Below are 114,145 nucleotides of genomic sequence, written 5' to 3'. Positions count from 1 at the left end.
ATGATAAAACTATTGCTCAAGCCAAAGAAGCTGGTGCTACAGTCTTTGTAGCAGGATCCTATGTTTTTAAGGGAGATGTCAATGAACGAGTGCAAGCCCTCCGAAAACAACTGGACTAAAGTTGCAGTTTTTGCTGGTGGAGATCGCGGGCACTATCGGACAGATTTTGACTGCTTTATCGGTGTGGATCGAGGCTCACTTTGGGTACTGGAGGAAAAACTTCCTCTTGCTCTTGCAGTTGGGGATTTTGATTCTGTGACTACAGAAGAGCGTCAGTTGATTCAAGAACGTTCGCAGTACTTTGTCCAAGCCCAGCCAGAAAAAGATGATACCGATCTGGAACTAGCACTTTTAACGATTTTTGAAAAAAATCCTCAGGCTCAGGTGACCATATTTGGTGCCCTAGGTGGTCGCATCGATCATATGTTGGCCAATGTTTTTCTACCCAGTAATCCTAAGTTAGCACCCTATATGCGCCAAATAGAGATTGAGGATGGGCAAAACTTGATTAGCTATTGCCCAGAAGGGACCAGTCAGCTAGAACCACGTTCGGACTATGATTACCTTGCATTTATGCCTGTGAGGGATAGCCAGTTGACCATTATCGGTGCCAAGTATGAACTGACAGAGGAGAATTTTTTCTTTAAGAAAGTTTACGCTTCTAACGAATATATAGATAGGGAAGTTTCGGTAACATGCCCAGATGGCTATGTGGTCGTATTGCATAGTAAGGACAGGAGATAGGATGGAGATTGTATTACTACTATTATTAATTGCTAACCTAGCCGGCCTCTTTCTCATTTGGCAGAGGCAGGAAAAGCAGGAGAAATACCTGACCAAAAGTTTAGAAGACCAGGCAGATAATCTCTCAGACCAGTTAGATTATCGATTTGAGCAGGCCAGACAAGTAAGCCAATTGGACCAAAAAAATCTAGAAGTGGCTGTTAGCGACCGTTTGCAGGAGGTGCGAATCGAATTGCACCAAGGCTTAACTCAAGTTCGGAAGGAAATGAATGAAAACCTCCTCCAAACAAGAGATAAGACAGACCAACGCCTCCAAGCCTTGCAGGAGTCAAATGAACAACGCTTAGAACAAATGCGCCAAACGGTCGAGGAAAAATTAGAAAAGACCTTGCAGACACGCTTGCAGGCTTCCTTTGAGACAGTTTCCAAGCAATTGGAATCTGTCAATCGTGGCCTTGGAGAAATGCAGACGGTTGCCCGTGATGTCGGCGCTCTTAATAAAGTCTTATCTGGTACAAAAACTCGAGGAATTCTAGGAGAATTACAACTGGGACAGATTATCGAAGATATCATGACGCCTGCTCAGTATGAACGAGAATTTGCAACTGTTGAAAATTCGAGTGAACGAGTAGAATACGCCATCAAGTTGCCTGGACAAGGCGACCAAGAATATGTATATCTGCCGATTGACTCCAAGTTTCCACTGGCGGATTATTACCGCTTAGAAGAGGCTTATGAAGCAGGTGATAAGGATGAGATTGAGCGTTGTCGTAAATCTCTCCTAGCAAGTGTTAAGCGTTTTGCTAAAGATATCAAGAGTAAGTATCTGGCGCCACCTCGAACAACCAATTTTGGTGTCTTGTTTGTTCCAACAGAAGGACTCTATTCAGAAATCGTTCGTAATCCGATTTTCTTTGATGATTTGAGACGGGAGGAGCAGATTATTGTCGCAGGTCCAAGTACCTTGTCAGCCCTCCTTAATTCACTTTCAGTTGGGTTCAAGACTCTCAATATCCAAAAGAGTGCTGACCATATTAGTAAAACTCTTGCTAGTGTTAAAACTGAGTTTGGTAAGTTCGGTGGTATTTTGGTTAAAGCGCAAAAACACCTCCAACATGCCTCTGGCAATATTGATGAATTATTAAACCGACGTACTACTGCTATCGAGCGAACGCTTCGACATATTGAATTGTCAGAAGGTGAACCTGCGCTTGATTTACTCCAGTTCCAAGAAGATGAGGAAGAATATGAAGATTAGTAACATGAAGAAAGACGAGTACTTTGAAGGTTTTTACCTGATTAAGTCAGCTGATTTAAGGCAAACTCGTGCAGGAAAAAATTATCTAGCTTTCACCTTTCAAGATGATAGCGGGGAAATCGAAGGAAAACTCTGGGATGCCCAACCTCATAACGTTGAGGCCTTTACGGCAGGGAAAGTTGTCCACATGCAGGGGCGTCGTGAAGTATACAATAACACTCCGCAAGTCAATCAAATTACACTGCGTTTGCCTCAGCCTGGAGAACCCAATGACCCAGCAGATTTTAAGGTAAAATCTCCAGTAGATGTAAAGGAAATCCGTGACTATATGGCACAGATGATTTTCAAAATCGAAAATCCCATCTGGCAACGAATCGTTCGTAGCCTTTATACCAAATACGATAAGCAGTTTTATTCTTATCCAGCTGCTAAAACCAATCATCACGCCTTTGAAACAGGACTTGCTTATCATACAGCAACCATGGTACGTTTAGCAGATGCAATAGGAGATGTTTATCCTCAACTCAATAAAAGTCTATTATATGCTGGAATCATGCTCCATGATCTAGCTAAAGTCATTGAGTTAACGGGCCCTGATCAGACAGAATATACAGTAAGAGGAAATCTTTTAGGGCATATCGCTTTGATTGACAGTGAAATTACAAAGACAGTGATGGAGTTAGGAATCGATGAAACGAAAGAAGAGGTTGTCCTCCTTCGTCATGTTATTCTTAGCCACCACGGTCTTCTTGAATATGGAAGTCCTGTTCGTCCACGTATCATGGAAGCAGAGATTATTCATATGATTGATAATCTAGATGCAAGCATGATGATGATGTCAACTGCACTAGCATTGGTTGATCAAGGAGAAATGACCAACAAGGTCTTTGCAATGGACAATCGTTCCTTCTACAAACCAAAAATAGACTAGAAACAAAAAAATGAGCTTTATTTTGACAATAAAGTTCGTTTTTTTGACTTCAGTATGTTATAATGAAAACAAGACTAAATAAAAGAACGGTGAATACGTAATGAAATTAAGAAGAAGTGACCGGATGGTTGTGATTTCCAATTATTTGATCAACAATCCTTATAAATTAACCAGCCTTAATACTTTTGCAGAAAAGTATGAATCAGCTAAATCTTCAATTTCAGAAGATATTGTCATTATTAAGCGAGCTTTTGAAGAAATTGAAATTGGTCATATCCAAACTGTGACAGGTGCAGGTGGAGGAGTTATTTTTACACCATCTATTTCTACTCAAGATTCTAAAGCAATTATTAATGAGCTTCGGGAAAAGCTTTCAGAAAGCGATCGTATCCTTCCTGGTGGTTATATCTATCTATCTGACTTGCTCAGCACACCGTCAATCTTGAAAAATATCGGTCGTATTATTGCTAAGAGCTTTATGGATCAGAAGATTGATGCCGTTATGACTGTTGCGACCAAAGGGGTTCCACTTGCAAATGCAGTGGCAAATGTTCTCAACGTACCATTTGTCATTGTCCGTCGTGACTTAAAAATTACTGAGGGTTCAACTGTTAGTGTCAACTACGTATCAGGTTCTAGTGACCGTATCGAAAAAATGTTCCTTTCAAAACGTAGCCTCAAAGCAGGAAGTCGTGTCTTGATCGTCGATGACTTCTTGAAGGGTGGAGGAACCATTAACGGGATGATTAGCCTCTTGTCTGAGTTTGATTCAGAGTTGGCTGGTGTAGCTGTCTTTGCTGATAATGCACAGGAAGACCGTGAGCAACAGTTCGACTACAAGTCACTCTTGAAGGTTACCAATATTGATGTGAAGAACCAACAAATTGCTGTTGAAGTTGGAAATATCTTCGATACAGAAAAATAAGAGATAATAAGATACTAAAAGGTTGGAACTTTTGTCCCAGCCTTTCTTTGATAATGGATATGAAGGAGTTCTATGAAAACACCATTTATTAAACGTGAAGACTTAGAAAAAATCGTTGAAGAGTTTCCAACGCCTTTCCACCTCTACGACGAAAAAGGGATTCGCGAGAAAGCACGCGCAGTTAATCAAGCTTTTTCTTGGAATAAAGGATTTAAAGAATATTTCGCAGTAAAAGCAACCCCAACTCCAGCCATCTTAAAAATTTTGAAAGAAGAAGGATGTGGAGTGGATTGCTCTAGCTATGTAGAGCTTTTGATGAGTCACAAGCTTGAGTTTACAGGCCCAGACATGATGTTCTCATCCAATAACACTCCTGATCAAGAGTACGCATATGCCCATGAATTGGGAGCTACCATTAACCTGGATGCCTTCGAAGATATTGAGCATTTAGAGCGAGCTACAGGAATTCCTGAAATTATCTCTTGCCGCTATAATCCCGGTGGAGTATTTGAACTAGGAACAGATATTATGGATAATCCTGGTGAAGCTAAGTTTGGGATGACCAAGGAGCAACTCTTTGAAGCCCTTGTTATTCTGAAAGAAAAGGGAGCAAAAACCTTTGGGATTCATTCTTTTCTTGCTTCAAATACAGTGACCCACCTCTATTATCCAGAATTGGCGCGCCAACTCTTTGAGTTAGCCGTAGAAATTAAGGATAAATTGGGTATTTCACTAGACTTTATCAATCTTTCGGGTGGTATAGGGGTCAACTATCGCCCAGACCAAGAGCCTAATGACATTGATTTAATTGGTGAGGGAGTTCGTCAGGTTTATGAAGAAGTCCTTACACCAGCAGGTCTTGGTCAAGTTAAGATTTTTACAGAACTAGGACGCTTTATGTTGGCACCTCATGGAATTCTAGTTACAAAAGTAACTCATAAAAAGAAAACCTACCGTACCTATCTAGGGGTAGATGCGTCAGCTGTCAATCTTATGAGACCAGCTATGTATGGTGCTTATCACCATATTACTAATATGATGAATCCTGACGGTAAAGCTGAAGTCGTTGATGTTGTTGGTTCACTATGTGAAAACAACGACAAGTTTGCGATTAATCGTGAAATACCTCAAACAGAAATTGGCGATCTGTTGGTTATTCATGATACAGGTGCGCATGGATTTTCTATGGGTTATCAGTACAATGCTAAACTACGCTCAGCTGAAATCCTCTACACAGAGGATGGTGGTGCACGGCTAATCCGTAGAGCAGAGCGACCTGAGGACTATTTTGCAACCTTATATGGTTTTGATTTTGACAAGAATGAATAGAGTTTTTGAAAATCGTGAAAGTTGAAAGAAAAAAATAGCTTGTTTTCTAAAAAGTAAACAAAAATTCTTGTTTTTCCTTTTAGTCGTGATATAATAAAGCTATAAAACGGTTTCAAGAAAGGGAACGATATGAGTGAAGAAACAATTGATTATGGACAAGTGACAGGGATGGTACACTCAACAGAGAGTTTTGGTTCTGTTGATGGACCGGGTATTCGTTTTATTGTGTTTCTTCAGGGCTGTCAAATGCGTTGCCAGTACTGTCATAACCCAGATACATGGGCTATGGAAACCAATAAGTCTCGTGAACGAACAGTGGATGATGTTTTAGAAGAAGCTCTTCGTTATCGGGGTTTCTGGGGCAAAAAGGGTGGTATTACAGTCAGCGGTGGAGAAGCTCTACTTCAAATTGATTTTTTGATTGCCCTCTTTACAAAGGCAAAAGAAAAAGGTATACACTGTACCCTTGATACCTGTGCTCTTCCATTCCGTAATAAACCACGGTATCTTGAAAAATTCAACAAGCTGATGGATGTGACAGATTTAGTTCTTCTTGACATCAAGGAAATCAATGAGGAGCAACATAAGATTGTAACTAGTCAGACCAATAAAAATATCTTGGCTTGTGCTCAATATCTATCAGATATTGGTAAACCTGTTTGGATTCGTCACGTACTAGTGCCTGGATTGACAGACCGTGATGAAGATTTGATTGAACTTGGTAAGTTCGTAAAAACTCTTAAAAACGTTGATAAGTTTGAAATCTTACCTTACCACACCATGGGAGAGTTCAAATGGCGTGAACTTGGGATTCCGTATTCACTTGAAGGGGTTAAACCTCCGACAGCAGAACGTGTGAAGAATGCTAAGGAATTGATGGATACAGAAAGCTATCAAGATTACATGAAACGTGTACATGGATAAAAAGAAGCCTGATGGGAACATCGGGCTTTTGTTGTATTAAAAAAGCTTAGCTAGAATGCTAAGCCTTTTATTTTTTATCTAGAATGTTGTTTTCCAGAATTGCGTTTTTTGTTTTTCTTCTTGTTAGAAGTTGTGATAGCAGTTGTTGACTCAGGAGTCACGTCCTTTCGACTAGCTGAACTAGTGCTAGCCTTAGGTGGGTTTTTAGCGTATTCTTCACGGACTTTTTTACGAAGTTTTGGACGAACAATGTAGTTGATAATGAATTGTTGAAGAATCATCATGAAACCACCGACAACCCAGTATAGAGTTACACTGGCTGGTGAGAAGATTGAGAACATGACGATCATCATCGGACTCATGTAAATCATCTTCTTGATTTGTTCTCTTTGAGTTTCGTCTTCAACCCCATGAAGAGAAAGAAGTGACTGAAGATAGTAGAGAACACCTGCGAAGGCCACTAAAATCCAACTTGGTGATCCAAGTTCAATTCCTAGGAAGTTAGCTTCAGCAACTCCTTCTGTATGTTGAGCTGCAAAGTAGATAGCTGAGAAGAACGGCATTTGAAGCAAGAGTGGGAAACATCCTACTCCGCCAAACATGCTGATACCGTGCTCTTTTTGAGCGGCGAAGAGAGCTTGTTGGGCTTCGAGTTTTTCTTCTTGTGTTTCTGCTTCCTTGAGTCGAGTTTGGTGTGGTTCAAGGACATGTTTGAGAGCGTTCATCTTTTCAGAATGAAGCGTTGCTTTCCAAGATTGATAGATACCAAGTGGTAAAATAATCAAGCGGACAATAATGGTCACAATGATGATTCCTAGACCAAAACCAAGCCCCTGGTCGTTAGCGAAGTACTTGATGGCTTCAGCCATAGGTGCTCCGATTGTATTCCAAATCAATCCTGTAGGTTGTCCTGTTGCTTTATCAACCTGTACACAACCTGTCAAGACTAATAGCATAGCCATTCCCATAGCTGAAATGGCAAAACGTTTTACTAATTTCACTATTTTCTATTCCTTATCTAAAAATTATACCTTTCTATTCTACTGTTTTTTTTGAAAATATACAATAGTTCTAGAGACCTAATTTGCGACTTTGAAATCCGAATAGGAAGGGAAATTGCTCAGTTGCACATCTAGGTATGTTACTTTTGAGAAGGGAGTTGGTCCTTTTCTGATTTCTTGGATAAATTTGGCCATAATGGCTGAAGACTCTGCTTGAGCAAGGATTTCAACAGTTCCGTCATCATTGTTCCAAACACGTCCAGTGATTCCGCCTAATTCTAAAGCAAGACTATAGACACCCCAGCGAAAACCGACTCCCTGGACTCGTCCTTGAGCAATCATTTTCACCTTTTGCATACCAAACCTCCTTGAGTGTGTTATAATATATCTATGACTATTATAACCTCTAAAGCCAATTCTGTGGTGAAAAAGGCTAAGAAATTACATCAAAAAAAATATCGAAAAAATAGTTACCTGATAGAAGGTTGGCATTTGTTTGAGGAGGCTATTCAAGCAGGTGCTACAATTGAAACAATATTTGCTTTGATTGAGCATGGTGAAAAATTAGGAACTTATCCTCAGACTGTCTTTGTGTCGGAAGAAATCTTGCTTGATTTAGCAGATTCGCAAACTCCTCAGGGCATCGTTGCCATAGTAAAAAAGGAGGAGGAACAAGTGCCGGACCTGACCTCTGGAAAATATCTTTTCTTGGAAGACGTGCAGGATCCTGGAAATGTTGGCACGATGATTCGGACGGCAGATGCAGCAGGTTTTTCTGGAGTTATCGTTTCAAGTAAGTCAGCTGATATTTATAGTTTAAAAACACTTCGTTCAATGCAAGGTAGTCATTTCCATTTGCCGATTTATCGCATGCCTGTTGAAACATTTGTTGAAGAGGCAAAAAAGACTGCCCTACCGATACTAGCAACTAGCCTATCTCAAAATTCTAAAGATTATCGTGAGCTGGTTCGGCTAGAGAATTTTGCCTTGGTTATGGGAAATGAAGGTCAAGGAATTAGTCTGTTCATGACGGAGCAAGCTGACCAACTGGTTCACATAAGCATGAAAGGGCAGGCGGAAAGTCTAAATGTCGCTATTGCGGCAGGTATACTCATGTTTTATTTGAGTTAAAATAGTTAATTTTTGTTATAATCAGTAAAAAGATTTTAAAAGGAGAAGTAATATGAATCAAACAATTATTCAAGAACATTCTGGTTTGAATCAATTCTATGCAAAAGTCTATGCTTTTGTAGGAGTTGGAATTGCCTTATCTGCTCTTGTTTCAGCCTTGATGCTAACAACCTTCCAAGATGTTTTAGTTCAGTTGATGCTGAATGCTCGAATTTGGTTAATTGTGACAGGTGTGGTGGAAGTTGCCCTTGTCATTGCAGCCAGTAATATGGCTTATAAGAATAGTCCAGCAGCTCTTCCTATTTTCCTCATTTATTCTGTAATAAATGGTTTTTCGCTTAGTTTTATTGTGTCGCTATACCTTCCTGGGACAGTATTGACGGCTTTCATTTCTAGCGCTGCCCTCTTCTTTGTCATGGCTATTATCGGAGTTGTGATTAAAAAGGACTTGAGTGGTATCGGGCGTGCTTTGATTGCAGCCTTGGTAGGTCTCATTTTAGCTATGATTGTTAATGTATTCTTAAACAGTGGTCTCTTCGACTACATTATCAGTATTGTCATGGTTCTTGTTTTTGCAGGTTTGATTGCTTGGGATAACCAAAAGATTCGCTATGTTTATGAAGAATCAAATGGTCAAGTCGCTACAGGTTGGGCAATCTCTCTAGCTCTAGCGTTATATCTTGATTTTATCAACCTCTTTCTCAGCTTCTTGCGTATCTTTGGAAGTGATGATTAATACTTTTAGAGCTCAAATGAGCTCTTTTTTCTTTTATTTTTACTGATAAAAAGGTATAATCATCTTATTATTCAAAAGGAGAGATGTATGAAGAAAAGTTTTATCCATCAGCAAGAAGAGATTTCCTTTGTAAAAAATACCTTTACCCAGTATTTAAAAGATAAATTAGAAGTAGTAGAAGTACAAGGTCCAATCTTGAGTAAGGTTGGGGACGGGATGCAGGATAATCTTTCTGGTATTGAAAATCCAGTATCCGTTAAAGTTCTACAAATTCCAAATGAAACCTATGAGGTAGTCCATTCGCTTGCTAAGTGGAAACGCCATACCTTGGCACGTTTTGGTTTTGGCGAAGGAGAAGGACTCTTCGTTCATATGAAGGCTCTTCGTCCAGACGAAGATTCACTAGATGCGACTCACTCGGTTTATGTTGACCAGTGGGACTGGGAAAAGGTCATTCCTAATGGGCATCGCAACCTAGCTTATCTTAAAGAAACAGTTGAAAAGATTTATAAGGCCATTCGTTTGACAGAACTTGCAGTCGAAGCCCGCTATGATATTGAGTCAATTCTGCCTAAACAAATTACTTTTATCCATACTGAGGAACTTGTGGAGCGTTACCCAGACTTAACACCTAAAGAACGTGAAAATGCTATTTGTAAAGAGTTTGGCGCAGTCTTCCTAATTGGTATTGGTGGAGAATTGTCTGATGGGAAACCTCATGACGGACGTGCACCTGACTATGACGATTGGACAACTGAGTCTGAAAATGGATACAAGGGTCTGAATGGAGATATCCTTGTTTGGAATGATAACCTGGGTGCGGCTTTTGAATTATCTTCAATGGGAATTCGTGTCGATGAAGATACTCTACGTCGTCAAGTAGCTATCACGGGAGATGAAGAACGCTTAAATCTTGAGTGGCATAGAGCACTTTTGAATGGTCTCTTCCCTCTGACAATCGGTGGAGGGATAGGTCAATCTCGTATGGCGATGTTCCTGCTACGTAAGAAGCATATCGGTGAAGTCCAAACTAGTGTTTGGCCTCAAGAAGTCAGAGATACTTATGAAAATATTCTCTAAGGAATCGAACTACAAGGTTCGGTTTTTTTCTTTTTTGCAAGAATTTGGTATAATATAATTTATGAAAATTGTATCAGGAATCTACGGAGGACGTCCTCTAAAGACGCTTGATGGAAAAACGACCAGACCTACTTCTGATAAGGTTAGGGGAGCAATTTTTAATATGATTGGACCCTACTTTGAAGGGGGACGTGTATTAGACCTCTATGCAGGGAGTGGCGGTTTATCTATTGAAGCAGTTTCAAGAGGCATGTCAAGTGCGGTATTAGTGGAGAAAGATCGAAGAGCTCAAAGTATTGTGACAGAAAACATCCAGATGACCAAGGAAACTTCTAAGTTTCAGTTATTGAAAATGGAAGCTGAACGGGCTTTGGAACAAGTGGAAGGTGTCTTTGATCTCATCTTTTTGGACCCTCCCTATGCAAAGGAACAGATCGTTTCCGACATTGAAAAAATGGCCGAGAGAAATCTTTTGGCAGATGATGTCATGGTGGTCTGTGAAACAGATAAATCAGTAGAGCTTCCAGAAGAAATCGCCTGTTTGGGAATCTGGAAAGAAAAAATATATGGTATTAGTAAGGTGACGGTTTATGTCAGATAAGATTGGGCTATTCACAGGTTCTTTTGATCCAATTACCAATGGACATTTGGAACTAATTGAGCGTGCTAGTAAATTGTTTGATAAATTGTATGTAGGGATTTTTTATAACCCACATAAAACAGGTTTTTTGTCGATAGAAAGTCGAAAAAAAACTGTTGAAAAAGCAGTGGCGCATCTGAATAATATTGAAGTGTTGGCATCTCATGACGAGTTGGTTGTTGATGTTGCTAGAAGACTGGGTGTCCATGTTCTTGTTCGTGGATTACGTAACGCTGGAGACTTACAGTATGAAGCAAGTTTTGACTATTACAATCATCAGTTGGCAGGAGAAATTGAGACAGTCTACCTCCACAGTCGACTAGAACACTTATATCTTAGTTCTTCAGCGGTAAGAGAATTATTAAAATTTAATCGAGATATTAGTGAGTATGTGCCAGATGCTGTCTTAGAGGAGTTAAAAAATGAAGAAAAAAACTAGATGGCCCATATACCTGATTATAGGTTTGGTAATGACCTTTCTTGCATTTACGGTGCCTCTTCCATACTACATAGAGGTTCCGGGGACATCGGAGGATATTAGACGTATCTTGCAAGTAAATGAAAAGTTAGATAGCGAACCAGGGTCCTATCAATTTGTAACAGTTGGAGTTCAAAAAGCTAGATTAGCTCATTTGATTTATGCTTGGTTGACTCCCTTCACAGATATTCATAGTGCTAAAGAGATGACAGGTGGTTCATCAGACGCAGATTTTGTCCGAATTAACCAATTTTATATGGAAACTTCTCAGAATATGGCAAAATACCAGGGACTAAAGACTGCTGGTAAAAAGATAACTCTCAATTATTTAGGTGTCTACGTTTTAACTGTAACTGATAATTCAACCTTTAAAGGGATTCTCAATATTGCAGATACAGTAACAGCTGTCAATGATAAAACTTTTGAGAGTTCCAAAGAAATGGTTGAGTATGTCAACTCTCAAAATCTAGGAGATAAGGTTAAGGTAACCTATGAGGAAGACGGACAAATCAAATCTGCAGAGGGAAAAATTATTACGTTAGAAAATGGGAAAAATGGAATCGGAATTGGATTGATTGACCGTACAGAAGTAACGAGTGATGTACCTATTCAGTTTTCAACAGCAGGAATCGGTGGACCTAGTGCAGGATTGATGTTTAGTTTATCGATTTATACACAAATTGCTGAGCCAACTCTTCGTAACGGCCGTATCGTCGCAGGTACAGGAAGTATCGACAGGGATGGAAATGTCGGTGATATTGGTGGGATTGATAAAAAGGTTGTTGCTGCTTCTAAAAAAGGGGCTACAGTATTCTTTGCTCCAAATAATCCAGTCACTGAAGAGACTAAAAAAGCTAATCCTTATGCTAAAAACAACTATGATACAGCTTTAGAAGCTGCTGAAATGATTAAGACAGATATGAAGATTGTTCCAGTAAAAACACTTCAGGATGCGATAGACTATCTGAAAAACAATCCTTAAAAAGATAGTTAGTCCATAAACTAGCATAGAGCAAAAGAAGATGGTATAATAAGCCGATGATTCAATTATTTTTTACCCTTAGTAGTCATATGTTCTTTATTTACCTCGTCTTTCAACTTTTGAAGGATTTAGTCAAATGGGATCAGATTTTGAAGGTAACAAAGGCAAATGCGGGAAAAGTTCGATTCTTAGTAGCATTGATTAGTTTAGGACTAGGCTATCTTATTAGCTCCTTTTTCCTAAGTCTATTCCAACTATGGCGAGAAGCGATTCGAACACTACTCTAAAATTGTAAGCAAAGGAAAATATTTTATGGAAAAAATTGTAGTCCAAGGTGGGGATAATCGCCTGGTAGGAAGTGTCACCATTGAGGGTGCAAAAAATGCAGTCTTACCCTTACTTGCTGCAACTGTTTTAGCAAGTGAAGGAAAAACTGTCTTAAAAAATGTCCCTATCTTATCAGATGTGTTTACCATGAATCAGGTAGTTCGTGGCCTGCATGCTCAGGTTGATTTCGATCAGGATGCTCATATTGTCGAAGTTGATGCGACAGGTGATATCACAGAAGAAGCGCCATATAAGTATGTGAGCAAGATGCGTGCCTCTATTGTAGTTTTAGGACCAATTTTAGCACGCATGGGGCATGCAAAGGTTTCTATGCCTGGTGGCTGTACGATTGGTAGTCGTCCAATCGACCTTCACCTAAAGGGACTAGAAGCAATGGGCGCTCAGATTACTCAAACTGCTGGTTATATCGAGGCTAAGGCAGAACGCTTGCAGGGGGCCCATATTTATATGGACTTTCCTAGTGTTGGGGCAACTCAAAACTTGATGATGGCGGCTACTCTTGCTAATGGTGTAACTGTCCTTGAAAATGCTGCGCGTGAGCCAGAGATTGTGGATTTGGCTGTTCTACTAAATAAAATGGGTGCGAAGGTTAAGGGTGCTGGTACAGAAACGATTACCATCACTGGTGTTGAGAAGCTACACGGTGCTATACATAATGTTGTACAGGATCGTATTGAAGCGGGAACCTTCATGGTGGCAGCTGCTATGACTGGTGGAGACGTCTTAATCCAAGATGCGATTTGGGAACATAACCGTCCCTTGATTGCTAAGTTATTGGAAATGGGTGTTGAAGTAATCGATGAAGATGAAGGGATTCGTATCCGTTCTCAACGCGAGAAACTGAAAGCAGTTCATGTTAAGACCTTGCCACATCCAGGATTTCCTACGGACATGCAGGCTCAATTTACTGCTCTTATGACGGTTGCTCAAGGAGAATCAACTATGGTTGAGACAGTCTTTGAGAATCGTTTCCAACATCTAGAGGAGATGCGTCGGATGGGCTTACACTCAGAAATTATCCGTGATACTGCTCGTATCATTGGTGGTCAACGTCTCCAAGGTGCTGAAGTTCTATCAACAGACTTACGAGCTAGTGCGGCTTTGATTTTAACTGGCCTAGTTGCTGAAGGTGAAACTGTTGTTGGTAAACTTGTCCATTTGGATAGAGGTTACTATCGTTTCCATGAAAAATTGGCTCAGCTAGGAGCTAAGATTGAACGGGTAAGTGTGGAAGCAGATGAAGATGAATAAGCAAGTCACATATGTATTACATCGCTTTTTGTTGGTGATTATAGTGCTTCTAATAGGTGTTTTAGCGCTTGGTATTGGTTTAATGATTGGCTATGGTATCTTAGGCAAAGGACAAGATCCATGGGCTATTTTGGCACCAGCAAAATGGCAAGAACTCATAACAAAATTTACAGGAAAATAGGCTGGGAGACCAGTCTTTTTCTAGGAAATTAAGGAGACACAATGGAAAAAAATACAAGACAGGCTCTAGTTGGTTTACTAATATTTCTGCTCTTGTCTGCAGGAAGTTACTACATCAAAGAGATGCAGGATTCCAATTCTGCGCCTCAAACGCAAGTAAAACAGAAGTCACAATCGTCGGATGCCCCAAGTAGGGAACTAGCGGAAAGCATTCTGACAGATTCGGTTAAGAAACAAATAAAAGGTTCAATTGAATGGAACGGAGCAGGGGCTTTTATCATCAATGGCAATAAAACGAATCTAGATGCAAAGGTCTCAAGTCAACCCTATGCTGATAACAAAACCAAGACTGTGGGTGGTGAGATAGTTCCAACAGTAGCTAATGCCCTAATGTCTAAGGCAACAAGGCAGTATAAGGACCGTGAAGAAACCGGAAATGGTTCGACATCATGGACGCCAGCAGGATGGCATCAGGTTAAAAATTTAAAAGGGAACTACAATCATGCGGTTGATAGAGGTCATTTGCTGGGCTATGCCTTAATCGGAGGTCTCGAGGGTTTTGATGCCTCTACAAGTAATCCTAAAAACATTGCTGTTCAGACAGCCTGGGCCAATCAAGCTCGTGCAGAAGATTCTACTGGTCAAAACTACTATGAGAGTTTGGTCCGTAAGGCCTTGGACCAAAATAAACGTGTTCGTTACCGTGTTACTCTTCTCTATGCGACAGATAAGGACTTGGTTCCATCAGCATCACAAATTGAAGCCAAATCTTCTGATGGAGAATTAGAGTTTAATGTAGTTGTACCAAATGTACAGACAGGTATCAAACTAGATTATCGTACAGGTGAAGTTACGGTAACAAAAGATAAATAGATAAATGCCCCTATCTTGTTAGATGGGGGCATTTATTTTTGAAATCATAAAATAATGTGTAGAAGAGGAAAAATATGGTATAATAGTGTCAATTATACTATTTAGGAGAAGGTAAAATGGAAGACCCGAGCAGTCAGGATTTGTTACTGCAATGTTTACTATTAGTCGTATTAACTCTTTTCAACGCTTTTTTCTCTGCAACAGAGATGGCTATGGTATCACTCAGTCGTTCTCGTGTTGAGCAAAAAGCAGAAGAGGGAGATAAACGCTATATCCGTTTGTTAAAAGTACTTGAAAACCCTAATCACTTTTTATCGACTATTCAAGTTGGTATCACCTTAATCACTATCTTATCTGGGGCGCAATTGGCTGATACACTTGGACAAGAGATTGCTTCATGGATTGGAAATAGTGAGACAGCGAGAGCAGTGTCTTCTTTCTTGTCGCTAGCTTTCTTGACTTATATTTCGATTGTCTTTGGGGAACTTTACCCAAAACGTATTGCTCTAAATCTGAAAGATGCTTTAGCAATTCGCTCTGTCCCAATTATTATTGGACTAGGTAAGATCGTTAGTCCCTTCGTTTGGTTATTATCTGCTTCAACTAATTTACTAAGTCGTTTGACTCCTATGAGTTTTGATGATGCAGATGAAAAGATGACTCGTGATGAAATTGAGTATATGTTAACCAATAGTGAAGAAACTTTGGATGCTGATGAAATTGAGATGTTACAAGGGATTTTCTCACTAGACGAGTTGCTGGCTCGTGAAGTGATGGTCCCTCGAACAGATGCATTTATGGTAGATATCCAAGATGACACTCAGACCATTATCGAAAGTATCTTAAAACAAAACTTTTCTCGAATTCCTGTTTATGACGGTGATAAGGACAATGTCATTGGTTTGATTCATACAAAGAGTCTCCTTAAAGAAGCCTTTGCCAGTGGGTTCGATAATATCGTCTGGAAGCGAATCTTACAAGATCCGCTCTTTGTGCCTGAAACTATCTTTATAAATGATTTGTTAAAAGAATTTCGTAATACACAAAGACAGATGGCTATTCTCCTTGATGAGTATGGTGGTATGGCTGGTTTAGTTACTCTTGAGGACTTACTTGAAGAGATTGTTGGTGAGATAGATGATGAAACTGACCGTGCTGAAGTATACGTTCATACTATCGGTGAAAATACCTATATCGTCCAAGGAACAATGAATTTGAATGACTTCAATGATTACTTTGATGTTGAACTTGAGAGTGATGATGTAGATACCATTGCGGGTTACTATTTAACTGGAGTAGGTACTATCCCAACAAGTGAAAAACTCAGCTACGAATTGGAAAGCTCAAACAAACACATCACATTGACCAATGACAAAGTAAAAAATGGTCGTGTAACCAAGGTTAAGGTTCACATTGTAGAACTCGAACCAGAAGAAGAAACTGATTAACAGAAAAGCTTTACTAGTTTTAGGCTAGTAAAGCTTTTTCCAATTTTTAAAAAGAAAAAGACTCCATTTGGAGTCTTTTTATATAAAGGCGGTAGACGGATTTGAACCGACGATCAAGCTTTTGCAGAGCCGTGCCTTACCACTTGGCTATACCGCCTTAACTTTTAATATTATACCTTGAAAACTTCCTTACGTCAATACTTTCTTTTCTGAAAAGTGATAATTCAATGTTTCAAAAAAATGCGACAAAATATTCTGAAAATTCGTTTACTTTTTTAAGAATCTGTGATATAATAATCATTATCATATAATTTTTATCAAAGGAGTTAGATAATATGAAAAAAAGTCGGATTTTTGCTCTAGCAGGCGTTGCTTTAGTTGCAGCTGGAGTTCTTGCTGCATGTGGTTCATCAAAGTCATCTAATGATGCAGAGGCTCCAAAAGCTTACGGTTATACATATACCGCTGATCCAGAAACTTTGGATTATCTTATCTCAGGTAAACAAAGTACAAAAGTGGCTACTTCAAATGGTATTGATGGCCTATTTACAAATGATAAGTATGGGAACCTTACACCAGCAGTTGCAGAAGACTGGTCTGTATCAAAAGATGGTTTAACTTATACTTACAAGATTCGTAAGGGAGTAAAATGGTTCACATCTGATGGTGAAGAGTACGCAGAAGTAACTGCTAAAGACTTCGTAAATGGTTTGAAACACGCGGCTGACAATAAATCAGCAGCGATGTACTTAGCTGAAAATTCAGTTAAAGGTCTTGCTGATTATGTAGCTGGAAACAATAAAGATTTTGCTTCAGTTGGTGTCAAAGCAGTTGATGATTACACTCTTGAATATACTTTGAACAAACCTGAGCCATACTGGAATACTAAAATGGCTTACTCAATTTTCTGGCCTTTGAACGAAGAATTTGAAAAATCAAAAGGAGCTGACTTTGGTAAAGCAACTGACCCTACTTCATTGCTTTATAATGGTCCATTCTTGCTTAGAGGTTTGACTGCTAAGTCATCTATCGAATTTGTGAAGAATGAAAACTATTGGGATAAAGATAATGTTCATTTGGATACTGTAACTCTTGCTTACTACGATGGTTCAGACCAAGAGTCACTTGAACGTAACTTTACAAGTGGAGCTTACAGCTATGCTCGTCTTTTCCCAACCAGCTCAAACTTCTCAAAAGTTGAAGAAACATACAAAGACAATATCTACTACAATCCACAAGGTCCTGGTATCGCTGGTTTGGGTGTCAATATTGACCGTCAATCATACAAATACACTTCAAAAACTACTGACGAAGAAAAAACTGCTACTAAGAAAGCCCTTCTTAACAAAGATTTCCGTCAAGCTTTGAACTTTGCATTTGACCGTACTGCATACTCTGCTCAACTTAATGGTGAAAAGGGAGCTCCTCTTGCTGTTCGTAACCTTTTTGTAAAACCAGAGTTTGTGTCTGCTAACGGTAAATCATTTGGTGATATGGTAACTGAAAAAGTTGCTACTTATGGTGATGAGTGGAAAAATGTAAACCTTGCTGATGGTCAAGATGGACTCTTCAATGCTGAAAAAGCTAAAGCTGAATTGGCTAAAGCGAAAACTGCTCTTGAAGCAGAAGGTGTGAAATTCCCTATCCATATTGACATTCCAGTAGACCAAACATCTAAAGGTTACATTGCTCGTATCCAGTCATTCAAGCAATCAGTTGAAACTACACTTGGAACTGAAAATGTAGTGATTGATATCCAACAAATCACTACAGACGAACTACACAATATCACATACTACGCAGCTAACGCAGCTGCAGAGGATTGGGACCTTTCAGGTGCAGTTGGATGGAACCCTGACTATGAAGACCCATCAACTTACCTAGATATCTTGAAAACAACTAATAGCGAAACAACTAAGTCTTATATGGGATATGACAACCCATCTAGCCCAGCAGTTGCTCAAGTTGGTTTGAAAGAATATGATAAATTAGTTGACGAAGCTGGAAATGAAACAAGCGACCTAGCAGTTCGTTATGAAAAATACGCAGCAGCTCAAGCTTGGTTGACAGATAGCTCACTCTTCCTTCCTGCAATGGCATCTTCAGGAGCAGCTCCTATTATCTCTCGTGTTGTTCCATTCTCAGCATCTTATACTCAATCTGGTGATAAAGGTTCAGATGTTTACTTCAAATATCTTAAATTGCAAGCTAACACTGTAACTGCTAAAGAGTACAAAGAAGCTCGTGAAAAATGGCTCAAAGAAAAAGCTGAATCAAACGAAAAAGCTCAAAAAGAATTAGCGAGCCACGTGAAATAAATAATGCTCATCAGAACTTTCTCTCCAAAAGGAGAAGGTTCTTTTGGGATTTTAAAGGAAATAATATGAAAAAATATGTTTTTATGCGTATCTTGCGGTCGTTAGTTTCTATCTTTTTAGTAACGACCTTGATTTACACAATCATCTATACGATGGTTCCACGGAAGTTGATCTTCAAACAAGATACTAACTACAATAAAATTGCAACAACAGCTGATAAACGTGATAACTATGAAAATACCGTTTTTGAGCGTATGGGGTATATCGAATATTACGATACGAAAGAGTTGCAGGAAAAAGCTAGTAGCATTGACCCTTCTGTAACCGTTGATGCAAACGATACAAATAAAGCTATCTACGAAAAATATATCCAACAACTTGGTAACGGTTGGACTTTGGGTGTATTCACAGAGAGCGGACAATTCTATGCTACTCGTGAAATCCCTATTTTCGAGCGTGTGTTCAAATTCTATGCAAACTTGCTTGACATTGACCATACAAACAAGATTCAAGACCCGGAAAATCCTAATTTAGAGCGTTATTTGCGATTTGAAAACGATCCGGCTATTGGATGGTCTCTAGTAGGTTCAGGGACTAAACATAAATACCTCTTGTACTTCAACAGTCAATTCCCATTTGTTCACCAAAACTTTGTCAACTTGAACTTAGGAGATTCTTACCCAACTTATGCCAATACTCCTGTTCTTCAAGTTATCACACAAGGTCAAGGACAAACCAAGACTTCAGAAGTTCAATTCCCAACAGGTAAGAAAACTTCGTCAGTCAATATCTACACAAGAACTTATAAATCACCAAGTCAGGCTGATGCACGTGAAGTAGCTAACTACGGTAAGGATGATCCATACACGGCTACTGAAAGTAACTATCAGTATCCATCAATGATTGCAAGTTCTGCGATCACAGGTTTGATTGGTCTTGCTATTTCATACGCGATTGCAATCCCACTTGGTTCTGCAATGGCTCGTTACAAGAACACATGGATCGATAGTTTCTCAACAGGAGCTTTGACCTTCTTACTTGCCCTTCCAACCATTGCCTTGGTTTATATCATTCGTTTGATTGGTTCATCTATCGGATTCCCTGATTCATTCCCAATTTTGGGTGCTGGGGACTGGCGTTCTTATGTGCTTCCTGCAGTCATTCTTGGTTTGCTTGGAGCACCTACCATGGCAATTTGGATTCGTCGTTACATGATTGACTTGCAATCTCAAGACTTTGTTCGTTTTGCCCGTGCCAAAGGTTTGTCTGAGAAAGAAATTTCTAGCAAACACATCTTTAAGAACGCGATGGTACCACTCGTTTCAGGTATCCCAGGTTCTATTATTGGTGTTATTGGTGGAGCAACTCTGACTGAAACAGTCTTTGCTTATCCAGGTATGGGTAAAATGCTGATCGACTCAGTAAAAGCATCAAATAACAACATGGTTGTTGGTCTCGTATTTATCTTCACTTGTATCTCAATCTTCTCAAACCTAGTTGGTGATATTTGGATGACGATAATTGACCCACGTATTAAATTGACAGAGAAAGGAGGCAAATAATGTCTACAATTAGTAATGATAAATTTCAATTTGTAAAACGTGATGATTATGCCTCTGAAGCAATTGATGCTCCTGCCTACTCATATTGGGGTTCTGTTTTTAGACAATTTTTTAAGAAGAAATCAACAGTGATCATGCTTGGGATTTTGATTTCCATTGTCTTAATGAGTTTCATCTATCCAATCTTTTCTGATTTTGACTTTAATGATGTAAGTAAGGTAAACGATTTTAGTGTCCGCTTCATTAAACCAAATGCTGAATATTGGTTCGGTACAGACAGTAATGGTAAATCTCTCTTTGATAGTGTCTGGTTTGGAGCTCGTAACTCAATTTTGATTTCGGTGATTGCGACCTTTGTCAACCTATTTATCGGTGTTATCATCGGTGGAATTTGGGGGATATCAAAATCTGTTGACCGTTTCATGTTGGAAGTCTACAACGTTATCAATAACATTCCATCACTCTTGATTGTTATCGTATTGACTTACTCTATCGGAGCAGGTTTCTGGAACTTGATCTTTGCCATGAGTGTAACTACTTGGATTAACGTTGCGCACTCAATTCGTATTCAAATGTTGCGTTACCGTGATTTGGAGTATAACCTTGCTTCACGTACCTTGGGGACACCTGACTACAAAATTATTATAAAAAATATCATGCCTCAATTGGTATCTGTTATCGTTACAAGTACGTCGCAAATGCTTCCAGCCTTTATCTCTTATGAAGCTTTCCTATCATTCTTCGGCCTTGGATTACCGATTACAGTTCCAAGTTTGGGTCGTTTGATTTCAGAGTATTCACAGAACGTAACAACTAATGCTTACCTTTTCTGGATTCCATTGACTACTTTGGTCTTGGTTTCCTTGTCACTTTTCGTTGTTGGGCAAAACTTAGCCGATGCTAGTGATCCACGTACACATAGATAGGAGTAGAAATGACAAATAATAAAAATGTAATTTTATCTGCTCAAGATATTGTCGTGGAATTTGACGTTCGTGACAAAGTTTTGACAGCTATCCGCGGAGTTTCTCTTGAGTTGATTGAAGGAGAAGTTCTTGCCTTAGTTGGAGAGTCAGGTTCGGGTAAATCAGTTTTGACTAAAACATTCACGGGGATGTTAGAAGAAAACGGTCGTATCGCTTTTGGTAACATTGATTACCGTGGTCAAGATCTAACAGCACTTTCTTCTCACAAGGATTGGGAACAGATTCGTGGGGCTAAGATTGCAACAATCTTTCAAGATCCTATGACTAGTTTGGACCCAATCAAAACAATCGGAAGCCAAATTACCGAGGTTATCACTAAACACCAAGGTAAAACAGCTAAAGAAGCAAAAGAATTGGCTATCGACTATATGAATAAGGTTGGTATTCCTGATGCCGAGAAGCGTTTTGAAGAGTATCCATTCCAATATTCTGGAGGAATGCGTCAACGTATCGTTATCGCTATTGCACTTGCCTGTCGTCCAGATGTTCTTATCTGTGATGAGCCAACTACGGCTCTCGATGTTACTATTCAAGCTCAGATTATTGACTTGCTTAAGTCGCTTCAAAATGAATATCACTTTACAACTATCTTTATCACACACGACCTCGGTGTTGTAGCAAGTATTGCAGATAAAGTTGCTGTTATGTATGCTGGTGAGATTGTTGAGTACGGTACTGTTGAAGAAATATTTTATGATCCTCGTCATCCCTACACTTGGAGCCTACTATCAAGTTTGCCACAGTTAGCTGATGATAAAGGAGAACTATATTCAATTCCAGGTACTCCTCCGTCACTATATACAGAATTAAAAGGTGATGCATTTGCTCTTCGTTCAGATTACGCAATGAAGATCGATTTTGAAGAAAAAGCACCCCAATTTGCTGTTTCAGATACTCATTGGGCTAAAACTTGGTTGCTTGATGAACGAGCTCCAAAAGTTGAAAAACCAGCAGTAATTTCAAATTTACATGACAAGATTCGTGAGAGAATGGGTCTTGTTCATATAGAAAACTAGGAGGAAGGAAATGTCTGAAAAATTAGTAGAAATTAAAGACGTAGAGATTTCCTTCGGTGAAGGAAGCAAAAAGTTTGTAGCCGTTAAAAATGCTAACTTCTTTATCAACAAAGGTGAAACTTTCTCTCTAGTGGGTGAGTCAGGTAGTGGTAAAACAACGATTGGTCGTGCTATTATTGGGTTGAATCATACCAGTAAAGGGGATATCCTCTTCGAAGGTAAAAAGATCAACGGTAAAAAATCACGAGCTCAAGAAGCTGAAGTAATCCGTCGTATTCAAATGATTTTCCAAGACCCTGCTGCTAGTTTGAATGAGCGTGCAACGGTTGACTATATCATTTCTGAAGGTCTTTATAATTTCCATCTATTTAAGGATGAGGAAGAAAGACAAGAAAAAGTTAAAAAGATTATTAGTGAAGTTGGACTTTTGGCTGAACATTTGACACGTTATCCTCATGAGTTTTCAGGTGGACAACGTCAACGTATTGGTATCGCTCGTGCCTTAGTTATGCAACCTGACTTTGTTATCGCAGATGAGCCGATTTCAGCCTTGGACGTTTCAGTTCGTGCCCAAGTTTTGAACTTGCTCAAGAAATTCCAAAAAGAACTAGGCTTGACTTACCTCTTTATTGCCCATGACTTGTCAGTTGTTCGTTTTATCTCTGACCGTATTGCAGTTATTTACAAAGGGGTCATTGTTGAAGTCGCGGAAACGGAAGAATTGTTTAACAATCCAATCCATCCGTATACTCAAGCTCTCTTGTCTGCAGTACCGATTCCAGACCCAATTTTGGAACGTAAAAAAGTCTTAAAAGTCTATGATCCAAGTCAACACGACTATGAGACTGATAAACCATCTATGGTTGAAATCCGACCAGGTCATTATGTTTGGGCTAACCAAGCTGAATTGGAACGCTATAAAAATGATTTGAAATAAGAAAAGGTTTTATAATTTTTGTAGATTCATTCTATGAAGATTATGAAACTTTTTTTCTTTTAGTTATAAAACTTGATTATCTTTAACAATTTGATATACTGAATACAATAAGAAGTAAGCGATTATAAGTGTGATTAACCAAGGGAGAATCAAATGGATCATCAACCAAATTTATTTACTGATCTTGCTAGAACTGTTGGAGCATGCCTTTGGGTAAAGGGGATGGAAGTTTTAACTGAAAAGAAGGAATCAGAGCCAGAAGTGTTAGAGTTGACTAGATTTATTCTAGCTTTAAAACTAAGTTCTTCCTTACCAGGGATTCTTGGGCTCCCTAGAAAGGAAGATAAGAAATGAAATTGATTTGGGATATTCTATTTTTTATCTTGATTAAACCACTCATAATTTTAATAGAAATTATTTGGTATATCATTTACTCTGTAGTATACAATTTTTTTATAGACTTAGGAGTATCAATTTTAGATTGGTTTGTAAAATTACTTTAGTAATGAAGAAATTAGATGATAAAAAAGGATGGAAAATCTTCCATCCTTTTTTAAATTTATAGCAATACTAGAGTTGAAACTGTTGATAACTTCGTAGAGTTTTTATCATATAGATGATACTTAGTTTAGTTCAGAAGATACAGGGTTAGGCAAGTGCTCAAAGGTAATTAGGTCTTCCTTTTGAGTAGCAAGCTGGATGCGATTGTCTTTGATGCGGCTTGCTTGCACTTCCTTACCGCTAACCTTGATAATGCTAGCTTCGATATTTGGATAGTCTACGACTAAATCTCCACCAACATTAGAAATGAAAGATAGTGTTTCAAGATTCTTTTCTTTCCATTTCATGCTGACTTCAAAGTTACCACGAGCTACTAGACCTGAGACTTGACCATCTTTCCATGCATCTGGAAGGGCTGGTAATGGGGCAATATAGCCGGTGTGAGACTGAAGGAGCATTTCTGCCATACCGCTGGTTGCACCAAAGTTCCCATCAATTTGAAAAGGAGCGTGCGTATCCCATAGGTTTTCTAGAGTTGAGGATTTGAGTTGTTCTGCCAACAAACGGTGGGCACGATTTCCATCTAGGAGACGGGCCCAGAGGTTGATTTTATTGGCCTTAGACCAACCCGTTCCACCATCTCCACGGTGGTTTAAGGTTGCGCGTGCGGCCTCCAGGTATTCCGGCTGATCTTTGCCAAATAAAGTACCTGGGAAGAGTCCAACTAGATGGGAAACGTGACGGTGATGGTTTTCAATTCCTTCATTAGTGAATTGAGGACTGTCTTCTTCGTACCATTCCTTGATTCGGCCGTCTTGGTTGATATGAAGTGGTTTGAGCTTGTCAAATTTAGCCTTCACTTCTGTCACCAAATCTTGGTCGACATTGAGATGATTGGCCGCTTCCATATAGTCGTGGAATAACTGCCAAACTAGAGATTGGTCAAAAGTATTCCCAATCGTGATAGTTCCATGCTCTGGTGAGTATGATGGAGAAGAAACCCAACGGTCACTAGATTTGTCGTAGTGCAAGAAGGAATTCCAGAACTTGGCTGTTTCCTTGAGCATTGGATAAATCTTTTCTTTGAGATAGGTTTCATCCTTGGTGAATTTGTAGTAGTCATAGACGTTTTGCATCACCCAAGCATTGGCAGCAGGAGACCAACCCCAATAGTAATTCCAACCTGGAGTTGTCCAGCCAAATGGTGTTGCCTGAGTATGAACCAACCAACCGTTTTCTTGGCCTTCTTTGGATTCGATACATGCATATTCTTTAGCAGCGATACGACCATAGTAGCGCATGTCATCAATATAATTGACCATTGGCTTAGCAGTTTCTGCAAGATTGTTCATGTAGGCAGGCCAATAGTTCATCTGAAGGTTGACATTGAGGTGGTAATCTGAGTTCCAAGGTGGATTGTCTACAGCATTCCAGACTCCTTGCAAGTTGGCAGGAAGGGCATCTGTCCGGTCACGAGAAGAACTGATGAGTAGATAACGTCCGTATTGGAAGAAGAGTTCTTCTAGTTGTTGCCCTTTTTCTGGGTTGTAGGTATGCAGAGCTTCTTTTGTAGTTTGGCTAGACTTGCTACCGCCAAGATTTAGTTGAACACGATTGAAGAGACTTTGATAATCCTTGATGTGGTTATTTTTTAGGGTTTCATAATCTTTTGCCTTGGCAGCTTCTACGATAGACTTGACAGTATTTTCTAGGTCAATATCCTTGCGATAGTTGGTTTTTGGATTTTGAGCAAAGTTGGTCTTGGCACTGAGTAAAAGGGAAGCATAGCTAGCTCCAGTGACAGTCAAATAGCCATCTTGGGCCGTAACCTGTCCATCTGTCTTGATTACAAGATAGGAAGCAAATTGAAGACCATTATCTTTGACACTGCCTTTGAGTAGAATACCGTTGGTATCGACATTAACACTTCCTTCTTTAAAATTTGATTCTTCCATAGAGTACTCTCCATTAGCAATCAAATCTTTTGTCAAGCTATTCCAGAGTGAAAAATCAAGGGTTTTATCCCCTTTTTTACTCAAGTGGATCACAGTAACATCGTCAGGATAGCTAGAGAAGGTTTCGCGTTTAAAGTTCGTACCGTCTTGGGTATAAGAAGTGGTCGAGATGGCCTCAGAAATATCTAAACCACGATGATAGTCGGTAACATTCTCCAAGCCTTTCTTTTGGTTGTTAAAGACCATAAAGATATCACCAAAAGATAAGTAACGACCATACTGAGCATTGTTTGGTCCGACTAGGTTGCGCTCCGCTAATTGTTTTGCTTTTTGGCGGTTTCCTTCTTCTAATGCCTTACGAATTTCTGCTAAAACCTTATAGCGGTCTTGATAGTTCCCCCCATTGTAATCGATGCTATCCGGCTGCGGTCCACCAGACCAGAGAGTTTTTTCGTTGTATTGGATTCTTTCCTCACCGATTAATCCGAAAACCTTGGCACCCATTTCTCCATTTCCGACTGGGAGGGCTTGTTTTTCCCATCCATCATAAGAAGGAACAGTTGGTTGGTCGTATATTAGTTGATAGTTATTTTTATTTTTCATAGTTTTTTTATTATTGAAGCAAATAGTATAGTGAATTCTATGCTTTTACTATAGCAGACACATTAACTTATTGCAAGGTTTTAAAGGCCTCATTTGTTTATTTTAAGGACAGTGTATATTCTAGATTTTATAATGGATAGTAAGCAAGCCTTTTTTATAGGTTAAGAGAATTAAAATGTTGCATAGTTGCTTTCTGAAAGCGCAAATCAAACTAGTCAGCAGTGGGACTTTATGGTATAATATAGTAGACTTTAAAAGAAACAGGAGAAATATTATGGATCTTATTTTAGCGATTATCTTGATTGTTTTAGCTTTTCTAGGAGGTGCTCTTGGAGGCATGTACTTGGTGCGTAAACAAATTGAAAAAGAATTTGCGGATAACCCACGTCTGAATGCAGAAGCAGTTCGTACTCTTTTGAGTGCAAATGGTCAAAAACCAAGCGAAGCTAAGGTACAACAAGTGTATCACCAAATTATTCGTCAACAAAAAGCAGCTCTTGCTAACAGCAAAAAGAAAAAATAAAAGCTTATTGTCACTATAAATAGGAAAAGTCTGGGATGAAAGTTCCAGACTTCTCACTATGTTCACATTTATTGAAGTTTGAAGCATTTTGCTTGCATTCTATTGATATTTGATTATGATTAAGAGGGAGACAGTTGGAACTTTACCAAACTGTCAGAAATTTCAGTAAGAAATGTAATGATAATGAACTATTAATCAGAAACATAAGACTAGAAAGAAGACTGTATGGATAATCGACCAATTGGTTTTTTGGATTCGGGTGTCGGAGGCTTGACTGTTGTACGTGAGCTCATGCGCCAGCTTCCTCATGAAGAAATCGTCTATATTGGAGATTCGGCACGAGCGCCTTACGGGCCTCGTCCTGCTGAGCAAATTCGTGAATATACTTGGCAGTTGGTCAACTTTCTTTTGACTAAGGATGTCAAGATGATTGTCATCGCTTGTAATACTGCAACAGCAGTTGTTTGGGAAGAAGTCAAGGCTAGGTTGGATATCCCTGTCCTCGGTGTCATTTTACCGGGTGCTTCAGCTGCTATCAAAGCAAGTCAGGGTGGGAGAATCGGTGTGATTGGAACACCAATGACAGTACAATCAGATATCTATCGTCAAAAAATTCATGACCTAGATCCAAATTTGCAAGTTGAAAGTTTGGCCTGCCCTAAGTTTGCTCCCTTGGTTGAGTCTGGGGCCCTTTCAACCAGTGTGACCAAGAAAGTAGTTTATGAAACCTTGCGTCCATTAGTGGGCAAGGTAGACAGCTTGATTTTGGGTTGTACCCACTATCCGCTACTCAGACCCATTATCCAAAATGTGATGGGACCAGAAGTGAAACTGATTGATAGTGGAGCAGAGTGTGTACGGGATATCTCTGTCTTACTCAATTATTTCGAGATTAATCGTAGCCGCGATGCAGGGCCTCTACAACACCGTTTTTATACGACTGCAAATAGCCATAGTTTTGCTCAGATTGGAGCGGAATGGCTAGAAAAAGAGATTCATGTGGAGCATGTAACATTATGACAAACAAAATTTATGAATACAAGGATGACCAGGACTGGTATGTAGGTGTCTGGGACGTCTACGGTGGAATTTATAGCCTCATAAAAGATCCTCTTGATCTCGATTTTATGGATTTGGCTCGCATTTTCCGTGATGAGGAAAATGGTTTTCCAATCACGATTACGGTAATGCGCTGGTCTTCCAACTTCCGCTTGCTATCTTTTATCGTTGAGATTTTAAATGCAGAAGCCGGTCGAAACTTGGAAGTCATTCAACGCCAAGGTGCCTTGCTCTTAGTCGAAAATGGGAAACTCTTGCATGTGGAATTACCTAAAGAAGGAGTAGATGTCGAAGCCTTCTTTGAAACTAGCAAAGTCAGAGAAACCTTGTTGATAGCGACTCGTAATGAAGGGAAGACCAAGGAATTTCGTGCTATCTTTGACAAACTTGGATATGATGTGGAGAATCTCAATGATTACCCAGATCTACCTGAAGTTGCTGAAACCGGTATGACCTTTGAAGAAAATGCTCGCCTTAAGGCTGAGACCATCTCCAAATTGACAGGCAAGATGGTTCTAGCAGATGATTCTGGTCTTAAAGTCGATGTCCTCGGTGGATTGCCAGGCGTTTGGTCAGCTCGATTTGCAGGAGTGGGAGCCACTGACCAGGAAAACAATGCTAAACTCTTGCACGAATTAGCCATGGTCTTTGAACTCAAGGACCGTTCGGCACAATTCCACACCACTTTGGTTGTGGCTAGCCCAGGTAAGGAAAGCTTGGTGGTCGAAGCTGATTGGCCAGGCTACATTAACTTTGAACCTAAGGGTGAAAATGGTTTTGGCTATGATCCTCTTTTCCTAGTAGGAGAAACAGGCAAGTCATCAGCTGAATTAACCCTTGAAGAAAAAAATAGTCAATCTCACCGTGCCTTAGCCGTTAAGAAACTTTTGGAGGTATTTCCATCATGGCAAAGCAAACCATCATTGTAATGAGCGACTCCCATGGAGATAGCTTGATTGTAGAAGAAATACGTGATCGCTATCTTGGGAAAGTTGATGCCATTTTTCACGATGGGGACTCGGAGCTTCGCCCAGATTCACCACTCTGGGAAGGGATTCAGGTAGTTAGAGGAAACATGGATTTCTATTCAGATTATCCAGAATGCTTAGTGACTCAACTGGGTCCTACCAAGATTATCCAGACTCACGGACACTTATTTGACATTAACTTCAATTTCCAAAAACTAGATTTCTGGGCTCAAGAGGAAGATGCTGATATCTGTCTCTATGGTCACTTGCATGTACCAAATGCTTGGATGGAAGGGAAGACTCTCTTTCTAAATCCTGGTTCTATCAGTCAACCACGTGGAACTATCAGAGAATGCCTCTATGCCCGTGTGGAGATTGATGACAAGAGTTTCAAAGTGGACTTTTTGACACGTGACCATGAGGTATATCCAGGCTTATCCAAGGAGTTTGCTCGATGATTGCCAAGGAATTTGAACTATTTTTACTGGAACAAGAGGAAACCTTTTTGACTCCTGCTGAAAATTTGGCTGTCTTAATCGATACCCACAATGCAGATCATGCAATCCTCTTGCTTAGTCAGATGACCTATAGTAGGGTTCCAGTAGTAACAGATAAGAGAATATTTGTCGGAACAATTGGCCTAAGAGATATTTTAGCCTACCAAATGGAGAATGACTTGAGTCAAGAGGCAATGGCAGATACAGACATTGTTCATATGACAAAGAAGGGTGTTGCAGTGGTGGCTCCAGATTATACACTGACAGATGTTTTACATAAGCTAGTGGATGAGTCTTTCCTGCCAGTCGTTGATAAGGATGGTATTTTCCAAGGGATTATCACGCGGAAGTCAATCCTCAAGGCTGTCAATGCCCTCTTGCACGATTTTAGTAAGGAATATGAGATTCGAAGCAAATGAGAGAATGGATTGTAGCGTTTTTAGATGAAAAACAAGATTTGTCCAGTAATTCCAAGCAGTCTTATAAGTATGATTTAGAGCAATTTTTAGACATGATAGGAGAACGAATTTCTGAGACAAGTTTAAAAATCTACCAAGCTCAACTATCAAATTTTAAAATCAGTGTCCAAAAGCGTAAAGTTTCTGCTTGTAATCAATTTCTCTTCTTTTTGTACCAAAAAGGAAAGATTGGCACCTTTTATCGTTTGGAATTGCCGAAACAGGCTGAGAATAAACAAGTCAAGTCAGAGCTTTTAGACTTGAGTTCTTTCTGGCAAGAAAGTATCTGTCCAGAAGGGCGTTTAATAGCCTTATTGATAGTTGAATTGGGCCTCTTGCCTAGTGAAATTTTAGCCATAAAAACAAGTGATGTGAATCTAGACTTTCAAGTATTGAGAATCAATAAAGCCTCTCAGCAAAGAGTCTTGAGTCTTCCTACAAACTTGCTAACAGAGCTAGAACCCTTGATGGGACAGACCTACCTCTTTGAAAAAACTGGTAAGCCATACTCTCGTCAATGGGCCTTTCGTCAGTTAGAAGCATTTCTAAAGGAAAAAGGTTTTGCAGATTTATCGGCTCAAGGGTTAAGGGAACAGTTTATACTGAGACAAATTGAAGAGAAGGTTGACTTGTACGAAATCGCTAAAAAGTTAGGATTAAAAACAGTCATGACCTTAGAAAAATATAGATAATGGATATTAAATTAAAAGATTTTGAAGGGCCTTTGGACTTGCTCTTACATTTGGTTTCAAAGTATCAGATGGATATCTATGATGTACCGATTACAGAAATTATCGAGCAGTATCTAGCCTACATATCAACTTTACAAGCCATGCGTTTAGAAGTGGCAGGAGAGTATATGGTGATGGCTAGCCAACTGATGCTAATCAAGAGTCGCAAGCTCTTACCAAAGGTTGCAGAAGTGACGGATTTAGAGGATGACCTTGAGCAGGACCTCCTTTCTCAGATTGAAGAATACCGCAAATTTAAACTTTTGGGAGAGCAGTTGGAAGTCAAGCACCAGGAACGAGCTCAATATTACTCAAAAGCACCGACAGAGTTAATTTACGAGGATGCAGAACTTGTGCATGATAAAACGACGATTGATCTTTTCTTAGCCTTTTCAACCTTACTGACCAAGAAAAAGGAAGAATTCTCGAAAAGTCACACAACAATCTTACGAGATGAGTATAAGATTGAGGATATGATGGTTATCGTTCGAGAAGCCTTGGTTGAAGGTCAACAATTATGCTTGCAGGATTTGTTTAAAGAAATCAAGGATTTACAAGAGGTCATTACACTCTTTTTAGCGACCTTGGAGTTGATTAAAACCCAAGAAATTCTCTTGATTCAAAAAGAGAGTTTTGGAGATATTTATCTCATGAAAAAGAATGAAGAAAATCAAGTAGAGCAGAGTCAAGCTTGATAGAGAGGAAATATGAGTACTTTAGCAAAAATAGAAGCACTCCTGTTTGTGTCGGGTGAAGATGGGATTAGGGCTCGCCAGTTAGCAGAGCTCTTATCGTTACCACCAACAGGGGTTCAGCAGAGTCTTGAAAAATTAGCCAAAAAGTATGAAAAAGATCAGGATTCTAGTCTAGACTTGATTGAGACAGGTGGTGCTTATAGATTGGTAACCAAGGCTAAATTTGCAGGTGTTTTGAAAGAATATTCTAAGGCACCAATCAACCAGAGTCTATCTCGAGCTGCGCTTGAAACCTTGTCCATCATTGCCTACAAGCAGCCTATCACACGGATAGAAATCGATGCTATCCGTGGGGTTAATTCGAGTGGAGCTTTGGCAAAGTTACAGGCCTTTGACTTGATACGAGAAGACGGGAAAAAAGAGGTGCTTGGACGCCCTAACCTCTATGTAACGACGGATTATTTTCTGGATTACATGGGTATTAACCATTTGGAAGAATTGCCTGTGATTGACGAGCTTGAAATTCAAGCACAAGAAAGCCAATTATTTGGTGAAAGGATAGAAGAAGATGAGAATCAATAAATATATTGCCCACGCAGGAGTGGCCAGTAGGAGAAAAGCAGAGGAGTTGATCAAGCAAGGCTTGGTGACTGTTAACGGTCAGGTAGTACGTGAATTAGCGACAACCATTAAGTCTGGCGATAAGGTAGAAGTTGAAGGTCAACCAATCTACAACGAAGAGAAGGTCTACTATCTGCTCAATAAACCACGTGGAGTGATTTCCAGTGTAACAGATGATAAGGGACGTAAGACGGTTGTCGACCTCTTGCCGAATGTTAAAGAGCGCATCTACCCTGTGGGACGTTTGGACTGGGATACATCTGGAGTCTTGATTTTGACCAACGATGGTGACTTTACCGATGAGATGATTCACCCACGTAATGAAATCGATAAGGTCTATGTTGCGCGTGTGAAAGGAATTGCCAACAAAGAAAACCTCCGTCCCTTGACTCGAGGTGTTGAGATTGATGGGAAGAAAACGAAGCCAGCGGTTTATGAGATTCTTAAAGTAGACCCAGCCAAAAACCGTTCTGTTGTACAGTTGACCATCCATGAAGGACGTAACCACCAGGTTAAAAAGATGTTTGAAGCTGTGGGTCTCCCAGTGGACAAGTTGTCGCGGACACGTTTTGGCCATCTAGACTTGACGGGTCTTCGTCCAGGAGAATCACGTCGTCTCAATAAAAAGGAAATTAGCCAACTACATACCATGGCTGTAACAACTAATAAATAATGAAACGAATTTTAATTGCGCCTGTACGCTTTTACCAACGCTTTATATCCCCTGCATTCCCACCTTCTTGTAGATTTGAGCCTACTTGTTCAAACTACATGATTCAGGCTATTGAAAAGCATGGATTTAAGGGGGTTCTGATGGGATTGGCACGGATATTACGATGTCATCCTTGGTCTGAAATAGGTAAGGACCCCGTACCAGATCACTTTTCTTTAAAGAGAAATTCAAAATAAAAAGAATCACGACTGTGATTCTTTTTTGGTGTAGATAGATCTATAGATTGATGATTTTCGCTACCCTTCTCCTATAAAAAGTGGTAAAATGGTTGAAAGAAAGAAGGGATAGAAATGACAACATTATTTTCTAAAATCAAAGAAGTAACAGAACTTTCTGCTATCTCAGGTCATGAAGCGCCTGTACGCTCTTATCTTCGTGAGAAAATAACTCCTCACGTGGATGAAGTAGTAACAGATGGCCTAGGTGGTATTTTTGGTATCAAACATTCAGAAGTTGCGAATGCACCTCGCGTCTTGGTAGCATCTCACATGGATGAAGTTGGTTTTATGGTGAGTGAAATCAAACCAGATGGAACCTTCCGAGTAGTTGAAATCGGTGGTTGGAACCCAATGGTTGTTAGCAGCCAACGATTTAAACTCTTTACGCGCCAAGGACGTGCAATTCCAGTCATCTCAGGTTCAGTACCTCCACATTTGACTCGTGGAACAGGTGGGCCAACCATGCCAGCTATTTCAGATATCGTCTTTGATGGTGGTTTTGCGGATAAGGCTGAGGCTGAGAGTTTTGGTATCCGTCCTGGGGACACCATCGTTCCAGATAGTAGTGCAATCCTAACAGCTAACGAAAAAAACATCATTTCAAAAGCTTGGGACAACCGCTACGGAGTTCTCATGGTTAGCGAGTTGGCAGAAAGCTTGTCAGGCCAAAAACTAGGCAATGAACTTTATCTTGGGGCTAATGTCCAAGAAGAAGTCGGACTTCGTGGTGCTCATACTTCAACAACCAAATTTGACCCAGAAGTATTTCTGGCAGTTGACTGTTCACCAGCTGGTGATGTTTATGGTGGTCAAGGTAAGATTGGTGATGGAACCTTGATTCGTTTCTACGACCCAGGTCACTTGCTTCTCCCAGGGATGAAAGACTTCCTTTTGACAACTGCTGAAGAAGCCGGAATCAAGTACCAATACTACTGTGGAAAAGGTGGAACTGACGCCGGTGCAGCTCATCTAAAAAATGGTGGTGTACCATCAACAACAATTGGTGTTTGTGCTCGTTATATCCACTCTCACCAAACACTTTATGCAATGGATGATTTCCTTGAAGCACAAGCATTCTTACAAGCCTTGGTTAAAAAATTGGATCGCTCTACTGTAGATTTGATTAAAAATTATTAAACAGAGATGATGGAGGTGATAGGTATGGGAGAACCAAACCTAGAAACCTTGATACGGGATCTTTACAATAATGCCCGTCAAAACTTGAGTGAAGATTTAGTGGCTGCGCTCCTAGAAACTGCTAAGCAATTACCAAGTACCAATGAGCGATTGCTAGCGGTGCGTCTGTCAGGTCTGGTTACTCTTGAACTACTCAAGAATCCCAAAACACCAGCACCAGAGTTAGTCAATCTGGCCCGCTTTATCAGAAGAGAAGAAGACAAGTACAGAGGAACTGCAACTTCTGCTCTAATCTGGGGTGAAATCTTTAAAATGCTTTGATTCCATTTGGAATCAAAGTTTTTTTATTAAGGAATCAAAGATAGTTTTGACTGTTAAAGAGAAGAAAAAAGCCCCCAAGAAAAAGTGGCTTTTTGTCTATTAAATTTGTTCAGCGATGACTTTTTCAGCAAGGTTCATAGCGTGGTCAGATACACGAGTGTAGTGTGAAATAATATCGATAAAGTTGACACCTGCTTGGGTAGAACATTCTCCGTTATTTAGACGTTTGATGTGAGTCTTACGAAGGACACGTTCCATGTTATTGATGGCATCATGACGTTCAATAAGAGATTCTGCTTTCTCGAGGTCGTTATTCTCTACACTTTCAAGAGCATCTTTGACGAATTCGCTAGTTTTAAGATAAATCTCTGCTAGCTCCTTTAAGGCAGCTTCAGAGAATTGAACATTCTTACGTTGTAAGTAATCATTAAGATTGATAAGAGCTTCTGCGTGATCTCCGATACGTTCTAAATCTCGTGAAGAGTCAAGGATATTTGTTAAGACTTCACTCTCTTTTTGGCTCAAGGCTTCACCAGAGAGGCTGATCAGGTAACGAGTCAATTGCTCATCAATGGTATTGATGGCTTCTTCAGTCTTATGACCTTTTTCAGCAAGTTTTTCATCAGAATTGATGATATAGTCGTATGAGAGGTCAAAGGCTTTCGCAGCATAATTACCTAAGTGTAGAAGTTCTTTTTTAGCATTTCCAAGAGCGATAGATGGAGCTTGTTTGATCAGTTGCTCATCAAGGTAAAGTGGCTCGTATTTGACAACTTCATCTTCTCCAGGGATAAGTTTGGTTACTAAGAAGGCAAGAGCTCCGATGAATGGAAACTGAATGATTGTATTGGTAATGTTGAAGGTTCCGTGGGCGAAGGCAATGGTCATTTCTGGAGCTAGATTTAAGAAGCTCTCAAACCATTGGATTAAGCCTGTAAATGGAACGAGGAAGATAATACAGATAACAGTCCCGATAACGTTAAAGGCCACATGAGCTGCTGCCACACGTTTGGCTGCAATATTAGCACTCAAGGAAGCGATAATAGCAGTGATGGTAGTTCCGATGTTATCCCCAAAGAGAACTGGTAGAGCTCCTTGAAGGTCAATCAGATTGCTAGCGTAGAGATTTTGTAGAATCCCGATGGTCGCTGAGGAGGCTTGAATCAGAAGGGTTAAACCTGTTCCGACAAGAACACCCAAGATTGGATTTTTACTAAGTTCTACCATGTAGTCTTTAAAGACTTGTAAATCCTTAAGGGGTTCCATAGCGCCACTCATAAGATTGAGGGCAAAGAAGATACCACCGACACCAAAGACAATTCGTCCGATGTTATTGATGGTTCTATTTTTTGTGAAGAAGAGACAGACTGCTCCGAGAAAAAGCATAGGTAATGCGTAGTCTCCCAATTTAAAACCAATGATAAAGGATGTGACGGTTGTTCCAATATTGGCTCCCATAACAATCCCAATAGCCTGACGTAAAGTCAATAGTCCGGCACTAACCAGACCAACTGTAATAACCGTAACACCTGAACTCGATTGAATCAGGGCAGTCATCCCAATTCCAACTAAAATTCCAAAGAAAGGATTGCTAGTATATTTGTCAATGTAAAATCGAAGACGATCTCCAGCTGCTTGTTGCAAACCGTCCCCCATGGTCTTGATACTATACAAAAATAGTCCCAGACCACCTAAAAAGTGAAAAATAATTTCCTGCCAATTAATGGACATTTCCTTTTTCCTCCGAAAAATAATCACGGAATTTCTCCCATTCTATTTTAAAGGATTAATAGCAATCTAACAAGTAGTAAATAGTAAATTTTAATAAAAATGTAATGAATCTTTTATTAAAAAGTATCATTTAGTTGGGATATTATTATTCCAACTAGTAAGCATTTAATGATTTTTTGGATGAAAATTTAAAATTAGTGAGAGTTCCGATTATCTAAGACTCACTAGTTTTATACTCTTAGTTTTAAAGTAACAGACTAACCGAGAAAGAGAAAAGTTTTAGGTTTTTCTATCTCTTTTACTGATTTTGTGATATAATTAACACATAAAAAAAATAAGGAGTCTTTTCAAATGGCAAAATTGACTGTTAAAGATGTTGAGTTGAAAGGGAAAAAAGTTCTCGTTCGTGTTGACTTCAACGTTCCTGTAAAAGATGGCGTGATTACTAACGATAACCGTATCACTGCAGCTCTTCCAACTATCAAGTATATTCTTGAACAAGGTGGACGTGCAATCCTCTTCTCTCACCTTGGACGTGTAAAAGAAGAAGCAGATAAAGAAGGTAAATCACTTGCTCCTGTAGCTGCTGACTTGGCTGCTAAGTTGGGTCAAGAAGTTGCTTTCCTTCCAGGTGTTACTCGTGGTGCTGAATTGGAAGCAGCGATTAACGCTCTTGAAGATGGACAAGTTCTCTTGGTAGAAAACACTCGTTACGAAGATGTTGATGGTAAGAAAGAATCTAAAAACGATCCTGAACTTGGTAAATACTGGGCATCACTTGGAGATGGTATCTTCGTAAACGATGCATTCGGTACAGCTCACCGTGCACACGCATCTAACGTTGGTATCTCAGCAAACGTTGAAAAAGCAGTTGCTGGATTCCTTCTTGAAAACGAAATTGCCTACATCCAAGAAGCAGTTGAAGCTCCAGAACGTCCATTCGTGGCTATCCTTGGTGGTTCAAAAGTTTCAGACAAGATCGGTGTTATCGAAAACTTGCTTGAAAAAGCTGATAAAGTTCTTATCGGTGGTGGGATGACTTATACATTCTACAAAGCACAAGGTATCGAAATTGGTAACTCACTTGTAGAAGAAGATAAATTGGATGTCGCTAAAGCTCTTCTTGAAAAAGCAAACGGCAAATTGATCTTGCCAGTTGACTCAAAAGAAGCAAACGCATTTGCTGACTACACTGAAGTCAAAGACACTGAAGGTGAAGCAGTAGATCCAGGATTCCTTGGTTTGGATATCGGTCCTAAATCTATCGCTAAATTTGACGAAGCTTTGACTGGTGCTAAAACAGTTGTATGGAACGGACCAATGGGTGTATTTGAAAACCCTGACTTCCAAGCTGGTACAATCGGTGTAATGGACGCTATCGTGAAACAACCAGGCGTTAAATCAATCATCGGTGGTGGTGACTCAGCTGCCGCAGCTATCAACCTTGGTCGTGCAGACAAGTTCTCATGGATCTCTACTGGTGGTGGAGCTTCAATGGAGCTTCTTGAAGGTAAAGTTCTTCCAGGACTTGCAGCTTTGACTGAAAAATAAGAATATAAAAAAGGAGGCTGGGACAAAAGTCCTAGCCTCTCAATTGTCTTTGGATTTTCGAGCAGGACGCAGTGGTTGAGTGGGCTCTACTACGCTGATTTCATCAGCTTTTACAACCCTACTCAACTGTGCGGAGGTGGGACGACGAAATCGAATTCTAACGAGTTACCGATTTCTGTCCCACTCTCTTTTTTGCGCTCTTTTAAAGTTTGAGAGTAGCGAGGGATAATTGGACAGAATCCAAAAAAAACAGTAAAATAGAGAAATACCAATATAAATGAAATTTGAGTAATAATCGTGGAAAAAAGAGACAATCATACAAAAACAGCTATTTGCGGTATTATCAATGTCACCCCAGATTCTTTCTCTGATGGGGGCCAATTTTTTGCTTTTGAAGAAGCCTTAAAACAAGCTCGAAAATTGATTGCTGAAGGTGCCACTATTTTAGATATCGGTGGAGAGTCTACTCGACCTCGACCTGGAAGTAGCTATGTTGAGATTGAAGAGGAAATCCAGCGTGTGGTTCCAGTCATTAAGGCTATCCGTCAAGAAAGTGATGTTCTGATTTCGGTAGACACTTGGAAAAGTCAAGTTGCAGAAGCAGCTCTAAAAGCTGGTGCCCATATAGTCAATGACATTACTGGTCTCATGGGTGATGAGAAGATGGCTGATGTGGTTGCTAAAGCTGGAGCTCAGGTAGTCATCATGTTTAATCCAGTCATGGCACGCCCTCAGCACCCTAGTTCACTTATCTTCCCTCATTTTGGCTTTGGAGAGCCTTTTACAAAGGAAGACTTAGATGAGTTTGAAAAACTACCAGTAGAAGAATTGATGACAGCTTTCTTTAACCGTGCTCTAGAAAGAGCGGAAAAAGCAGGAGTTTCGAAAGAAAACATCATGCTGGATCTAGGGATTGGCTTTGGCTTGACCAAAAAGGAAAACCTCATACTTCTACGTGACCTTGATAAATTACACGAGATGGGCTATCCTATCTTTTTAGGAGTCTCTCGCAAGCGCTTTGTCATCAATATTCTGGAAGAAAATGGTTTTGAAGTAAACCCGGAAACTGAAGAAGGCTTCCGCAATCGTGATACTGCTTCAGCTCATGTGACTAGTATCGCTGCTAGGCAGGGTGTAGAAGTGGTGCGTGTACACGATGTAGCCAGCCACAAGATGGCAGTTGAAATCGCATCAGCCATTCGTCTGGCAGATGATGCGGAAAATTTAAACCTGAAACAGTATAAATAAGATGAATAAAAACGAAACGAATCAGTGGATAGCTAACTATCGGACAGACCAACCGCATTTTGGTTTGGAGAGGATGGTGAAGCTATTAGCCTTACGTGGCAATCCCCATCTGAAACTCAAGGTTATCCATATCGGAGGAACCAATGGGAAGGGATCTACTATAGCCTTTTTGAAGAATATGTTGGGAGAGATGGGGATAAGAGTTGGAGTCTTTTGCTCGCCTTATCTCATTCATTACACGGACCAAATTAGCATCAACAGACAATCCATCCCAGAAGCAAGATTAGAGGCTTTGATGGCAGACTATCGCTCACTACTTGAAGGTGAGCAAGCTCTCGCCTTGCAAGGAACGACAGAGTTTGAGATTATCACTGCTATAGCCTATGATTATTTTGCTTCTGAGGAAGTTGATGTGGCTATTATGGAAGTAGGTATGGGTGGACTTTTGGATAGTACCAATGTTTGTCAGCCTATCTTAACAGGTATTACGACCATTGGCCTGGATCACGTAGCTATACTAGGAGATAGCTTGGAAGCTATCGCGGAGCAGAAAGCTGGAATTATCAAACAAGGAGTTCCCCTGGTAACAGGAAATATTGTCCCAGAAGCCCTAGCAGTTATCAACCAAATCGCGAAAGAGAAAGAGGCTCCTAGGCTTGTTTATGGGGAAGATTATCAAGTCAGTCATCCAGAGAGTGTGGGGACGGGAGAAGTCTTTGACTATACAAGTCAACAAAGACGAGGTCGTTTTCAAACAGGATTGCTGGGTTTGCACCAGGTAGAGAATGCTGGGATGGCTTTAACTTTGTTGGATGCCTATTGTCAGGAGACTGGTCGAGAATTAGCAAGTAATAATATAGTGGCTCAAGCCTTAAAAGAAACAAGTTGGCCTGGACGCTTTGAAGTTGTTTCTAGAAGTCCTTTGATGATTTTAGATGGGGCACACAACCCCCATGCAATCAAAGCTTTATTAGCTACCCTAGAAGAACGATTTACTGACTATCACAAGGAAATCCTCTTTACTTGTATTAAAACCAAGGCTTTAGAGGATATGTTAGATTTATTAGAGGCCTTACCAGATACTAATCTTACACTAACACATTTTGATGATGGTCGAGCAACTGATGAAGAAGTACTAAAGAAAGCAGCTTATTCTAGGAATCTTAGCTACCAGAGTTGGCAGGCATTTCTAGACCAAAGTATGATAGATATTGAAGAGAAAAAAACAGTTAGGATAGTAACGGGTTCATTGTATTTCTTGAGCCAGGTGAGAGCCTATCTGATGGAGAGGAAAAACTAGAGAATGGATACACAAAAGATTGAGACAGCTGTCAAAATGATTATTGAAGCTGTTGGTGAGGATATGAACCGCGAAGGCTTGCAGGAAACGCCTGCTCGTGTAGCTCGTATGTATCAGGAGATTTTTTCGGGTCTTGGTCAAACTGCGGAGGAGCACCTGTCAAAATCCTTTGAGATTATCGATGATAATATGGTGGTGGAAAAGGATATTTTTTTCCATACTATGTGTGAACACCACTTCTTGCCATTTTATGGGAAAGCACATATCGCTTATGTTCCAGACGGACGTGTAGCAGGTTTGTCAAAGCTTGCTCGTACAGTGGAAGTTTATGCCAAAAAGCCACAGATTCAAGAACGCTTGAATATCGAAATTGCAGACGCCTTGATGGAGTATTTAGGGGCCAAGGGAGCTTTTGTTGTCATTGAAGCAGAGCATATGTGTATGAGCATGCGTGGTGTTAGAAAACCAGGAACTGCAACTTTGACAACAGTGGCACGTGGAGTGTTTGAGTCAGATAAGGACCTTCGAGACCAAGCATATCGTCTCATGGGACTATAAAAAATCCGCTTCAAGTGGATTTTTCTAGAAAGGATTTGTTATGGATCAACTGCGAATTAAAGATCTAGAAATTTTTGCCTTCCATGGACTCTTTCCTAGTGAGAAAGAACTAGGACAAAAGTTTATCATTTCAGCTAGTTTATCCTATGATATGACCAAGGCTGCAACAGAGTTGAATTTGGAGTCTTCTATCCACTACGGAGAACTATGCCAAGAATGGACAGCTTGGTTTCAGGAAACCACTGAAGACTTGATTGAAACAGTTGCTTACAAACTAGTAGAGCGCACTTTTGAAACCTATCCAATAGTTCAAGAAATTAAACTGGAACTCAAAAAACCATGGGCGCCTATTCATCTATCGTTAGACACCTGTTCAGTAGCCATCTATCGCCGCAAACAAAGAGCCTTTATTGCCCTAGGTAGCAATATGGGGGATAAGACGGCTAATCTTGAACTAGCTCTTGAAAAAATAAGTGCTCGCGGGATTCGTATTCTCAAAGAGTCTAGTGTGATTACAACTGAGCCATGGGGTGGTGTAGAACAAGCTAGCTTTGCCAATCAAGTCATTGAAGTGGAAACCTGGTTGCCAGCTCCAATCTTGTTAGAAACCTTGTTGGCGATTGAGTCAGAAATGGGACGAGTTAGAGAGGTACATTGGGGACCACGCTTGATTGACTTGGATTTGCTATTTGTAGAGGACCAAGTGATCTATACTGACGCCCTCATCTTGCCACATCCCTATATTCCCGAGCGTCTCTTTGTCCTAGAATCCCTTCAAGAAATAGCTCCGCATTTTATTCATCCAGTGCTAGGACAACCGATTCGTCACTTATATCAAGAATTGAAAAAATAAAAAAACCTAGTCTCCTAAACTAATTGTTAGGATGCTAGGTTTTTTAATAAAGTTCGTTTTCTTCTGGGAGAAGGATAGTTTCCTTTCCATCCATATCTAAGACAATTACTTTAGGTGGATAGAGAGGATCAAAAGGGTGGGTGAAGTCAAAATCAATGATTGTAGGTAGATGTTGACTTGAAAATCGGAAGGTAATAGCTCCATTGCTATTTAAGAGTCGAAACTCTAGCTCATCTTCTAACTCAAAAACATGTTTTAGGAAATGGTCAATAATATACCAAATGGAGTCGATGACATCGTCTGGTAAGTTAGTTGCGATACCAAAACTTGCACAACGTCTATGAGAATCTGTAAAAGCCATCCATACCTCCAACTCGTTTTCTTATTATCATACTGCAAAATGGTGTAAAAATCAAGAAAAGTTTGTTGTAAAAAACAGAAGGAAATAAGAATTTTAAATAAAAATTTATTAAATGCTTGAAAATGCTTACAACAAGTGATAGAATGAAAATGGTACAAACATGAAAACAAAATTTTCAATAGAGAAAGGAACCGGAATGAACACAGATGATACAGTAACAATTTATGACGTTGCCCGTGAAGCAGGAGTTTCGATGGCGACAGTTAGTCGTGTTGTTAACGGAAATAAAAATGTTAAAGAAAACACTCGAAAGAAAGTCTTAGAGGTTATTGAACGTCTAGATTATCGTCCTAATGCAGTAGCTCGTGGCTTGGCAAGTAAGAAGACAACAACGGTTGGAGTTGTCATTCCAGATATTACAAATACATTTTTTGCTACTCTAGCAAAAGGAATTGATGATATTGCCGAAATGTATAAATACAATATTGTCCTTGCTAATAGTGATGAAGATGATGAAAAAGAAGTATCGGTGGTTAATACCCTCTTCTCAAAACAGGTTGATGGTGTCATCTTTATGGGCTATCACTTAACAGAAAAAATCCGTTCAGAATTCTCACGTTCACGAACGCCTGTAGTTTTGGCAGGAACTGTGGATGTAGAGCATCAACTTCCGAGCGTCAATATCGATTATAAGACTGCTACTGCAGATGCTGTTCGTCATTTGTTGAAGCGCAACAAAAAAATTGCCTTTATCAGTGGTCCATTAGTAGACGATATTAATGGGAAAGTGCGCTTGGTTGGATATAAGGATGCATTGAAAGAAGCGGGTATCAACTATAGTGAAGGTCTTGTCTTTGAGTCAAAATACCGCTATGATGATGGTTATGCTTTAGCAGAGCGATTGATTTCTTCAAAAGCAACAGCAGCTATTGTTACAGGTGATGAATTGGCTGCAGGAGTCTTGAATGGATTGGCCGACCAAGGAGTTTCTGTACCAGAAGAATTTGAAATTATCACCAGTGATGATTCACAAATCGCGCGCTATACAAGACCAAATCTAACGACTATTGCTCAACCTTTGTATGACTTAGGTGCAATCAGTATGCGTATGTTGACCAAGATTATGCATAAAGAAGAGTTGGAAGAAAGAGAAGTGCTACTTCAACACGGCTTAACAGAGCGTCATTCAACTCGTAAAAAATAAAAAAATAGACTCAGGAAATTAATTGATTTCCTGAGTTTTTCTTACCCTTCCATATATTCTCTAAGTTCCTCGCCATTGAGTCCAGCATTAATAGCAATAAGAAGCTTTAGGCGAGCTTTTTGAGCATTCAACTCTTTAACGAAAAAGACACCTGATTTTTGCAGACAAACCCCTCCCCCTTCGTAGGCATAGACAGGTTCAGCGATACCATTAAAACAGCGAGAAACTAGTGCGATTGGTAGCCCTTCTTGAATTAAGGAGTTCAATTTTTGCGCAGTTTCTTTTGGAACATTGCCAGCTCCAAAGGCTTGAATAATCAGCCCGTCTAGTTGGTCAATAGGAAGTAAATCGAGTAGTTCGTCGGTCATGCCTGCATAGACTGGAATGATAGGAACTAAACCTTTAATAGAATGAAGGTCAAAACGGACACGGGGTTCAGCAGTTTTGAAATAGAGAATTTCCTGCTTCATAATGAGTCCAAGGGGGCCATGAGTCGGTGTTTGGAAAGTCCCGACATTAGTAGTGTGGGTCTTGGTAACATACTTGGCGGCGTGGATTTCGTCATTCATAACGACCAGTACACCTTTGTCGGTTGCTTTCTCATCACTGGCCACTCGTAAGGCGCTCAGGTAGTTATAAACTCCGTCACTTCCAAGTTCATTGGAACTTCTCATAGCTCCAGTTAACACGATAGGGATTTGAGGAATATCCATAGTATCAAGGAAATAAGCTGTTTCTTCAAGGGTGTCAGTTCCATGTGTAATAACCACCCCATCAAAAGATGCCGCCTCTTGCTTGATTTTATGATAAAGAGCCAACATATGTTTAGGTGTAATGTGGGGACTGGGTAAATTTAAAAAATCTAGGGAATGGACCTGGATACCTTCTAGGGGATTTGAGACATGATTCATAGGATTGTCCGAACTAGTTCTGACAGCACCTGATTCGTCTGCTTGCATAGAAATAGTGCCACCGGTGTGTAAAACGAGGATTTTCTTTGTCATGATTCACTCACTTTTTCTGAAATATGGTATAATCATTGTATCATAAAAGAAAGGAATGAGACAGTCATGGAAGTCAAAGCAGTATTTTTTGATATAGATGGAACGCTGGTAAATGATCGTAAGAGTGTTTTGAAATCCACAAAAGAAGCCATTAAGATTGTAAAAGAGCAGGGTGTCCTAGTTGGAGTAGCAACAGGACGAGGACCTTTTTTTGTTAAAGATTTGATGGATGATTTAGATTTAGATTTTGCAGTGACATACAATGGCCAATATATCTTTAACAAAGACCGTGTTCTTTTTGCTAGTCCTATCGACAAGGGAAGTCTCAGACAAATCATCTCTTATGCAAAGGCAAATCAAAAAGAAATCGCTATGGGAACTAGACAAGATGTTGTTGGTTCTCGAATCATGTCCTTTGGTCTCAGTCCTTTATCACAATTAGCTAGTCGATTTGTACCTAAGTTTTTGACTCGTACAATTAGTAATTCTTTCAATCGTATGGTTAGTAAGGCCGTCCCTCAAAAAGAAGAGGATTTGCTGGACTTAATCAACCAACCGGTCTATCAAGTTTTGATGTTGATGACTCCAGAAGAGTCTAATCAAGCAGCTATAGAATTAGACCATCTCAAGTTCACTAGAAGTAATCCTTTTGCAGCGGATATTATCAACCAGGGGAATTCCAAGTTAGAAGGGATTCGCCGTGTCGGAAAAGAGTATGGTTTTGATCTTAATCAAGTCATGGCTTTTGGAGATTCTGACAATGACTTGGAAATGTTGGCTGGTGTTGGGATGTCTGTTGCTATGGGAAATGGTAGCAGTAGTGTTAAGGAAGTAGCAAAACACATTACAACAAGCAACCAAGAGGGAGGTATACACAAGGCCTTGGAGTACTTTGGTGTATTGTCTTCTGAAAAAGTATTTGTGAGTCGAGATTATCACTTTAATAAGGTTAAAGCCTTTCATCATTTGATGGATGAGAGAACTCAGGAAGAGCCTAAAGTTTGGGATGTAAAAGGAGCAACTCATCGAGCCGCATTCAAAGTTGAAGAGTTAGTTGAATTTGTCCGTGCTGCAAGCAATTCTGAAGAGGAATTTCAACAAGCTGTACAAGATTTGCACCAGGCACTTGATGTATCAGCAGATAAAGTTTCTCAAAAAATACCGGCTGAAAGTACTTTGGTTGGACAAGTCGATGCCTTGATTGATACTCTATATTTTACTTATGGTAGTTTTGTATTGATGGGAGTGGATCCAGAGCGTATTTTTGAGATTGTCCATCAAGCCAATATGGCCAAGATTTTCCCAGATGGTAAGGCCCAGTTTGATCCAGTGACTCACAAGATTCTTAAACCTGAAGGTTGGGAGGAGAAACATGCCCCAGAACCAGCTATTAAGAAGGAACTTGAACGTCAAATCAGGGCTTATGAACGCCATAAAGAAAGAGAAAATAAACAATAAAAAGGAGCGCCTTGGCTCCTTTTTTAATTCTTTTTAAAAAGTTTTATCTGTGTCTCTAACAACCAGGAGATCGACACTGGCATGGCGTAAGATATATTCTGATGAAGAACCGACAAGTAGACGCTCGAAGGCATTAAGTCCAGTTGCTCCAACTAAAATCAAATCGACTTCTTCTTGTTCAGGAATGGTTTTAGCTAATAGAGTTTTAGGATTTCCCATTTCAATCACAATTTGGATGTCATTGAGCCCTACATCCTTTGCACGCTTTTCATACTCTGCCATCAAGTTTTGAGCTTCAAGTTGTAATTCTTCATATACTTGAGCATCATATGTTGAAATACTTTGAAGGGCACGAGTGTCGATTACATGGGCAATGGTCAATTTAGCTTGATTTCGGAGTGCAATGTGAACACCTTTGACAAAGGCCAAATCAGCTTCTTTAGAGCCATCAACAGCTACCATAATGTTTTCATAACGTTGTGTCATAGCAAAAACCTCCTTAGTTTTTATCATCTTCATTGTAACCCTTTTCACTAAAAAAGTAAAGTAAAAAACAATAGGAGAAGACGTGGTTTTTGATTTTAAAAGGGGGTTTGGTATAATGAAATCAGAGAAAAACAAGAGGAAAAATCATGACAAAAATTGCGGTACTTTCAGACATCCATGGGAATACGACAGCTTTAGAAGCAGTATTAGACGATGCTCGACGACTAGAGGTTGATGAGTATTGGCTATTAGGAGACATTCTCATGCCTGGTACAGGTCGAAAAAATATTTTAGAGCTATTATCAACTTTACCGATTACTGCTCAGGTTTTGGGAAATTGGGAATATAGTCTATGGCGAGCTTGTCATCGAAAATTAGATGAAACGAAACCAAGTTTGCGTTATCTTTTGCGCCAGTGTCAGTATATCATGGAGGAGGTTAGTGTAGAGGAGATTGAAGCTTTACAAGAATATCCTTTGCAAACTCACCGCCAATATGGAAATTTGACTGTTGGGATCAGCCACCACTTGCCGGATAAAAACTGGGGGCGAGAGTTGATTCATCTAGGTAAGCAAGAAGACTTTGATCGTTTAGTCGTCGATCCAGACTGTGATATAGCTGTATACGGTCATATTCACCAACAGTTTCTGCGCTATGCAAGTGGCGGTCAACTAATCTTAAATCCAGGATCCATTGGGCAGCCCTTCTTTTTATCAGACAAGCTCCGAAAGGATTTGCGTGCCCAATACATGATTTTAGAGTTCGATGAACAAGGTTTGAAAGATGTAGACTTTAGGCGTGTGGAATACGATGTTGAGAAAGAACTACAGCTGGCAAAGGATTTGAATTTACCCTATTATCAAGTTTATTATGAAAGTTTAGTAAATGGCATCCACCATACCCATAATCAAGATTTTTTGCATGAGATTGCTCAAGATCAGGGACACGATGCGGAGCTAGATGATTGGCTCAGTAGTAACTCTTGACATTACAACTAGATGGGTTATAATAAAGAGAGGATATCAGCTTGATAGGAGGATAGAAAATGCAAATTTCAAGTCGATTTACCATTGCAACCCATATGTTGATTATCATTGCTTTGAGAGGAAAAGAAAGTAAGGTGACAAGTGATTTTCTAGCAGCAAGTGTAGGAGTTAACCCTGTCATTATTCGAAAAACTTTATCACAACTTAAAAAGGCGGGATTAATCTCAGTTGCACGTGGAACTGGGGGAACAGAAATTATTAAAAATATGGAGGATATTAGTCTTCTGGATGTTTATCAAGCTGTTGAGTGTCTAGGGAAAACAGGTCAGCTCTTTAGTTTTCATGACAAACCAAATCCTGACTGTCCAATTGGAGCCAATATCCATGGAGTTTTAGATCAGAAATTAGATAAAATCCAAGTAGCCATGGAAAAAGAATTAAGTCAAACTAGCCTGGCCCAAGTAGTGGCAGATGCAGAAAAAATAATTAAAGATTAAGAGGAATTTAGTTCCTCTTTTTCTATGCTTTATTATGTTTGGCTCTCTTCTTTTCTTATAAGGGAATACTCTGGTAATAAAAAACTCTCCTAGATTTTTAAGGAGAGTTTTTTGTAGAAATACTTGAAAAAAAAGGCGATTAAAAAGCTTTTTAACTTGAGAAAGAAGAAAGTGAGATTGTTTTTAGTGGCTGCCTTTTGAAGGGATTTCATTTTTTGCGGAAGTAAGAAATAATTGAGAAGGTTTATCAAGGAAAAGATGATCTGAACTATAAAGTATTTGTGTCTGAATGTCTGAGAAACTATGATTTTTTAAGGTTTCCTCAAGTTCAGAAATAATAAAACCATGATTTTCTCCATCTGGTACAGTATAATCAGCGATAAATAATTGTCCACCATGAGTCAAATGTTCCTTAAACATAGCTATACTGGAATCAAGATTAGGCATATGATGAAGAACACGACTGACGATAATGAGATCGAATGTTTGCTCTAATGGCTTAATCAATAAGTCTTGTTGAATCAAGTCTATATTTTCAAGTTTTTGGTTTTCAACCTTGATACGAACTTGTTCCAGCATTTTTTCTGCGATGTCAACCAAGATCACTGACTTGGCTTGTTTAGCTAGAGGAATAGCAATAAGTCCAGTTCCTCCTCCAAAATCTAGGATTGATTTGGTAGATAGATTAGAGACTTGTTGATTTATCTCTGCATTTACAAGGTCTGCTAGAAATTGATTTTTGGGAGAATCGAATGATTCTGCTCGATGATTAAAATGATGTTCCATGTCAATAGTGTAGCATAAAGAGAAGATGTTTTAAAATTTTGGCTACGTCTTGTTGAAAAGATATAGAATTATCAACTGGTGGATAGCTTTTAAACCTTGATGAGAATAGGAGTTTTTTGGGATTTTGATTGAAAGAGTTAAGAAAATAAAGAGGAGAAAAACTTGAAATCATGTTATAATAAAAGGATAGAATCGTAAGAAAGAGTGGATGAATTTTGATTATTCCGACTTATAATTGGCAATTTGCACCTCAAGTTGAGGATGCAGATTTTACAAAAATCGCCAAGAAAGCTGGGCTAGGGCCTGAAGCTGCTCGTCTATTATTTAGCCGTGGTATTAAGGATGAAGATAGTTTGTCTCGTTTTTTGGCACCAAGTCTAGATGATTTGCATGATCCCTATCTTCTCCACGATATGGATAAGGCAGTGAATCGCATTCGTCGTGCCATAGAGCAGGGTGAATTTATTCTCGTATATGGAGACTACGATGCTGATGGGATGACCTCAGCTTCTATCCTTAAAGAAACATTAGAACAACTAGGAGCCGAGTGCTTGGTCTATCTTCCTAATCGTTTTACAGATGGTTATGGTCCTAATGCTAGTGTTTACAAGTACTTCATTGAGCAACAAGAGATATCCTTGATTGTAACCGTGGATAATGGAGTTGCAGGTCATGAGGCTATTGACTTGGCTCAATCTATGGGAGTAGACGTTATTGTAACGGATCACCATTCTCTACCGGAGGTCTTACCAGCTGCTCATGCAATCGTTCATCCGGAGCATCCTGAAGCAGACTATCCTTTCAAACATTTAGCAGGTTGTGGAGTGGCTTTTAAGTTGGCTTGTGCTCTCCTAGAAGAAGTTCAGATAGAATTGCTGGACTTGGTTGCTATTGGGACGATTGCTGATATGGTCAGTTTAACAGATGAAAATCGCATCATGGTTCAATACGGTTTAGAAGTTTTGCGCAACACTCAACGAATTGGGCTTCAAGAGTTATTTGAAATAGCAGGAATATCTGGGAATGATCTAACAGAGGAGACAGTTGGTTTCCAACTAGCTCCTCGATTAAATGCCTTGGGACGATTGGATGATCCTAATTCTGCTATTGAGTTGTTAGCTGGCTTTGATGATGAGGAAGTACATGAGATTGCCCTTATGATTAATGAGAAGAATGAGGAGCGTAAGGAAATTGTACAGACTATTTATGAAGAGGCAAAAGGGATGCTTGATCCAACTAAAAAGGTCCAAATTTTAGCAAAAGAGGGATGGAATCCAGGGGTTCTAGGTATTGTTGCTGGGCGTTTGCTTGAAGAATTTGGACAAACAGTTATCGTCCTTAACATCGAAGATGGACGAGCGAAAGGAAGCGCTCGAAGTATAGAAGCAGTGGATATCTTTGATGCTTTAGACCCGCATCGGGAACTTTTTATCGCCTTTGGCGGCCATGCAGGTGCTGCAGGTATGACGCTCGAAGTTGAACAGTTAGATGCCTTGTCAGAAATTTTAGAAACCTATGTAAAAGACAAAGGGATAGATGCTAAGGGTAAGAGTAAATTATATCTAGACGAAGAACTAGATTTGGAAAATCTGAGTTTAGAAACAGTTAAAAGTTTCGAACGGTTAGCTCCTTTTGGAATGGACAATCAAAAACCTGTCTTTTACATCCGAGATTTTCAAGTTGATAATGCTCGTTCTATGGGGGCGGCAGATAGTCATCTGAAGTTAAAAATATCTAAAGGGAGCGCAAGCTTTGAAGTTGTAGCTTTTGGCAAAGGATCCTTGGCAACAGAGTTTGCTCAAGTTAAAGATTTGGAATTAGCAGTTACCCTATCCGTTAATCAGTGGAATGGACAAACAGCCTTGCAGTTGATGATGGTTGATGCGCGTGTTGATGGAGTTCAACTCTTTAATATTCGTAGTAAGAATATAAATCTACCAGAGGGAGTACCTGTCCTTGATTTTACCAGTGATTTGCCAGAAATGTTTTCTAGCCCAGCAATCGTTGTAAAAAATATTCCCGAGGATCTCAGTCTTCTTAAACAAGTATTGCAAGAACAAGACTTCTCTGCTATTTACTTTAAAAATGATATCGATAAGCCCTACTATTTGACTGGCTATGGAACAAGGGAGCAGTTCGCTAAGCTCTATAAGACCATCTACCAGTTCCCAGAATTCGATATTCGCTATAAATTAAAAGACTTATCAGCCTATCTCAAAATTGAACAAATCTTACTAGTTAAGATGATTCAAATTTTTGAAGAACTTGGATTTGTTACGATTTCTGATGGTATTATGAAAGTGAATAAAGAAGCTCCAAAGAGGGATATAGCAGAAAGTCATATTTATCAACAACTAAAACAAACCGTTAAAGACCAAGAAATGATGGCCTTGGGAACGGTACAAGAAATTTATGATTTCTTAATGGAAAAATAGATAAAAAGAGGCTGCGCTACCCGAGCTTAGCCTCTTTTTTGATAGAAAAATCTGATGTAGTGTAGCTGATTGGGCAGGCTACATTCTTATTTGGTAATGAAAGTTCAGAGATGGGAAAGAAAAGATTATTTTTTGTTCTCCCCTCTCTTTTTTGTGTTTTTTTGATGGTCGTGTAGTAAAAGGATAATTATTTGTAATATGACTAAAATATAACTCTAAAATATCTGACATGTAAATTAGGTATGATTTCCTTATAAACAACAAAAACAAATAGGAATTATTAAAAAGGGAGAAATTCATTATGAAAAAAACAGTTGCTAAACTGACTCTTGGTTTGACATCTACTGCCATTTTGGCGACAGTTGGTGCCCAAACTGTTAGTGCAGATTCTTACGTTGTCCAAAATGGGGATTCATTTTTTGCTATTGCTAGTGCACATGGTATGGATCCTTATGTGTTGGCCGCTAACAATGGGAAAACCATTTTTGACACTATCCACCCAGGTGATATTCTGGAAGTGAGTGGTTTATCTCAAGGTAGTTTTTCATATAATGCACCAGCTTATGAGGCAACTAGCACTGCAGATGATGTGTCAGATGTAGAAGATGTTATTGAAAATACTCCGACTGACTATGGGAACTCTTATCCTATTGGTCAGTGTACGTGGGGTGTGAAAGAATTGGCGCCTTGGGCTAGCAACTGGTGGGGGAATGCCAATACTTGGGCAATCTACGCAAGTGCTCAAGGCTATAGAATAGGGAATGTTCCGGTAGCAGGAGCGATTGCCGTTTGGGATGGTGGTGAATATGGGCATGTTGCTTATGTGACAGATGTACAAAGCGAAAATTCTATCCAGGTATTGGAATCAAACTACAAGCGTCAAAAGCAAATTGCTAATTATCGTGGCTACTTTAATCCCAATGAATTTTTAGGTAGAGTCACTTATATCTACCCAAACTAAAAATGATTAAAAAAGATTTAGAATTTCTAAATCTTTTTTTGGTCTCAACTGAGTGAGGAGTAATAGCAACTCTATGCTGATATAAGAGTTGTTGTAGTAAGCTATTTGGGGGATTTCGCATTTTTGAGAGTACAAGAACCGATTACTTTAAACAGTGAATCGAAAAGAGAGTACAGAGGGGAAGGCTTCGTTTTATAGGACTGAATTTTATCTAGTTGAAATAAAACCTTCATTTTGAAAATCAGTAAAAAAATGGTATAATGAAAGGAAATGATTCGGTAGAAAGTAGAAGATACTTTCAGAATAAGAGAGCTTTTAAAACTCTACAAACAAGTTATTGTAATACCTCGGAGGGAAAATGACCAATATTAAATTAACAACTTTAGGTGGTGTCCGTGAAAACGGGAAAAATATGTATATCGCAGAGATTAACGACTCAATCTTTGTTTTGGATGCAGGTTTAAAATATCCTGAAAACGAGCAGCTTGGAGTTGACGTTGTTATTCCAAATATGGAATATTTATTTGAAAATAGTGACCGAATTGCAGGTGTCTTTTTAACGCACGGACATGCCGATGCGATTGGGGCACTACCTTATTTATTGACAGAAGCTAAGGTTCCGGTTTTCGGTTCGGAGTTGACTATTGAACTAGCTAAACTGTTTGTCAAGAGTAATGACAGTGTCAAGAAATTTGATGATTTTCACGTCATTGATGAGAATACTGAAATTGACTTCGGTGGGACAGAGGTTTCCTTCTTCCGTACTACCCACTCTATTCCTGAGAGTTTAGGTGTCGTTTTAAAAACTTCAGAAGGAAATATTGTATATACTGGTGACTTTAAGTTTGACCAAACAGCCAGTGAGTCTTATGCAACAGATTTTGGCCGTTTGGCGGAAATTGGTCGTGAGGGAGTCTTGGCACTTCTAAGTGATTCTGCTAATGCGGACAGTAATATTCAAGTAGCGAGCGAAAGTGAAGTAGGTGATGAAATCACCCAAACAATTGCTGATTGGGATGGTCGTATTATCGTAGCTGCTGTAGCGAGTAACCTTTCCCGTATCCAACAAGTTTTTGATGCAGCTGCTGAGACAGGACGTCGCGTTGTTTTAACTGGTTTTGATATTGAAAACATTGTGCGAACAGCTATCCGTTTGAAAAAGTTATCGCTGGCTAATGAAAGTTTATTGATTAAACCAAAAGATATGTCCCGTTTTGAAGATCATGAATTGATTATTCTTGAGACTGGACGTATGGGAGAGCCGATTAATGGACTTCGTAAGATGTCTATTGGACGCCACCGCTATGTGGAAATCAAGGATGGTGATTTAGTGTACATCGTTACAACTCCATCAATTGCTAAAGAAGCTGTTATGGCTCGTGTAGAAAACATGATTTACCAAGCAGGAGGTATTGTTCGACTCATAACATCAAGCCTACGTGTATCAGGGCATGGAAATGCCCGTGATTTACAGTTAATGATCAATCTTTTGAGACCACAATATCTCTTCCCTATTCAAGGAGAGTATCGTGAATTGGATGCTCACGCTAGAGCGGCAATGGCAGTTGGCATGTTGCCAGAGCATATTTTCATTCCCAAAAAAGGAAGTACTATGTCCTATGAACATGGTGACTTTGTTCCGTCAGGTGCTATCACTGCGGGAGATATTCTGATTGATGGAAATGCTATTGGAGATGTCGGAAATGTTGTTCTTCGTGACCGTAAGGTCTTGTCGGAGGATGGGATCTTTATCGTTGCGATTACAGTTAACCGTCGTGAGAAGAAGATCATTGCCAAGGCACGAGTGCACACACGTGGATTTGTTTATCTCAAGAAGAGTCGTGACATCTTGCGTGAGAGCTCAGAGCTGATTAACCAAACAGTTGAAGACTATCTACAAGGTGAAGAATTTGAGTGGTCAGAGCTCAAAGGTAAAGTTCGAGACAGTTTGTCCAAGTTCCTCTTTGATCAAACTAAGCGTCGTCCAGCAATCTTACCAGTAGTTATGGAAGCAAAATAATAATTAAATAAAGATCTAGAAAAAGTCGAATTTCGGCTTTTTCTTATCTTAAACCTAAAAGGAGAAAATAATGGCAGTAATGAAGATTGAGTACTACTCAGAAGTTTTGGATATGGAATGGGGAGTCAATGTTCTGTATCCTGATAGCTCTAGGGTAACAGACCCGAATTGCACAGATATTCCTGTCCTATATCTCTTACATGGGATGTCTGGAAACCATAATAGTTGGCTCAAACGTACTAATGTTGAGCGTTTGCTACGTGGTACTAATCTTATTGTTGTTATGCCTAATACTAGTAATGGATGGTATACCGACACCCAATATGGATTTAACTACTATACTGCCTTATCAGAAGAGTTACCTAAAGTCATGAAGCGCTTTTTCCCTAACATGACTAGTAAACGTGAAAAGACTTTTATTGCTGGACTATCTATGGGCGGTTATGGTTCCTTCAAATTAGCTCTGTCAACTAACCGTTTCTCCTATGCAGCTAGTTTTTCTGGTGCCCTTAGTTTTCAGGAGTTTTCTCCAGAAAATCAAGATTTAGGGAATCGGACATATTGGCAAGGTATTTTTGGTGAGATTAAAAATTGGGAAAGTAGTCCATATTCACTGGAAAGCCTAGCTGAAAAGTCAGATAAGAAGACAAAACTCTGGATTTGGTGTGGCGAACAAGATTATCTTTATTCTGCTAATAATCTAGCAGTTAAAAATCTCAAAAATCTAGGTTTTAATGTAACCTATAGTCATAGTCCAGGTGCCCATGAATGGTATTACTGGGAGAAACAATTGGAACGATTTTTAGCAACTCTCCCTATCAACTTTGTTTTGGAAGAGCGTCTTATATAATCCTTAAAGTTCTGTTTAGGCGTGAGAACATAAAGATTCTATGATTCTATAATTCTTTATTTTTTAACAAAAAAGTAGTAGAATAGGTATGTTATAAATTTATTAGGAAAAGGACCAGCCAATGTATCATTATCAAATAGGTATTTCACCTGAAATACATGATGAGTTTGTCAAAAAAAGTGAATTGGCAAATCTTTTACAAAGTAGTGCTTGGGCTAATGTAAAAGATAATTGGGGGAATGAGCGTTTAGGTTTTTATAAAAATGGAGAATTAGTAGCTGTTGCAAGTATCCTCATAAAAAATTTGCCACTTGGATATACTATGATGTATATCCCAAGAGGACCAATCATGGATTATCAAGATAAAGATTTGGTAACATTTGTGATAAGAAGCTTAAAACAATTTGGGACTAGTAGGCGGTCTGTTTTTATTAAATTTGATCCGTCTCTGATCTTAAAACAATATCCTATTGACAAATCTTCTAAAGAATTTTCTGAGAATAGTACATCTATAGAAGCTATTCAAAACTTAAAAGATGCAAATTGTCAATGGTCTGGTAGGACTATAGCTATGTCCGAAACTATACAACCACGTTATCAAGCTAATAGAATACTAAAAGATGGTTTAGATTCGGATTTTCCAAAGCATACTAAGAGGTTGATGAAGGATGCTGTTAAGAGAGGAGTTATTACCTATCGGGGTAGCTTGTCAGACATTTCAAATTTTGAAACGATTATAGCTTTAACGGAACGTCGTAAAAATGTATCACTCCGTAATCAGGAATATTTCCAAAAGTTAATAGAAACATATGGACATGATTCGTATTTACATTTAGCAAAGATTAATATTCCAGAACGTCTAATGGAGTATAGGGAACAGTTAAACAAGATAAAAAAAGATTTGTCTGAAACAGACGAATATCAAAAGAAACGTCTAACCAAATTACAACAGCAGAAAAAATCTGTTGAAAAATACATCATAGAATTTCAAGAACTTGTTCAAAGATATCCAGAAGAAGTAGTTATAGCGGGAGTGCTCTCTGTTTCGTTCGGTGATACACTAGAGATGCTTTATGCTGGAATGGATGATAAATTTAAAAAATTCTACCCTCAATATGTGCTTTATCCAAAAGTGTTTGAGGATGCTTTTAATGATGGTAAAAAATGGGCTAATATGGGAGGGATTGAAGGTACTTTAGATGACGGGTTAACGGATTTTAAATCCAATTTTAGTCCTGTTGTTCAAGAGTACGTAGGAGAGTTTACTCTACCTCTAAATTTTTTGTATCGATTGACCAACTATTTTTATCACATTCGTAAGACACTAAGAAAAAAATATCATAGAAAGTAAGTTTATGAAACTGATTACACTCACTAAAGAAGAGTTTCAACGTTATTCGGAAAAGGTCCCTGGCTATTCTTTCATGCAGTCTATTCAGATGGGGGAACTGTTAGAAGCTAGAGGGGCTCAAGTGGTTTATCTTTCTTTGAAGAAAGAAGGAGAAATCCAAGTGGCGGCTCTGGTTTATAGCTTGCCTATGCTAGGTGGGCTTCATATGGAGTTGAATTCTGGGCCTATTTATACCCAAAAATCTGCACTGTCAAAATTTTATCAATATTTAAAGGAATATGCCAAACAGAGTGGTGCTTTAGAGTTGATTGTAAAACCTTTTGAGACCTATCAAACTTTTGACAGTGATGGCAACCCAATAGATGAAGAAGAGAAAAGCATTGTACAAGAGTTGTGTAGTTTAGGATATCAATTTGATGGTCTTAAAACAGGATACCCAAACGGAGAAATATTTTGGCACTACGTTAAAGATTTAAAAGGTTTCGATGAAGAATCTTTGTTGAAATCTTTTAATAAGAATAGTTCTAGAAACATTCAATCCTCACTTGATTATGGTGTTACCATTCGAAGTGCTGAAAGAGAGGAAATTCCACTATTCAAAAAAATTATTGAAGAAACTGGGCAAAGGCAAGGTTTTAAGGATAAGGATTTAGATTATTACTGTAAATTGTATGATATTTTTGAGGATAAGGCAGCTTTTCTAATTGCAGAGGTGAATCCTAAACAATCAATCAAAGCTCTTAATATGAAACAGGCTAGCCTTGATGAAAAGTCAAAGAATTTCAAGCAACAGTATCAAGCGATACAAAAGAAATTGGATTTTCTAAATACTTTGCCTACTGATTCAGAAAGAATCCTATTAGCTTGCGCTCTGATAATATATACTAACTCGGAAGCGACATATTTGTTCGGAGGCTCTTATGCTGATCTCCAAAAGTTTTCTGCTCCATTTTTACTTCAATATTATGCTATGAAGCAGGCATTACAAAAGAATATTCCTACATATAACTTTTTTGGTATCCAAGGTCTCTTTGATGGTAGCGATGGAGTTCTACGCTTTAAGCAGAATTTCAATGGCTATATTGTTCGTAAACCAGGCACTTTCCGATATTATCCAAACCCGTTCAAGTTTAAGTGTTTACAAGTTTTGAAAAAATTAATGGGGAGATAAGTAAAAGAAGTACTTTTAGATTTCTTTTAGTTTTCTCCAGTAAAATAGAGAACCTATCTTTAGAATGGCAATCCATTACTCAAAGATGGGTTCTTATTTTTTAGAAAGGTGGGCAATCATGGGCTGGATTATTCGTGTTTTATGTCGATTTTTACTAGGAATTTTGCGTATGTTTTGGCGCCTTGTATGGACCCTTATCTTCTTAATTCTCATCACTTTTGGGATTCTCTGGTATGTGATAGGTGATTTACCTGCTACTTTAAATCAAGTTAGCAAAGTGGTCCAAGTCGGTCAAGCAGGTTGGCACCAATGGCAAGAAACTGGTAAATTACAAGGTCTGTCTCAGATAGATAATCATCAAGCTTCAGGAGCAAAATGGCCAAAATCGCAAGCAACTATCTATATTGACTCTCAAATGGATACCACTTTCCAAAAGGCCTATGCTGAAGCTGTTGTCAACTGGAATGAAACAGGTGCTTTTAACTTTGTAGTTGTAGATGATTCTAATCAAGCTGATATTTTAGCCACTGAAATGAACGATGGTTCGACAGCTGTTGCTGGCGAGGCAGAGAGTCAAACAAATCTCCTAACCAAACAATTCACTTCGGTAACCGTTCGTTTGAATCATTACTATCTATCTAATCCAAATTATGGCTATACGTATGACCGCATTTTGCATACGGCAGAACATGAGCTAGGTCATGCCATTGGTTTGGAACATACTAATGAAGTTTCGGTTATGCAACCAGCAGGCTCCTATTATGGTATCCAAGCTCAAGATGTAAAAACAGTTCAAGAGCTATATGAGTCTGGAGAATAACTGATTTTCAAAGGAAACTGGAGCTCTCTGATTTAAGCAATACAGGGGGCTTTTTGCTATAATGGAACTATGAATAACTTGATTAAATCAAAACTGGAGCTCTTGCCGACTAGCCCTGGTTGTTACATTCACAAAGATAAAAACGGCACTATCATTTATGTAGGAAAGGCTAAAAATCTGCGCAATCGGGTGCGGTCCTACTTCCGTGGGAGCCATGATACCAAGACTGAAGCCTTGGTGTCTGAAATTGTGGATTTTGAGTTTATTGTTACGGAGTCTAATATAGAGGCCCTTCTTTTAGAGATTAATCTCATCAAGGAAAACAAGCCTAAGTACAATATTATGCTCAAGGACGACAAGTCCTATCCCTTTATCAAAATCACCAATGAGCGCTATCCTCGCTTGATTATCACCCGTCAGGTCAAGAAAGACGGAGGACTCTATTTTGGTCCCTATCCGGATGTGGGCGCAGCCAATGAAATCAAGAGACTTTTAGACCGGATTTTTCCTTTCCGAAAGTGTACTAATCCACCTTCGAAAGTCTGTTTTTACTACCACATAGGCCAGTGCATGGCTCATACAGTTTGTCGCAAGGATGAAGCCTATTTTAAAGCTATGTCCCAAGAAGTCTCTGATTTTCTCAAGGGACAAGACGATAAAATCATTGATGAACTCAAGAGTAAGATGGCTTTGGCAGCCCAAAGTATGGAGTTTGAACGTGCAGCGGAATACCGTGATTTGATTCAGGCCATTGGCACCCTTCGGACTAAGCAACGAGTCATGGCAAAAGATCTTCAAAATCGTGATGTATTTGGCTATTACGTGGATAAGGGCTGGATGTGTGTTCAGGTCTTCTTTGTCCGTCAGGGAAAATTGATTGAACGGGATGTCAATCTCTTTCCTTACTACAACGATCCTGATGAGGATTTTCTGACCTATGTGGGGCAGTTTTATCAAGAAAAATCTCACTTGGTTCCAAATGAGATTTTGATTCCTCAAGATATTGACGAAGAAGCTATCAAGGCTTTGGTGAATACAAAGGTTCTCAAGCCCCAACGCGGTGAGAAAAAACAGCTAGTTAATCTAGCCGTCAAAAATGCGCGTGTTAGTTTAGAACAGAAATTTAATCTGCTAGAAAAATCAGTTGAGAAGACTCAAGGGGCTATTGAAAATCTTGGGCGACTTTTACAAATTCCGACCCCAGTCCGTATCGAGTCTTTTGATAACTCTAATATTATGGGGACTAGTCCAGTCTCTGCTATGGTTGTTTTTGTCAATGGAAAACCGAGCAAGAAGGATTACCGTAAGTATAAAATCAAGACTGTGGTCGGACCAGATGACTATGCAAGTATGCGAGAGGTTATTCGTAGACGTTATGGACGGGTCCAGCGTGACGGTTTGACACCGCCAGATTTGATTGTCATTGATGGGGGACAAGGTCAGGTCAATATCGCTAAACAGGTCATTCAAGAAGAGTTAGGGTTAGATATTCCGATCGCAGGTCTGCAAAAGAACGACAAGCACCAAACTCATGAATTGCTCTTTGGAGACCCACTTGAGGTGGTAGAGTTGTCTCGCAATTCTCAAGAATTTTTCCTCTTGCAACGCATTCAGGATGAAGTTCACCGTTTTGCAATCACCTTCCACCGTCAACTCCGTTCTAAAAATTCCTTCTCCTCTCAATTGGATGGAATTGAAGGTTTGGGTCCCAAACGCAAGCAGAATTTAATGAAATATTTTAAGTCTCTAACAAAAATTAAGGAAGCCAGTGTGGATGAAATTATAGAAGTTGGCATACCAAGAGCTGTTGCAGAGGCAGTTCATAGACAGTTAAATCCAGAAGTAGACTCGGGGCTAGCTCAAGTTGCTGAAAAATTTGCCAACTACGAAGAATAACAAGAAATAAGGTTTGTAGTCTAGCGGGTGCAAGCTTGTCAGAATTATGGTAAAATAGATAAGATATGACTAAAGAATTTCATCATGTAACGGTTATGCTTTATGAAACAATTGATATGCTAGATGTAAAACCTGACGGTATTTATGTTGATGCGACTTTGGGTGGAGCGGGCCACAGTGAGTATTTATTAAGTAAACTAAGTGAGAAAGGGCATCTCTATGCCTTTGATCAGGACCAAAACGCTATTGATAATGCGCAAAAACGTCTAGCTCCTTATATCGAAAAAGGGATGGTCACTTTTATTAAGGACAATTTTCGTAACTTAAGGGTTAGATTGCATGAAGCTGGGGTCCAAGAAATAGATGGAATCTGTTATGATTTAGGAGTATCGAGTCCGCAACTAGATCAGCGTGAACGTGGCTTTTCATATAAGAAGGATGCGCCGCTGGATATGCGGATGAATCAGGAAGCTAGTTTGACTGCTTATGAAGTTGTCAATCATTATGACTATCATGAATTGGTTCGAATCTTTTTCAAATATGGAGAAGATAAGTTTTCTAAACAGATTGCGCGCAAAATTGAGCAAGCTCGTCAGGTAAAGCCAATTGAGACAACAACCGAATTGGCAGAGATTATCAAGTCGGCAAAGCCTGCGAAGGAGCTTAAGAAAAAAGGGCACCCAGCCAAGCAAATTTTCCAGGCTATTCGTATTGAAGTCAATGATGAGCTGGGAGCAGCCGATGAATCTATCCAGCAAGCGATAGATATGCTAGCTTTAGATGGCAGAATATCAGTGATTACCTTCCATTCGCTAGAAGATCGCTTGACCAAGCAACTATTTAAGGAAGCTTCGACAGTAGAAGTTCCGAAAGGGTTGCCTTTTATTCCAGATGAACTCAAGCCTAAAATGGAATTGGTTTCTCGCAAGCCGATTTTACCTAGCAAGGAAGAATTGGAAGTCAATAATCGTTCCCATTCAGCTAAGCTAAGAGTCGCTAGAAAAATTCACAAGTAAGAGGATAAAATGGTAGAAAAAAGAGAAACGACTAGCCAACTACTTCAGGCACGTATCAAGAGATTCTCGCGGGTTGAAAAGGCTTTTTACCTTTCAATTGCCATTACAGCCCTAGTCTTAGCTATCAGTGTTGTTTATATGCAAACAAAGCTATTGCAAGTCCAAAGTGAGTTGACGAGTGTGAATGCTCAGATTGAGGAGAAGAAGACCGAGTTGGACGATGCTAAGCAAGAAGTCAATGAATTAATCCGGTCAGAACGCTTGACAGGTATTGCAGATTCGCAAGAGTTACAATTATATAATGAAAATATCCGATCGGCGGAGTAGTAGATGAAAACTATGAAAGAAAAAATAATACGCTTTGCCATTAAGAATCGTAAATCTCCAATGGAAAACCGCAGACGAGTGGGAAAGAGTCTGAGCCTTTTGGCCGTTTTTCTCTTTGCTGTTTTTTTGGTTAATTTTGCGGTAATTATTGGTACAGGCTCAAAGTTTGGTGTTAACTTAGTTAAGGAAGCAGCTAGGGTTCACCAGACTACACGAACAGTTCCTGCAAAGAGGGGGACCATATACGATCGTAATGGAACACCTATAGCAGAAGATGCCACATCTTATAATGTTTATGCGGTAATTGACAAAGAATATAAATCTGCAAACGGTGAGATTCTTTATGTTGAAGAATCTCAGTATAACAAAGTCGCGGAAGTCTTTCATAAGTATTTAGATATGGAAGAATCTTATGTAAAGGAGCAACTTTCTCAGCCTAATCTAAAGCAGGTTTCTTTTGGTGCTAAAGGAAATGGCATTACTTATGCAAATATGATGTCTATTAAAAATGATTTGGAAACAGCTAAGGTTGAGGGAGTTGATTTTACAACTAGCCCAAATCGAAGCTATCCTAACGGGAAATTTGCTTCATCTTTCATCGGACTAGCGCAGTTGCATGAAAATGAAGATGGTTCAAAGAGTCTCATTGGGACGTCTGGTGTCGAGAGTTCCTTGAATAGCTTGTTAGCGGGAACAGATGGTATCATTACCTATGAAAAAGACCGTTTAGGGAATATTGTTCCAGGTACGGAACAAGTTACCCGACAGACTGTAAACGGGAAAGACGTCTACACGACCCTATCTAGTCCTTTACAATCTTTCATGGAAAGTCAAATGGATGCCTTCCAAGAAAAAGTTAAGGGAAAATATATGACTGCGACCTTGGTGAGTGCCAAAACGGGAGAAATTCTTGCAACGACACAAAAGCCAACTTTTGATGCAGATACAAAAGAAGGGTTGGATGAGAACTTTGTTTGGCGTGATCTTCTGTATCAAAGTAACTATGAACCAGGATCAACCATGAAGGTAATGACTCTGGCGGCCGCTATTGACAATAAAACATTCCCTGGAGGAGAGTCTTTTAATGCTTCCGAATTAAAAATTGCTGATGCTACCATCAAGGACTGGGATGTAAATGAAGGGTTAACGAGTGGTGGAATAATGACATACTCGCAAGGTTTTGCCCACTCTAGTAATATCGGAATGACCTTGTTAGAGCAAAAGATGGGAGATGCAACTTGGTTGGATTATCTCAATCGTTTCAAATTCGGAATTCCAACAAGATTTGGGATGAGTAATGAGTATGGTGGACAATTGCCTGATGACAATATTGTCAATATTGCCATGAGTTCCTTCGGTCAGGGTATTTCTGTAACTCAAGTGCAAATGCTCAGAGCTTTTACAGCTATTGCTAATGATGGAGTTATGCTAGAGCCTAAATTTATCAGTGCTTTATATGATCCAAATGATGAGACGGTTCGTAAGTCGAAAAAAGAAGTAGTGGGGAATCCTGTTTCTAAGGAAGCAGCTAGCGTGACACGAGAGCATATGGTTACTGTGGGAACGGATCCCTATTATGGAACTATGTACAATCATAGTACTGGAAAAGGAGTGATTACTCTTCCAAACCAAAACGTTGCAATGAAATCCGGGACTGCGCAGATTGCTGATGAGCAAAATGGAGGATACTTAGTTGGGGAAACCAATCATATCTTTTCTGTAGTAACCATGCATCCTTCTGAAAATCCTGATTTTATTCTCTATGTGACAGTTCAACAACCAGAACATTATTCTCAGGCTATACTTGGTGAATTTGCCAATCCTATACTTGAGAGAGCTTCGGCCATGAAAGAATTGCTTAATCTCCAATCAACTGCTAAGAATTTAGATCAAGTAACAACTACAACTAGCTACGCAATGCCTTCGACTAAAGACTATAGTCCTGGGGGATTGTCAGAAGAACTACGTCGTAACCTTGTACAACCGATTGTTGTTGGTTCAGGTACTAAAATTAAGGAAAGCTCAGTAGCAGAGGGAACCAATTTAGATGCTAATGAACAAATCTTACTTCTTTCTGATAAGGTAGAAGAAATGCCGGATTTGTATGGTTGGACGAAGCAAAATGTTGAAACGTTAGCTAAGTGGCTAAATATTGAAGTTGAATTTGAAGGTAGTGGAGAAACTGTTAAAAAACAAAGTGTTCGAACCAATACAACTTTGAAAGATCTACAGAAAATAAAAATAACTTTAGGAGATTAGTATGATCATTTCTATCCTTGCTGGAGTGTGCACCTTTATTCTAACGGTCATTGGAATTCCAGCCTTTATCCGTTTTTATCGTAAGGCACAAATCACTGGTCAGCAGATGCACGAGGATGTCAAACAGCATCAGGCAAAAGCTGGAACACCAACAATGGGTGGAATTGTTTTCCTTATAGTAGGTGTTTTAGTCAGCTTTGTATTTGCACTTTTGACCAATCAATTGACCAACAATCTAGGGATGATTCTATTTATCCTGGTCTTGTATGGTTTGGTTGGTTTCTTGGATGATTTCCTCAAGGTTTTTCGTAAAATCAATGAAGGTCTCAATCCGAAACAAAAGCTCTTGCTTCAGTTAGTAGGAGGGGTTATCTTCTATTTCTTTTATGAAAGAGGAGGGGATGTCTTAAATGTATTTGGTTATCCATTGCACTTAGGCTTTCTTTACATTTTCTTTGCTCTCTTCTGGTTAGTTGGTTTTTCAAATGCTGTTAACTTGACTGATGGAATTGATGGCTTGGCAAGTATCTCAGTAGTGATTAGCCTATCTGCCTATGGAGTCATTGCTTATGTACAAAACCAATTGGATATTCTCCTAGTGATTCTTGCCATGAGTGGTGGTCTTCTTGGTTTCTTTGTCTTTAACCATAAGCCTGCTAAAGTTTTTATGGGAGATGTCGGAAGTCTTGCTCTTGGAGGGATGTTGGCCGCTATTTCCATGGCCCTTCACCAGGAGTGGACACTTCTCTTGATTGGAATCATTTATGTATTTGAGACAACATCAGTTATGATGCAAGTTGCCTACTTTAAGTTGACTGGAGGAAAACGTATCTTCCGGATGACACCAGTTCATCACCATTTTGAGCTGGGTGGATTATCAGGTAAAGGTCAAGCCTGGAGTGAGTGGAAGGTCGATTTCTTCTTCTGGGGAGTGGGATTACTTGCTAGCCTCATGACCTTGGCTTTCATGTATTTATTCTAAAAATAGAATATTGAATTGATAATGAGAAGGGTTTATACCCTTCTCTTTTTAGTTCTTGTTTTCTTCAATTGACGAATCCTTTTCTCAAAAAAGTAAAATTATGATAAAATGGAAAAAAAGAAAGATGGAACGATGAGTTATTTTAAAAAGTATAGATTTGATAAAAGCAAGTTCAAGTTGGGGATGCGTACCTTTAAAACAGGAATCGCTGTTTTTTTGGTCCTCATGATTTTTGGTTTTTTTGGATGGAAGGGGCTTCAGATTGGAGCTTTGACAGCCGTTTTTAGTTTGAGAGAAGACTTTGATAAGAGTGTCCACTTTGGGACATCACGTATTTTAGGGAATAGTATCGGTGGTTTTTATGCGCTGATTTTCTTTCTCTTGAACAACTTTTTCCATGGAGCCTTTTGGGTGACTCTCCTTGTGGTTCCAATATGTACCATGTTAACCATTATGACAAATGTTGCCATGAACAATAAGTCAGGAGTTATTGGTGGAGTTGCAGCCATGCTGATTATTACCCTATCAATTCCGAGCGGAGAGACTGTTTTGTACGTTTTTGCTCGAGTTTTTGAGACTTTTATGGGTGTTTTTGTAGCAATTCTAGTAAATTATGATATTGATCGCTTGCGGAGTTTTATACAGAAAAAATAAAATAATGTCACAAGATATAACATTAACAATTGACGATTGATTTTTTTTAGACTATAATAGACAGAAAGAAGAGGAAGTGCACATGAAGGAAAAAGAATTTCGTCGCAATATGGCAGTTTTCCCCATTGGTAGTGTTATGAAGTTGACCGATCTTTCGGCGCGTCAAATTCGTTATTATGAAGATCAAGAGTTGATAAAACCTGACCGCAACGAAGGCAATCGTCGGATGTATTCTTTGAATGACATGGATCGCTTGTTGGAGATTAAAGATTATATCTCTGAAGGTCTGAACATTGCTGCCATCAAGAAAAAATATGCTGAACGTGAAGCGAAATCTAGAAAACCAGTTAGTCAAACTGAAGTGCGTCGGGCGCTTCGGAATGAGGTTCTCCAACAAAGCCGCTTTGCTTCTCAACAATCACCTTTTGGTCGCGGTTAGGCAACCGCTAGTCGTCATATATAAGGAGAAAAACCATGCCAATCACAGCTGCAGATATTCGTCGTGAAGTTAAGGAAAAAAATGTAACCTTTATCCGCCTCATGTTTTCAGATATTTTGGGAACAATGAAAAACGTCGAAATTCCTGCTACAGATGAACAACTAGACAAGGTCTTGTCAAACAAGGCTATGTTTGATGGATCTTCTATTGAAGGGTTTGTTCGTATCAATGAATCAGATATGTACTTGTACCCTGACCTAGACACATGGACTGTCTTCCCTTGGGGAGATGAGAACGGTAGTGTCGCAGGATTGATCTGTGATGTCTATACAACAGAAGGAGAGCCATTTGCTGGAGATCCTCGAAGCAACCTTAAACGAGCTCTTCATCACATGGAAAAAGTAGGATTCAAATCTTTCAACCTTGGTCCAGAACCAGAATTCTTCCTATTTAAGCTTGATGAGAATGGAGACCCAACTCTCGAGGTGAATGACAAGGGTGGTTACTTTGATTTGGCGCCTACAGACCTTGCTGACAACACTCGTCGTGAGATTGTTAACGTATTGACTAAGATGGGATTTGAAGTTGAAGCAAGTCACCATGAAGTGGCCGTAGGGCAACATGAAATTGACTTTAAGTACGATGAAGTTCTTCGTGCATGTGACAAAATTCAAATTTTTAAACTTGTTGTAAAAACCATTGCTCGTAAACATGGTTTGTATGCGACTTTTATGGCCAAACCAAAATTTGGTATTGCTGGTTCAGGTATGCACTGCAACATGTCCTTGTTTGATGCGGAAGGAAATAATGCCTTCTTTGATCCAAAAGATCCAAAAGGTATGCAGTTGTCAGAAACAGCCTATCATTTCCTTGGTGGTTTAATTAAACATGCCTACAACTATACAGCTATCATGAACCCAACAGTTAACTCATACAAACGTTTGGTTCCAGGATTCGAGGCTCCTGTCTATATTGCTTGGGCTGGTCGTAACCGTTCTCCACTTGTCCGCGTTCCTGCTACACGTGGTATGGGAACTCGACTTGAGTTGCGCTCAGTTGACCCAATGGCTAACCCATATATTGCTATGGCTGTTCTTTTGGAAGTTGGTTTGCATGGTATCGAAAATAAAATCGAAGCCCCAGCGCCAATCGAAGAAAATATCTATATCATGACTGCAGAAGAACGTAAAGAGGCTGGCATTACTGACCTTCCATCAACTCTTCACAACGCATTGAAAGCTATGACAGAAGACGAAGTAGTTAAAGCTGCTCTTGGTGAACATATCTATACGAGCTTCCTTGAAGCCAAACGAATCGAGTGGGCAAGCTACGCAACCTTTGTGTCACAATGGGAAATTGATAACTATCTAGATCTTTACTAATGATAAATCAGAAAGATTGTCCGAGAGGACGATCTTTTTTTTTCTTGCAATTTATATCGAGGTGTGATATAGTTTGTATAACGAGGTGCGATACATCGAACTGAATTGGAGGTCTGGTTAAATGGAATTAACAGATAAGATTAGACGGGTTTACCTTCCCATGACTGAAACGGGTTTTTATATTCTGTTCTGTCTGCAAAAGGAGAACCATGGTTATGGTATTACACAAAAGGTCAAAGAGATGACAGATTCGCAAGTATCAATTAGTCCTGGAACTATGTATGGAACCCTGTCAAAGATGGAAAAGGATGGCTTGGTTTCCTTTGACCGAGAAGAGGAAAAACGTAAAATCTATCAGATAACAGACTTGGGTCGAAAAGTTTTAGAAATTGAGTTGAAACGTATTGAGCGGCTCTACAGAAATAGTCGGGAGGAGCTTTGATGGAAAAGAAAGTTGTTTATAGGACTTGTACCATTGCAGATTATGATAGAGAGGCTCTCTATCTCAGGGAAATGCATGCTGAGGGCTGGAAACTTAAGGAAGTAAGTTACTCTAGCTTAGTAATTGCGGTTAAGTATACTTTTGAAAAGTGCCAACCGGAGCAGGTGGTTTATCAGTTGGACTTTTATCCTATAAAAAAGTCAGAGAGAGCTTCCTATTTACAACTGTTTAAAGATTGTGGCTGGGAGCATATTACAGACTTTAATGGTTTTTCCTACTTTAGAAAGCTTTATTCTGGAGTTGAGTCGGATGCCGAGTTTGAAATTTATAATGACGCGGCCGGGAAGTTAGCAATGGTCAAGAAGATTTTAACAATGCGGATGCTTCCTGTTTTGCTTCTCTTTTCAGTGCTACTACCGGTTTTCTCAAAGTTACTCAGTGGAAGAAGTTATTTCAGTTGGGGAATGTTTTTGATTGTTATCATAGACTGTACTTTATTGATAGTTTCCGCGATTCAGATTTCTTATATTTTTTGGAGATTGTTTCAAAAGTGGAAAGAATTATCTGATAAATAAAACCATTTTGGAGGTTAGACAATGAATAGCAAAGTACAATTTCGAATGTTTACCATTTTTGATTTGGATAAGGTAGAAGATTATTTGCATGAGATGCATTTGAAAGGTTGGAAATTTAAATCGAATCGTTTTGGCTTTTTCTATTTTGAAGAATGCCGACCAGATGATGTGATTTACCATGTGTGGAATACTAGCAACCTTAGAAAAAATGAGGTAGATTTACAAAATATTAAGGATAGAGGATGGGAATATGTGGAAAATTGTTCTTATACTGTTTTTCAAAAAGCAACTTGTGATGTAGATTTAAATGATCAATCTTTCATGGACAATCGTCTTAGATGGGAAAATGTGAAATCTAGGTTTCGTACATCGACAGTAGCTATCTCTGGCGGTCTAGTTGTTTGTATGAGTCTGTTTCGAGAAAGTCTCTCTCAGTCTTTCTTCCTTATTTTTGCCCTATATGCTCTCATGATTACTTATCTAATCTATAGTTTTTACAGACTTAGAAGGAAATATCTGGTTGGTTAACAATAGTTTCTAGGTCTTCAGACCGATTTTTAGCACTCTTGACAAAAGAGTGCTAATTTTTTGAGTTTTTGTCTTGACATTCTCTTTTAAGGGTGTATAATAGAATCATAAGTTAGCACTCGGATGTACAGAGTGCTAAAAAATCTGACAGAGAGGAGTGACAAGATGGTTACAGAACGTCAGCAGAATATTTTAAATCTGATTGTTGACATCTTTACCAAAACGCACGAACCTGTTGGATCTAAGGCCTTGCAAGAGTCTATCAACTCTAGTAGTGCTACCATTCGAAATGATATGGCAGCTCTAGAAAAGCAAGGTTTGCTTGAAAAGGCTCATACTTCCAGTGGTCGGATGCCGAGTGTGGCTGGATTTCAATACTATGTCAAACACTCCTTGTCCTTCGACCGTTTAGCTGAGAATCAAGTTTATGAGATTGTAAAAGCTTTTGATCAGGAGTTCTTCAAGCTTGAGGATATCCTTCAAGAGGCAACGAAAATCTTGTCAGACTTGAGTGGTTGTACGGTTGTAGCACTGGATGTTGAACCAAGTAGGCAGAAGCTGACAGCTTTTGATATTGTTGTCCTCGGACAACATACCGCTTTAGCTGTATTTACCCTAGATGAGTCACGAACAGTTACAAGTCAGTTTTTAATTCCAAGAAATTTTTTACAGGAAGATTTAAACAGACTTAAGACCATGATTCAGGAACGTTTCTTAGGGCAAACAGTTCTGGATATTCACTACAAGATTCGGACAGAGATCCCGCAGATTATCCAACGTTACTTTACAACGACGGACAACGTTATGGATCTCGTCGAACATATCTTCAAAGAAATGTTCAATGAAAATATCGTGGTTTCTGGGAAAGTCAATCTTTTGAATTTTGCTAATTTAGCGGCCTATCAATTTTTTGATCAGCCACAAAAAGTAGCTTTGGAAATTCGAGAGAATCTGATTGGCGACCAGATGCAAAGTGTCCGAGTTGCGGATAGCCAAGAATCTTGTCTTGCTGACTTAGCAGTGATTAGCAGTAAGTTCCTGATTCCCTATCGTGGATTTGGAATTCTTGCGATTATAGGTCCGGTAAATCTGGATTATCAACAATTGGTCAATCAACTCAATGTTGTCAATCGAGTTCTAACCATGAAGTTGACGGATTTTTACCGCTATCTCAGCAGTAATCACTATGAAGTGAATTAAGATTGAAATCATTAAAGGAGGCGAAAATGGCCCAAGATATAAAAAATGAAGAAGTAAAAAAAGAGGAAGTTGTGGAAACAGCTGAAGAAACAACTCCTGAGAAGTCTGAACTGGACTTGGCAAATGAACGTGCCGAAGAATTTGAAAACAAATATCTTCGAGCTCATGCAGAGATGCAAAACATTCAGCGCCGTGCCAACGAAGAACGCCAACTCTTGCAACGTTATCGCAGCCAAGATTTGGCAAAAGCAATCTTGCCATCATTGGATAACCTAGAACGTGCCCTTGCTGTTGAAGGGTTGACAGATGATGTGAAGAAGGGCTTGGAAATGGTCCAAGAAAGTTTGGTACATGCTCTGAAAGAAGAAGGAATTGAAGAAATTCCAGCAGACGGAGAATTTGACCATAATTACCACATGGCCATCCAAACGGTTCCAGCTGATGATGACCATCCAGCAGATACCATCGCACAAGTCTTCCAAAAAGGCTACAAACTCCATGACCGCATCCTAAGACCGGCTATGGTAGTAGTATATAACTAAGCGATAAGTCAGAAATCTGTGGTTCCGACTCCTCGTGTCGTAACATAATAGATTACTTGTCCGAAATGACACTAAACTATGAAAGAAAGATAAGAGGCAAGCCGGAGGCTTGCAAGGAAAATATTTCCTGCTGTGGTTAAAGTTTCAGTAGCTTGTGCTACTGAAACAGGGGATTTTTGAGACAATAGGCTCAAAAATAAGTGATGAAATCCCGAAGGGAGTTGCTCACGTCCCCACCACTAAAGGGGAATATTAAGAAAAATCAAAAATAGAATATAAAATTTAAGGAGAAAAACATATGTCTAAAATTATCGGTATTGACTTAGGTACAACAAACTCAGCAGTAGCAGTTCTTGAAGGGACTGAATCAAAAATCATCGCAAACCCAGAAGGAAACCGCACAACTCCATCTGTAGTGTCATTCAAAAACGGTGAAATCATCGTTGGTGACGCAGCAAAGCGTCAAGCAGTAACAAACCCAGATACAGTGATCTCTATCAAATCTAAAATGGGTACTTCTGAAAAAGTTTCTGCAAACGGTAAAGAGTACACTCCACAAGAAATCTCAGCTATGATCCTTCAATACTTGAAAGGCTACGCTGAAGACTACCTTGGTGAAAAAGTAACCAAAGCAGTTATCACAGTTCCTGCATACTTCAACGATGCTCAACGTCAAGCAACTAAAGACGCTGGTAAAATCGCTGGTCTTGAAGTAGAACGTATCGTCAACGAACCAACTGCAGCGGCTCTTGCTTACGGTTTGGATAAGACTGACAAAGAAGAAAAAATCTTGGTATTCGACCTTGGTGGTGGTACATTCGACGTATCTATCCTTGAATTAGGTGATGGTGTCTTCGATGTATTGGCAACTGCAGGGGATAACAAACTCGGTGGTGATGACTTTGACCAAAAAATCATCGACTACTTGGTAGCAGAATTCAAGAAAGAAAATGGTATCGACTTGTCAACAGACAAGATGGCTCTTCAACGTTTGAAAGACGCAGCTGAAAAAGCGAAGAAAGACCTTTCTGGTGTGACTTCAACACAAATCAGCTTGCCATTCATCACTGCTGGTGAGGCTGGACCTCTTCACTTGGAAATGACCTTGACTCGTGCGAAATTCGATGATTTGACTCGTGACCTTGTAGAACGAACAAAAGTTCCAGTTCGTCAAGCCCTTTCAGATGCAGGTTTGAGCTTGTCAGATATTGACGAAGTAATCCTTGTCGGTGGTTCAACTCGTATTCCTGCCGTTGTAGAAGCTGTTAAAGCTGAAACTGGTAAAGAACCAAACAAATCAGTGAACCCTGACGAAGTAGTTGCCATGGGTGCTGCGATCCAAGGTGGTGTGATCACTGGTGACGTCAAAGACGTTGTCCTTCTTGACGTAACTCCATTGTCACTTGGTATCGAAACAATGGGTGGAGTATTTACAAAACTCATCGACCGCAACACTACTATTCCAACATCTAAATCACAAGTCTTCTCAACTGCAGCAGACAACCAACCAGCCGTTGATATCCACGTTCTTCAAGGTGAACGCCCAATGGCAGCAGATAACAAGACTCTTGGACGCTTCCAATTGACTGATATTCCAGCTGCACCTCGTGGAATTCCTCAAATCGAAGTAACTTTCGACATCGATAAGAACGGTATCGTATCTGTTAAAGCGAAAGACCTTGGAACTCAAAAAGAACAAACAATCGTTATCCAATCAAACTCAGGTTTGACAGACGAAGAAATCGACCGCATGATGAAAGATGCAGAAGCAAACGCTGAAGCAGATAAGAAACGTAAAGAAGAAGTAGACCTTCGTAACGAAGTAGACCAAGCTATCTTTGCGACTGAAAAGACAATCAAAGAAACTGAAGGCAAAGGCTTCGATGCAGAACGTGATGCTGCTCAAGCTGCCCTTGAGGAGCTTAAGAAAGCCCAAGAAGACAATAACTTGGACGACATGAAAGCAAAACTTGAAGCCTTGAACGAAAAAGCTCAAGGACTAGCTGTGAAACTCTACGAACAAGCCGCAGCAGCGCAACAAGCTCAAGCAGGAGCAGAAGGCGCACAAGCAACAGGAAACACAGGCGATGACGTCGTAGACGGAGAGTTTACTGAAAAGTAAAACAATCCAGTGGATTGTTTTAGCGGAACCTCCTGAAATAAAGAAAGGTTCCGAGATTTGAGGATTCCTTTAATCCGAAACTCAATTCAGCCTTACTAGTTCAAAAACAAAGTATAATCGATTTTGTTTTTGAACGTCGTAATGATAGTAAGAAATCCAGAGGTTGCAACCCAGCCTCTGTTTTTCGGTAAAATGGAACGATGCTAATATTTTAGTTCGTTTCGCAATACTAATAGAAAGGAACAAAGAGTGTTCGATTAATTGAACACGGGCTACGGACTGTGCCAAAAAGATAGTTTTTTCTAGGACGCAAGCGTCCGTCGTCAAAACTCCTAGATGGCTGTGTCCGTTTGACGCCCTTTGTATCTTGAATTATGAACAATACTGAATTTTATGACCGTTTGGGCGTTTCGAAAGATGCATCTCAAGATGAAATCAAGAAAGCCTATCGGAAATTATCTAAAAAATATCACCCAGATATCAATAAAGAGCCTGGTGCTGAGGAAAAGTACAAGGAAGTTCAAGAAGCTTATGAGACCTTAAGTGATGAACAGAAGCGTGCTGCTTACGACCAATATGGTGCGGCTGGAGCCAACGGTGGCTTTGGTGGAGCAGGCGGTTTCGGTGGATTCGACGGAGCAGGTGGCTTTGGTGGATTTGAGGATATCTTTTCAAGTTTCTTCGGCGGAGGTGGCGCTTCACGCAATCCTAACGCTCCTCGTCAAGGTGATGATCTCCAGTACCGAGTTAATTTGACCTTCGAAGAAGCTGTTTTCGGAACAGAAAAAGAAGTTAAATACAATCGTGAATCAAGCTGTCGTACTTGTAACGGATCAGGTGCTAAACCTGGAACAAGTCCAGTTACTTGTGGACGCTGTCACGGTTCTGGTGTTATCAACGTCGATACTCAAACACCGCTTGGTATGATGCGTCGCCAAGTAACCTGTGATGTCTGTCACGGTCGTGGAAAAGAAATCAAAGATCCATGTACAACATGTCATGGAACAGGTCATGAAAAACAAGCTCATAGTGTCCATGTAAAAATTCCAGCAGGTGTCGAAACTGGTCAACAAATTCGTCTAGCTGGTCAAGGGGAGGCAGGTTTTAACGGTGGTCCTTATGGAGACTTGTATGTAGTCGTTTCGGTTGAACCAAGCGATAAGTTTGAGCGTGAAGGGACAACAATCTTCTATAATTTGAACTTAAACTTTGTTCAAGCAGCCCTTGGAGATACAGTAGATATTCCAACAGTTCATGGGGATGTTGAGTTAGTCATCCCAGAAGGAACGCAGACTGGTAAAAAATTCCGCCTACGTGGCAAGGGAGCTCCAAGTCTTCGAGGTGGTGTAGTAGGAGATCAATATGTAACGGTTAACGTGGTTACTCCAACGGGACTTAATGAACGTCAAAAAGCAGCCTTGAAAGAATTCGCAGCTGCGGGTGATTTAAAAGTACATCCAAAGAAAAAAGGCTTCTTTGACCATATAAAAGATGCCTTCGAGGGTGAATAAAACAAAAAGAGCCATGAGGCTCTTTTTTGTGTTTTGTTTGAGAAAAATCCTGCTATTCAGGTCTATGAGTGAGCAAGCCAGCTTCATCCATTTCCTGGATCAGTTGCTTGATTTCCGCTTCTTTACCAGGTTTCACGGTGACAGTATCAATATGCTTAATCGCCGAATTATCCTGAAGATCTACCAGGGTCAACGCTTTTTCATAGAATGCGACACCCTTTTTTAGGCTCTCCTGATCCTTCCAATATAGAATTGAGTAATTAGGATTTGGTTTCTTTCCGATTTCTTGTAAATAATTCCTACTTTCTTTCTCTAAAAATTGCAATAAACCGTGATTGAACAAGTTATCCCCTACTTTATAGTAAGAAATATCTCCTGTCTGTAGAACATAGACTTTGAGTCGGTTTTTAGTGAGGTTTGGACTTTCTTTAAGGACGGGGTGGCTATTGATAACCTGGTCTGAGAAAGTCACATAAAAATCCAAGCCCCCGCCCTCGAATTGATAACTTCCATTTGATTCTACTTTCTCAGGAGGCATGTCAAGGGAGATAAAGATTTGTTTTAAGGCTTCATTTCCTTCTCGGATGTCACTCGGTGAGGCCTTGAAAAGATTGGACAGTATTAGAAATGCTAGGGCGACAAGAAGACAGAAGCAACCAGAAATAATCAGGACCACTCGCATCAGAACTTTTAAAAATTGTTTCAATTTTATTCCCTCCCTTTTCTGTTAGGAATTGGTAACCCAAAATGGATTTAAGAGGATATAAGGAAACTAGGAGACTTTCTTTGCCTTATTGATTTTCTTCCTGCATTTCTCTTAGTACAGTGAGTCTTGTTTGGATATCTTTTTCCAAGACTTTAAACTTGTAGGTCAAATCCTTTTGGTATTCCTTGATTTGTTCTTTTTGTTGGTTAATGACTTCAAGACTATTTTGGATAATATCTAGGTCGTCTTTGATGGATTCGATTCGTGAACTAGTATCGCTAACTTCTTCGGTAATGGTTTCACGGTTCTTTGTAAGAAGGTAGCTGCCTAGAGCAGAACCGGCAAAAAGTAGTAAATTAGATAGTTTCATAGCAACTCCTTAAGCGTTTTTGATCGTTTCAGCGACTTGGGCAAGTTTGTCAAAGTCAGGTTCATGAGCGATAAAGTCAAGTTTGAGGTCATCATCTGCACTATAACGAGGAACGAGGTGGACATGGGTATGAAAGACCGTTTGACCAGCGACATCTTCGCAGTTAGAAATGATGTTCATACCGGACGCTTTGGTAGCAACCATAATTTTTTTCGCTACGACCGGAGCTTGAGCGAAGAGGCAACTAGCACTATTTGGGTCCATTTCTAGGAGATTACGGTAGTGCTCTTTCGGAACAAGTAAGGTATGTCCGGGCGTTACTTGGGATATATCAAGAAAAGCAAGAACTTGATCATCTTCATAAACCTTAGATGCAGGGATTTCTCCAGCAATGATTTTACAAAAAATGCAATCTGACATAAAAAGCACCTCTACTGACTTAAATTTTGATATAATATAGCTACATTATACCAAATTCGGAGAAAATATGTTAGAAATAAAAAACCTGACAGGAGGCTATGTTCATGTCCCTGTCTTAAAGGATGTATCTTTTACAGTTGAAAGTGGGAAATTGGTTGGTTTGATTGGACTAAATGGTGCTGGTAAATCGACTACTATCAACGAAATTATTGGACTGTTGACGCCTTATAGCGGGGAAATCAACATTGATGGCCTGACCTTACGAGCTAATCCTCGTGAATACCGTCAGCAAATTGGTTATATCCCTGAAACTCCTAGTTTATATGAGGAATTGACTCTTAGAGAGCATATTGAGACGGTTGCTATGGCCTATGGTATCGAGCAAGAACAAGCTTTTGAACGAGTAGAACCTCTTTTGAAGATGTTTCGTTTGGATCAGAAATTAGATTGGTTCCCCGTTCATTTTTCTAAAGGGATGAAACAGAAGGTTATGATTATCTGCGCTTTTGTTGTAGATCCGAGTCTTTTTATAGTAGACGAGCCATTCCTAGGTCTAGATCCCTTAGCGATTTCGGATTTAATTCAGCTTTTAGAAGAAGAAAAGAAAAAGGGAAAATCGATTCTCATGAGTACCCATGTTCTTGATTCTGCAGAAAAAATGTGTGATTCTTTTGTAATTTTACACAAAGGACAGGTAAGAGCTAAAGGAGATCTTCTTCAACTACGCCAAGCTTTTGATATGCCAGAGGCAAGTCTCAACGATATCTATTTGGCCTTAACCAAAGAGGAGGAACTATGAAAGACTTGTTTCTAAAGCGAAAGCAAATTTTTCGCAAGGAATGTATAGGCTACCTTAAATATGTGCTCAATGATCATTTTGTTTTATTTTTACTGGTCTTATTAGGTTTTCTAGCTTTTCAGTACAATCAACTTCTCCAAAATTTTCCTGAGAATCATCTGCCACTTGTTTTTTTACTGGCGATTATTTCTGGTCTCATACTAGTATGGGGAGGAATTGCAACCTATCTAGAAGCACCTGATAAACTATTTCTCATCGTTGCTGAAGAAGATGTGAAAGAACACATCAAAAAGCAAAGCTTTAGATCATTTATTTTTTGGCTCAGTGTACAGACTTTTCTTTTAATCTTATTAGCGCCATTATTCTTAGCGATGGGGATTGGTTTACCAATTTTTGCACTCTATCTACTGATGATGGGGGCAGGGAAATACTGGCTTTTTCAAAGAAAAGCAAATTCTTTTTTTAGGGAAAATGGACTAGACTGGGACTTACTGATTCTTCAAGAAAACAAAAGAAAGCAAATTCTTCTTAGATTCTTTGCACTATTTACACAAGTTAAAGGAATTTCAAACAGTGTTAAACGTCGAGCTTATTTAGACTTTCTATTAAGAACACTTGCTAAAGTCCCTGGAAAAATTTGGCAAAATCTTTATCTTCGTTCTTATCTTCGTAATGGTGATCTATTTGCTCTAAGCATCCGTCTTCTACTTTTGTCAATCCTGGCTTTGATTTTTATAGATCAGTCTTGGATTGCTATTGCAATAGTTTCTTTGTTTAACTATCTTTTAATTTTCCAACTTCTTGCCCTTTATCATGCTTTTGATTATCAATATCTTACGCAGTTATTTCCTTTAGAAAAGGGAGAAAAAGAAAAAGGATTAAAAGCAATTGTTTCAGCTATAGGAATCATTGTTTTATTGTTGGAAAGTATGGTTGGAATTATTGTCATAAACGATAAGTTGGCCCTTCCTGTCATGGTTGGAATCAGTTTAGCTTTCAAGTATTTTTATATACCTTACCAACTTGGTAGATTGGTTGACGAATAGGTTAAAAACTAGTAGAATAGTAAGGAAATATGATACGGAGGAAAGAAATGGATTTGGGTGATATGGAGCTAACACTGACCCCTATATCTGGGAAAAGTGGTAAGGCTTATATGGGGAGTTATCCCGACGGGAAGCGTATTTTTGTAAAAATGAATACCTCTCCAATCCTATCTGGTTTAGCTAGAGAACAAATTGCTCCGCAGTTGCTTTGGAGTCGTCGTTTATCAGATGGTCGTGATATGTGTGCTCAGGAATGGTTGACAGGGAAAATCCTGACTCCAAGTGATATGAATCGTAAGCAAATTATTGATATTTTGACGCGTCTGCACCGTTCTCGTCCTTTAATGACACAGTTGACTCGTTTAGGTTATAAATTAGAAACGCCTCTCGATTTAATTCAATCTTGGATTGAAAAAGCTCCAAATGCTCTGAAAAACAATCAGTATCTGCAATTGGTACTAAAGGATATGCGAGAAAACCTCCCGTCTTTCAGAGAAGATTATGCGACAATTGTCCATGGGGATGTGCGTCATAGTAATTGGATCGAAACAGATAGTGGCTTAATTTATCTAGTCGATTGGGATTCGGTTCGTCTAACTGATCGCATGCTTGATGTTGCGCATATGCTTTGTCATTATATCCCAGAGCATCAGTGGGTAGAGTGGTTAACCAACTACGGTTATAAAAACAATCAAACGGTCATGAATAAATTGATCTGGTATGCTCAGTTATCGTTTTTAAACCAGATTACCAAATATTATGAAAACCTAGACTTAGATAATGTTAATCGGGAAATTTATACCTTGCGTATTTTCAGAGACAAGTATGGAAAGAAAAAATGAGAGTAAGAAATCGTAAAGGAGCAACGGAGTTACTAGAGGCTAATCCTCAGTATGTTGTTCTAAATCCTGTGGAAGCCAAAGGGAAATGGAGAGAATTGTTTGGAAATAATCATCCCATTCATGTTGAAGTTGGAAGTGGGAAAGGTGCCTTTGTATCAGGTATGGCTAAACAAAATCCGGATATCAATTACATCGGTATTGATATCCAAAAATCCGTCTTAAGTTTTGCCTTAGACAAGGTCCTAGAAGTAGGAGTGCCCAACATCAAACTCCTATGGGTAGATGGCTCAGATTTGACCAATTATTTTGAAGATGGTGAGATTGACCGCCTCTATTTGAATTTTTCAGATCCTTGGCCCAAAAAGCGCCATGAAAAGCGTCGTCTGACATATAAGAGTTTCCTAGATACCTTTAAACGAATCTTGCCAGAACATGGTGAAATTCATTTTAAAACGGATAATCGAGGGCTCTTCGAATATAGTCTAGTAAGTTTTTCACAATATGGCATGAAGCTCAAAGGGGTTTGGTTGGACTTGCATGCTAGCGACTTTGAAGGTAATGTTATGACTGAATACGAGCAAAAATTCTCTAGCAAAGGTCAGGTTATCTATCGAGTCGAGGCAGAATTTTAAGAAATAGCTTAAAATCAAGGAGTTTAAGTGCTTATGCTTTACACAGGTCCTTAAACGTGCTATACTTATAGTAAGAATATGAGAAAGTGAGGCGGAGAAATATCTTCGCCTCTTGCTCATGAGGAGGTGGACACAATCGCAACTATCGTAGAATTAGTCAGAGAAGTCATAGAACCTATCATTGAAACACCTTTTGAACTTGTTGATATCGAGTATGGAAAGATTGGCAGTGATATGATTCTTAGTATTTTTGTAGACAAACCTGAAGGAATCACCTTGAACGACACGGCAGACTTGACAGAGATTATCAGTCCTGTACTAGACACCATCAAGCCGGATCCCTTCCCAGAGCAGTATTTCCTTGAGATTACTAGTCCAGGGTTAGAGCGCCCTTTGAAAACAAAGGAAGCAGTCGCTGGTGCAGTTGGGAAATATATCCATGTTGGTCTTTATCAGTCCATTGATAAACAGAAAGTTTTTGAGGGAACTTTGCTTTCCTTTGAAGAAGATGAATTAACTATGGAATATATGGACAAGACTCGTAAAAAAACAGTCAACATTCCATACAGTTTGGTATCAAAAGCACGTTTAGCAGTAAAACTATAGAAAAGAAAGGAAGCTTTTGAGGATTCAAAAGTGAAGAAAACATGAGTAAAGAAATGCTAGAGGCCTTCCGCATTTTGGAAGAAGACAAGGGAATCAAGAAAGAAGATATCATCGACGCAGTAGTAGAATCACTTCGCTCTGCTTATCGTAGACGCTATGGTCAATCAGACAGCGTAGCTATCGACTTCAACGAAAAAACAGGTGACTTTACAGTCTACACTGTCCGCGAAGTTGTTGATGAAGTATTTGATAGCCGTTTGGAAATCAGTTTGAAAGATGCTCTTGCCATTAATTCAGCCTATGAGCTTGGTGACAAAATCAAATTTGAAGAAGCACCAGGAGAGTTTGGTCGTGTAGCAGCTCAGTCTGCGAAACAAACCATCATGGAAAAAATGCGCAAGCAAACACGTGCTATTACCTACAATACATACAAAGAACATGAACAAGAAATCATGTCAGGTACAGTAGAACGCTTTGACAACCGTTTCATCTATGTCAACCTTGGCAGTATCGAAGCCCAATTGTCAAAACAAGACCAAATTCCTGGAGAAGTTTTTGCTTCTCATGATCGTATAGATGTGTATGTCTACAAAGTGGAGGACAATCCACGTGGCGTTAACGTATTTGTTAGCCGTAGTCATCCAGAAATGATCAAACGTTTGATGGAGCAGGAAATTCCTGAAGTCTATGACGGAACCGTTGAAATCATGAGTGTTGCTCGTGAAGCAGGTGATCGTACGAAAGTTGCTGTTCGTAGCCACAATCCAAATGTGGATGCTATTGGTACAATCGTTGGACGTGGTGGAGCTAACATTAAGAAAATCACTAGCAAATTCCACCCAGCTCGTTACGATGCTAAGAGCGACCGTATGGTACCTGTAGAAGAAAACATCGATGTTATCGAGTGGGTAGCAGATCCAGCTGAGTTTATTTACAATGCTATTGCTCCTGCAGAAGTTGATCAAGTTATCTTTGATGAAAATGATAGTAAACGTGCCTTGGTCGTTGTGCCAGATAATAAACTATCTCTTGCTATCGGTCGTCGTGGACAAAACGTTCGTTTAGCCGCTCATTTGACAGGTTACCGCATTGATATCAAATCTGCTAGTGAGTTTGAAGCGATGGAAGAAGCTGGTCAAGTGGATTACGCAGATGCAGATGAATTGATCGAAGAATAAAAGTTGCTAGAGGAGGGAAAGATGAAAACAAAGAAAATCCCTTTGCGCAAGTCTGTGGTCTCAAATGAAGTGATTGATAAGCGTGATTTGCTACGTATTGTCAAGAACAAAGAAGGACAGGTCTTTATTGATCCAACAGGCAAGGCCAACGGTCGGGGCGCTTATATCAAGCTAGACAATGCAGAAGCCCTAGAGGCTAAAAAGAAAAAAGTCTTTAACCGTAGTTTTAGTATGGAAGTCGATGAAAGCTTTTATGATGAATTAATCGCTTATGTTGATCACAAAGTTAAAAGAAGAGAGTTAGGACTTGAATAAGCAAAAAGTAAGCAATCTCTTGGGATTGGCTCAACGAGCAGGTCGGATAATATCCGGTGAAGAAATGGTGGTTAAGGCCATCCAAGACCAGAAAGTCAAATTGGTTTTTCTGGCCCATGATGCTGGCCCAAATCTAACCAAGAAGATTCAGGATAAAAGTCGTTATTATCAAGTAGAAGTTATTACCGTGTTTTCAACACTGGAATTAAGCATAGCAGTCGGAAAATCAAGAAAAGTACTGGCTGTGACAGATGCTGGATTTACAAAGAAAATGAGGTCTCTTATGGAATAGAAGAGGAGGACATGATTTGTCTAAGAAAAGATTGTACGAAATCGCAAAAGAACTTGGAAAAGAAAGTAAGGAAGTTGTAGCGCGTGCAAAAGAGTTGGGCTTGGAAGTGAAAAACCATGCTTCAAGCGTAGAGGAAGCACTAGCTGCTAAAATTGTGGCAAGTTTTAAACCTACTCCTAAACAAAAGGAGAAACCTAAAGCTGTGGCGCCCAAACAAGAGGAAGTAAAAGAAGCTACCCAAACAGTAGTCTCAGAGCAAGCTAAGACTGACAAGGTAGTTGCTAGACCTCAGAGTCGTAACTTTAAGGCTGAGCGTGAAGCCCGTGCCAAAGAGCAAGCAGAACGTCGTAAACAACAAAAGGGAAATAAGCGGGATTATCAACAAGGCGGTCCTCGTCAAAAGACAGATGAACGTAAGTCTGGGAAACCTGAACATGGAAATCGTGAAAATCGCCGATTCAATGATCAAGGGAAAAAACAGCAAGGACAAGGCTATCGTGGCAATGAACGTCGTCAACAAGAGGATAATCGACCAAAACAGGCTGGACCTCGTATTGACTTCAAGGCTCGTGCAGCAGCCCTTAAAGCAGAGCAAAATGCAGAGTATGCTCGTTCAAGCGAGGAGCGCTTTAAGCAATCTCAAGCAGCAAAAGAGGCTTTAGCCCAAGCGAACAAACGCAAGGAACCTGAAGAAATCTTTGAAGAAGCTGCCAAAACAGTTGAACAAACTCAGCCAGTTTTAGAGGTAGCACCTGTAGTGAAAGAGTCTGCAGTGGATACACGTCGTAAAAAGCAAGCTCGACCTGATAAAGAACGTGATGATTATGATCACGAAGAAGATGGTCCAAGAAAACAACAAAAGAATCGAAGTAGTCAAAATCAAGTGAGAAATCAAAGAAATAGTAACTGGAACAATAACAAGAAAAATAAAAAAGGCAATAAACAAAATAACCGTAACCAGACTCCAAAACCTGTTACGGAGCGTAAGTTCCATGAATTGCCTACAGAATTTGAATATACAGATGGTATGACCGTTGCGGAGATCGCAAAACGTATCAAACGTGAGCCAGCTGAAATTGTTAAGAAACTCTTCATGATGGGCGTGATGGCGACACAAAACCAGTCTTTAGATGGTGAAACAATCGAACTCCTCATGGTAGATTACGGTATTGAAGCCAAACAAAAAGTTGAAGTGGACAATGCTGATATTGAGCGTTTCTTTGCTGAAGATGGATATCTGAACGAAGACCAACTAGTGGAACGTCCACCAGTTGTTACAATCATGGGACACGTTGACCATGGTAAGACAACACTTTTAGATACTCTACGTAATTCACGTGTTGCGACAGGAGAAGCAGGTGGTATCACTCAGCATATTGGTGCCTATCAGATTGAGGAGAATGGCAAGAAGATCACCTTCCTTGATACACCTGGACACGCGGCCTTTACTTCAATGCGTGCACGTGGTGCTTCTGTAACGGATATTACAATCTTGGTTGTAGCGGCAGATGACGGGGTTATGCCTCAAACTATCGAAGCCATCAACCACTCAAAAGCGGCTAACGTACCAATTATTGTTGCCATTAACAAGATTGATAAACCAGGTGCCAACCCAGAACGTGTTATTGGTGAATTGGCAGAACATGGTGTTATGTCAACAGCTTGGGGTGGAGATTCTGAATTCGTAGAAATTTCAGCTAAGTTTAACCAAAACATTGATGAGTTGTTGGAAACAGTCCTTCTTGTAGCTGAACTCCAAGAACTTAAGGCTGACCCAACAGTTCGTGCTATCGGTACTGTTATCGAGGCTCGTTTGGATAAAGGTAAAGGTGCGGTTGCAACCCTTCTTGTTCAACAAGGTACTTTGAATGTTCAAGACCCGATCGTTGTTGGTAATACTTTCGGACGCGTTCGTGCTATGACCAATGACCTTGGACGTCGTGTTAAGGTTGCAGGACCATCAACACCAGTTTCCATCACTGGTTTGAACGAAGCGCCAATGGCGGGTGATCACTTTGCCGTTTATGAAGATGAAAAATCTGCTCGTGCAGCGGGTGAAGAACGTGCTAAACGTGCTTTATTGAAACAACGTCAGGTAACTCAACGTGTTAGCCTTGAAAACCTATTTGATACTCTCAAAGCTGGGGAACTCAAGTCTGTTAACGTTATTATCAAGGCAGACGTACAAGGTTCTGTTGAAGCTCTCTCTGCATCACTGCAAAAGATTGATGTTGAGGGTGTGAAAGTTACTATCGTTCACTCAGCTGTCGGTGCTATTAATGAGTCTGACGTAACTCTTGCCGAAGCTTCTAATGCTTTTATCATTGGTTTCAACGTACGCCCTACACCACAAGCCCGTCAACAAGCGGATGCTGATGATGTGGAAATTCGTCTCCATAGCATTATCTATAAGGTTATTGAAGAGATGGAAGAGGCTATGAAAGGAATGCTTGATCCAGAATTTGAAGAAAAAGTTATTGGTGAAGCAATCATCCGTGAAACCTTTAAAGTCTCTAAAGTGGGAACTATCGGTGGATTTATGGTTATCAATGGTAAAGTTACCCGTGACTCCAAAGTCCGTGTTATTCGTGACGGTGTAGTTACTTACGATGGTGAACTAGCTAGCCTGAAACACTATAAAGATGACGTTAAAGAAGTTACAAACGGCCGTGAAGGTGGTTTGATGATTGATGGCTACAATGATCTCAAGACAGATGATGTGATTGAAGCTTATATCATGGAAGAAGTTAAGAGATAAGATTTTTGCTCCTTCCTTAGGTGGTGAGGGACGCAAGCAAACCGATGGTTTCATTGCTTATTTTTGAGCCTAGTGTCTCAAAAATCCCCTGTGATGGGACTGATAATTCAGTCCCATCACTTTCACCACGGCGAAAGAAGTAGATGAGTTCAAATTGAACTTTGTTCCAATTTGAACACAAAATCAATAAGTTTAGAAAAAGCTAGGTCTGCTGGCCTAGCTTTTAGCTCATAAAAAGAAAGGAAAAATTATGGCAAATCATTTCCGTACGGACCGTGTGGGCATGGAAATCAAGCGTGAAGTCAATGAGATTTTGCAAAAGAAAGTCCGTGATCCCCGTGTCCAAGGTGTGACCATTACAGATGTTCAGATGTTGGGTGATTTATCAATGGCTAAGGTTTACTACACTATTTTGAGTAATCTTGCATCAGATAATCAAAAGGCCCAAATTGGGCTTGAAAAAGCAACTGGAACTATCAAACGTGAACTTGGTCGCAATTTGACCTTATACAAAATTCCAGACTTAACTTTTGTCAAAGACGAATCCATCGAATATGGTAATAAGATTGACGAAATGTTACGCAATCTGGATAAAAACTAAGAAAAAGAGGGGAATCCCTCTTTTTTGTTACTTTAAACATGATGATAGATTAATTAGTTGCCCTTCTTAAAAGTCGGTTAAAAAAATGTATAAATCTCTAATAGTATGATATGATAAAGCTCAACTTGAATATAAAATGGAGATATAGATGGCTAAACAAGATATAGCTATAAAAGTTTTACAACAAGTTGTAAAGCTTCCTGTCGTGAAAGTAAATAGAGAAAAATTTTTAGTGGAGAAGTTCTCTAAAGAATTAGATAAGAAGGATATTGCCAAATTGTTAGAACAAGGTCCTCCTTCATTATTACCCCAGGAAACCTTAGATAGGGTAGCCAGGTCCTGCATAAAAGATAATGTTTTACGAGCAAGTGGAACATCTGTTCTAGCAGGTTTACCTGGTGGTATTCTAATGGCGCTTACTATTCCAACGGATGTAGCCCAATTTTATGCTTTTTCCTTAAAATTAGCTCAAGAATTGGGATATATTTATGGATTTAATGATCTTTGGGCGTCAAGAAATGACTTAAGTGAAGAAGCTAAAAACACACTATTACTTTATTTAGGGGTCATGCTTGGGGTAAACGGAGCGGGTGCCTTGCTTCGTTCTGGTGGTGTTACAGTCGCTAAACATGTAATGACCACAGTACCTCAGAAAACCGTAGGCAAGGCTGGCTGGTACCCTATTTTAAAAAAGGTTATGAAAATTTTTGGGGTTACTCTTACAAGGAGAGGCTTGGCAAAGGGAATGGGAAAAGCGATTCCTATTCTAGGTGGGGTTATTTCAGGGGGATTAACCTATGCGACTATGAAACCCATGGGCGAAAGATTGCAAAAAGAATTATCCAAATTAGTTAACTATTCTGAAGTGCAATATCAAAATGATATGGCAATTATTCGAAAAGAGGCTGAGGTAATCGAAATTGACTGATATGATGAAACTAGCAAGTCTTGTGTTGCTAGTTTTTTTAATCCCGTTCCTTATGGTATAATAAAAACAGTTAAATGATTAGAAATAGACTCATGGAGGTTCTCATGGACAATATAATCGATGTATCAATTCCAGTTGCGGAAGTGGTGGATAAACATCCAGAAGTTTTAGATATTTTGGTTGAGCTTGGTTTTAAACCTCTTGCAAATCCCTTGATGCGAAATACGGTAGGGCGAAAAGTATCGCTCAAACAGGGATCTAAGTTGGAGGGAACTCCTATGGATAAGATTGTGCGTACGCTTGAAGCAAATGGTTATGAAGTGATTGGATTAGACTAATGGCAGATGAACGTATTCATATCCTGCGGGATATTTTATTAGAATTGCATAATGGAGCTTCTCCAGAGTCCGTTCAGGAACGATTTGATGCTACTTTTACAGGTGTATCTGCTATTGAAATTTCCCTTATGGAGCACGAGTTGATGAACTCTGACTCTGGCGTGACCTTTGAAGATGTCATGGAACTCTGTGATGTGCATGCTAATCTTTTTAAAAATGCTGTTAAGGGTGTCGAAGTTGAAGATACAGAGCATCCAGGTCATCCCGTGCGTGTCTTTAAGGATGAAAATCTAGCTCTCCGTGCTGCCTTGATTCGGGTCCGTAGATTGCTCTCGACTTATGAATCTGTGGACGACGAGGAAATGCTGGCGGAGATGCGTAAGGGTTTGGTGCGTCAGATGGGGCTTGTTGGTCAATTTGATATTCACTACCAGCGCAAGGAAGAGCTCTTCTTTCCTGTCATGGAACGTTATGGTCATGATTCACCTCCCAAAGTTATGTGGGGAGTGGATGATCAGATTAGGGATCTCTTTCAAACAGCTTTAGTGGCAGCTAAGTCGCTCCCAGAAGTACCGATTTCCGCCGTAAAAGAAGCTTTTGAAACTTTTGCGACAGAGTTTGAAAGTATGATATTTAAGGAAGAATCAATCCTTCTCATGATTCTGCTCGAATCCTTTACCCAGGATGACTGGATTCAGATTGCCGAGGAAAGTGACGCCTATGGCTATGCCATTATCCGCCCGTCTGAGAAATGGATTCCAGAACGTCAAAGTTTTGTTGAGGGAAAAAGTGTAGAAGAACCAATTCAGCTAGAAACTGTAGATGGACAAGTTCAGCAAGTGATTGATACGCCAGAAGGGCAGTTTACTATTACCTTTACACCTAAGGAAAAGGAAGCAGTGCTAGACCGTAATAGCCAACAGGCTTTTGGCAATGGTTATCTATCAGTTGAACAGGCGAATCTTATCCTTGATCATTTGCCGATGGAGATTACCTTTGTTAATAAGGATGATATCTTCCAATATTATAACGATAATACGCCAGCAGATGAGATGATTTTCAAGAGGACACCGTCTCAAGTTGGACGAAATGTCGAACTATGCCACCCACCAAAATATTTGGATAAAGTCAAAACGATTATGCAAGGTCTTCGTGAGGGGAAAAAAGACAAGTACGAGATGTGGTTCAAGTCCGAGTCACGAGGTAAGTTTGTCCACATTACCTATGCCGCAGTACACGATGAAGCAGGAGAATTTCAAGGAGTCTTGGAATATGTTCAGGATATTCAGCCTTACCGTGAGATTGATACAGACTACTATCGAGGAATAGAATAAGGAGAGACAATGAGTTACGAACAAGAATTTATGAAAGAATTTGAAACTTGGGTCAATACCCAAATCATGATTAATGAAATGGCCCTCAAAGAAAGTCAAAAAGTCTATGAAGAAGATCAAGATGAGCGTGCTAAAGATGCCATGATTCGCTACGAGAGTCGCTTGGACGCCTACCAGTTCTTACTAGGTAAGTTTGAAAACTTCAAGGCAGGCAAGGGATTCCATGATTTACCAGAAGGTTTGTTTGGTGAGAGAAATTATTAATGTTTAGAAATTAGAAAGGAGGCTGGGACAAAAGTCCTAGCCTCTCAATTGTCTTTGGATTGTCGAGCAAGACGCAGTGGTTGAGTGGGCTCTACTACGCTGATTTCATCAGCTTTTACAGCCCTACTCAACTGTGCGGAGGTGGGACGACGAAATCGAATTCTAACGAATTACCGATTTCTGTCCCACTCTCTTTTTCATTGTTCCTTGAGCCTTTTTGTGTTACAATGTTAGCATGAAAACGAAAAATATTATTAAAACAGGTTTAGTCGTGGCAGGGCTTGGAGCACTTGCCTTTGGTGCTAAGAAAGTAGCCGATGATCACAAACTCATGAAAATACAGGAAGAGTTAACTGCTATTGTGCGTGACTATTTCTCAGAAATGGGTGAGATTGGGACTCTCTATGTCCAAGTATACGAAAGTAGCCTAGAACGCCTTGTTGGTGGTGTCATTTTTGAAGATGGTCGTCACTATACCTTTGTCTATGAAGATGAAGATCTCATTTACGAGGAGGAAGTCTTATGATTTCTCCTAAAAATATAGAAGAATTAGCAAATATAGTAGAGCAGGACGGCAAGAAGGTCTTCCTTTTTGTTGCGGATTGGTGTGGCGATTGTCGTTATATCTATCCTGCCTTGCCAGAGATTGAAGAGGCAAATCCAGAGTTCACTTTTATACGGGTAGACCGAGATGAGTACATGGAACTTGCTAAACTTTGGGATGTATACGGGATTCCAAGTCTTGTTGTTTTAGACAAGGACAAGGAGATTGGACGTTTTGTCAATCGCGACCGTAAAACCAAGGGTCAAATCAATGACTTTTTAGCAAGTTTGAAATAGGAGAAAAGAATGATTTTTACATACAATAAAGAATATGTAGGCGATGTCCTTATGGTCATCGTGAAAAACAGTGGAGATGCCAAACTAGATGTTGAGCGTAAAGGTAATATTGCGCGTGTTTTTCTAAGAGAAACTGGTGAAACTGTCGCATGGAACATTTTTGAAATTTCTAGCATGTTTGAGATCGCTGAGCACGGGCAAGTCTTTTTAACTGACGGCCAAGTAGCACGTTTGAACCAAGAATTGCAGGCTCAAGGGTTTACTGAAGAAATCATCAACGACAAGGAACCAAAATTTGTGGTTGGTGAGATTGTAGAAATGGTTGCACATCCAGATAGTGATCACCTCAATATCTGTCAAGTTGCTGTTGGGAATGACAAAACAGTACAAATCGTGGCAGGTGCTCCCAATGCGCGTGTCGGCTTGAAAACCATTGTAGCTCTTCCAGGAGCGATGATGCCAAAAGGCAATCTCATTTTCCCAGGGGAACTTCGTGGGGAAAAGAGTTTTGGGATGATGTGTAGTCCTCGTGAACTTGCCTTGCCAAATGCTCCCCAAAAACGTGGTGTCATTGAATTATCAGAAGACCAAGTTGTAGGAACTCCATTTGATCCGGCTAAACACTGGACAGCTTAATTGGTAACTAGTATCTATTAAACTAGATAGGAGAAAGTAAGATGGCAAAAAATGTTGTGATCACAGGTGCAACATCAGGTATTGGGGAAGCAATCGCGCGTGCCTATCTAGAAAAAGGTGAAAATATTGTTCTCACAGGACGTCGAACAGAAAGACTTGAAGCTCTCAAAACTGAGTTTGCAGAAATCTTTCCAAATCAAAAAGTCTGGACCTTTCCTTTAGATGTTACGGATATGAGCATGGTTAAGACTGTCTGTTCAGATATTCTAAAAACTGTGGGTCAGATTGATATATTGGTCAATAACGCTGGACTTGCTTTAGGCCTAGCTCCCTATCAAGACTATGAAGAGTTGGATATGTTGACCATGCTGGATACCAATGTCAAGGGTTTAATGGCGGTTACACGCTGTCTCTTGCCTTCCATGGTAGCAGCTAATCAAGGGCATATTATCAATATGGGTTCTACTGCAGGGATTTACGCATATGCTGGTGCAGCAGTCTATTCAGCAACCAAGGCTGCAGTTAAAACTTTTTCAGATGGGCTTCGGATTGACACCATTGCGACAGATATCAAGGTGACCACTATTCAACCAGGAATTGTAGAAACTGATTTTTCAAAAGTCCGTTTCCATGGAGATGATGCACGGGCGGCGACGGTCTATCAGGGACTCGAAGCTTTGCAGGCGCAAGATATCGCTGATACTGTAGTTTATGTGACCAGTCAACCACGACGAGTACAAATCACAGATATGACCATCATGGCCAATCAACAAGCAACTGGATTTATGATTCATAGAGATTAATATTATTTTTAAAAAAGTTACAAATCTTGTAACTTTTTTTCTTTTCCTTCGAATAGATAAGTAGGAGGATGAAAAATGTATAATAAAGTTATCATGATTGGACGTTTAACGTCTACACCAGAATTGCACAAAACCAACAATGACAAGTCAGTGTCTCGTGCGACTATTGCTATTAACCGTCGTTTCAAGGACCAAAATGGGGAACGTGAAGCTGACTTCATTAACATTGTTGTCTGGGGGAAATTGGCTGAAACTTTGGCTAGCTATGCAAGCAAAGGTAGTCTCATTTCTGTCGATGGGGAGCTCCGTACTCGGAAGTTCGAGAAGAATGGTCAGACCAACTATGTGACCGAAGTTCTCGCTACAGGCTTCCAACTTTTAGAAAGTCGTGCTCAACGTGCTATGCGTGAAAATAATGCTGGCCAAGATCTAGCAGATTTGGTTTTGGAAGAGGAGGAACTTCCCTTTTAAAATGATAGGAGGCTGGGACAAAAGTCCTAGCCTCTCAATTGTCTTTGGGTTGTCGAGCTAGACGCAGTGGTTGAGTAGGCTCTACTACGCTGATTTCATCAGCTTTTACAGCCCTACTAAACTGTTCGGAGGTGGGACGACGAAATCAAATTCTAACGAATTACCGATTTCTGTCCCACTCTCTTTTTTATGCTATAAATCAGACTTTTTTCTTGACTATTTTTGACCAAGTGATACAATAGAACTATGGTTTAGCACTCATATACAAAGAGTGCTAACAATATGATTGTATTATGGAGGAAGACAAATGTTGAAACCATTAGGCGACCGTGTGGTCTTGAAAATTGAAGAAAAAGAAGCAACTGTTGGAGGCTTTGTCCTCGCAAAATCAGCTCAAGAAGAGACTAAAACAGCTACAGTAGTGGCTACTGGACAAGGTGTTCGTACCTTGAACGGTGAGTTAGTTGCTCCGAGTGTAAAAGCTGGAGATCAGGTTTTAGTTGAAGCTCATGCGGGTATTGATGTTAAAGATGGGGATGAAAAATACCTCATCGTGGGTGAAGCTAGTATCTTGGCAATCGTCGAAGAATAGAAGGAGAAGGTAAGTATGGCAAAAGACATTAAATTTTCATCAGACGCTCGTTCAGCTATGGTCCGAGGTGTTGATATCCTAGCAGACACTGTTAAAGTAACCTTGGGACCTAAAGGCCGTAATGTTGTTCTTGAAAAATCATTCGGTTCACCATTGATTACCAATGATGGTGTAACAATTGCTAAAGAAATTGAATTGGAAGACCATTTTGAAAATATGGGTGCTAAATTGGTATCAGAAGTAGCTTCTAAAACTAACGATATTGCTGGTGACGGGACAACAACTGCAACTGTCTTGACTCAAGCAATTGTTCGAGAAGGAATCAAAAACGTTACTGCTGGAGCAAACCCAATTGGTATCCGCCGAGGGATTGAAGCAGCGGTTGCAACTGCTGTGGAAGCCTTGAAGAACAATGCCATTCCTGTTGCTAACAAAGAAGCGATTGCGCAGGTTGCCGCCGTTTCATCTCGTTCTGAAAAAGTTGGTGAATATATCTCTGAAGCCATGGAAAAAGTTGGTAAAGATGGGGTTATCACCATTGAAGAGTCTCGTGGAATGGAAACCGAGCTTGAAGTGGTTGAGGGAATGCAGTTTGACCGTGGTTACCTCTCACAATACATGGTTACTGATAATGAAAAAATGGTTGCAGACCTTGAAAATCCATACATTTTAATCACTGACAAGAAGATTTCAAATATCCAAGAAATCTTGCCACTTTTAGAAAGTATTCTTCAAAGCAGTCGTCCGCTCTTGATTATTGCAGATGATGTTGACGGTGAAGCTCTTCCAACTCTTGTTTTGAACAAGATTCGTGGAACTTTCAACGTAGTTGCTGTTAAGGCTCCTGGTTTCGGTGATCGTCGTAAAGCGATGTTGGAAGATATTGCGATTTTGACAGGTGGAACTGTTATTACCGAAGACCTTGGTCTTGAGTTGAAAGATGCTACCATCGAAGCTTTAGGTCAAGCAGCTAAAGTGTCTGTTGATAAAGATAGCACAGTCATCGTAGAAGGTGCTGGTAATCCTGAAGCAATTGCTAATCGTGTAGCTGTTATCAAGACACAAATCGAAACAACAACTTCAGAATTCGACCGTGAAAAACTCCAAGAACGCTTGGCTAAATTATCAGGTGGAGTAGCAGTTATCAAGGTTGGTGCTGCAACTGAAACTGAATTGAAAGAGATGAAACTCCGCATCGAAGATGCCCTTAACGCTACCCGTGCAGCAGTGGAAGAAGGTATTGTTGCAGGTGGTGGTACTGCCTTAGTGAATGTCATTCCAGCTGTTGAAGCTTTAGAATTGACAGGTGACGAAGCAACAGGACGTAGCATTGTTCTTCGTGCCTTGGAAGAACCAGTTCGCCAAATTGCCTATAATGCAGGCTATGAAGGTTCAATCGTTATCGATCGTTTGAAAAATGCAGAAGCTGGTACAGGCTTTAACGCTGCGACAGGTGAATGGGTGAACATGATTGAAGCAGGTATTATCGATCCTGTTAAGGTTAGCCGTTCAGCCCTTCAAAACGCAGCTTCAGTAGCAAGTCTTATCTTGACAACAGAAGCCGTTGTGGCTAACAAGCCAGAACCGGTAGCACCAGCTCCAGCTATGGATCCTTCAATGATGGGTGGTTACTAATAAATAAAAACAGGTAGAAATCATAATTTCTACCTGTTTCTTTTGAATCACTTAAAAAGAGGAAGTTATGCTTCCTCTTGTTTATTTTATGGTTTGATAACTTCAGCTCCACCCATGTAAGGACGAAGGACTTCAGGAATAGTAACAGAACCATCTTCGTTTTGATAGTTTTCAAGAATAGCAGCGACGGTACGTCCAACAGCAAGTCCAGAACCATTCAAGGTGTGGAGAAGTTTAACCTTACCATCTGCTTCATCACGGTAACGGATTTGGGCACGACGTGCTTGGAAATCTTCTGTATTTGAACAGCTTGAGATTTCACGGTAGGTATCTTGCGCAGGAATCCAAACTTCCAAGTCGTAAGTCTTAGCAGCTGAGAAGCCCATGTCTCCTGTAGAAAGAGCCATGACACGGTATGGAAGGTTGAGTTTTTGAAGGATATTTTCAGCGTTGGCTGTCATCTTTTCCAATTCTTCATATGATTCTTCAGGTTTAGCAAATTTCACCATTTCTACCTTGTGGAATTGGTGCAAACGGATCAAACCACGAGTATCACGACCAGCAGAACCAGCTTCAGAACGGAAAGATGGACTCATAGCAGTAAAGTAGATTGGTAGATCTTTGCCATCGATGATTTCATCACGGTAATAGTTAGTTAAAGGCACTTCAGCAGTTGGAATTAAGACAAAGTTGGTATCGCTGAGTTCAAAAGTATCTTCCTTGAATTTTGGATATTGTCCGGTACCAAACATAGAATCATGGTTGACTATGTAAGGTGTGATGACTTCTGTATAGCCTTCTTTACCATGTTCATCTAGCATAAAGTTGTAAATAGCACGTTCCAAGCGAGCTCCGAGGCCTTTATAGAAGAGGAAACGAGCTCCAGTAACTTTTCCACCACGTTCCCAGTCAAGAATATCAAGATCTTCACCAAGATCCCAGTGAGCTTTTGGTTCGAAGTCAAACTCACGAGGAGTTCCCCAACGGCGAACTTCTACGTTATCATCTTCGTCTGCTCCAATAGGAACACTGTCAGCTGGGATATTTGGAAGAGTAGTAGTGAATTCTGTTAATTTAGCATCGATTTCTGCTAATTCAGCATCTAGCGCTTTGACCTCAGCAGATAGAGTTTGCATAGCAGCAATTTTGTCGTCTGCATTTTCTTTGTTGCGCTTAGCTTGAGCAATTTCAGCAGAGACTGTGTTACGCTCTGCCTTAAGGGTTTCTACCTTGACTAAGATGTCACGACGTTTCGCATCGATTTCTTTCATCTCATTCAAGATAGCAGCGTCTACACCACGTGTAGCTAGTTTTTCAGCAACAGTTTCAAAATCTGTACGAATTCGTTTGATATCTAACATAAGTCCTCCTTTATATGAAAAAAGCACACCTGACAAAGTGTTGGAGTGGCAGAGCCACGGTTCCATCCAACTTCACAGATGTGCACTTGATTGTGTATTTGATTTAAAACAACGGTAGAATTTCAATTAACTCTTCTATCTGCTCACAGCACCCGCAGACTTTCTGAAAGAAGGGATTAATCTACTTATCCGTTTCTATGATTATACTAAACTTTCTATTTTTTTGCAAATAGATTTTTGATTTTACGACCGATGATTTGGAGTAAGGTTGGAAGTTTTACAACCTTTTCATTTCCGATTTTTTCCCGAGCAATCTTAAGGATGGCTCCAGAGTCTTTTGAAGCAAAGAGGAATTTACCTTTGTCCGTGAGGACTTCAAAGTGTCGACTAATCCTACGACCAGATACGTTGGCTCCTATTTGATTTATACTAGACCAGGGGATTTGGATAAATTGTTCGACATTGACATCAGGATAGAATTCTAAGGCTTTATCCCCGACTAGAAATTTTCCTACCTTACCTGAGAAGGTTAGATAAGAGGTTCCAGTAGTTTGAAGTTCAATGACTTTGTTGAGAGATTGTGCCATGTTTAATCTTCCTTACTTTCACCGAAAAAGGCATGGTATAGAGCCTTGATGGCAGCTTTTTCTTGGTCTTTTTGAACAACGAACATGATAGAAACTTCGCTTGATCCTTGAGACATCATTTGAATGTTGATCTTGTTTTCTGATAGGGCACGAGTAGCTGTAGCAGTTACCCCGATATGACTCTTCATTTTTTCTCCAACAATCATGATAATAGAGAGATCGTGTTCGATCTCAGCATGGTCAACTTCAGCTTTTTGAACGAGTTGACGGAGAATTTCTTCCTCTTTGATTGGTGTGAGTTCACGTTCACGAAGGATGATAGACAGGTCATCGATACCTGTAGGCATGTGTTCCCAACCAATATTAAGATCTTCTAAGATTTGAAGGGCTTTACGACCAAAACCAATCTCACGGTTCATGAGATATTTGGACATATTGATGCTGACAAAACCAGCGTCACTAGCAATACCAACTACTGGGAATTTATCATCGCTATGTTTGAGAACGATACGTGTTCCTGGATGGTCAGGATTATTGGTATTTTTGATAACAAGAGGGATTTTTCCGCGGTAGGCTGGTAGGAGTGCTTCGTCATGAAGGACAGAGAAACCTGCATAAGCTAACTCACGCATTTCACGGTAAGTCAATTCAGGGATTGAGTGTGGTTTATGAATGATACCAGGGTGGGCAGCAAAAATACCGTCAACATCAGTAAAGTTCTCATAAAGGTCAGCTTTAACTCCAGCTGCGATAATTGAACCAGTGATATCAGATCCACCACGTGAGAAGGTACAGATTTGATTCTCTTTAGTCACACCAAAGAAACCTGGAATTACAAGAACTTCTGAACTATTATTGAGTTCTTCAATTTTGTCATAGCTTGAAGGGATGATACGAGCATTTCCAGGCTCACTAGTAACTACAATTCCAGCTTCTCTTGGATGAACATAACGTGCTTCAATTCCGTTTTGATTGAAATAAGCAGCAATTAGCTTAGCATTATTATTTTCCCCTGCAGCCAAGAAGGTATCATAAAGAAACTCATTGTCCTCAATCGGAAGGGTTGCAAGAGCGCGGATACTTTTTGAGATTTTCTCTAGTACTGTTGGTTTGAGTTTTAATTCACTGACCATGGCAGCATAGCGATCGATAATCCAGTTTTGACTTTTACTAATATCATTGCCAGCAATATAGTCACGGTAGTATTTAATTAAGGCATCTGTTACCTTAGTATCTTCAGAATCACGTTTTCCTGGAGCCGAAACAACTACAAAACGACGTTCAGAATCGCTTTTTACAATATTTAAAACTTTTTCTAACTGACTAGCAGAGGCAAGTGAACTTCCTCCAAATTTTACAACCTTCATAAGTACTCCTAAAGTAAGTATTTTATACGATTATAGCAGAAAGAGAACCTTTTTTCAATCGAGGATGTGGAAGGTAATCTCAATCTAAGATATTGTTAAAGATTTATAAGTTGTCTATTAGAATTTGATAGTTTAATTACAAAACAGCAAAAAAATCGGCTGATACACTTTTAATTATTTTTTCCTTGAACAAAAATTGATAAAAAGATATAATTTGACAATAAAATAATTTAAATAGCTTTGTAAATGAAAAGGAGTGGATATGAATCATATTATTTATCAAGTTCAAGATGATCTAGCAATCATTACTTTAAATCGTCCAGAAGTGGCAAATGGTTTCCATATCCCAATGTGTGAAGAAATCTTAGAAGTTTTGAACCTAGCTGAAAAAGATGGAGCAGTTTCTTACATATTGATCAATGCCTTAGGAAAAGTATTTTCTGTCGGAGGCGATTTGGTAGAAATGAAACGTGCTGTCGATGAGGATGATATCGGATCTTTAGGAAAAATTGCTGAGCTTGTTAATACTATTTCTTTTAAAATAAAGCAAATTCCTAAACCTATCATTATGGAAGTTGACGGAGCTGTAGCAGGTGCCGCGGCCAACATGGCCTTGGCTGTTGATTTCTGTATTGCAACTGATAAAGCAAAATTTATTCAAGCCTTTGTTGGTGTTGGATTAGCGCCGGATGCTGGTGGTTTGTTTTTGCTAACAAGAGCACTCGGAGTTACTCGAGCAACTCAACTAGCTATGACAGGAGAAGCTTTTACAGCTGAGAAAGCCTTTGAAGCAGGAGCCGTTTATCGTGTTTGTACAAGTGATCAGTTAGAAAAAACAAGAAATCAATTGTTGAAGAAGTTGAAACGTGGATCATCTAACTCTTATGCAGCAATTAAAAAGCTAGTCTGGGAAAGTGAATTTAAACAATGGCAAGATTATGCTAGCTTGGAGTTGGAGTTACAAAAATCGTTGGCCTACACCGAAGACTTTAAAGAAGGAGTTCTGGCTCATTCGGAAAGACGACGTCCTAAGTTTTTAGGAAAATAAAAAACTTGCATAATCCTTTAAAGTTTGATATACTTCCATTATCAAATGCTTTGATTATAAAAGTTTTTTTGTGAAGGAGGGTTGAGAATTGGATTATAAACTAATCAATGAATACTTAACATCTATTTTTAATAATGTACTAGTCATTGAAGAAGTGAGTTTGAGAGGGAGTCGTTTTAAAGACATCTCTATCAAAGAAATGCATACGATTGATGTAATTGGCAATTTTTCAGATGTAACGCCAAGTTTTGTTTCTAAAGAATTAATGGTAACTCTTGGAACAGTAACAACTTGTTTGAATAATTTGGAGCGAAAAGGTTATATTGAAAGAATCCGATCAGACCAAGATCGTCGGGTTGTATATTTACATTTGACAAAGAAAGGTCGTTTGGTCCATCGTCTTCATAAACGTTTCCACAAAGCAATGGTGGAAAAAATTATTGATGGCATGAGTCCAGAAGAAATAGATGTTATGGGCAAAGGCTTGACTAATCTTTATCAATTTTTGGAGGATTTGAAATAATGGCTTTTGCAAAAATAAGCCAAGTAGCTCATTATGTTCCAGAGCAGATAATCGCTAATGATGATTTAGCTCAAGTTATGGATACAAGTGATGAGTGGATTTCCAGTCGGACAGGTATAAAACAAAGACATATTTCTAAGACAGAAACCACTAGTGATTTGTCTACAGAAGTTGCTAGACGTTTACTTAACCAAGCTGGACTTTTGGCAGAGCAACTAGACTTTATTATTGTTGCTACTGTAACACCGGATTCAATGGTACCTTCAACGGCTGCGCTAGTCCAAGCAAAAATTGGAGCTACTAAAGCTTTTGTTTTCGACTTGACGGCAGCTTGTAGTGGATTTATCTTTGCGCTATCAACTGGAGAGAAATTGATATCTTCGGGTCGTTATCAAAAAGGTATTGTTATTGGTGCTGAAACTTTATCGAAATCAGTGGATTGGTCTGACCGGTCAACAGCTGTTCTCTTTGGAGATGGGGCTGGTGGTGTTTTGTTAGAATCAGCTAAAACCAATCATTTTCTAGCGGAGAGTTTACATAGCGATGGTGCTAGAGGTGAGTGTTTGACTTACGGTGAAACACCTTTGACATCACCCTTTTCCGTTCAAAAAGAAGCAAGTGCTTTCTTAAAAATGGATGGTAGAGCAGTATTCGACTTTGCTATTCGAGATGTTTCCAAATCAATAAAAGAGACAATTGATTTGGGTCCTGTGTCGACAGATGACTTGGACTATCTCTTACTCCATCAGGCCAATGATCGTATCTTAGATAAAATGGCTAGAAAGATTGGGGTTAATCGTGATAAATTGCCTGCTAATATGACAAAGTATGGAAATACCAGTGCGGCAAGTATCCCGATTTTACTTTCTGAGTGTGTTGAAGAAGGCTTAATCCTTTTGGATGGAAGTCAAACGATTCTCATGGCAGGCTTCGGTGGAGGTTTGACATGGGGCACGCTCATTGTTACACTTTAGGTAATCATGTGGTGAACACATTTTTATAAAAAATATATATATTTAAAAGGAGTCTATCATGGCAGTATTTGAAAAAGTACAAGAAATTATCGTTGAGGAACTTGGAAAAGACGCATCAGAAGTAACACTTGAGTCTACTTTCGAGGATTTGGATGCAGATTCATTGGACTTGTTCCAAGTTATCTCAGAAATTGAAGATGCTTTTGACATCCAAATTGAAGCAGAAGATAGCTTGAAAACTGTAGGTGACTTGGTTGCTTACGTTGAAGAAAAAACAAAATAATTAACATAAACTAGGAAGGAGTAGGGGTAACCCACTCCCTCTTGTTTAGCTAATAGTTTGAAATTCAAAATATAGAACCTTCAAACTATTAGCTGAGCAATAAAATTGGAGGCAAAATGAAAACACGTATCACTGAACTATTGAATATTAAATATCCTATTTTTCAAGGTGGAATGGCTTGGGTTGCTGATGGTGACTTGGCTGGAGCTGTATCCAAGGCTGGTGGACTAGGAATTATAGGTGGTGGAAATGCACCTAAAGAAGTCGTTAAGGCAAATATCGATAAAATTAAATCACTGACAGACAAGCCTTTTGGTGTTAATATTATGCTCTTGTCTCCATTTGTTGAAGACATTGTAGACCTTGTGATTGAAGAAGGTGTTAAGGTTGTAACTACAGGTGCAGGGAACCCAAGCAAATACATGGAACGTTTCCATGATGCAGGGATTACAGTTATTCCTGTTGTGCCTAGTGTGGCACTGGCTAAACGTATGGAAAAGATTGGTGCAGATGCGGTTATTGCAGAAGGGATGGAAGCTGGAGGTCATATTGGTAAATTAACAACTATGACTTTAGTCCGCCAAGTTTCCGCAGCTGTGTCTATTCCAGTGATTGCTGCTGGTGGTATTGCAGATGGTGAAGGTGTTGCTGCTGGATTTATGTTAGGTGCAGAAGCTGTTCAAGTTGGGACACGTTTTGTAGTAGCTAAGGAATCAAATGCTCATCCAAATTATAAGGCTAAAATTTTAAAAGCTCGTGATATTGACACTACTGTTTCAGCACAGCACTTCGGACACGCAGTCCGTGCTATCAAAAATCAATTAACTCGTGATTTTGAACAGGCTGAAAAGAATGCTTTTAAACAGGAAAATCCTGATTTGGAAGTGTTTGAACAGATGGGTGCTGGAGCGCTAGCTAAGGCTGTCGTTCATGGAGATGTAGATAGTGGTTCGGTAATGGCGGGACAAATTGCAGGTCTCGTATCTAAGGAAGAGACTGTCGAAGAAATTCTTAAAGATCTCTATTATGGTGCAGCCAAAAAAATTCAAGAAGAAGCCTCTCGTTGGATAGGAGTTACAAGAAATGACTAAAACAGCCTTTTTGTTTGCTGGTCAAGGAGCCCAGTATCTTGGCATGGGAAAAGAGCTTTATGACCTCTACCCTGTTGTAAAGGAAACTATTGACAAGGCAAGTCAAGTTTTGGGCTATGACCTTCGTCAGCTCATTGATCAAGAAGAAAATAAGTTAAACCAAACCCGCTATACTCAGCCCGCTATTCTCGCTACATCAGTTGCTATCTATCGCTTGCTAGTCGAAAAAGGCTTGAAGCCTGATATGGTGGCTGGATTATCTTTGGGTGAGTATTCTGCTCTTGTAGCGAGTGGAGCTTTAGATTTTGAAGCGGCCATTGCCTTAGTTGCCAAGCGTGGAGCTTATATGGAAGAAGCTGCTCCTGCAGGTTCAGGCAAGATGGTAGCAGTCCTTAATACTCCAGTTGAAGTCATTGAACAAGTCTGTCAAAAGGCTTCAGAAATCGGAATTGTGACTCCTGCTAACTACAATACTCCAAATCAAATCGTTATTGGAGGTGAGATAGCTGCGGTAGATCGTGCAGTTGAACTCTTGCAAGAAGCTGGAGCTAAACGTTTGATTCCACTTAATGTGTCTGGTCCTTTTCATACTGCTTTGCTAGAACCTGCTAGTCAGAAATTAGCCGAGGTATTGACTGATGTTCAGTTTAGCGAGTTTAATTGTCCTTTAGTTGGCAATACAGAAGCTAAAATAATGGAAAAAGATAGAATAGTTGAACTTTTGACACGTCAGGTGAAGGAACCGGTTCGTTTTTATGAGAGTATTGCTCTTATGAAAGAAGCAGGAGTGACGAGATTTATCGAAGTCGGCCCAGGAAAAGTCTTATCAGGTTTTGTTAAAAAAATTGATAGAACGGCTGACTTAGCTAATGTGGAAGATCAAGCAAGTTTAGAAATACTTATTAATAACTAACTGAGATAGTGAAGTCCTGAAAGGAGAAACATGAAACTAGAAAATAAAAATGTCTTTATTACAGGCTCAAGCCGTGGAATCGGTCTTGCAATAGCTCATAAATTTGCTAGCATGGGTGCCAATGTAGTCTTGAATAGCCGTGGTCAAATCTCCGAGGAGCTCTTAGCTAGTTTTAAATCATACGGTGTTAAGGTCCTTGCTATCTCTGGAGATGTATCAGACTATACCGATGCCAAGAGAATGGTTGACCAAGCGATTGGAGAACTCGGATTTGTCGATGTTTTGGTCAATAATGCAGGAATCACCCAAGATACAATCATGCTAAAGATGACAGAAGAGGACTTTGAACGAGTGTTAAAAGTTAACCTGACGGGAGCCTTCAATATGACCCAATCTGTTTTGAAACAGATGATTAAAGCTCGAGAAGGTGCCATCATCAACATGTCCAGTGTTGTTGGTCTAATGGGGAATGTTGGTCAAGCAAACTATGCTGCTTCTAAGGCAGGCCTAATTGGATTTACTAAGTCTGTAGCGCGTGAAGTTGCTGGACGTAATGTTCGGGTAAACGCCATTGCACCAGGTATGATTGAGTCAGATATGACAGCTGTTTTAAGTGATAAGGTCAAGGATGCAATGTTGGCACAAATTCCAATGAAACAGTTTGGTCAAGCAGAACAAGTTGCAGATGTGGCAGTCTTTCTTGCAAGTCAAGATTATCTAACAGGACAAGTCATTGCTATTGATGGTGGACTAACCATGCAATAATCGTTAAAGTAGAGGTGAAATAATGAAATTAAATAGAGTAGTAGTAACTGGTTACGGATTAACATCTCCGATTGGCAATACACCGGAAGAATTCTGGAATAGTCTAAAAACTGGAAAGATTGGGATTGATAAGATTACCAAGTTTGAACACAGTGCTTTTGACGTCCATAATGCAGCAGAGATTAATGATTTTCCTTTTGACAAATATTTTGTAAAAAAAGATACCAATCGTTTCGATGATTATTCTTTGTATGCCTTGTATGCTGCTCAAGAAGCAGTTGGCCATGCTAATCTTGACGTAGAAGCACTTGATAAAGACCGCTTTGGTGTCATCGTTGCATCAGGTATCGGTGGAATCAGAGAAATCGAAGACCAAGTCCTTCGACTTCACGAAAAAGGGCCAAAACGTGTTAAACCATTAACACTTCCCAAAGCCTTGCCAAATATGGCTGCAGGAAATGTAGCTATGCGCTTTGGTGCCAATGGTATCTGTAAATCTATCAACACAGCTTGCGCTTCATCAAATGATGCTATCGGAGATGCCTTCCGTTCTATCAAATTTGGTTTCCAAGATATCATGTTAGTTGGAGGATCAGAAGCTTCTATTACTCCTTTTGCAATCGCTGGCTTCCAAGTGTTGACAGCCTTATCAACTACTGAAGACCCAACTCGTGCTTCTATCCCATTTGATAAGGATCGTAATGGATTTGTCATGGGTGAAGGTTCAGGTATGCTAGTATTAGAAAGTTTAGAACATGCTGAGAAGCGTGGAGCAACTATCTTGGCAGAGGTTGTTGGTTACGGAAATACCTGTGATGCTTATCATATGACAGCACCTCATCCAGAAGGTAAGGGAGCTATCAAGGCTATCAAACTTGCCTTAGAAGAAGCAGGAATCAGTCCAGACCAGGTTGGTTATGTCAACGCACATGGCACCTCAACTCCAGCTAATGAAAAAGGAGAAAGTGGTGCTATTGTGGCTGTTTTAGGCAAAGAAGTTCCAGTATCATCAACTAAATCTTTTACTGGTCACTTGCTTGGGGCTGCAGGTGCAGTTGAAGCTATTGCTACGATTGAAGCAATGCGAAATAGTTATGTACCTATGACTGCAGGAACAACAGAATTATCTGACTATATTGAAGCAAATGTTATCTTTGGGCAAGGTTTGGAACGTGAGATTCCATATGCTATTTCAAATACTTTTGGATTTGGTGGACACAATGCAGTCCTTGCATTCAAACGTTGGGAGAATAAGTAAAGATGAATCTAAATGAAATCAAAGATTTGATGGCTCGATTTGACCAATCAAGTTTGAGAGAATTTTCTTATAAAAATGGAAGGGACGAATTGCAGTTCAGTAAGAATGAAGCAAGAATGGTTTCAGAATTTGCTCAGCCAGTTCAAACAGTTCATTCCCATCAGCCGATTGAAGCGATTGCCAAAGAACAATCAATAGAATCTGTTGCTACTAATTCAACACCAATAGCAGAAGAAACTCAAGTAGAATCAACAGTTGAGTATCAAGAAGCTGAAGGTGATCTTGTAGAGAGTCCCCTTGTTGGGGTAGCTTACTTGGCTGCTGGACCAGATAAACCATATTTTGTGAGTGTTGGAGATACTGTTAAAAAAGGCCAAACCTTGGTCATCATTGAAGCTATGAAGGTTATGAACGAAATTCCAGCACCTAAAGACGGTGTCGTAACAGAAATTCTTGTTGAAAATGAAGAAATGGTTGAGTTTGGGAAAGGCTTGGTACGTATCAAATGATTGATATTCAAGGAATTAAAGAAGCTTTGCCCCACCGCTATCCCATGCTCTTAGTTGATCGTGTTTTGGAAGTCAGTGAAGATACAATCGTTGCTATTAAAAATGTAACGATTAATGAACCTTTCTTCAACGGACACTTTCCAGCCTACCCTGTAATGCCAGGGGTACTGATCATGGAAGCCTTGGCACAAACAGCAGGCGTTTTAGAATTATCAAAACCTGAGAACAAAGGGAAACTCGTCTTCTATGCGGGTATGGACAAGGTCAAATTTAAGAAGCAAGTTGTACCTGGTGATCAATTAGTCATGACCGCTACATTTGTCAAACGTCGTGGTACAATCGCAGTAGTAGAAGCGAAGGCAGAAGTAGATGGTAAGCTAGCAGCAAGTGGAACCCTAACCTTTGCAATTGGAAACTAGGAGGTTATCCATGTTTCGAAAGATTTTAATTGCTAATCGTGGAGAAATCGCAGTTCGAATTATTCGAGCGGCAAGAGAGCTGGGAATTGCAACAGTTGCTGTTTATTCAACTGCTGATAAAGAAGCTCTACACACACTTTTAGCTGATGAGGCTATTTGTATCGGTCCTGGTAAGGCAACAGAGTCTTATCTAAATATTAATGCTATTTTATCTGCTGCAGTTTTAACCGAGGCAGAAGCTATTCACCCTGGATTTGGTTTTTTAAGTGAAAATTCCAAATTTGCAACTATGTGTGAAGAAGTCGGTATCAAATTTATTGGTCCTTCAGCTCGTGTAATGGATGTCATGGGGGATAAAATTAACGCCCGTGCTCAAATGATTAAGGCTAATGTACCCGTCATTCCTGGTTCAGATGGAGAAGTCCATACTGCAGAAGAGGCCTTGGCTATTGCAGAAAAAATTGGTTATCCTGTCATGCTGAAAGCTTCAGCTGGAGGTGGTGGTAAAGGAATTCGTAAGGTTGAAAAGGCAGACGATCTCGTATCAGCCTTTGAAACAGCCTCTAGTGAAGCCAAAGCAAACTTTGGTAATGGTGCTATGTACCTAGAGCGCGTGATTTATCCTGCCCGCCATATTGAAGTACAGATTCTTGCTGATCAAATGGGACATGTTATTCACCTAGGTGAGCGTGATTGTTCGCTTCAGCGGAATAACCAAAAGGTTTTAGAAGAAAGCCCTTCTATTGCGATTGGTAAGACACTCCGTAATGAAATAGGTGCTGCAGCAGTCCGTGCGGCGGAATCTGTTGGTTATGAAAATGCTGGGACCATTGAATTCTTACTAGATGAAGCAACTGGTAAATTCTACTTTATGGAGATGAATACTCGTATCCAAGTAGAACATCCTGTCACAGAATTTGTTTCTGGTGTGGATATTGTCAAGGAACAAATCCGTATCGCGGCTGGTCATCCCTTGACGTTAAAGCAAGAAGACATTGTTCTAAAAGGACATGCCATTGAGTGTCGTATCAATGCAGAAAACCCAGCTTTTAATTTTGCACCTAGTCCAGGTAAGATAAAAAATCTTTATCTTCCTAGTGGTGGTGTAGGCTTGAGAGTAGATTCGGCAGTTTATCCAGGCTATACTATTCCACCTTACTATGATAGTATGATTGCTAAAGTCATTGTTCATGGTGAAAATCGTTTTGATGCACTGATGAAAATGCAACGTGCTCTATGTGAGCTTGAAATTGAAGGTGTGGAGACTAATACTAATTTTCAATTGGATTTGATTTCAGATAGTCGTGTAATTGCAGGAGATTATGATACCTCCTTCTTGATGGAAACCTTCTTACCAAATTATCAAGCTAAAAAATAAGTATTCTAGAGTATGAGACTGAAAAGGGGGATGTATGGCTCTATTTAGTAAAAAAGATAAATATATTCGAATTACACCTAATCGTACGCAAAAAAAGCAAGCTAAACCAGTAGTGCCAGATGAACTGTTTTCTAAGTGTCCAGCTTGTAAACACACTATCTATCAAAAAGATTTGGGAAGTGAGCGTATCTGTCCCCACTGCAGCTATACTTTCCGTATTTCTGCTCAAGAACGGTTGGATTTAACAGTTGAACCCAATAGTTTTGTAGAGATGTTTACTGGAATTGAAACTAAAGACCCTTTGAAATTCCCTGATTATCGTAAAAAATTAGCCCAAATTCGTCAGGAAACAGGGCTAGATGAGGCTGTTGTTACAGGAACTGCTTTGATTAAGGGTGAAAAAGTTGCTCTTGGAATCATGGATTCCAACTTTATTATGGCATCTATGGGAACAGTTGTTGGTGAAAAAATCACTCGTTTGTTTGAATTTGCAACTCTTGAGGAATTACCTGTCGTTCTCTTTACAGCATCTGGTGGAGCTCGTATGCAAGAAGGTATTATGAGCTTAATGCAAATGGCCAAGGTTTCTGCTGCTGTGAAACGTCATTCTAAGGCAGGTCTCTTTTATCTGACCATTCTTACTGATCCTACAACAGGAGGTGTAACGGCTTCTTTTGCCATGGAGGGAGATATCATCTTAGCAGAACCTCAAAGTTTAGTTGGTTTTGCCGGTCGCCGAGTTATTGAAAACACGGTGAGAGAAGATTTGCCAGAGGATTTCCAGAAGGCAGAATTTCTCCTGGAACATGGTTTTGTGGATGCGATTGTTAGACGAAGAGAACTACCAGATATGATCTCTCGATTAGTGAGACTACATGGGAGGAGTCACAGATGAAGATTGCAAAAATTGTCAGAAAAGCACGTGAACAAAGTAGATTAACTGCTCTGGATTTTGCAGTGGGAATCTTCGATGACTTTATTGAATTACATGGGGATCGCTCTTTTAGAGACGATGGTGCTATTATCGGTGGAATCGGTTGGTTAGGTCGCCAAGCAGTAACCGTAGTAGGCATACAAAAAGGTAAAAGTTTACAAGATAATCTCAACCGTAACTTTGGACAACCTCATCCTGAAGGATATCGAAAAGCCCTTCGCTTGATGAAACAGGCTGAAAAATTTGGCCGTCCAATTGTGACATTTATCAATACTGCGGGTGCCTATCCCGGAGTAGGAGCAGAAGAACGTGGACAAGGAGAAGCGATTGCTCGAAATCTCATGGAAATGAGTGATCTTAAGGTCCCTATCATCGCAATTATAATCGGTGAAGGTGGATCTGGTGGAGCTCTTGCACTTGCAGTAGCTGACCGAGTTTGGATGCTGGAAAATTCCATCTATGCAGTTCTCAGTCCTGAAGGCTTTGCCTCTATCCTTTGGAAAGATGGCAGTCGTGCTATGGAAGCAGCAGAACTAATGAAAATTACATCTCATGAACTCTTAGAGATGGAAGTTGTCGATAAGGTTATTTCAGAAAGTGGTCTCACTAGTAAAGACTTATTAGCTCATGTAAAAAATGAACTAGAGCTAGAAGTGGAGAGATTAAAATCTATTCCTTTAGAGAAGCTATTGGAAGAACGATACCAACGCTTTAGAAAATATTAAAAAGAAAGCTAGAACTAGGAAAAAGTTCTAGCTTTTATTGCGACAAGAAATACTGAAATTTCAGAATAAAAAATTGACTTTAAGGAAAACAACTGTTAACATAATAAAAGATATATATGCTATGAAAATAAGTTAACAAAGATTGTTAGGAGTGAGTATGAAAAAACTAGGCCAATTAGGAATCTATACATTACTGGTATTTCTATCAATTTATCTACTAGACTACAGTAGTCTCTATCTGGCTAAGCTATTTGTCTGGGGTATGGATGGCTATTCTATTATTGTAGCAGTAGAGCAACTAGCTCTTTTAGGACTAGTTATCTATTGGCTTAAAAGGAAAAAAATGTTCTATATTTTTGAGAAAAAGGGTTCGAAGAAATCCAGATTCTTTTACCTTTTAGTTAGTCTAGTGGCTACTTATTTTATCCGTCAGTTCTTAAGTGCTTTTTACTTACAGTTTAGTCACTTCATTAATAATCACTATATCTTTGAAGACCTTCTTTCAGTCATTTCCATCAGTGGGGAATCTACTATTTTAACGACTTGCTTCTCTTTTGTTTCAGTTGTCATTTTGGGACCTATATTGGAGGAGATTGTTCATAGAGGCTATTTTATGAATACCTTCTTCCCTAAGTCCAAGTATTACTTGGATGTTATCTTATCAGCTCTGATATTTGGGTTCAGTCATTTGGTATTGTCTCATCGTGACCCTATCAGTTTGATGGTTTATAGTTTTTCCGGTCTTTTCTTTGCCCTAGTCTACCGCTGGACAAAGAATCTAAAAATCACAATCCTGTGCCATATTTTTATTAACTTTCTCATTCATGCAGATTTCATCTGGTTGTTGCTTTCTAATTTAATCTATGATCGTTTTTTTAGATAGAGTGAAGCAAAGAAAAAGTGTTTGACATTTGTCAAACACTTTTTCTTGTATTTAATTTTTTTCTGTTACAAATTGACTGAGGAGTCCGTTGATAAAACGGGCAGATTTTTGATCTGAAAAATTCTTAGCAAGCTCTATAGCTTCATTAACGGCCACGAGTTGAGGAGTATCAAAGGAAGTGATTTCAAAAACTCCTAAACGTAGAATACTTTTTTCAACCAAGGTTAAACGATCAATTGTCCAACCTGTTTTCAAATGCTGAGTAATTTGTTTATCTAAATCCTCTTTTTGAGCTTGAACACCCGATACTAGATCTGTAAGAAAGCTAGGGAGTTTTACCTCTTCGTCTTCACGATCATGAGTGTAGGCAAAGCGACAAGCTGTCTCTAAATCAGAACCAAATTCAAGACTCATAAGTGCTTGGAAAGCACATTTACGTAGTTCGCGTCTAGATTCTAATAATGGACTAGTCATTGAGGAAGTCCTCATCAAACAAATCTGTTAATGCTGGTTTTGGTGTTTTATCTGGCGCAATACCAGCAACGTGAATGTTGACAGCAGAGATTTCGACATCTGCCATATTACGAACCGCATCCTTAACGGCTTTTTGGATAGCCATTGCTACCTTAGGTACCTTAACACCATACTCAAGGTAGAGATAGATATCAGCTGTCAATTCTTCGTTAGATTCTTTTAGATATACACCGCGACCAAGTGAGAGTTTTGAAATAGTATCAGATACTGATTTATTTGAGAAAGAGTGGACTCCTTCTACTTTGGCAGTAGCAATAGCGATGATTTTTTCAAGTACACGTGGGGCGATAACGATTTCGCCTAGTTGTTCTTCAATTCCCATAGAATGACCTCTTTCTATAGATTAAGCGCGAGAAACGTAAGTTCCTTCAGCAGTGTTAATCACAAGTTTTTGTCCAGCTTCGATAAAGTCAGGAACGTTCACGACAAGACCAGTTTCCATAGTTGCTGGTTTACCAGAACCTGTAACAGTCGCACCTTTAATAGATGGTTGAGTTTCAGCAACTGTCAATTCAACAGTTGTAGGTACTGTTACACCGATTACTTCAGTTCCGTAGAATTGGATTTTAACATCAGAGTTTTCAAGGATATAAAGCAATTCGTTTTCAACGTTAGCAACAGGAATTTCATACTGGTCGTATGTTTCAGTATTCATAAAGTAAGCTGTTCCATCCATTTTGTACAAGTATTGTGCTGGCACAGTTTCGATAATCGCTTGTTCAAATTTTTCCTCTGGACGGTAGCTTGTTTCAAAAGTAGAACCAGTGCGGACATCACGCAATTTCATACGCATGATAGTGTTTCCTTTACCTGGTTTGTGGTGGCTAGCTTCCAAAACGCGGATCAATTTTCCGTCAGCTGTTTCAAAGGTCATACCAGCCTTTAGTTTACTTGCTTCAATCATGTTTATACCTCTTTTATAAATAGTTTACTCTTTATTGTATCATAATAGCCCAGAATTCTCAAATGTCAGAGAAGAAGAACTAGTTGACGGGTACAATATCCCCATTTTCATTTCTGGTTACCAAGACATATTTACCATCCACTTCGATGTAAAAGTTTTTATTTGCAGTTTGTTCTGAATTGGTTGATTGTTCAGGTTTAGTGGTTTCTTCTGCAGAACTTGTTACTTCTTGATGAGTAGGTTCCACTGAGTTACTTGCTTGTTCGGGGATAATAGTCTGTTCAGGATTAACAGATTGTACTGGGCTAGCAACTTGTTCAGGATTTGCAGTTTGTACGGGAGTAACAGCTTGGTTTGGATCAGCGGGTTGTACCGGAGTATAGCTTTGATTTGGATTCATAGGTTGGGCCTGTTGGTTGATTTGACCACCGAGGGTTTGTCCTAGGTTCATTCCCATAATCATGTTCATACCATTGCCATTGCCTTCATTATTGGCAGCCGCAATGAGAGCTTCGTTACGAGCACGACGTTCTTCAATCTCAATCGTGTTGTATTTCATGGCAACTAGTTCGCTATCAAGTTTGCGAACAATTTCAAGACTTTCTTGGTCATAACTCAAGTCTTCAAGAAGGATATTGGTTGCTTCAATACCGTAAAGACCAGTCCATACCTTGTTGACTTCTTGTTTAGCAAGTTCATTGAAAGTATCTTGGTTGGCATTGAGGCTATAGATATCAACTCTGTTTTCATTGGTATACTTAGCGATAGCAATTGCGATTTTTGGAGAGATATTTTGTCGAAGTGTTCCTTGAGCAATATCTTGGATTGTAAATGGTTTATGATCTTCAATTTGTTGGCTGATAGAGCTGACATAGAAAAGTACAGGATCAGCAACCTTGATATCAAATAATCCGTAAAAACGAATGTTGAGTAATTGTTGGTAACGTTCACTGAAATACTCTACAGCATTTTGGGTACCAAATTTATTCCCTGCAATTGGTTGCATACGGATAAAGATGATTTCTTGTCGAGTAATGACTTGTCCACCAAAAGAGAAGCGGTTTTTGAAGTTTTCCCAAGTACCCTTGATTCCACCTTTTTCAAGGAGCCAAGCGTTATCACCTGCACGCCATTCATGGCTTCCGGCTTCAAGTACATCCCCTAGGAAGGTACCGTTATTGACAAGAACAGCAACATATCCTTGAGGGACAATAACAACAGAACCGTCTGTTAAAAGACCAGTATTTTGGTTGCTTTGTCTTGAACTACCGTCAGGATCTTTTGTAAGCAATTGTCCCTTGATGGCCATGACGTCTGAAGAGACATGGTCTGGAAGTACAACGGCTTCCTTGAATTTGCTATCATTAAAACTATTTAGCCCAGCTGAAAGGGCAGCACGAATAAATCCCATAATTTCCTCCTAATTATAAAGTTCGTCTTCATCCACAACTTCATAGGTATCAAGAACCCATTGATTTGGACTACGTGTGAGTTCAGCTCCGCAATAATCACATTGACTTATAGCTGAGATTCTAAGTGGAGCACCACAGTTTGGACAGTGGTCGCTAACAGCTTCATCTTGAACATTGTTTTCAGTTTGGCTACCATGTTTGCGGATGAAGTTCATTTGATAAACTGTAAATAGATCTTGTTGAGGATCTCCTTCGATAACCTTACGAGTCTTATCTTCGATGACATAGTCTCTCAAGGTAGACGATAAGATAACGACCAAAGTATCGTTTCCATCTGGATTACTAATAAAATCTTTGATTCTAACATTTTCAACATAGACACGTTCCAAAACATTAGTTGTTTGGGATTGTATATGTTCTTCAAGTTGAGAACTGTGTTGTGAATAGAGACTAGCACTTTCAAGAGATCGAACCAAATTCCAATCTTTTTTAGTCCAAGCAGCCTGCAACTGGATATAGACTTCTTTAACCCAAGAAGTGAAGGTAGAGGCATCAAAGTTTGGATCATAATATCTAAGACGATCAATAGCTTGGTTATTGTTTTCAACTCGACGATGTACAGGTGGCACAGGGACATGTTTCACAGGTGTTGGCCTACGATATGGCTTGTGATACGAGTCTTGACTATTAAAATATTTGATAAGAATTACTATGAGATAGATAATGATAATGATAATTATCACACCATTCATTCCAGGACCAAAGGAACTAGAACTATAGGAACTATCACTCGAACTATAACTGCTTCTGTAGGAAGAGCTACCACCTGATCGACTTCCGCTACTACTTGAACTCGATCGAGATCGAGAGCTGGAGCTGGAACTGGAGCTACTTCGGCTACTACTACCACTTCGAGAATGGCCAACACCAGCATCAATGGATTGCATTGGGGTCACAAGCAGAAGTAGTAGGAAAGTAGCGATAAGAGTATATATCTTTTTCATATGTCTCCTAACTATGTGGATGCAAAGCTTAAGACATTCATACTGTATAAATCTATAACAGCTTATGTCAGTTCTGTTTAGAAATAATTATTCACTATCTTTTAATTTAGCTAATTCCTGAGCAAGTAACTTGAGGGCAACTTGTGGGTTGGCTTGGCCTTTGGTTGCTTTCATGAGGAATCCTGTGAAGGCTTTGTCAGCGTTTCGTTTTCCTGACTTGAAGTCGGCAACAGCAGCTTCGTTATCGGCAAAGACTTGATGGATGATTGGAATCAAAACATCTGGATCTGAAATTTGAACTAAACCAGCTTTTTCAACGTATTCACGAGCACCTCCACTATTTTTAGCTAGGTGGACAAAGACTTTCTTAGCAATCTTAGATGAAATCGTTCCATCTTCGATGATAGCAATCATTTCTACCAAGTTTTCTGGAGTCAATTTGATTTGTTCAAGCGTCTTACCTTCAGCATTCAAGAACTGGGCTACTTCACCTTGGAGCCAGTTAGAGACTTGCTTAGCATCACCACCTAGGGCAACAGCTTTCTCAAAGAAGTCAGAAGTGACTTTATTGGCAGTCAACTGGCTAGCATCGTAGTCTGATAAACCAAGGTCAGAAATATAGCGAGCACGGCGCTCTTTTGGAAATTCTGGCAACTCAGTGCGCATTTCCTCAATCCACTCGTCTGAAATTTCAAAGAGTGGTAGGTCTGGTTCTGGGAAGTAGCGGTAGTCTGCAGCACCTTCCTTAACACGCATGAGAATAGTTGCTTTATTAGCTTCATCATAACGGCGAGTTTCTTGGCGGATTTGACCACCAGAACGAAGGATTTCAGCCTGACGTTGCACTTCGTATTCTAGACCCTTACGAACATTTGAGAAGGAGTTGAGGTTCTTCAACTCAGTTTTGGTACCGAATTTTTCTTGACCATAAGGACGAAGGGAGATGTTGGCATCCACACGCATAGAGCCTTCCTCCATCTTAACGTCAGAAATACCAGCATATTGGATAACTTCTTTAAGGGCTGTTAGATAAGCGTAGGCTTCTTCTGGTGAACGCATGTCTGCTTCAGATACAATCTCAATCAATGGTACCCCTTGACGGTTGAGGTCAACATAAGAGTAGCCATCTGTACCGTGGGTGTTTTTACCTGCATCTTCTTCTAAGTGAGCACGTTCAATACCAATTTTCTTAGTCGTACCATCTTCTAGTTCCACTTCGATCCAGCCGTTGTAACCGATTGGCTCATCAAACTGAGAGATTTGGTAGGCTTTAGGATTATCAGGGTAGAAGTAGTTCTTGCGGTCAAAATGCATCTTCTTGTGGATGTCCATGTTGAGGGCAAGAGCTGCTTTGATACCAGCATCGACAACACCTTTATTGAGAACAGGTAGTACCCCAGGGAAAGACCAGTCAATCACGTTTGTATTGGCATTTTGGTCATTCCCAAAGTGGGCAGAAGTAGGTGAGAAGATTTTTGAATTGGTGTTGAGCTCTACGTGGACTTCAAGTCCAATGACTGTTTCAAAGTTCATTAGTTATCACCTCCAAAAATCACGGGTTGTTGTTTGTGGTAATCTGTTGTTGCTTCAAAGGCAGCAGCAGCTTGGTAGATTGTTTCTTCTGAATACTTAGGACCAATCAATTGGAGTCCTACTGGTAGACCTTGAACAAATCCAGCAGGAATAGAAATCCCTGGTAGACCAGCCAAGTTGACAGGAATTGTTAAAAGGTCAGCCAAGTACATAGCAACTGGATCATGGTTGAGTGAATCCAAGTCGTAGGCAACGCTAGGAGCAGTTGGTCCCAAAATCAAGTCATAATCCGCAAAGACTTTTTCGAAATCTTGGATAATGAGGGTGCGAACTTGTCCAGCCTTCTTGTAGTAAGCATCATAGTAACCTGATGAAAGACTGAAAGTACCAAGCATGATACGGCGTTTTACTTCTTCGCCGAAACCTTGGCTACGGCTGTTTACATAGATTTCATCAAGATTAGTTGCATCTTCTGCACGATAGCCATAACGGATTCCGTCAAAGCGTTGCAAGTTTGATGAAGCTTCTGAAGAAGCAATAATGTAGTATACTGCAACCCCGTATTTAGAGTGTGGAAGGCTAACTTCTTCAACGATAGCACCGAGTTTTTCAAAGTGCTTAGCAGCGTTGAGGATAGATTCCTTAACCTCTGGGTCAATCCCTTCACCAAGATATTCCTTAGGCAAAGCAATTTTCATGCCTTTGATGTCTTGACCGATTTTTGAAGTAAAGTCAGCAATGCGGACAGGGGCAGAAGTTGAGTCTTTAGTATCTTCGCTAGCAATAGCATTAAGCAAGAGGGCATTTTCCTTAACGGTTGGTGCAAAAGGCCCGATTTGGTCTAATGAGCTAGCAAATGCAATAAGACCAAAACGTGAAACTGTTCCATAGGTTGGCTTGAGACCAACAATCCCGTTGAAGGAGGCGGGTTGGCGGATAGAGCCACCAGTATCAGAACCAAGTGATAAACGGACTTGTCCAGAAGCTACTGCTGCAGCTGAACCACTTGATGATCCACCAGGAACCTTGCTGTGATCCCAAGCATTTTTAGTAGCACCGTAGTAAGAAGTCTCGCCTGATCCACCCATGGCAAACTCGTCCATGTTGGTTTTCCCGACGACAATCATGCCCTTAGCTTTTGCATTGGCAACAGCTGTTGCATCAAAGATAGGTTCGTAGTTATAGAGCATTTTTGAGGCTGCTGTTGTTAAGAGACCATCTGTAGAAATGTTATCCTTAACAGCTAGGGGAATCCCTGAAAGAACATTGTCAGCATCGATTCCAGCTTCATCAATGGCTTTAGCTTGTGCAAGAGCTTGATCTTCAGCGATAGTAACGAATGAATTAAGGGCTTCCTCACGAGATTTGATATCTTCAAGAGTTGCTTGAGTTAGTTCAGTTGCTGAAATTTCCTTAGAAACAAGGAGATTGTGCAACTCTTCAATGGTTTTATTGTTAAAAGTCATTAGGCATCTCCTCCATCATCTAGGATAGCTGGCACCTTGATATAGTAGTTATCTTTTTCAGGCACATTTTTAAATAAGCGGTCACGGTCTGTTCCTTCTTCAGCCACATCAGGTCGGAGGACAGTTTTACGGTCAGCCATAGTTGTAGTAGGTGCGACACCAGTTGTGTCGACTTCACTTAACAATTCGACCATATCAACAATTTTTGAGAGTGTTGTTGCAAATGCAGCAGTGTCTTCTTCTGAGAATTTTAATTTTGAAAGA

The 114,145-nt window shown here is 39.7% G+C and carries 123 protein-coding genes, 1 tRNA gene and 1 pseudogene (2 of these 125 running past the window's edge); 102 read left to right on the top strand and 23 right to left on the bottom strand.

From position 1 onward, the window contains the following. The 7 genes from rpe to pflA all read left to right on the top strand — a co-directional run. Window positions 1–119, top strand: the end of a protein-coding gene (gene rpe, locus QM847_RS05210) for a ribulose-phosphate 3-epimerase (RefSeq protein ID WP_414354315.1). 538 nt of this gene lie to the left of the window's left edge; the window shows 119 of its 657 coding nt (coding positions 539–657); its start codon lies off the left edge, out of view; the stop codon is at window positions 117–119. Next, the gene (locus QM847_RS05205) at window positions 82–744 is read left to right on the top strand and encodes a thiamine diphosphokinase (protein WP_414354313.1); all 663 of its coding nucleotides are present in this window, start codon (window positions 82–84) and stop codon (window positions 742–744) included. The genes rpe and QM847_RS05205 overlap by 38 nt, the downstream gene beginning before the upstream one ends. A gap of 1 nt (window position 745) precedes the next feature. Beyond that, window positions 746–2,002 carry a DNA recombination protein RmuC gene (gene rmuC / locus QM847_RS05200; RefSeq protein WP_414354312.1) on the top strand — a complete coding sequence of 419 codons (1,257 nt, stop codon included), beginning with the start codon at window positions 746–748 and terminating at the stop codon, window positions 2,000–2,002. Then, window positions 1,992–2,933, top strand: coding sequence for a 3'-5' exoribonuclease YhaM family protein (locus tag QM847_RS05195; RefSeq protein ID WP_414354310.1), 942 nt, complete (start codon window positions 1,992–1,994; stop codon window positions 2,931–2,933). The genes rmuC and QM847_RS05195 overlap by 11 nt, the downstream gene beginning before the upstream one ends. A 100-nt stretch (window positions 2,934–3,033) precedes the next feature. Further along, window positions 3,034–3,858, top strand: a complete 825-nt coding sequence (purR, locus tag QM847_RS05190; RefSeq protein ID WP_414354308.1) for a pur operon repressor — start codon at window positions 3,034–3,036, stop codon at window positions 3,856–3,858. A 72-nt stretch (window positions 3,859–3,930) separates the two neighbouring features. Further along, a complete protein-coding gene (locus tag QM847_RS05185; RefSeq protein WP_414354306.1) occupies window positions 3,931–5,187 on the top strand; it encodes a diaminopimelate decarboxylase in 1,257 nt (418 codons plus the stop codon). 129 nt (window positions 5,188–5,316) lie between these two features. Beyond that, window positions 5,317–6,111 carry a pyruvate formate-lyase-activating protein gene (gene pflA, locus QM847_RS05180; protein WP_075566184.1) on the top strand — a complete coding sequence of 265 codons (795 nt, stop codon included), beginning with the start codon at window positions 5,317–5,319 and terminating at the stop codon, window positions 6,109–6,111. A gap of 74 nt (window positions 6,112–6,185) precedes the next feature. On the opposite strand, the gene yidC is transcribed toward pflA, so the two are convergent. Beyond that, a complete protein-coding gene (gene yidC / locus QM847_RS05175; RefSeq protein WP_269797312.1) occupies window positions 6,186–7,112 on the bottom strand; it encodes a membrane protein insertase YidC in 927 nt (308 codons plus the stop codon). A gap of 78 nt (window positions 7,113–7,190) precedes the next feature. Then, a complete protein-coding gene (locus QM847_RS05170) occupies window positions 7,191–7,469 on the bottom strand; it encodes an acylphosphatase (RefSeq protein ID WP_311523064.1) in 279 nt (92 codons plus the stop codon). 33 nt (window positions 7,470–7,502) lie between these two features. Between QM847_RS05170 and QM847_RS05165 the strand changes: the two genes are divergently transcribed. From QM847_RS05165 to QM847_RS05115, 11 genes are all read left to right on the top strand, one after another. Further along, window positions 7,503–8,243, top strand: a complete 741-nt coding sequence (locus QM847_RS05165; RefSeq protein WP_414354304.1) for a TrmH family RNA methyltransferase — start codon at window positions 7,503–7,505, stop codon at window positions 8,241–8,243. A 52-nt stretch (window positions 8,244–8,295) separates the two neighbouring features. Further along, on the top strand, window positions 8,296–8,979 hold the full coding sequence (locus tag QM847_RS05160) for a Bax inhibitor-1 family protein (protein WP_414354302.1): 684 nt from the start codon (window positions 8,296–8,298) through the stop codon (window positions 8,977–8,979). A gap of 87 nt (window positions 8,980–9,066) precedes the next feature. Then, a complete protein-coding gene (asnA, locus tag QM847_RS05155) occupies window positions 9,067–10,059 on the top strand; it encodes an aspartate--ammonia ligase (protein ID WP_414354300.1) in 993 nt (330 codons plus the stop codon). A 61-nt stretch (window positions 10,060–10,120) separates the two neighbouring features. Then, window positions 10,121–10,660, top strand: coding sequence for a 16S rRNA (guanine(966)-N(2))-methyltransferase RsmD (gene rsmD / locus QM847_RS05150; RefSeq protein WP_414354299.1), 540 nt, complete (start codon window positions 10,121–10,123; stop codon window positions 10,658–10,660). After that, window positions 10,650–11,138 (top strand): pantetheine-phosphate adenylyltransferase, encoded by a 489-nt coding sequence (gene coaD, locus QM847_RS05145; RefSeq protein ID WP_414354298.1) that lies wholly within the window; start codon window positions 10,650–10,652, stop codon window positions 11,136–11,138. Before rsmD ends, coaD begins: the two co-directional genes overlap by 11 nt. Further along, window positions 11,122–12,159: a SepM family pheromone-processing serine protease gene (locus tag QM847_RS05140; RefSeq protein WP_414354296.1), complete on the top strand. Its 1,038-nt coding sequence runs from the start codon at window positions 11,122–11,124 to the stop codon at window positions 12,157–12,159. Before coaD ends, QM847_RS05140 begins: the two co-directional genes overlap by 17 nt. 56 nt (window positions 12,160–12,215) lie before the next feature. Next, complete coding sequence (locus tag QM847_RS05135; RefSeq protein WP_269797304.1) at window positions 12,216–12,446, top strand: DUF1146 family protein; 231 nt, start codon at window positions 12,216–12,218, stop codon at window positions 12,444–12,446. Between the two features lie 25 nt (window positions 12,447–12,471). Then, window positions 12,472–13,758 (top strand): UDP-N-acetylglucosamine 1-carboxyvinyltransferase, encoded by a 1,287-nt coding sequence (gene murA, locus QM847_RS05130; RefSeq protein WP_269797303.1) that lies wholly within the window; start codon window positions 12,472–12,474, stop codon window positions 13,756–13,758. Continuing rightward, complete coding sequence (locus QM847_RS05125; protein ID WP_346658446.1) at window positions 13,751–13,939, top strand: DNA-directed RNA polymerase subunit beta; 189 nt, start codon at window positions 13,751–13,753, stop codon at window positions 13,937–13,939. Before murA ends, QM847_RS05125 begins: the two co-directional genes overlap by 8 nt. Window positions 13,940–13,980: 41 nt before the next feature. Then, window positions 13,981–14,811 (top strand): DNA/RNA non-specific endonuclease, encoded by an 831-nt coding sequence (locus QM847_RS05120; RefSeq protein WP_269797301.1) that lies wholly within the window; start codon window positions 13,981–13,983, stop codon window positions 14,809–14,811. 116 nt (window positions 14,812–14,927) lie between these two features. After that, the gene (locus tag QM847_RS05115) at window positions 14,928–16,259 is read left to right on the top strand and encodes a hemolysin family protein (RefSeq protein WP_269797300.1); all 1,332 of its coding nucleotides are present in this window, start codon (window positions 14,928–14,930) and stop codon (window positions 16,257–16,259) included. 86 nt (window positions 16,260–16,345) lie between these two features. On the opposite strand, the gene QM847_RS05110 is transcribed toward QM847_RS05115, so the two are convergent. Then, a tRNA-Cys gene (locus tag QM847_RS05110) sits at window positions 16,346–16,416 on the bottom strand. 178 nt (window positions 16,417–16,594) lie between these two features. Here QM847_RS05110 and QM847_RS05105 point away from each other — a divergent pair. From QM847_RS05105 to QM847_RS05080, 6 genes are all read left to right on the top strand, one after another. Beyond that, window positions 16,595–18,577, top strand: a complete 1,983-nt coding sequence (locus QM847_RS05105; protein WP_269797299.1) for a peptide ABC transporter substrate-binding protein — start codon at window positions 16,595–16,597, stop codon at window positions 18,575–18,577. A 65-nt stretch (window positions 18,578–18,642) separates the two neighbouring features. Further along, window positions 18,643–20,139 carry an ABC transporter permease gene (locus tag QM847_RS05100; protein WP_414354295.1) on the top strand — a complete coding sequence of 499 codons (1,497 nt, stop codon included), beginning with the start codon at window positions 18,643–18,645 and terminating at the stop codon, window positions 20,137–20,139. Beyond that, window positions 20,139–21,065: an oligopeptide ABC transporter permease OppC gene (gene oppC / locus QM847_RS05095; protein WP_414354294.1), complete on the top strand. Its 927-nt coding sequence runs from the start codon at window positions 20,139–20,141 to the stop codon at window positions 21,063–21,065. Before QM847_RS05100 ends, oppC begins: the two co-directional genes overlap by 1 nt. Before the next feature lie 8 nt (window positions 21,066–21,073). Continuing rightward, the gene (locus QM847_RS05090; protein WP_414354293.1) at window positions 21,074–22,141 is read left to right on the top strand and encodes an ABC transporter ATP-binding protein; all 1,068 of its coding nucleotides are present in this window, start codon (window positions 21,074–21,076) and stop codon (window positions 22,139–22,141) included. 10 nt (window positions 22,142–22,151) lie between these two features. Beyond that, a complete protein-coding gene (locus QM847_RS05085; RefSeq protein WP_414354291.1) occupies window positions 22,152–23,078 on the top strand; it encodes an ATP-binding cassette domain-containing protein in 927 nt (308 codons plus the stop codon). Window positions 23,079–23,231: 153 nt separating this feature from the next. Further along, window positions 23,232–23,432, top strand: coding sequence for a mechanosensitive ion channel protein MscL (locus tag QM847_RS05080; RefSeq protein WP_414354289.1), 201 nt, complete (start codon window positions 23,232–23,234; stop codon window positions 23,430–23,432). 281 nt (window positions 23,433–23,713) lie between these two features. Here QM847_RS05080 and QM847_RS05075 read toward each other — a convergent pair. Continuing rightward, window positions 23,714–26,128: pseudogene (locus QM847_RS05075) on the bottom strand (glycosyl hydrolase family 95 catalytic domain-containing protein); the annotation flags it as partial. 283 nt (window positions 26,129–26,411) lie between these two features. Between QM847_RS05075 and QM847_RS05070 the strand changes: the two are divergent. The 12 genes from QM847_RS05070 (at window position 26,412) to QM847_RS05015 (ending at window position 34,098) form a co-directional block, all read left to right on the top strand. After that, entirely contained in the window at window positions 26,412–26,660 is a 249-nt protein-coding gene (locus tag QM847_RS05070) for a YneF family protein (RefSeq protein ID WP_269797294.1), read from the top strand. A gap of 225 nt (window positions 26,661–26,885) precedes the next feature. Continuing rightward, window positions 26,886–27,680 (top strand): glutamate racemase, encoded by a 795-nt coding sequence (racE, locus tag QM847_RS05065; protein WP_254733652.1) that lies wholly within the window; start codon window positions 26,886–26,888, stop codon window positions 27,678–27,680. Then, window positions 27,638–28,648 (top strand): nucleoside-triphosphate diphosphatase, encoded by a 1,011-nt coding sequence (locus QM847_RS05060; RefSeq protein ID WP_414354287.1) that lies wholly within the window; start codon window positions 27,638–27,640, stop codon window positions 28,646–28,648. The genes racE and QM847_RS05060 overlap by 43 nt, the downstream gene beginning before the upstream one ends. After that, window positions 28,624–29,145: a metallophosphoesterase gene (locus QM847_RS05055; RefSeq protein ID WP_414354286.1), complete on the top strand. Its 522-nt coding sequence runs from the start codon at window positions 28,624–28,626 to the stop codon at window positions 29,143–29,145. The genes QM847_RS05060 and QM847_RS05055 overlap by 25 nt, the downstream gene beginning before the upstream one ends. Next, complete coding sequence (gene cbpB, locus QM847_RS05050; RefSeq protein WP_414354285.1) at window positions 29,142–29,603, top strand: cyclic-di-AMP-binding protein CbpB; 462 nt, start codon at window positions 29,142–29,144, stop codon at window positions 29,601–29,603. The genes QM847_RS05055 and cbpB overlap by 4 nt, the downstream gene beginning before the upstream one ends. Further along, window positions 29,600–30,334, top strand: coding sequence for a site-specific tyrosine recombinase XerD (gene xerD, locus QM847_RS05045; RefSeq protein ID WP_414354283.1), 735 nt, complete (start codon window positions 29,600–29,602; stop codon window positions 30,332–30,334). The genes cbpB and xerD overlap by 4 nt, the downstream gene beginning before the upstream one ends. Next, window positions 30,334–31,068, top strand: a complete 735-nt coding sequence (locus tag QM847_RS05040) for a segregation/condensation protein A (protein WP_414354282.1) — start codon at window positions 30,334–30,336, stop codon at window positions 31,066–31,068. The genes xerD and QM847_RS05040 overlap by 1 nt, the downstream gene beginning before the upstream one ends. A 12-nt stretch (window positions 31,069–31,080) precedes the next feature. Beyond that, window positions 31,081–31,650, top strand: coding sequence for an SMC-Scp complex subunit ScpB (scpB, locus tag QM847_RS05035; protein WP_414354281.1), 570 nt, complete (start codon window positions 31,081–31,083; stop codon window positions 31,648–31,650). Then, window positions 31,637–32,362 (top strand): pseudouridine synthase, encoded by a 726-nt coding sequence (locus QM847_RS05030; RefSeq protein WP_414354280.1) that lies wholly within the window; start codon window positions 31,637–31,639, stop codon window positions 32,360–32,362. The genes scpB and QM847_RS05030 overlap by 14 nt, the downstream gene beginning before the upstream one ends. Continuing rightward, a complete protein-coding gene (yidD, locus tag QM847_RS05025; RefSeq protein ID WP_025170542.1) occupies window positions 32,362–32,598 on the top strand; it encodes a membrane protein insertion efficiency factor YidD in 237 nt (78 codons plus the stop codon). Before QM847_RS05030 ends, yidD begins: the two co-directional genes overlap by 1 nt. A gap of 114 nt (window positions 32,599–32,712) precedes the next feature. Continuing rightward, a complete protein-coding gene (gene pepA, locus QM847_RS05020; RefSeq protein ID WP_414354278.1) occupies window positions 32,713–33,777 on the top strand; it encodes a glutamyl aminopeptidase in 1,065 nt (354 codons plus the stop codon). 24 nt (window positions 33,778–33,801) lie between these two features. Further along, on the top strand, window positions 33,802–34,098 hold the full coding sequence (locus QM847_RS05015; RefSeq protein WP_414354276.1) for a bacteriocin immunity protein: 297 nt from the start codon (window positions 33,802–33,804) through the stop codon (window positions 34,096–34,098). Window positions 34,099–34,197: 99 nt separating this feature from the next. On the opposite strand, the gene QM847_RS05010 is transcribed toward QM847_RS05015, so the two are convergent. Next, window positions 34,198–35,829, bottom strand: coding sequence for a Na/Pi cotransporter family protein (locus QM847_RS05010; RefSeq protein ID WP_414354274.1), 1,632 nt, complete (start codon window positions 35,827–35,829; stop codon window positions 34,198–34,200). 351 nt (window positions 35,830–36,180) lie between these two features. On the opposite strand from QM847_RS05010, the gene QM847_RS05005 reads away from it, so the two are divergent. From QM847_RS05005 to folK, 5 genes are all read left to right on the top strand, one after another. Next, window positions 36,181–37,380, top strand: coding sequence for a phosphoglycerate kinase (locus tag QM847_RS05005; protein ID WP_414354272.1), 1,200 nt, complete (start codon window positions 36,181–36,183; stop codon window positions 37,378–37,380). Between the two features lie 297 nt (window positions 37,381–37,677). Further along, window positions 37,678–38,628, top strand: a complete 951-nt coding sequence (gene folP, locus QM847_RS05000; RefSeq protein ID WP_214262418.1) for a dihydropteroate synthase — start codon at window positions 37,678–37,680, stop codon at window positions 38,626–38,628. 1 nt (window position 38,629) lies between these two features. Then, window positions 38,630–39,928, top strand: coding sequence for a bifunctional folylpolyglutamate synthase/dihydrofolate synthase (locus QM847_RS04995; protein WP_414354270.1), 1,299 nt, complete (start codon window positions 38,630–38,632; stop codon window positions 39,926–39,928). A 3-nt stretch (window positions 39,929–39,931) separates the two neighbouring features. Continuing rightward, the gene (folE, locus tag QM847_RS04990) at window positions 39,932–40,486 is read left to right on the top strand and encodes a GTP cyclohydrolase I FolE (RefSeq protein WP_414354268.1); all 555 of its coding nucleotides are present in this window, start codon (window positions 39,932–39,934) and stop codon (window positions 40,484–40,486) included. A 40-nt stretch (window positions 40,487–40,526) separates the two neighbouring features. Beyond that, window positions 40,527–41,339 carry a 2-amino-4-hydroxy-6-hydroxymethyldihydropteridine diphosphokinase gene (gene folK / locus QM847_RS04985; RefSeq protein ID WP_414354266.1) on the top strand — a complete coding sequence of 271 codons (813 nt, stop codon included), beginning with the start codon at window positions 40,527–40,529 and terminating at the stop codon, window positions 41,337–41,339. A 43-nt stretch (window positions 41,340–41,382) separates the two neighbouring features. On the opposite strand, the gene QM847_RS04980 is transcribed toward folK, so the two are convergent. Continuing rightward, on the bottom strand, window positions 41,383–41,700 hold the full coding sequence (locus tag QM847_RS04980) for a DUF960 domain-containing protein (protein ID WP_075566264.1): 318 nt from the start codon (window positions 41,698–41,700) through the stop codon (window positions 41,383–41,385). 196 nt (window positions 41,701–41,896) lie between these two features. On the opposite strand from QM847_RS04980, the gene ccpA reads away from it, so the two are divergent. Further along, on the top strand, window positions 41,897–42,904 hold the full coding sequence (gene ccpA / locus QM847_RS04975) for a catabolite control protein A (protein WP_414354264.1): 1,008 nt from the start codon (window positions 41,897–41,899) through the stop codon (window positions 42,902–42,904). Between the two features lie 41 nt (window positions 42,905–42,945). Here the strand turns inward: ccpA and QM847_RS04970 are convergent, their stop codons facing one another. Next, entirely contained in the window at window positions 42,946–43,908 is a 963-nt protein-coding gene (locus QM847_RS04970) for an asparaginase (protein ID WP_414354262.1), read from the bottom strand. Between the two features lie 66 nt (window positions 43,909–43,974). Here QM847_RS04970 and QM847_RS04965 point away from each other — a divergent pair, with 66 nt between their 5' ends. Continuing rightward, a complete protein-coding gene (locus QM847_RS04965) occupies window positions 43,975–45,366 on the top strand; it encodes a Cof-type HAD-IIB family hydrolase (RefSeq protein ID WP_414354260.1) in 1,392 nt (463 codons plus the stop codon). 33 nt (window positions 45,367–45,399) lie between these two features. Here the strand turns inward: QM847_RS04965 and QM847_RS04960 are convergent, their stop codons facing one another. Then, window positions 45,400–45,852: a universal stress protein gene (locus QM847_RS04960; RefSeq protein WP_414354258.1), complete on the bottom strand. Its 453-nt coding sequence runs from the start codon at window positions 45,850–45,852 to the stop codon at window positions 45,400–45,402. A gap of 146 nt (window positions 45,853–45,998) precedes the next feature. Here QM847_RS04960 and QM847_RS04955 point away from each other — a divergent pair, with 146 nt between their 5' ends. Both QM847_RS04955 and QM847_RS04950 read left to right on the top strand, forming a co-directional pair. Beyond that, entirely contained in the window at window positions 45,999–46,838 is an 840-nt protein-coding gene (locus QM847_RS04955) for a metallophosphoesterase family protein (protein ID WP_414354256.1), read from the top strand. Between the two features lie 59 nt (window positions 46,839–46,897). Further along, window positions 46,898–47,335, top strand: coding sequence for an Rrf2 family transcriptional regulator (locus QM847_RS04950; RefSeq protein ID WP_414354254.1), 438 nt, complete (start codon window positions 46,898–46,900; stop codon window positions 47,333–47,335). A 183-nt stretch (window positions 47,336–47,518) separates the two neighbouring features. Here the strand turns inward: QM847_RS04950 and QM847_RS04945 are convergent, their stop codons facing one another. Then, window positions 47,519–48,121: a class I SAM-dependent DNA methyltransferase gene (locus QM847_RS04945; RefSeq protein ID WP_414354252.1), complete on the bottom strand. Its 603-nt coding sequence runs from the start codon at window positions 48,119–48,121 to the stop codon at window positions 47,519–47,521. Between the two features lie 215 nt (window positions 48,122–48,336). On the opposite strand from QM847_RS04945, the gene recJ reads away from it, so the two are divergent. From recJ to dnaJ, 22 genes are all read left to right on the top strand, one after another. Next, a complete protein-coding gene (gene recJ, locus QM847_RS04940; protein WP_414354250.1) occupies window positions 48,337–50,556 on the top strand; it encodes a single-stranded-DNA-specific exonuclease RecJ in 2,220 nt (739 codons plus the stop codon). 301 nt (window positions 50,557–50,857) lie between these two features. Further along, window positions 50,858–51,517 carry a COG3942 and LysM peptidoglycan-binding domain-containing protein gene (locus QM847_RS04935; protein ID WP_414354248.1) on the top strand — a complete coding sequence of 220 codons (660 nt, stop codon included), beginning with the start codon at window positions 50,858–50,860 and terminating at the stop codon, window positions 51,515–51,517. Window positions 51,518–51,875: 358 nt separating this feature from the next. After that, window positions 51,876–53,537: a ribonuclease J gene (locus QM847_RS04930; RefSeq protein ID WP_414345351.1), complete on the top strand. Its 1,662-nt coding sequence runs from the start codon at window positions 51,876–51,878 to the stop codon at window positions 53,535–53,537. A gap of 70 nt (window positions 53,538–53,607) precedes the next feature. Continuing rightward, window positions 53,608–54,387 (top strand): alpha/beta hydrolase, encoded by a 780-nt coding sequence (locus QM847_RS04925; RefSeq protein WP_414354246.1) that lies wholly within the window; start codon window positions 53,608–53,610, stop codon window positions 54,385–54,387. Window positions 54,388–54,508: 121 nt separating this feature from the next. Beyond that, window positions 54,509–55,738: a peptidoglycan bridge formation glycyltransferase FemA/FemB family protein gene (locus QM847_RS04920; protein ID WP_414354244.1), complete on the top strand. Its 1,230-nt coding sequence runs from the start codon at window positions 54,509–54,511 to the stop codon at window positions 55,736–55,738. 4 nt (window positions 55,739–55,742) lie between these two features. Next, window positions 55,743–56,909, top strand: coding sequence for a peptidoglycan bridge formation glycyltransferase FemA/FemB family protein (locus QM847_RS04915; protein ID WP_414354242.1), 1,167 nt, complete (start codon window positions 55,743–55,745; stop codon window positions 56,907–56,909). A gap of 118 nt (window positions 56,910–57,027) precedes the next feature. Further along, window positions 57,028–57,729 (top strand): matrixin family metalloprotease, encoded by a 702-nt coding sequence (locus QM847_RS04910; RefSeq protein ID WP_414354240.1) that lies wholly within the window; start codon window positions 57,028–57,030, stop codon window positions 57,727–57,729. 69 nt (window positions 57,730–57,798) lie between these two features. Beyond that, on the top strand, window positions 57,799–59,625 hold the full coding sequence (gene uvrC / locus QM847_RS04905) for an excinuclease ABC subunit UvrC (protein WP_414354238.1): 1,827 nt from the start codon (window positions 57,799–57,801) through the stop codon (window positions 59,623–59,625). A 65-nt stretch (window positions 59,626–59,690) separates the two neighbouring features. Further along, on the top strand, window positions 59,691–60,641 hold the full coding sequence (gene rsmH / locus QM847_RS04900) for a 16S rRNA (cytosine(1402)-N(4))-methyltransferase RsmH (protein WP_414354237.1): 951 nt from the start codon (window positions 59,691–59,693) through the stop codon (window positions 60,639–60,641). Window positions 60,642–60,650: 9 nt separating this feature from the next. Continuing rightward, entirely contained in the window at window positions 60,651–60,968 is a 318-nt protein-coding gene (gene ftsL, locus QM847_RS04895) for a cell division protein FtsL (protein ID WP_250306775.1), read from the top strand. Between the two features lie 3 nt (window positions 60,969–60,971). After that, the gene (gene pbp2X, locus QM847_RS04890) at window positions 60,972–63,227 is read left to right on the top strand and encodes a penicillin-binding protein PBP2X (RefSeq protein ID WP_414354235.1); all 2,256 of its coding nucleotides are present in this window, start codon (window positions 60,972–60,974) and stop codon (window positions 63,225–63,227) included. 1 nt (window position 63,228) lies between these two features. Continuing rightward, entirely contained in the window at window positions 63,229–64,209 is a 981-nt protein-coding gene (gene mraY / locus QM847_RS04885; protein WP_414354233.1) for a phospho-N-acetylmuramoyl-pentapeptide-transferase, read from the top strand. A gap of 132 nt (window positions 64,210–64,341) precedes the next feature. Further along, window positions 64,342–64,863, top strand: a complete 522-nt coding sequence (locus QM847_RS04880; protein WP_414354231.1) for an FUSC family protein — start codon at window positions 64,342–64,344, stop codon at window positions 64,861–64,863. Window positions 64,864–64,945: 82 nt separating this feature from the next. Next, window positions 64,946–65,302, top strand: a complete 357-nt coding sequence (glnR, locus tag QM847_RS04875) for a transcriptional repressor GlnR (RefSeq protein ID WP_414354229.1) — start codon at window positions 64,946–64,948, stop codon at window positions 65,300–65,302. A 35-nt stretch (window positions 65,303–65,337) separates the two neighbouring features. After that, window positions 65,338–66,684: a type I glutamate--ammonia ligase gene (glnA, locus tag QM847_RS04870; RefSeq protein ID WP_414354227.1), complete on the top strand. Its 1,347-nt coding sequence runs from the start codon at window positions 65,338–65,340 to the stop codon at window positions 66,682–66,684. Window positions 66,685–66,805: 121 nt separating this feature from the next. Next, window positions 66,806–67,126 carry a PadR family transcriptional regulator gene (locus tag QM847_RS04865; protein WP_414354225.1) on the top strand — a complete coding sequence of 107 codons (321 nt, stop codon included), beginning with the start codon at window positions 66,806–66,808 and terminating at the stop codon, window positions 67,124–67,126. Next, on the top strand, window positions 67,126–67,701 hold the full coding sequence (locus QM847_RS04860) for a DUF2812 domain-containing protein (RefSeq protein WP_414354224.1): 576 nt from the start codon (window positions 67,126–67,128) through the stop codon (window positions 67,699–67,701). Before QM847_RS04865 ends, QM847_RS04860 begins: the two co-directional genes overlap by 1 nt. A 21-nt stretch (window positions 67,702–67,722) precedes the next feature. After that, window positions 67,723–68,229, top strand: a complete 507-nt coding sequence (locus tag QM847_RS04855; protein WP_414354222.1) for a DUF2812 domain-containing protein — start codon at window positions 67,723–67,725, stop codon at window positions 68,227–68,229. Between the two features lie 165 nt (window positions 68,230–68,394). Then, the gene (gene hrcA, locus QM847_RS04850; RefSeq protein ID WP_414354220.1) at window positions 68,395–69,429 is read left to right on the top strand and encodes a heat-inducible transcriptional repressor HrcA; all 1,035 of its coding nucleotides are present in this window, start codon (window positions 68,395–68,397) and stop codon (window positions 69,427–69,429) included. 26 nt (window positions 69,430–69,455) lie between these two features. Beyond that, window positions 69,456–69,971: a nucleotide exchange factor GrpE gene (gene grpE / locus QM847_RS04845; protein WP_414354218.1), complete on the top strand. Its 516-nt coding sequence runs from the start codon at window positions 69,456–69,458 to the stop codon at window positions 69,969–69,971. Between the two features lie 298 nt (window positions 69,972–70,269). Continuing rightward, window positions 70,270–72,093, top strand: a complete 1,824-nt coding sequence (gene dnaK, locus QM847_RS04840; protein WP_414354217.1) for a molecular chaperone DnaK — start codon at window positions 70,270–70,272, stop codon at window positions 72,091–72,093. A 374-nt stretch (window positions 72,094–72,467) separates the two neighbouring features. Continuing rightward, a complete protein-coding gene (dnaJ, locus tag QM847_RS04835) occupies window positions 72,468–73,604 on the top strand; it encodes a molecular chaperone DnaJ (protein WP_414354216.1) in 1,137 nt (378 codons plus the stop codon). A gap of 52 nt (window positions 73,605–73,656) precedes the next feature. Here the strand turns inward: dnaJ and QM847_RS04830 are convergent, their stop codons facing one another. The 3 genes from QM847_RS04830 to QM847_RS04820 all read right to left on the bottom strand — a co-directional run bounded on the left by QM847_RS04830 (window position 73,657) and on the right by QM847_RS04820 (window position 75,100). Beyond that, the gene (locus tag QM847_RS04830) at window positions 73,657–74,310 is read right to left on the bottom strand and encodes a hypothetical protein (RefSeq protein WP_414354214.1); all 654 of its coding nucleotides are present in this window, start codon (window positions 74,308–74,310) and stop codon (window positions 73,657–73,659) included. An 85-nt stretch (window positions 74,311–74,395) separates the two neighbouring features. Then, window positions 74,396–74,680, bottom strand: coding sequence for a hypothetical protein (locus QM847_RS04825; protein ID WP_414354212.1), 285 nt, complete (start codon window positions 74,678–74,680; stop codon window positions 74,396–74,398). Between the two features lie 9 nt (window positions 74,681–74,689). Next, window positions 74,690–75,100: an HIT family protein gene (locus QM847_RS04820; RefSeq protein ID WP_414354210.1), complete on the bottom strand. Its 411-nt coding sequence runs from the start codon at window positions 75,098–75,100 to the stop codon at window positions 74,690–74,692. 67 nt (window positions 75,101–75,167) lie between these two features. Here QM847_RS04820 and QM847_RS04815 point away from each other — a divergent pair, with 67 nt between their 5' ends. From QM847_RS04815 to groL, 21 genes are all read left to right on the top strand, one after another. After that, window positions 75,168–75,899, top strand: coding sequence for an ABC transporter ATP-binding protein (locus tag QM847_RS04815; RefSeq protein WP_414354208.1), 732 nt, complete (start codon window positions 75,168–75,170; stop codon window positions 75,897–75,899). Beyond that, entirely contained in the window at window positions 75,896–76,945 is a 1,050-nt protein-coding gene (locus tag QM847_RS04810; protein ID WP_414354207.1) for an ABC transporter permease, read from the top strand. Before QM847_RS04815 ends, QM847_RS04810 begins: the two co-directional genes overlap by 4 nt. Window positions 76,946–76,992: 47 nt before the next feature. After that, on the top strand, window positions 76,993–77,787 hold the full coding sequence (gene ccrZ / locus QM847_RS04805; RefSeq protein ID WP_414354205.1) for a cell cycle regulator CcrZ: 795 nt from the start codon (window positions 76,993–76,995) through the stop codon (window positions 77,785–77,787). Continuing rightward, complete coding sequence (trmB, locus tag QM847_RS04800) at window positions 77,784–78,419, top strand: tRNA (guanosine(46)-N7)-methyltransferase TrmB (RefSeq protein WP_414354203.1); 636 nt, start codon at window positions 77,784–77,786, stop codon at window positions 78,417–78,419. Before ccrZ ends, trmB begins: the two co-directional genes overlap by 4 nt. A 126-nt stretch (window positions 78,420–78,545) precedes the next feature. Further along, window positions 78,546–79,025: a ribosome maturation factor RimP gene (gene rimP, locus QM847_RS04795; RefSeq protein ID WP_414354201.1), complete on the top strand. Its 480-nt coding sequence runs from the start codon at window positions 78,546–78,548 to the stop codon at window positions 79,023–79,025. A 41-nt stretch (window positions 79,026–79,066) separates the two neighbouring features. Continuing rightward, entirely contained in the window at window positions 79,067–80,203 is a 1,137-nt protein-coding gene (gene nusA, locus QM847_RS04790) for a transcription termination factor NusA (protein ID WP_269797245.1), read from the top strand. A gap of 21 nt (window positions 80,204–80,224) precedes the next feature. After that, window positions 80,225–80,518, top strand: a complete 294-nt coding sequence (gene rnpM / locus QM847_RS04785; protein WP_269797244.1) for an RNase P modulator RnpM — start codon at window positions 80,225–80,227, stop codon at window positions 80,516–80,518. Beyond that, window positions 80,511–80,810 carry a YlxQ-related RNA-binding protein gene (locus QM847_RS04780; protein WP_269797243.1) on the top strand — a complete coding sequence of 100 codons (300 nt, stop codon included), beginning with the start codon at window positions 80,511–80,513 and terminating at the stop codon, window positions 80,808–80,810. The genes rnpM and QM847_RS04780 overlap by 8 nt, the downstream gene beginning before the upstream one ends. Window positions 80,811–80,826: 16 nt before the next feature. After that, window positions 80,827–83,568, top strand: coding sequence for a translation initiation factor IF-2 (infB, locus tag QM847_RS04775; RefSeq protein WP_269797242.1), 2,742 nt, complete (start codon window positions 80,827–80,829; stop codon window positions 83,566–83,568). Between the two features lie 250 nt (window positions 83,569–83,818). Then, complete coding sequence (gene rbfA / locus QM847_RS04770; protein WP_075566355.1) at window positions 83,819–84,169, top strand: 30S ribosome-binding factor RbfA; 351 nt, start codon at window positions 83,819–83,821, stop codon at window positions 84,167–84,169. A 148-nt stretch (window positions 84,170–84,317) separates the two neighbouring features. Continuing rightward, a complete protein-coding gene (locus QM847_RS04765) occupies window positions 84,318–85,097 on the top strand; it encodes a hypothetical protein (protein ID WP_269797240.1) in 780 nt (259 codons plus the stop codon). A gap of 104 nt (window positions 85,098–85,201) precedes the next feature. Further along, window positions 85,202–85,435 (top strand): DUF1858 domain-containing protein, encoded by a 234-nt coding sequence (locus QM847_RS04760; protein WP_000368732.1) that lies wholly within the window; start codon window positions 85,202–85,204, stop codon window positions 85,433–85,435. Next, window positions 85,435–86,769: a DUF438 domain-containing protein gene (locus QM847_RS04755; RefSeq protein WP_414354198.1), complete on the top strand. Its 1,335-nt coding sequence runs from the start codon at window positions 85,435–85,437 to the stop codon at window positions 86,767–86,769. The genes QM847_RS04760 and QM847_RS04755 overlap by 1 nt, the downstream gene beginning before the upstream one ends. A 9-nt stretch (window positions 86,770–86,778) precedes the next feature. Continuing rightward, window positions 86,779–87,033, top strand: a complete 255-nt coding sequence (locus QM847_RS04750) for a DUF1912 family protein (RefSeq protein WP_414354196.1) — start codon at window positions 86,779–86,781, stop codon at window positions 87,031–87,033. A 235-nt stretch (window positions 87,034–87,268) separates the two neighbouring features. Further along, entirely contained in the window at window positions 87,269–87,559 is a 291-nt protein-coding gene (locus QM847_RS04745) for a DUF4651 domain-containing protein (RefSeq protein ID WP_414354194.1), read from the top strand. Then, window positions 87,556–87,873 (top strand): thioredoxin family protein, encoded by a 318-nt coding sequence (locus QM847_RS04740; RefSeq protein WP_414354192.1) that lies wholly within the window; start codon window positions 87,556–87,558, stop codon window positions 87,871–87,873. The genes QM847_RS04745 and QM847_RS04740 overlap by 4 nt, the downstream gene beginning before the upstream one ends. Before the next feature lie 9 nt (window positions 87,874–87,882). After that, a complete protein-coding gene (ytpR, locus tag QM847_RS04735) occupies window positions 87,883–88,509 on the top strand; it encodes a YtpR family tRNA-binding protein (protein ID WP_414354190.1) in 627 nt (208 codons plus the stop codon). A 41-nt stretch (window positions 88,510–88,550) separates the two neighbouring features. Further along, a complete protein-coding gene (locus QM847_RS04730; RefSeq protein ID WP_414354188.1) occupies window positions 88,551–89,312 on the top strand; it encodes an SDR family NAD(P)-dependent oxidoreductase in 762 nt (253 codons plus the stop codon). 75 nt (window positions 89,313–89,387) lie between these two features. Then, window positions 89,388–89,783: a single-stranded DNA-binding protein gene (locus QM847_RS04725; protein WP_414354186.1), complete on the top strand. Its 396-nt coding sequence runs from the start codon at window positions 89,388–89,390 to the stop codon at window positions 89,781–89,783. Between the two features lie 307 nt (window positions 89,784–90,090). Then, a complete protein-coding gene (groES, locus tag QM847_RS04720) occupies window positions 90,091–90,375 on the top strand; it encodes a co-chaperone GroES (RefSeq protein WP_414354184.1) in 285 nt (94 codons plus the stop codon). A gap of 15 nt (window positions 90,376–90,390) precedes the next feature. Next, window positions 90,391–92,010 carry a chaperonin GroEL gene (groL, locus tag QM847_RS04715; RefSeq protein ID WP_414354183.1) on the top strand — a complete coding sequence of 540 codons (1,620 nt, stop codon included), beginning with the start codon at window positions 90,391–90,393 and terminating at the stop codon, window positions 92,008–92,010. Between the two features lie 86 nt (window positions 92,011–92,096). Here groL and serS read toward each other — a convergent pair whose 3' ends face one another. The 3 genes from serS to QM847_RS04700 form a co-directional block, all read right to left on the bottom strand. After that, a complete protein-coding gene (gene serS, locus QM847_RS04710; protein WP_414354181.1) occupies window positions 92,097–93,371 on the bottom strand; it encodes a serine--tRNA ligase in 1,275 nt (424 codons plus the stop codon). A gap of 215 nt (window positions 93,372–93,586) precedes the next feature. Beyond that, window positions 93,587–93,958: a DUF956 family protein gene (locus tag QM847_RS04705; RefSeq protein WP_269797233.1), complete on the bottom strand. Its 372-nt coding sequence runs from the start codon at window positions 93,956–93,958 to the stop codon at window positions 93,587–93,589. 2 nt (window positions 93,959–93,960) lie between these two features. Further along, window positions 93,961–95,325, bottom strand: coding sequence for an aspartate kinase (locus QM847_RS04700; protein WP_414354179.1), 1,365 nt, complete (start codon window positions 95,323–95,325; stop codon window positions 93,961–93,963). A 262-nt stretch (window positions 95,326–95,587) separates the two neighbouring features. Here QM847_RS04700 and QM847_RS04695 point away from each other — a divergent pair, with 262 nt between their 5' ends. From QM847_RS04695 to QM847_RS04630, 14 genes are all read left to right on the top strand, one after another. After that, window positions 95,588–96,373, top strand: coding sequence for an enoyl-CoA hydratase (locus QM847_RS04695; protein ID WP_414354177.1), 786 nt, complete (start codon window positions 95,588–95,590; stop codon window positions 96,371–96,373). An 88-nt stretch (window positions 96,374–96,461) separates the two neighbouring features. Next, the gene (locus QM847_RS04690) at window positions 96,462–96,896 is read left to right on the top strand and encodes a MarR family winged helix-turn-helix transcriptional regulator (protein WP_414354175.1); all 435 of its coding nucleotides are present in this window, start codon (window positions 96,462–96,464) and stop codon (window positions 96,894–96,896) included. Continuing rightward, entirely contained in the window at window positions 96,896–97,870 is a 975-nt protein-coding gene (locus QM847_RS04685; protein WP_414354173.1) for a beta-ketoacyl-ACP synthase III, read from the top strand. Before QM847_RS04690 ends, QM847_RS04685 begins: the two co-directional genes overlap by 1 nt. 58 nt (window positions 97,871–97,928) lie before the next feature. Beyond that, the gene (locus QM847_RS04680; protein ID WP_075566388.1) at window positions 97,929–98,153 is read left to right on the top strand and encodes an acyl carrier protein; all 225 of its coding nucleotides are present in this window, start codon (window positions 97,929–97,931) and stop codon (window positions 98,151–98,153) included. Between the two features lie 116 nt (window positions 98,154–98,269). Beyond that, the gene (fabK, locus tag QM847_RS04675) at window positions 98,270–99,244 is read left to right on the top strand and encodes an enoyl-[acyl-carrier-protein] reductase FabK (protein WP_414354171.1); all 975 of its coding nucleotides are present in this window, start codon (window positions 98,270–98,272) and stop codon (window positions 99,242–99,244) included. Next, the gene (gene fabD / locus QM847_RS04670) at window positions 99,237–100,157 is read left to right on the top strand and encodes an ACP S-malonyltransferase (protein WP_414354170.1); all 921 of its coding nucleotides are present in this window, start codon (window positions 99,237–99,239) and stop codon (window positions 100,155–100,157) included. The genes fabK and fabD overlap by 8 nt, the downstream gene beginning before the upstream one ends. A 30-nt stretch (window positions 100,158–100,187) precedes the next feature. Further along, entirely contained in the window at window positions 100,188–100,922 is a 735-nt protein-coding gene (gene fabG / locus QM847_RS04665; RefSeq protein WP_414354168.1) for a 3-oxoacyl-[acyl-carrier-protein] reductase, read from the top strand. Window positions 100,923–100,944: 22 nt separating this feature from the next. Beyond that, window positions 100,945–102,180 (top strand): beta-ketoacyl-ACP synthase II, encoded by a 1,236-nt coding sequence (fabF, locus tag QM847_RS04660; RefSeq protein ID WP_414354166.1) that lies wholly within the window; start codon window positions 100,945–100,947, stop codon window positions 102,178–102,180. Between the two features lie 2 nt (window positions 102,181–102,182). Then, on the top strand, window positions 102,183–102,689 hold the full coding sequence (gene accB, locus QM847_RS04655; protein WP_269797224.1) for an acetyl-CoA carboxylase biotin carboxyl carrier protein: 507 nt from the start codon (window positions 102,183–102,185) through the stop codon (window positions 102,687–102,689). Continuing rightward, a complete protein-coding gene (fabZ, locus tag QM847_RS04650) occupies window positions 102,686–103,108 on the top strand; it encodes a 3-hydroxyacyl-ACP dehydratase FabZ (RefSeq protein WP_006145014.1) in 423 nt (140 codons plus the stop codon). The genes accB and fabZ overlap by 4 nt, the downstream gene beginning before the upstream one ends. Before the next feature lie 10 nt (window positions 103,109–103,118). Continuing rightward, window positions 103,119–104,486 carry an acetyl-CoA carboxylase biotin carboxylase subunit gene (gene accC, locus QM847_RS04645; protein WP_414354164.1) on the top strand — a complete coding sequence of 456 codons (1,368 nt, stop codon included), beginning with the start codon at window positions 103,119–103,121 and terminating at the stop codon, window positions 104,484–104,486. A 34-nt stretch (window positions 104,487–104,520) separates the two neighbouring features. Continuing rightward, window positions 104,521–105,381 (top strand): acetyl-CoA carboxylase, carboxyltransferase subunit beta, encoded by an 861-nt coding sequence (gene accD / locus QM847_RS04640; protein ID WP_414354162.1) that lies wholly within the window; start codon window positions 104,521–104,523, stop codon window positions 105,379–105,381. Then, window positions 105,378–106,145 (top strand): acetyl-CoA carboxylase carboxyl transferase subunit alpha, encoded by a 768-nt coding sequence (locus QM847_RS04635; protein WP_414354161.1) that lies wholly within the window; start codon window positions 105,378–105,380, stop codon window positions 106,143–106,145. The genes accD and QM847_RS04635 overlap by 4 nt, the downstream gene beginning before the upstream one ends. A gap of 157 nt (window positions 106,146–106,302) precedes the next feature. Further along, window positions 106,303–107,028: a lysostaphin resistance A-like protein gene (locus QM847_RS04630; protein ID WP_414354159.1), complete on the top strand. Its 726-nt coding sequence runs from the start codon at window positions 106,303–106,305 to the stop codon at window positions 107,026–107,028. A gap of 51 nt (window positions 107,029–107,079) precedes the next feature. Here QM847_RS04630 and nusB read toward each other — a convergent pair whose 3' ends face one another. From nusB to gatC, 8 genes are all read right to left on the bottom strand, one after another. Next, a complete protein-coding gene (gene nusB, locus QM847_RS04625; protein WP_414354157.1) occupies window positions 107,080–107,502 on the bottom strand; it encodes a transcription antitermination factor NusB in 423 nt (140 codons plus the stop codon). Then, the gene (locus tag QM847_RS04620) at window positions 107,495–107,884 is read right to left on the bottom strand and encodes an Asp23/Gls24 family envelope stress response protein (RefSeq protein WP_414354155.1); all 390 of its coding nucleotides are present in this window, start codon (window positions 107,882–107,884) and stop codon (window positions 107,495–107,497) included. The genes nusB and QM847_RS04620 overlap by 8 nt, the downstream gene beginning before the upstream one ends. Window positions 107,885–107,905: 21 nt before the next feature. Beyond that, on the bottom strand, window positions 107,906–108,466 hold the full coding sequence (efp, locus tag QM847_RS04615; RefSeq protein ID WP_269797218.1) for an elongation factor P: 561 nt from the start codon (window positions 108,464–108,466) through the stop codon (window positions 107,906–107,908). Between the two features lie 79 nt (window positions 108,467–108,545). Next, window positions 108,546–109,877: an SPFH domain-containing protein gene (locus QM847_RS04610; protein ID WP_414354153.1), complete on the bottom strand. Its 1,332-nt coding sequence runs from the start codon at window positions 109,875–109,877 to the stop codon at window positions 108,546–108,548. Window positions 109,878–109,886: 9 nt separating this feature from the next. Beyond that, entirely contained in the window at window positions 109,887–110,882 is a 996-nt protein-coding gene (locus tag QM847_RS04605; RefSeq protein WP_414354152.1) for a zinc-ribbon domain-containing transport protein, read from the bottom strand. Window positions 110,883–110,969: 87 nt separating this feature from the next. Continuing rightward, window positions 110,970–112,415, bottom strand: coding sequence for an Asp-tRNA(Asn)/Glu-tRNA(Gln) amidotransferase subunit GatB (gene gatB, locus QM847_RS04600; protein WP_414354151.1), 1,446 nt, complete (start codon window positions 112,413–112,415; stop codon window positions 110,970–110,972). Next, a complete protein-coding gene (gatA, locus tag QM847_RS04595) occupies window positions 112,415–113,881 on the bottom strand; it encodes an Asp-tRNA(Asn)/Glu-tRNA(Gln) amidotransferase subunit GatA (protein ID WP_414354149.1) in 1,467 nt (488 codons plus the stop codon). Before gatA ends, gatB begins: the two co-directional genes overlap by 1 nt. After that, window positions 113,881–114,145 carry the 3' portion of an Asp-tRNA(Asn)/Glu-tRNA(Gln) amidotransferase subunit GatC gene (gene gatC, locus QM847_RS04590; protein ID WP_225750684.1) on the bottom strand. The gene runs 38 nt beyond the window's last position, so only the last 265 of its 303 coding nucleotides appear in the window; its start codon lies off the right edge, out of view; its stop codon occupies window positions 113,881–113,883. The genes gatA and gatC overlap by 1 nt, the downstream gene beginning before the upstream one ends.

Origin of the sequence: Streptococcus timonensis, from assembly GCF_047463455.1 — a bacterium.
Lineage (GTDB): Bacteria > Bacillota > Bacilli > Lactobacillales > Streptococcaceae > Streptococcus > Streptococcus timonensis_B.
This window is presented reverse-complemented; position numbering and strand designations above follow the sequence as displayed.

Excerpts from the sequence above, each read along its gene's own strand:
- fabD (WP_414354170.1), top strand. The coding sequence starts at position 99,237 with ATGACTAAAACAGCCTTTTTGTTTGCTGGTCAAGGAGCCCAGTATCTT.
- fabZ (WP_006145014.1), top strand. The coding sequence starts at position 102,686 with ATGATTGATATTCAAGGAATTAAAGAAGCTTTGCCCCACCGCTATCCC.
- groL (WP_414354183.1), top strand. The coding sequence starts at position 90,391 with ATGGCAAAAGACATTAAATTTTCATCAGACGCTCGTTCAGCTATGGTC.
- gatB (WP_414354151.1), bottom strand. The coding sequence starts at position 112,415 with ATGAACTTTGAAACAGTCATTGGACTTGAAGTCCACGTAGAGCTCAAC.
- folE (WP_414354268.1), top strand. The coding sequence starts at position 39,932 with ATGGATACACAAAAGATTGAGACAGCTGTCAAAATGATTATTGAAGCT.
- QM847_RS05125 (WP_346658446.1), top strand. The coding sequence starts at position 13,751 with ATGAATAAGCAAGTCACATATGTATTACATCGCTTTTTGTTGGTGATT.
- QM847_RS05135 (WP_269797304.1), top strand. The coding sequence starts at position 12,216 with ATGATTCAATTATTTTTTACCCTTAGTAGTCATATGTTCTTTATTTAC.
- QM847_RS05205 (WP_414354313.1), top strand. The coding sequence starts at position 82 with ATGAACGAGTGCAAGCCCTCCGAAAACAACTGGACTAAAGTTGCAGTT.
- QM847_RS04635 (WP_414354161.1), top strand. The coding sequence starts at position 105,378 with ATGAAGATTGCAAAAATTGTCAGAAAAGCACGTGAACAAAGTAGATTA.
- QM847_RS04855 (WP_414354222.1), top strand. The coding sequence starts at position 67,723 with ATGAATAGCAAAGTACAATTTCGAATGTTTACCATTTTTGATTTGGAT.
- QM847_RS05080 (WP_414354289.1), top strand. The coding sequence starts at position 23,232 with ATGGATCATCAACCAAATTTATTTACTGATCTTGCTAGAACTGTTGGA.
- QM847_RS04935 (WP_414354248.1), top strand. The coding sequence starts at position 50,858 with ATGAAAAAAACAGTTGCTAAACTGACTCTTGGTTTGACATCTACTGCC.
- QM847_RS04995 (WP_414354270.1), top strand. The coding sequence starts at position 38,630 with ATGAATAAAAACGAAACGAATCAGTGGATAGCTAACTATCGGACAGAC.
- fabG (WP_414354168.1), top strand. The coding sequence starts at position 100,188 with ATGAAACTAGAAAATAAAAATGTCTTTATTACAGGCTCAAGCCGTGGA.
- QM847_RS05010 (WP_414354274.1), bottom strand. The coding sequence starts at position 35,829 with ATGTCCATTAATTGGCAGGAAATTATTTTTCACTTTTTAGGTGGTCTG.
- QM847_RS04605 (WP_414354152.1), bottom strand. The coding sequence starts at position 110,882 with ATGAAAAAGATATATACTCTTATCGCTACTTTCCTACTACTTCTGCTT.
- dnaK (WP_414354217.1), top strand. The coding sequence starts at position 70,270 with ATGTCTAAAATTATCGGTATTGACTTAGGTACAACAAACTCAGCAGTA.
- QM847_RS05085 (WP_414354291.1), top strand. The coding sequence starts at position 22,152 with ATGTCTGAAAAATTAGTAGAAATTAAAGACGTAGAGATTTCCTTCGGT.
- coaD (WP_414354298.1), top strand. The coding sequence starts at position 10,650 with ATGTCAGATAAGATTGGGCTATTCACAGGTTCTTTTGATCCAATTACC.
- glnR (WP_414354229.1), top strand. The coding sequence starts at position 64,946 with ATGAAGGAAAAAGAATTTCGTCGCAATATGGCAGTTTTCCCCATTGGT.
- QM847_RS04950 (WP_414354254.1), top strand. The coding sequence starts at position 46,898 with ATGCAAATTTCAAGTCGATTTACCATTGCAACCCATATGTTGATTATC.
- QM847_RS04745 (WP_414354194.1), top strand. The coding sequence starts at position 87,269 with ATGAAAACGAAAAATATTATTAAAACAGGTTTAGTCGTGGCAGGGCTT.
- QM847_RS04880 (WP_414354231.1), top strand. The coding sequence starts at position 64,342 with ATGAGTTATTTTAAAAAGTATAGATTTGATAAAAGCAAGTTCAAGTTG.
- QM847_RS05160 (WP_414354302.1), top strand. The coding sequence starts at position 8,296 with ATGAATCAAACAATTATTCAAGAACATTCTGGTTTGAATCAATTCTAT.
- xerD (WP_414354283.1), top strand. The coding sequence starts at position 29,600 with ATGAGAGAATGGATTGTAGCGTTTTTAGATGAAAAACAAGATTTGTCC.
- QM847_RS04820 (WP_414354210.1), bottom strand. The coding sequence starts at position 75,100 with ATGTCAGATTGCATTTTTTGTAAAATCATTGCTGGAGAAATCCCTGCA.
- nusA (WP_269797245.1), top strand. The coding sequence starts at position 79,067 with ATGAGTAAAGAAATGCTAGAGGCCTTCCGCATTTTGGAAGAAGACAAG.
- cbpB (WP_414354285.1), top strand. The coding sequence starts at position 29,142 with ATGATTGCCAAGGAATTTGAACTATTTTTACTGGAACAAGAGGAAACC.
- scpB (WP_414354281.1), top strand. The coding sequence starts at position 31,081 with ATGAGTACTTTAGCAAAAATAGAAGCACTCCTGTTTGTGTCGGGTGAA.
- glnA (WP_414354227.1), top strand. The coding sequence starts at position 65,338 with ATGCCAATCACAGCTGCAGATATTCGTCGTGAAGTTAAGGAAAAAAAT.
- QM847_RS04630 (WP_414354159.1), top strand. The coding sequence starts at position 106,303 with ATGAAAAAACTAGGCCAATTAGGAATCTATACATTACTGGTATTTCTA.
- yidD (WP_025170542.1), top strand. The coding sequence starts at position 32,362 with ATGAAACGAATTTTAATTGCGCCTGTACGCTTTTACCAACGCTTTATA.
- QM847_RS05165 (WP_414354304.1), top strand. The coding sequence starts at position 7,503 with ATGACTATTATAACCTCTAAAGCCAATTCTGTGGTGAAAAAGGCTAAG.
- ccrZ (WP_414354205.1), top strand. The coding sequence starts at position 76,993 with ATGGATTTGGGTGATATGGAGCTAACACTGACCCCTATATCTGGGAAA.
- accC (WP_414354164.1), top strand. The coding sequence starts at position 103,119 with ATGTTTCGAAAGATTTTAATTGCTAATCGTGGAGAAATCGCAGTTCGA.
- rnpM (WP_269797244.1), top strand. The coding sequence starts at position 80,225 with ATGAAAACAAAGAAAATCCCTTTGCGCAAGTCTGTGGTCTCAAATGAA.
- serS (WP_414354181.1), bottom strand. The coding sequence starts at position 93,371 with ATGTTAGATATCAAACGAATTCGTACAGATTTTGAAACTGTTGCTGAA.
- QM847_RS05030 (WP_414354280.1), top strand. The coding sequence starts at position 31,637 with ATGAGAATCAATAAATATATTGCCCACGCAGGAGTGGCCAGTAGGAGA.
- murA (WP_269797303.1), top strand. The coding sequence starts at position 12,472 with ATGGAAAAAATTGTAGTCCAAGGTGGGGATAATCGCCTGGTAGGAAGT.
- accD (WP_414354162.1), top strand. The coding sequence starts at position 104,521 with ATGGCTCTATTTAGTAAAAAAGATAAATATATTCGAATTACACCTAAT.
- QM847_RS05105 (WP_269797299.1), top strand. The coding sequence starts at position 16,595 with ATGAAAAAAAGTCGGATTTTTGCTCTAGCAGGCGTTGCTTTAGTTGCA.
- QM847_RS05005 (WP_414354272.1), top strand. The coding sequence starts at position 36,181 with ATGGCAAAATTGACTGTTAAAGATGTTGAGTTGAAAGGGAAAAAAGTT.
- oppC (WP_414354294.1), top strand. The coding sequence starts at position 20,139 with ATGTCTACAATTAGTAATGATAAATTTCAATTTGTAAAACGTGATGAT.
- QM847_RS05055 (WP_414354286.1), top strand. The coding sequence starts at position 28,624 with ATGGCAAAGCAAACCATCATTGTAATGAGCGACTCCCATGGAGATAGC.
- QM847_RS04915 (WP_414354242.1), top strand. The coding sequence starts at position 55,743 with ATGAAACTGATTACACTCACTAAAGAAGAGTTTCAACGTTATTCGGAA.
- QM847_RS04765 (WP_269797240.1), top strand. The coding sequence starts at position 84,318 with ATGGCTAAACAAGATATAGCTATAAAAGTTTTACAACAAGTTGTAAAG.
- QM847_RS05185 (WP_414354306.1), top strand. The coding sequence starts at position 3,931 with ATGAAAACACCATTTATTAAACGTGAAGACTTAGAAAAAATCGTTGAA.
- QM847_RS05090 (WP_414354293.1), top strand. The coding sequence starts at position 21,074 with ATGACAAATAATAAAAATGTAATTTTATCTGCTCAAGATATTGTCGTG.
- pepA (WP_414354278.1), top strand. The coding sequence starts at position 32,713 with ATGACAACATTATTTTCTAAAATCAAAGAAGTAACAGAACTTTCTGCT.
- QM847_RS04695 (WP_414354177.1), top strand. The coding sequence starts at position 95,588 with ATGAATCATATTATTTATCAAGTTCAAGATGATCTAGCAATCATTACT.
- QM847_RS05195 (WP_414354310.1), top strand. The coding sequence starts at position 1,992 with ATGAAGATTAGTAACATGAAGAAAGACGAGTACTTTGAAGGTTTTTAC.
- fabK (WP_414354171.1), top strand. The coding sequence starts at position 98,270 with ATGAAAACACGTATCACTGAACTATTGAATATTAAATATCCTATTTTT.
- QM847_RS05140 (WP_414354296.1), top strand. The coding sequence starts at position 11,122 with ATGAAGAAAAAAACTAGATGGCCCATATACCTGATTATAGGTTTGGTA.
- efp (WP_269797218.1), bottom strand. The coding sequence starts at position 108,466 with ATGATTGAAGCAAGTAAACTAAAGGCTGGTATGACCTTTGAAACAGCT.
- nusB (WP_414354157.1), bottom strand. The coding sequence starts at position 107,502 with ATGACTAGTCCATTATTAGAATCTAGACGCGAACTACGTAAATGTGCT.
- QM847_RS05060 (WP_414354287.1), top strand. The coding sequence starts at position 27,638 with ATGGCTAGAAAAAGAGATTCATGTGGAGCATGTAACATTATGACAAAC.
- pbp2X (WP_414354235.1), top strand. The coding sequence starts at position 60,972 with ATGAAAACTATGAAAGAAAAAATAATACGCTTTGCCATTAAGAATCGT.
- QM847_RS04705 (WP_269797233.1), bottom strand. The coding sequence starts at position 93,958 with ATGGCACAATCTCTCAACAAAGTCATTGAACTTCAAACTACTGGAACC.
- QM847_RS04960 (WP_414354258.1), bottom strand. The coding sequence starts at position 45,852 with ATGACACAACGTTATGAAAACATTATGGTAGCTGTTGATGGCTCTAAA.
- QM847_RS04680 (WP_075566388.1), top strand. The coding sequence starts at position 97,929 with ATGGCAGTATTTGAAAAAGTACAAGAAATTATCGTTGAGGAACTTGGA.
- grpE (WP_414354218.1), top strand. The coding sequence starts at position 69,456 with ATGGCCCAAGATATAAAAAATGAAGAAGTAAAAAAAGAGGAAGTTGTG.
- QM847_RS04920 (WP_414354244.1), top strand. The coding sequence starts at position 54,509 with ATGTATCATTATCAAATAGGTATTTCACCTGAAATACATGATGAGTTT.
- QM847_RS04760 (WP_000368732.1), top strand. The coding sequence starts at position 85,202 with ATGGACAATATAATCGATGTATCAATTCCAGTTGCGGAAGTGGTGGAT.
- groES (WP_414354184.1), top strand. The coding sequence starts at position 90,091 with ATGTTGAAACCATTAGGCGACCGTGTGGTCTTGAAAATTGAAGAAAAA.
- QM847_RS04730 (WP_414354188.1), top strand. The coding sequence starts at position 88,551 with ATGGCAAAAAATGTTGTGATCACAGGTGCAACATCAGGTATTGGGGAA.
- QM847_RS04610 (WP_414354153.1), bottom strand. The coding sequence starts at position 109,877 with ATGGGATTTATTCGTGCTGCCCTTTCAGCTGGGCTAAATAGTTTTAAT.
- purR (WP_414354308.1), top strand. The coding sequence starts at position 3,034 with ATGAAATTAAGAAGAAGTGACCGGATGGTTGTGATTTCCAATTATTTG.
- QM847_RS04725 (WP_414354186.1), top strand. The coding sequence starts at position 89,388 with ATGTATAATAAAGTTATCATGATTGGACGTTTAACGTCTACACCAGAA.
- mraY (WP_414354233.1), top strand. The coding sequence starts at position 63,229 with ATGATCATTTCTATCCTTGCTGGAGTGTGCACCTTTATTCTAACGGTC.
- uvrC (WP_414354238.1), top strand. The coding sequence starts at position 57,799 with ATGAATAACTTGATTAAATCAAAACTGGAGCTCTTGCCGACTAGCCCT.
- QM847_RS04755 (WP_414354198.1), top strand. The coding sequence starts at position 85,435 with ATGGCAGATGAACGTATTCATATCCTGCGGGATATTTTATTAGAATTG.
- asnA (WP_414354300.1), top strand. The coding sequence starts at position 9,067 with ATGAAGAAAAGTTTTATCCATCAGCAAGAAGAGATTTCCTTTGTAAAA.
- dnaJ (WP_414354216.1), top strand. The coding sequence starts at position 72,468 with ATGAACAATACTGAATTTTATGACCGTTTGGGCGTTTCGAAAGATGCA.
- fabF (WP_414354166.1), top strand. The coding sequence starts at position 100,945 with ATGAAATTAAATAGAGTAGTAGTAACTGGTTACGGATTAACATCTCCG.
- ytpR (WP_414354190.1), top strand. The coding sequence starts at position 87,883 with ATGATTTTTACATACAATAAAGAATATGTAGGCGATGTCCTTATGGTC.
- QM847_RS05070 (WP_269797294.1), top strand. The coding sequence starts at position 26,412 with ATGGATCTTATTTTAGCGATTATCTTGATTGTTTTAGCTTTTCTAGGA.
- QM847_RS04945 (WP_414354252.1), bottom strand. The coding sequence starts at position 48,121 with ATGGAACATCATTTTAATCATCGAGCAGAATCATTCGATTCTCCCAAA.
- ftsL (WP_250306775.1), top strand. The coding sequence starts at position 60,651 with ATGGTAGAAAAAAGAGAAACGACTAGCCAACTACTTCAGGCACGTATC.
- QM847_RS04825 (WP_414354212.1), bottom strand. The coding sequence starts at position 74,680 with ATGAAACTATCTAATTTACTACTTTTTGCCGGTTCTGCTCTAGGCAGC.
- rmuC (WP_414354312.1), top strand. The coding sequence starts at position 746 with ATGGAGATTGTATTACTACTATTATTAATTGCTAACCTAGCCGGCCTC.
- QM847_RS04810 (WP_414354207.1), top strand. The coding sequence starts at position 75,896 with ATGAAAGACTTGTTTCTAAAGCGAAAGCAAATTTTTCGCAAGGAATGT.
- QM847_RS04930 (WP_414345351.1), top strand. The coding sequence starts at position 51,876 with ATGACCAATATTAAATTAACAACTTTAGGTGGTGTCCGTGAAAACGGG.
- racE (WP_254733652.1), top strand. The coding sequence starts at position 26,886 with ATGGATAATCGACCAATTGGTTTTTTGGATTCGGGTGTCGGAGGCTTG.
- rbfA (WP_075566355.1), top strand. The coding sequence starts at position 83,819 with ATGGCAAATCATTTCCGTACGGACCGTGTGGGCATGGAAATCAAGCGT.
- QM847_RS04955 (WP_414354256.1), top strand. The coding sequence starts at position 45,999 with ATGACAAAAATTGCGGTACTTTCAGACATCCATGGGAATACGACAGCT.
- QM847_RS04910 (WP_414354240.1), top strand. The coding sequence starts at position 57,028 with ATGGGCTGGATTATTCGTGTTTTATGTCGATTTTTACTAGGAATTTTG.
- QM847_RS04860 (WP_414354224.1), top strand. The coding sequence starts at position 67,126 with ATGGAAAAGAAAGTTGTTTATAGGACTTGTACCATTGCAGATTATGAT.
- ccpA (WP_414354264.1), top strand. The coding sequence starts at position 41,897 with ATGAACACAGATGATACAGTAACAATTTATGACGTTGCCCGTGAAGCA.
- QM847_RS04700 (WP_414354179.1), bottom strand. The coding sequence starts at position 95,325 with ATGAAGGTTGTAAAATTTGGAGGAAGTTCACTTGCCTCTGCTAGTCAG.
- QM847_RS04685 (WP_414354173.1), top strand. The coding sequence starts at position 96,896 with ATGGCTTTTGCAAAAATAAGCCAAGTAGCTCATTATGTTCCAGAGCAG.
- rsmH (WP_414354237.1), top strand. The coding sequence starts at position 59,691 with ATGACTAAAGAATTTCATCATGTAACGGTTATGCTTTATGAAACAATT.
- QM847_RS05170 (WP_311523064.1), bottom strand. The coding sequence starts at position 7,469 with ATGCAAAAGGTGAAAATGATTGCTCAAGGACGAGTCCAGGGAGTCGGT.
- hrcA (WP_414354220.1), top strand. The coding sequence starts at position 68,395 with ATGGTTACAGAACGTCAGCAGAATATTTTAAATCTGATTGTTGACATC.
- QM847_RS04620 (WP_414354155.1), bottom strand. The coding sequence starts at position 107,884 with ATGGGAATTGAAGAACAACTAGGCGAAATCGTTATCGCCCCACGTGTA.
- QM847_RS05015 (WP_414354276.1), top strand. The coding sequence starts at position 33,802 with ATGGGAGAACCAAACCTAGAAACCTTGATACGGGATCTTTACAATAAT.
- pflA (WP_075566184.1), top strand. The coding sequence starts at position 5,317 with ATGAGTGAAGAAACAATTGATTATGGACAAGTGACAGGGATGGTACAC.
- gatA (WP_414354149.1), bottom strand. The coding sequence starts at position 113,881 with ATGACTTTTAACAATAAAACCATTGAAGAGTTGCACAATCTCCTTGTT.
- trmB (WP_414354203.1), top strand. The coding sequence starts at position 77,784 with ATGAGAGTAAGAAATCGTAAAGGAGCAACGGAGTTACTAGAGGCTAAT.
- QM847_RS05100 (WP_414354295.1), top strand. The coding sequence starts at position 18,643 with ATGAAAAAATATGTTTTTATGCGTATCTTGCGGTCGTTAGTTTCTATC.
- QM847_RS04970 (WP_414354262.1), bottom strand. The coding sequence starts at position 43,908 with ATGACAAAGAAAATCCTCGTTTTACACACCGGTGGCACTATTTCTATG.
- QM847_RS04740 (WP_414354192.1), top strand. The coding sequence starts at position 87,556 with ATGATTTCTCCTAAAAATATAGAAGAATTAGCAAATATAGTAGAGCAG.
- QM847_RS04980 (WP_075566264.1), bottom strand. The coding sequence starts at position 41,700 with ATGGCTTTTACAGATTCTCATAGACGTTGTGCAAGTTTTGGTATCGCA.
- QM847_RS04925 (WP_414354246.1), top strand. The coding sequence starts at position 53,608 with ATGGCAGTAATGAAGATTGAGTACTACTCAGAAGTTTTGGATATGGAA.
- QM847_RS05040 (WP_414354282.1), top strand. The coding sequence starts at position 30,334 with ATGGATATTAAATTAAAAGATTTTGAAGGGCCTTTGGACTTGCTCTTA.
- QM847_RS04865 (WP_414354225.1), top strand. The coding sequence starts at position 66,806 with ATGGAATTAACAGATAAGATTAGACGGGTTTACCTTCCCATGACTGAA.
- QM847_RS05115 (WP_269797300.1), top strand. The coding sequence starts at position 14,928 with ATGGAAGACCCGAGCAGTCAGGATTTGTTACTGCAATGTTTACTATTA.
- QM847_RS05120 (WP_269797301.1), top strand. The coding sequence starts at position 13,981 with ATGGAAAAAAATACAAGACAGGCTCTAGTTGGTTTACTAATATTTCTG.
- rsmD (WP_414354299.1), top strand. The coding sequence starts at position 10,121 with ATGAAAATTGTATCAGGAATCTACGGAGGACGTCCTCTAAAGACGCTT.
- QM847_RS04750 (WP_414354196.1), top strand. The coding sequence starts at position 86,779 with ATGAGTTACGAACAAGAATTTATGAAAGAATTTGAAACTTGGGTCAAT.
- folK (WP_414354266.1), top strand. The coding sequence starts at position 40,527 with ATGGATCAACTGCGAATTAAAGATCTAGAAATTTTTGCCTTCCATGGA.
- QM847_RS04815 (WP_414354208.1), top strand. The coding sequence starts at position 75,168 with ATGTTAGAAATAAAAAACCTGACAGGAGGCTATGTTCATGTCCCTGTC.
- QM847_RS04965 (WP_414354260.1), top strand. The coding sequence starts at position 43,975 with ATGGAAGTCAAAGCAGTATTTTTTGATATAGATGGAACGCTGGTAAAT.
- accB (WP_269797224.1), top strand. The coding sequence starts at position 102,183 with ATGAATCTAAATGAAATCAAAGATTTGATGGCTCGATTTGACCAATCA.